Origin of the sequence: Streptomyces sp. NPDC056835 (assembly GCF_042789485.1) — a bacterium.
Lineage (GTDB): Bacteria > Actinomycetota > Actinomycetes > Streptomycetales > Streptomycetaceae > Streptomyces.
On the sequence record NZ_JBHUBB010000013.1, the window covers coordinates 57,672 to 173,014 of the forward strand.

General features: G+C 70.2%; 102 protein-coding genes, 1 tRNA gene and 1 pseudogene (2 of these 104 cut by a window edge). 45 read left to right on the forward strand and 59 right to left on the reverse strand.

The genetic code is table 11. The features are described 5' to 3' along the window. Positions 1-687, forward strand: partial view of a sheath polysaccharide-degrading enzyme gene (locus ACFRMN_RS16990; RefSeq protein WP_383019783.1) — the 3' portion only. 270 nt of this gene lie to the left of the window's left edge; 687 of the gene's 957 nt are visible here — the last part of the coding sequence; the start codon falls outside the window, past its left edge; the stop codon is at positions 685-687. A gap of 133 nt (positions 688-820) precedes the next feature. Here the strand turns inward: ACFRMN_RS16990 and rpsA are convergent, their stop codons facing one another. Continuing rightward, positions 821-2,329 carry a 30S ribosomal protein S1 gene (rpsA, locus tag ACFRMN_RS16995; RefSeq protein WP_030353622.1) on the reverse strand — a complete coding sequence of 503 codons (1,509 nt, stop codon included), beginning with the start codon at positions 2,327-2,329 and terminating at the stop codon, positions 821-823. 456 nt (positions 2,330-2,785) lie between these two features. Between rpsA and ACFRMN_RS17000 the strand changes: the two are divergent. Both ACFRMN_RS17000 and hrpB read left to right on the forward strand, forming a co-directional pair. After that, positions 2,786-3,589 (forward strand): annotated as a pseudogene (locus ACFRMN_RS17000) (class I SAM-dependent methyltransferase); the annotation flags it as partial. A gap of 92 nt (positions 3,590-3,681) precedes the next feature. Continuing rightward, the gene (gene hrpB, locus ACFRMN_RS17005) at positions 3,682-6,264 is read left to right on the forward strand and encodes an ATP-dependent helicase HrpB (RefSeq protein ID WP_383019785.1); all 2,583 of its coding nucleotides are present in this window, start codon (positions 3,682-3,684) and stop codon (positions 6,262-6,264) included. A gap of 79 nt (positions 6,265-6,343) precedes the next feature. On the opposite strand, the gene ACFRMN_RS17010 is transcribed toward hrpB, so the two are convergent. After that, positions 6,344-8,035 carry a lytic transglycosylase domain-containing protein gene (locus ACFRMN_RS17010; RefSeq protein ID WP_383019787.1) on the reverse strand — a complete coding sequence of 564 codons (1,692 nt, stop codon included), beginning with the start codon at positions 8,033-8,035 and terminating at the stop codon, positions 6,344-6,346. A gap of 217 nt (positions 8,036-8,252) precedes the next feature. Further along, on the reverse strand, positions 8,253-10,961 hold the full coding sequence (polA, locus tag ACFRMN_RS17015; protein WP_383019790.1) for a DNA polymerase I: 2,709 nt from the start codon (positions 10,959-10,961) through the stop codon (positions 8,253-8,255). A gap of 204 nt (positions 10,962-11,165) precedes the next feature. On the opposite strand from polA, the gene ACFRMN_RS17020 reads away from it, so the two are divergent. From ACFRMN_RS17020 to ACFRMN_RS17060, 9 genes are all read left to right on the forward strand, one after another. Further along, positions 11,166-13,430, forward strand: a complete 2,265-nt coding sequence (locus tag ACFRMN_RS17020) for an FdhF/YdeP family oxidoreductase (protein ID WP_383019793.1) — start codon at positions 11,166-11,168, stop codon at positions 13,428-13,430. A 144-nt stretch (positions 13,431-13,574) separates the two neighbouring features. Then, the gene (locus ACFRMN_RS17025; RefSeq protein WP_383019795.1) at positions 13,575-14,057 is read left to right on the forward strand and encodes a PaaI family thioesterase; all 483 of its coding nucleotides are present in this window, start codon (positions 13,575-13,577) and stop codon (positions 14,055-14,057) included. A 191-nt stretch (positions 14,058-14,248) separates the two neighbouring features. Then, positions 14,249-14,746 carry a hypothetical protein gene (locus ACFRMN_RS17030; RefSeq protein ID WP_383019798.1) on the forward strand — a complete coding sequence of 166 codons (498 nt, stop codon included), beginning with the start codon at positions 14,249-14,251 and terminating at the stop codon, positions 14,744-14,746. A 187-nt stretch (positions 14,747-14,933) separates the two neighbouring features. Continuing rightward, positions 14,934-15,401, forward strand: coding sequence for a hypothetical protein (locus ACFRMN_RS17035; RefSeq protein WP_383019801.1), 468 nt, complete (start codon positions 14,934-14,936; stop codon positions 15,399-15,401). Between the two features lie 388 nt (positions 15,402-15,789). Then, on the forward strand, positions 15,790-17,019 hold the full coding sequence (locus ACFRMN_RS17040) for a branched-chain amino acid ABC transporter substrate-binding protein (RefSeq protein WP_383019803.1): 1,230 nt from the start codon (positions 15,790-15,792) through the stop codon (positions 17,017-17,019). A 99-nt stretch (positions 17,020-17,118) separates the two neighbouring features. After that, a complete protein-coding gene (locus ACFRMN_RS17045; RefSeq protein WP_383019805.1) occupies positions 17,119-18,051 on the forward strand; it encodes a branched-chain amino acid ABC transporter permease in 933 nt (310 codons plus the stop codon). Positions 18,052-18,056: 5 nt separating this feature from the next. Beyond that, positions 18,057-19,757: a branched-chain amino acid ABC transporter permease gene (locus ACFRMN_RS17050; RefSeq protein ID WP_383019808.1), complete on the forward strand. Its 1,701-nt coding sequence runs from the start codon at positions 18,057-18,059 to the stop codon at positions 19,755-19,757. 5 nt (positions 19,758-19,762) lie between these two features. Then, positions 19,763-20,656 (forward strand): ABC transporter ATP-binding protein, encoded by an 894-nt coding sequence (locus ACFRMN_RS17055; RefSeq protein WP_383020117.1) that lies wholly within the window; start codon positions 19,763-19,765, stop codon positions 20,654-20,656. Continuing rightward, positions 20,653-21,369 (forward strand): ABC transporter ATP-binding protein, encoded by a 717-nt coding sequence (locus ACFRMN_RS17060; protein WP_383019810.1) that lies wholly within the window; start codon positions 20,653-20,655, stop codon positions 21,367-21,369. Before ACFRMN_RS17055 ends, ACFRMN_RS17060 begins: the two co-directional genes overlap by 4 nt. A 158-nt stretch (positions 21,370-21,527) precedes the next feature. Here the strand turns inward: ACFRMN_RS17060 and ACFRMN_RS17065 are convergent, their stop codons facing one another. Beyond that, positions 21,528-22,184: an ANTAR domain-containing response regulator gene (locus tag ACFRMN_RS17065; RefSeq protein WP_030353609.1), complete on the reverse strand. Its 657-nt coding sequence runs from the start codon at positions 22,182-22,184 to the stop codon at positions 21,528-21,530. 100 nt (positions 22,185-22,284) lie between these two features. Here ACFRMN_RS17065 and ACFRMN_RS17070 point away from each other — a divergent pair. Next, positions 22,285-22,359, forward strand: a tRNA-Leu gene (locus ACFRMN_RS17070). A 109-nt stretch (positions 22,360-22,468) separates the two neighbouring features. Next, on the forward strand, positions 22,469-23,260 hold the full coding sequence (locus ACFRMN_RS17075; protein WP_383019814.1) for a helix-turn-helix domain-containing protein: 792 nt from the start codon (positions 22,469-22,471) through the stop codon (positions 23,258-23,260). A gap of 8 nt (positions 23,261-23,268) precedes the next feature. Here ACFRMN_RS17075 and pyk read toward each other — a convergent pair whose 3' ends face one another. After that, positions 23,269-24,702, reverse strand: a complete 1,434-nt coding sequence (gene pyk / locus ACFRMN_RS17080; protein ID WP_383019817.1) for a pyruvate kinase — start codon at positions 24,700-24,702, stop codon at positions 23,269-23,271. Positions 24,703-24,811: 109 nt separating this feature from the next. Continuing rightward, the gene (locus tag ACFRMN_RS17085) at positions 24,812-25,642 is read right to left on the reverse strand and encodes an SIMPL domain-containing protein (RefSeq protein WP_383019819.1); all 831 of its coding nucleotides are present in this window, start codon (positions 25,640-25,642) and stop codon (positions 24,812-24,814) included. Between the two features lie 176 nt (positions 25,643-25,818). Here ACFRMN_RS17085 and ACFRMN_RS17090 point away from each other — a divergent pair, with 176 nt between their 5' ends. Beyond that, the gene (locus ACFRMN_RS17090) at positions 25,819-27,630 is read left to right on the forward strand and encodes a 5'-nucleotidase C-terminal domain-containing protein (protein WP_383019822.1); all 1,812 of its coding nucleotides are present in this window, start codon (positions 25,819-25,821) and stop codon (positions 27,628-27,630) included. A 94-nt stretch (positions 27,631-27,724) separates the two neighbouring features. Here the strand turns inward: ACFRMN_RS17090 and ACFRMN_RS17095 are convergent, their stop codons facing one another. The 4 genes from ACFRMN_RS17095 to ACFRMN_RS17110 all read right to left on the reverse strand — a co-directional run bounded on the left by ACFRMN_RS17095 (position 27,725) and on the right by ACFRMN_RS17110 (position 33,300). Continuing rightward, complete coding sequence (locus tag ACFRMN_RS17095) at positions 27,725-29,134, reverse strand: lysine N(6)-hydroxylase/L-ornithine N(5)-oxygenase family protein (RefSeq protein ID WP_383019825.1); 1,410 nt, start codon at positions 29,132-29,134, stop codon at positions 27,725-27,727. A 266-nt stretch (positions 29,135-29,400) separates the two neighbouring features. Next, positions 29,401-31,941 carry an aminopeptidase N gene (gene pepN / locus ACFRMN_RS17100; protein ID WP_383019828.1) on the reverse strand — a complete coding sequence of 847 codons (2,541 nt, stop codon included), beginning with the start codon at positions 31,939-31,941 and terminating at the stop codon, positions 29,401-29,403. Positions 31,942-32,027: 86 nt separating this feature from the next. Next, entirely contained in the window at positions 32,028-32,402 is a 375-nt protein-coding gene (locus ACFRMN_RS17105; protein WP_383019830.1) for a chorismate mutase, read from the reverse strand. Next, positions 32,389-33,300 (reverse strand): helix-turn-helix domain-containing protein, encoded by a 912-nt coding sequence (locus ACFRMN_RS17110; RefSeq protein WP_383019833.1) that lies wholly within the window; start codon positions 33,298-33,300, stop codon positions 32,389-32,391. Before ACFRMN_RS17110 ends, ACFRMN_RS17105 begins: the two co-directional genes overlap by 14 nt. Positions 33,301-33,513: 213 nt before the next feature. On the opposite strand from ACFRMN_RS17110, the gene ACFRMN_RS17115 reads away from it, so the two are divergent. After that, positions 33,514-35,286, forward strand: a complete 1,773-nt coding sequence (locus ACFRMN_RS17115) for a beta-galactosidase family protein (protein ID WP_383019835.1) — start codon at positions 33,514-33,516, stop codon at positions 35,284-35,286. A 195-nt stretch (positions 35,287-35,481) separates the two neighbouring features. On the opposite strand, the gene ACFRMN_RS17120 is transcribed toward ACFRMN_RS17115, so the two are convergent. After that, on the reverse strand, positions 35,482-36,294 hold the full coding sequence (locus tag ACFRMN_RS17120) for a S1 family peptidase (protein WP_383019838.1): 813 nt from the start codon (positions 36,292-36,294) through the stop codon (positions 35,482-35,484). 387 nt (positions 36,295-36,681) lie between these two features. Between ACFRMN_RS17120 and ACFRMN_RS17125 the strand changes: the two genes are divergently transcribed. The 3 genes from ACFRMN_RS17125 (at position 36,682) to ACFRMN_RS17135 (ending at position 39,213) form a co-directional block, all read left to right on the forward strand. Continuing rightward, a complete protein-coding gene (locus ACFRMN_RS17125; RefSeq protein ID WP_383019841.1) occupies positions 36,682-37,584 on the forward strand; it encodes a hypothetical protein in 903 nt (300 codons plus the stop codon). Between the two features lie 101 nt (positions 37,585-37,685). Continuing rightward, positions 37,686-38,978: an ankyrin repeat domain-containing protein gene (locus tag ACFRMN_RS17130; protein ID WP_383019843.1), complete on the forward strand. Its 1,293-nt coding sequence runs from the start codon at positions 37,686-37,688 to the stop codon at positions 38,976-38,978. Further along, positions 38,944-39,213 carry a HEAT repeat domain-containing protein gene (locus ACFRMN_RS17135; protein ID WP_383019846.1) on the forward strand — a complete coding sequence of 90 codons (270 nt, stop codon included), beginning with the start codon at positions 38,944-38,946 and terminating at the stop codon, positions 39,211-39,213. The genes ACFRMN_RS17130 and ACFRMN_RS17135 overlap by 35 nt, the downstream gene beginning before the upstream one ends. A 12-nt stretch (positions 39,214-39,225) precedes the next feature. On the opposite strand, the gene ACFRMN_RS17140 is transcribed toward ACFRMN_RS17135, so the two are convergent. The 5 genes from ACFRMN_RS17140 to ACFRMN_RS17160 form a co-directional block, all read right to left on the reverse strand. Then, positions 39,226-39,612: a barstar family protein gene (locus ACFRMN_RS17140; protein WP_383019848.1), complete on the reverse strand. Its 387-nt coding sequence runs from the start codon at positions 39,610-39,612 to the stop codon at positions 39,226-39,228. A 38-nt stretch (positions 39,613-39,650) separates the two neighbouring features. Continuing rightward, on the reverse strand, positions 39,651-40,040 hold the full coding sequence (locus ACFRMN_RS17145; RefSeq protein WP_383019851.1) for a ribonuclease domain-containing protein: 390 nt from the start codon (positions 40,038-40,040) through the stop codon (positions 39,651-39,653). Between the two features lie 263 nt (positions 40,041-40,303). Beyond that, positions 40,304-41,860 (reverse strand): DEAD/DEAH box helicase, encoded by a 1,557-nt coding sequence (locus ACFRMN_RS17150; protein ID WP_383019854.1) that lies wholly within the window; start codon positions 41,858-41,860, stop codon positions 40,304-40,306. 91 nt (positions 41,861-41,951) lie between these two features. Then, positions 41,952-42,155, reverse strand: a complete 204-nt coding sequence (locus ACFRMN_RS17155; protein WP_015607926.1) for a cold-shock protein — start codon at positions 42,153-42,155, stop codon at positions 41,952-41,954. Positions 42,156-42,351: 196 nt separating this feature from the next. Beyond that, a complete protein-coding gene (locus ACFRMN_RS17160; protein WP_383019856.1) occupies positions 42,352-42,855 on the reverse strand; it encodes a pyridoxamine 5'-phosphate oxidase family protein in 504 nt (167 codons plus the stop codon). Positions 42,856-43,099: 244 nt separating this feature from the next. On the opposite strand from ACFRMN_RS17160, the gene ACFRMN_RS17165 reads away from it, so the two are divergent. Beyond that, complete coding sequence (locus ACFRMN_RS17165; protein WP_383019858.1) at positions 43,100-43,753, forward strand: DUF1707 domain-containing protein; 654 nt, start codon at positions 43,100-43,102, stop codon at positions 43,751-43,753. Between the two features lie 76 nt (positions 43,754-43,829). Here the strand turns inward: ACFRMN_RS17165 and ACFRMN_RS17170 are convergent, their stop codons facing one another. From ACFRMN_RS17170 to ACFRMN_RS17190, 5 genes are all read right to left on the reverse strand, one after another. Further along, entirely contained in the window at positions 43,830-44,498 is a 669-nt protein-coding gene (locus ACFRMN_RS17170) for a response regulator (RefSeq protein WP_383019861.1), read from the reverse strand. Then, the gene (locus ACFRMN_RS17175; protein ID WP_383019864.1) at positions 44,495-45,676 is read right to left on the reverse strand and encodes a sensor histidine kinase; all 1,182 of its coding nucleotides are present in this window, start codon (positions 45,674-45,676) and stop codon (positions 44,495-44,497) included. The genes ACFRMN_RS17170 and ACFRMN_RS17175 overlap by 4 nt, the downstream gene beginning before the upstream one ends. Further along, on the reverse strand, positions 45,673-46,488 hold the full coding sequence (locus ACFRMN_RS17180) for a hypothetical protein (protein ID WP_383019867.1): 816 nt from the start codon (positions 46,486-46,488) through the stop codon (positions 45,673-45,675). The genes ACFRMN_RS17175 and ACFRMN_RS17180 overlap by 4 nt, the downstream gene beginning before the upstream one ends. 120 nt (positions 46,489-46,608) lie before the next feature. Next, complete coding sequence (locus ACFRMN_RS17185) at positions 46,609-47,055, reverse strand: DUF4180 domain-containing protein (RefSeq protein WP_383019870.1); 447 nt, start codon at positions 47,053-47,055, stop codon at positions 46,609-46,611. 31 nt (positions 47,056-47,086) lie between these two features. Beyond that, positions 47,087-47,524, reverse strand: a complete 438-nt coding sequence (locus ACFRMN_RS17190; protein ID WP_383019872.1) for a helix-turn-helix domain-containing protein — start codon at positions 47,522-47,524, stop codon at positions 47,087-47,089. A gap of 228 nt (positions 47,525-47,752) precedes the next feature. On the opposite strand from ACFRMN_RS17190, the gene ACFRMN_RS17195 reads away from it, so the two are divergent. The 3 genes from ACFRMN_RS17195 to ACFRMN_RS17205 all read left to right on the forward strand — a co-directional run bounded on the left by ACFRMN_RS17195 (position 47,753) and on the right by ACFRMN_RS17205 (position 51,304). Then, positions 47,753-49,030 carry a Clp protease N-terminal domain-containing protein gene (locus ACFRMN_RS17195; RefSeq protein WP_383019875.1) on the forward strand — a complete coding sequence of 426 codons (1,278 nt, stop codon included), beginning with the start codon at positions 47,753-47,755 and terminating at the stop codon, positions 49,028-49,030. A 137-nt stretch (positions 49,031-49,167) separates the two neighbouring features. Beyond that, positions 49,168-50,646 carry a sensor histidine kinase gene (locus ACFRMN_RS17200; RefSeq protein WP_383019878.1) on the forward strand — a complete coding sequence of 493 codons (1,479 nt, stop codon included), beginning with the start codon at positions 49,168-49,170 and terminating at the stop codon, positions 50,644-50,646. A 4-nt stretch (positions 50,647-50,650) separates the two neighbouring features. Continuing rightward, positions 50,651-51,304 (forward strand): response regulator, encoded by a 654-nt coding sequence (locus tag ACFRMN_RS17205; protein WP_383019881.1) that lies wholly within the window; start codon positions 50,651-50,653, stop codon positions 51,302-51,304. Positions 51,305-51,319: 15 nt separating this feature from the next. Here the strand turns inward: ACFRMN_RS17205 and ACFRMN_RS17210 are convergent, their stop codons facing one another. Then, positions 51,320-51,808 carry an ATP-binding protein gene (locus tag ACFRMN_RS17210; RefSeq protein ID WP_383019883.1) on the reverse strand — a complete coding sequence of 163 codons (489 nt, stop codon included), beginning with the start codon at positions 51,806-51,808 and terminating at the stop codon, positions 51,320-51,322. A gap of 162 nt (positions 51,809-51,970) precedes the next feature. Between ACFRMN_RS17210 and ACFRMN_RS17215 the strand changes: the two genes are divergently transcribed. Both ACFRMN_RS17215 and ACFRMN_RS17220 read left to right on the forward strand, forming a co-directional pair. Beyond that, positions 51,971-52,810, forward strand: coding sequence for a DUF5753 domain-containing protein (locus tag ACFRMN_RS17215; RefSeq protein WP_383019886.1), 840 nt, complete (start codon positions 51,971-51,973; stop codon positions 52,808-52,810). Beyond that, entirely contained in the window at positions 52,794-53,021 is a 228-nt protein-coding gene (locus tag ACFRMN_RS17220) for a DUF397 domain-containing protein (RefSeq protein ID WP_383019888.1), read from the forward strand. Before ACFRMN_RS17215 ends, ACFRMN_RS17220 begins: the two co-directional genes overlap by 17 nt. Here ACFRMN_RS17220 and ACFRMN_RS17225 read toward each other — a convergent pair. Next, positions 53,015-53,719, reverse strand: coding sequence for a TetR/AcrR family transcriptional regulator (locus tag ACFRMN_RS17225; RefSeq protein WP_383019891.1), 705 nt, complete (start codon positions 53,717-53,719; stop codon positions 53,015-53,017). The two genes, ACFRMN_RS17220 and ACFRMN_RS17225, sit on opposite strands and share 7 nt — an antisense overlap. A 115-nt stretch (positions 53,720-53,834) precedes the next feature. On the opposite strand from ACFRMN_RS17225, the gene ACFRMN_RS17230 reads away from it, so the two are divergent. Both ACFRMN_RS17230 and ACFRMN_RS17235 read left to right on the forward strand, forming a co-directional pair. Continuing rightward, complete coding sequence (locus ACFRMN_RS17230) at positions 53,835-54,845, forward strand: hypothetical protein (protein WP_383020120.1); 1,011 nt, start codon at positions 53,835-53,837, stop codon at positions 54,843-54,845. Between the two features lie 140 nt (positions 54,846-54,985). After that, entirely contained in the window at positions 54,986-55,729 is a 744-nt protein-coding gene (locus ACFRMN_RS17235) for an inorganic diphosphatase (RefSeq protein ID WP_383019894.1), read from the forward strand. A gap of 102 nt (positions 55,730-55,831) precedes the next feature. On the opposite strand, the gene ACFRMN_RS17240 is transcribed toward ACFRMN_RS17235, so the two are convergent. Then, positions 55,832-56,767: an SDR family NAD(P)-dependent oxidoreductase gene (locus ACFRMN_RS17240; RefSeq protein WP_383019897.1), complete on the reverse strand. Its 936-nt coding sequence runs from the start codon at positions 56,765-56,767 to the stop codon at positions 55,832-55,834. Between the two features lie 107 nt (positions 56,768-56,874). Between ACFRMN_RS17240 and ACFRMN_RS17245 the strand changes: the two genes are divergently transcribed. Then, positions 56,875-57,573, forward strand: coding sequence for a TetR/AcrR family transcriptional regulator (locus tag ACFRMN_RS17245; RefSeq protein WP_383019899.1), 699 nt, complete (start codon positions 56,875-56,877; stop codon positions 57,571-57,573). On the opposite strand, the gene ACFRMN_RS17250 is transcribed toward ACFRMN_RS17245, so the two are convergent. The 4 genes from ACFRMN_RS17250 to ACFRMN_RS17265 all read right to left on the reverse strand — a co-directional run bounded on the left by ACFRMN_RS17250 (position 57,566) and on the right by ACFRMN_RS17265 (position 65,707). Next, complete coding sequence (locus ACFRMN_RS17250) at positions 57,566-58,309, reverse strand: vWA domain-containing protein (protein WP_383019902.1); 744 nt, start codon at positions 58,307-58,309, stop codon at positions 57,566-57,568. The two genes, ACFRMN_RS17245 and ACFRMN_RS17250, sit on opposite strands and share 8 nt — an antisense overlap. A 196-nt stretch (positions 58,310-58,505) precedes the next feature. Further along, on the reverse strand, positions 58,506-59,966 hold the full coding sequence (locus tag ACFRMN_RS17255) for a glutamate synthase subunit beta (protein WP_383019904.1): 1,461 nt from the start codon (positions 59,964-59,966) through the stop codon (positions 58,506-58,508). Further along, positions 59,959-64,518: a glutamate synthase large subunit gene (gltB, locus tag ACFRMN_RS17260; protein WP_383019907.1), complete on the reverse strand. Its 4,560-nt coding sequence runs from the start codon at positions 64,516-64,518 to the stop codon at positions 59,959-59,961. Before gltB ends, ACFRMN_RS17255 begins: the two co-directional genes overlap by 8 nt. A 460-nt stretch (positions 64,519-64,978) precedes the next feature. Then, entirely contained in the window at positions 64,979-65,707 is a 729-nt protein-coding gene (locus tag ACFRMN_RS17265; RefSeq protein WP_383019909.1) for a VIT1/CCC1 transporter family protein, read from the reverse strand. Positions 65,708-66,045: 338 nt separating this feature from the next. Here ACFRMN_RS17265 and ACFRMN_RS17270 point away from each other — a divergent pair, with 338 nt between their 5' ends. The 6 genes from ACFRMN_RS17270 (at position 66,046) to ACFRMN_RS17295 (ending at position 72,662) form a co-directional block, all read left to right on the forward strand. After that, on the forward strand, positions 66,046-67,086 hold the full coding sequence (locus ACFRMN_RS17270) for an ADP-ribosylglycohydrolase family protein (protein WP_383020122.1): 1,041 nt from the start codon (positions 66,046-66,048) through the stop codon (positions 67,084-67,086). Continuing rightward, positions 67,083-68,441, forward strand: coding sequence for an ADP-ribosylglycohydrolase family protein (locus tag ACFRMN_RS17275; protein ID WP_383019912.1), 1,359 nt, complete (start codon positions 67,083-67,085; stop codon positions 68,439-68,441). The genes ACFRMN_RS17270 and ACFRMN_RS17275 overlap by 4 nt, the downstream gene beginning before the upstream one ends. After that, positions 68,359-69,576, forward strand: a complete 1,218-nt coding sequence (locus ACFRMN_RS17280) for an ADP-ribosylglycohydrolase family protein (RefSeq protein ID WP_383019916.1) — start codon at positions 68,359-68,361, stop codon at positions 69,574-69,576. Before ACFRMN_RS17275 ends, ACFRMN_RS17280 begins: the two co-directional genes overlap by 83 nt. A 112-nt stretch (positions 69,577-69,688) precedes the next feature. Next, positions 69,689-70,573 (forward strand): ribokinase, encoded by an 885-nt coding sequence (gene rbsK / locus ACFRMN_RS17285; RefSeq protein ID WP_383019919.1) that lies wholly within the window; start codon positions 69,689-69,691, stop codon positions 70,571-70,573. Further along, positions 70,570-71,853, forward strand: a complete 1,284-nt coding sequence (locus ACFRMN_RS17290) for a CaiB/BaiF CoA transferase family protein (RefSeq protein ID WP_383019922.1) — start codon at positions 70,570-70,572, stop codon at positions 71,851-71,853. Before rbsK ends, ACFRMN_RS17290 begins: the two co-directional genes overlap by 4 nt. An 11-nt stretch (positions 71,854-71,864) precedes the next feature. Then, the gene (locus ACFRMN_RS17295) at positions 71,865-72,662 is read left to right on the forward strand and encodes an HpcH/HpaI aldolase/citrate lyase family protein (protein ID WP_383020125.1); all 798 of its coding nucleotides are present in this window, start codon (positions 71,865-71,867) and stop codon (positions 72,660-72,662) included. Between the two features lie 22 nt (positions 72,663-72,684). Here ACFRMN_RS17295 and lgt read toward each other — a convergent pair whose 3' ends face one another. From lgt to hisI, 11 genes are all read right to left on the reverse strand, one after another. Further along, on the reverse strand, positions 72,685-73,674 hold the full coding sequence (gene lgt / locus ACFRMN_RS17300) for a prolipoprotein diacylglyceryl transferase (RefSeq protein ID WP_383019925.1): 990 nt from the start codon (positions 73,672-73,674) through the stop codon (positions 72,685-72,687). Between the two features lie 69 nt (positions 73,675-73,743). Then, a complete protein-coding gene (locus ACFRMN_RS17305; protein WP_383019928.1) occupies positions 73,744-74,610 on the reverse strand; it encodes a DsbA family protein in 867 nt (288 codons plus the stop codon). Between the two features lie 76 nt (positions 74,611-74,686). After that, positions 74,687-75,499: a tryptophan synthase subunit alpha gene (gene trpA / locus ACFRMN_RS17310; protein ID WP_383019930.1), complete on the reverse strand. Its 813-nt coding sequence runs from the start codon at positions 75,497-75,499 to the stop codon at positions 74,687-74,689. Continuing rightward, positions 75,496-76,731: a tryptophan synthase subunit beta gene (gene trpB, locus ACFRMN_RS17315; protein WP_383019933.1), complete on the reverse strand. Its 1,236-nt coding sequence runs from the start codon at positions 76,729-76,731 to the stop codon at positions 75,496-75,498. Before trpB ends, trpA begins: the two co-directional genes overlap by 4 nt. Before the next feature lie 153 nt (positions 76,732-76,884). Beyond that, positions 76,885-77,058 (reverse strand): tryptophan biosynthesis modulator TrpM, encoded by a 174-nt coding sequence (gene trpM / locus ACFRMN_RS17320; protein WP_383019936.1) that lies wholly within the window; start codon positions 77,056-77,058, stop codon positions 76,885-76,887. A gap of 7 nt (positions 77,059-77,065) precedes the next feature. Then, complete coding sequence (trpC, locus tag ACFRMN_RS17325; protein WP_383019939.1) at positions 77,066-77,875, reverse strand: indole-3-glycerol phosphate synthase TrpC; 810 nt, start codon at positions 77,873-77,875, stop codon at positions 77,066-77,068. A gap of 157 nt (positions 77,876-78,032) precedes the next feature. Then, on the reverse strand, positions 78,033-78,449 hold the full coding sequence (locus ACFRMN_RS17330; protein ID WP_383020127.1) for a DUF2752 domain-containing protein: 417 nt from the start codon (positions 78,447-78,449) through the stop codon (positions 78,033-78,035). A 174-nt stretch (positions 78,450-78,623) separates the two neighbouring features. Then, entirely contained in the window at positions 78,624-78,920 is a 297-nt protein-coding gene (locus tag ACFRMN_RS17335) for an HGxxPAAW family protein (RefSeq protein WP_383019941.1), read from the reverse strand. 127 nt (positions 78,921-79,047) lie between these two features. Beyond that, complete coding sequence (locus tag ACFRMN_RS17340) at positions 79,048-79,737, reverse strand: TIGR02234 family membrane protein (RefSeq protein ID WP_383019944.1); 690 nt, start codon at positions 79,735-79,737, stop codon at positions 79,048-79,050. Between the two features lie 46 nt (positions 79,738-79,783). Then, positions 79,784-81,271, reverse strand: coding sequence for an anthranilate synthase component I (locus ACFRMN_RS17345; RefSeq protein WP_383019946.1), 1,488 nt, complete (start codon positions 81,269-81,271; stop codon positions 79,784-79,786). A gap of 146 nt (positions 81,272-81,417) precedes the next feature. Next, the gene (hisI, locus tag ACFRMN_RS17350; protein WP_383019948.1) at positions 81,418-81,795 is read right to left on the reverse strand and encodes a phosphoribosyl-AMP cyclohydrolase; all 378 of its coding nucleotides are present in this window, start codon (positions 81,793-81,795) and stop codon (positions 81,418-81,420) included. Between the two features lie 83 nt (positions 81,796-81,878). Here hisI and ACFRMN_RS17355 point away from each other — a divergent pair, with 83 nt between their 5' ends. Further along, entirely contained in the window at positions 81,879-82,511 is a 633-nt protein-coding gene (locus ACFRMN_RS17355) for a TIGR03085 family metal-binding protein (protein WP_383019950.1), read from the forward strand. Between the two features lie 43 nt (positions 82,512-82,554). Here the strand turns inward: ACFRMN_RS17355 and ACFRMN_RS17360 are convergent, their stop codons facing one another. From ACFRMN_RS17360 to hisD, 9 genes are all read right to left on the reverse strand, one after another. After that, on the reverse strand, positions 82,555-83,481 hold the full coding sequence (locus tag ACFRMN_RS17360) for an alpha/beta hydrolase family protein (RefSeq protein ID WP_383020130.1): 927 nt from the start codon (positions 83,479-83,481) through the stop codon (positions 82,555-82,557). A 242-nt stretch (positions 83,482-83,723) separates the two neighbouring features. Next, positions 83,724-84,479, reverse strand: a complete 756-nt coding sequence (hisF, locus tag ACFRMN_RS17365; protein ID WP_383019952.1) for an imidazole glycerol phosphate synthase subunit HisF — start codon at positions 84,477-84,479, stop codon at positions 83,724-83,726. Continuing rightward, a complete protein-coding gene (locus ACFRMN_RS17370) occupies positions 84,476-84,946 on the reverse strand; it encodes a RidA family protein (RefSeq protein ID WP_383019954.1) in 471 nt (156 codons plus the stop codon). Before ACFRMN_RS17370 ends, hisF begins: the two co-directional genes overlap by 4 nt. Then, positions 84,943-85,668, reverse strand: coding sequence for a bifunctional 1-(5-phosphoribosyl)-5-((5-phosphoribosylamino)methylideneamino)imidazole-4-carboxamide isomerase/phosphoribosylanthranilate isomerase PriA (gene priA / locus ACFRMN_RS17375; protein WP_383020132.1), 726 nt, complete (start codon positions 85,666-85,668; stop codon positions 84,943-84,945). The genes ACFRMN_RS17370 and priA overlap by 4 nt, the downstream gene beginning before the upstream one ends. Before the next feature lie 17 nt (positions 85,669-85,685). Continuing rightward, positions 85,686-86,321: an imidazole glycerol phosphate synthase subunit HisH gene (gene hisH / locus ACFRMN_RS17380; RefSeq protein WP_383019956.1), complete on the reverse strand. Its 636-nt coding sequence runs from the start codon at positions 86,319-86,321 to the stop codon at positions 85,686-85,688. Further along, positions 86,318-86,485, reverse strand: a complete 168-nt coding sequence (locus ACFRMN_RS17385; protein ID WP_383019958.1) for a hypothetical protein — start codon at positions 86,483-86,485, stop codon at positions 86,318-86,320. The genes hisH and ACFRMN_RS17385 overlap by 4 nt, the downstream gene beginning before the upstream one ends. 112 nt (positions 86,486-86,597) lie before the next feature. Further along, a complete protein-coding gene (hisB, locus tag ACFRMN_RS17390; RefSeq protein WP_030353542.1) occupies positions 86,598-87,191 on the reverse strand; it encodes an imidazoleglycerol-phosphate dehydratase HisB in 594 nt (197 codons plus the stop codon). After that, positions 87,188-88,297 carry a histidinol-phosphate transaminase gene (locus ACFRMN_RS17395; protein ID WP_383019960.1) on the reverse strand — a complete coding sequence of 370 codons (1,110 nt, stop codon included), beginning with the start codon at positions 88,295-88,297 and terminating at the stop codon, positions 87,188-87,190. Before ACFRMN_RS17395 ends, hisB begins: the two co-directional genes overlap by 4 nt. Next, the gene (hisD, locus tag ACFRMN_RS17400) at positions 88,294-89,625 is read right to left on the reverse strand and encodes a histidinol dehydrogenase (protein WP_383019962.1); all 1,332 of its coding nucleotides are present in this window, start codon (positions 89,623-89,625) and stop codon (positions 88,294-88,296) included. The genes ACFRMN_RS17395 and hisD overlap by 4 nt, the downstream gene beginning before the upstream one ends. Positions 89,626-89,831: 206 nt before the next feature. Here hisD and ACFRMN_RS17405 point away from each other — a divergent pair, with 206 nt between their 5' ends. The 4 genes from ACFRMN_RS17405 to ybaK all read left to right on the forward strand — a co-directional run bounded on the left by ACFRMN_RS17405 (position 89,832) and on the right by ybaK (position 93,925). Next, the gene (locus tag ACFRMN_RS17405) at positions 89,832-91,433 is read left to right on the forward strand and encodes an oxidoreductase (protein ID WP_383019964.1); all 1,602 of its coding nucleotides are present in this window, start codon (positions 89,832-89,834) and stop codon (positions 91,431-91,433) included. A 188-nt stretch (positions 91,434-91,621) separates the two neighbouring features. Beyond that, positions 91,622-92,650 carry a hypothetical protein gene (locus ACFRMN_RS17410; protein ID WP_383019966.1) on the forward strand — a complete coding sequence of 343 codons (1,029 nt, stop codon included), beginning with the start codon at positions 91,622-91,624 and terminating at the stop codon, positions 92,648-92,650. Between the two features lie 5 nt (positions 92,651-92,655). Further along, positions 92,656-93,393 (forward strand): LON peptidase substrate-binding domain-containing protein, encoded by a 738-nt coding sequence (locus ACFRMN_RS17415; RefSeq protein ID WP_383019968.1) that lies wholly within the window; start codon positions 92,656-92,658, stop codon positions 93,391-93,393. 31 nt (positions 93,394-93,424) lie between these two features. Next, entirely contained in the window at positions 93,425-93,925 is a 501-nt protein-coding gene (gene ybaK / locus ACFRMN_RS17420) for a Cys-tRNA(Pro) deacylase (RefSeq protein WP_383019970.1), read from the forward strand. Between the two features lie 3 nt (positions 93,926-93,928). Here ybaK and ACFRMN_RS17425 read toward each other — a convergent pair whose 3' ends face one another. From ACFRMN_RS17425 to ACFRMN_RS17440, 4 genes are all read right to left on the reverse strand, one after another. Then, complete coding sequence (locus ACFRMN_RS17425) at positions 93,929-94,606, reverse strand: ABC transporter permease (RefSeq protein ID WP_383019972.1); 678 nt, start codon at positions 94,604-94,606, stop codon at positions 93,929-93,931. Between the two features lie 145 nt (positions 94,607-94,751). Beyond that, positions 94,752-95,588, reverse strand: coding sequence for an ABC transporter permease (locus ACFRMN_RS17430; protein WP_383019974.1), 837 nt, complete (start codon positions 95,586-95,588; stop codon positions 94,752-94,754). 55 nt (positions 95,589-95,643) lie between these two features. Continuing rightward, on the reverse strand, positions 95,644-96,615 hold the full coding sequence (locus tag ACFRMN_RS17435; protein ID WP_383020135.1) for an ABC transporter ATP-binding protein: 972 nt from the start codon (positions 96,613-96,615) through the stop codon (positions 95,644-95,646). Between the two features lie 151 nt (positions 96,616-96,766). Then, entirely contained in the window at positions 96,767-98,071 is a 1,305-nt protein-coding gene (locus tag ACFRMN_RS17440; protein ID WP_383019976.1) for an NYN domain-containing protein, read from the reverse strand. A gap of 243 nt (positions 98,072-98,314) precedes the next feature. Between ACFRMN_RS17440 and ACFRMN_RS17445 the strand changes: the two genes are divergently transcribed. Further along, a complete protein-coding gene (locus ACFRMN_RS17445; RefSeq protein ID WP_383019978.1) occupies positions 98,315-98,494 on the forward strand; it encodes a hypothetical protein in 180 nt (59 codons plus the stop codon). A gap of 92 nt (positions 98,495-98,586) precedes the next feature. Here ACFRMN_RS17445 and dnaE read toward each other — a convergent pair whose 3' ends face one another. Next, positions 98,587-102,126: a DNA polymerase III subunit alpha gene (gene dnaE / locus ACFRMN_RS17450; protein ID WP_383019980.1), complete on the reverse strand. Its 3,540-nt coding sequence runs from the start codon at positions 102,124-102,126 to the stop codon at positions 98,587-98,589. A gap of 235 nt (positions 102,127-102,361) precedes the next feature. Between dnaE and ACFRMN_RS17455 the strand changes: the two genes are divergently transcribed. The 3 genes from ACFRMN_RS17455 (at position 102,362) to ACFRMN_RS17465 (ending at position 105,325) form a co-directional block, all read left to right on the forward strand. Continuing rightward, on the forward strand, positions 102,362-103,702 hold the full coding sequence (locus tag ACFRMN_RS17455) for a DUF2252 domain-containing protein (protein WP_383019982.1): 1,341 nt from the start codon (positions 102,362-102,364) through the stop codon (positions 103,700-103,702). A gap of 72 nt (positions 103,703-103,774) precedes the next feature. Further along, positions 103,775-104,458: a hypothetical protein gene (locus ACFRMN_RS17460; RefSeq protein WP_383019984.1), complete on the forward strand. Its 684-nt coding sequence runs from the start codon at positions 103,775-103,777 to the stop codon at positions 104,456-104,458. A gap of 51 nt (positions 104,459-104,509) precedes the next feature. After that, positions 104,510-105,325, forward strand: a complete 816-nt coding sequence (locus tag ACFRMN_RS17465) for a DsbA family protein (protein WP_383019986.1) — start codon at positions 104,510-104,512, stop codon at positions 105,323-105,325. A gap of 249 nt (positions 105,326-105,574) precedes the next feature. Here the strand turns inward: ACFRMN_RS17465 and ACFRMN_RS17470 are convergent, their stop codons facing one another. Then, positions 105,575-106,144, reverse strand: a complete 570-nt coding sequence (locus tag ACFRMN_RS17470) for a dienelactone hydrolase family protein (RefSeq protein WP_383019988.1) — start codon at positions 106,142-106,144, stop codon at positions 105,575-105,577. Positions 106,145-106,187: 43 nt separating this feature from the next. Between ACFRMN_RS17470 and ACFRMN_RS17475 the strand changes: the two genes are divergently transcribed. Further along, positions 106,188-107,387, forward strand: a complete 1,200-nt coding sequence (locus ACFRMN_RS17475; protein ID WP_383019990.1) for a mechanosensitive ion channel family protein — start codon at positions 106,188-106,190, stop codon at positions 107,385-107,387. 26 nt (positions 107,388-107,413) lie between these two features. Here ACFRMN_RS17475 and ACFRMN_RS17480 read toward each other — a convergent pair whose 3' ends face one another. The 5 genes from ACFRMN_RS17480 to ACFRMN_RS17500 all read right to left on the reverse strand — a co-directional run bounded on the left by ACFRMN_RS17480 (position 107,414) and on the right by ACFRMN_RS17500 (position 112,001). Beyond that, positions 107,414-109,000 (reverse strand): Na+/H+ antiporter, encoded by a 1,587-nt coding sequence (locus ACFRMN_RS17480; RefSeq protein WP_383019992.1) that lies wholly within the window; start codon positions 108,998-109,000, stop codon positions 107,414-107,416. Positions 109,001-109,115: 115 nt separating this feature from the next. Beyond that, complete coding sequence (locus ACFRMN_RS17485) at positions 109,116-109,601, reverse strand: GNAT family N-acetyltransferase (RefSeq protein ID WP_383019994.1); 486 nt, start codon at positions 109,599-109,601, stop codon at positions 109,116-109,118. Continuing rightward, entirely contained in the window at positions 109,598-110,539 is a 942-nt protein-coding gene (locus ACFRMN_RS17490; RefSeq protein WP_383019996.1) for an RluA family pseudouridine synthase, read from the reverse strand. The genes ACFRMN_RS17485 and ACFRMN_RS17490 overlap by 4 nt, the downstream gene beginning before the upstream one ends. A gap of 17 nt (positions 110,540-110,556) precedes the next feature. Beyond that, positions 110,557-111,117: a signal peptidase II gene (gene lspA / locus ACFRMN_RS17495; protein WP_383019999.1), complete on the reverse strand. Its 561-nt coding sequence runs from the start codon at positions 111,115-111,117 to the stop codon at positions 110,557-110,559. 62 nt (positions 111,118-111,179) lie between these two features. After that, positions 111,180-112,001, reverse strand: a complete 822-nt coding sequence (locus ACFRMN_RS17500; RefSeq protein ID WP_383020001.1) for a TraR/DksA family transcriptional regulator — start codon at positions 111,999-112,001, stop codon at positions 111,180-111,182. Positions 112,002-112,570: 569 nt separating this feature from the next. Here ACFRMN_RS17500 and ileS point away from each other — a divergent pair. Then, positions 112,571-115,343, forward strand: partial view of an isoleucine--tRNA ligase gene (gene ileS / locus ACFRMN_RS17505; protein ID WP_383020137.1) — the 5' portion only. The gene runs 377 nt beyond the window's last position; the window shows 2,773 of its 3,150 coding nt (coding positions 1-2,773); the start codon lies at positions 112,571-112,573; the stop codon falls past the right edge of the window.

Sequence of the window (115,343 nt, forward strand, 5' to 3'; positions counted from 1 at the left end):
GGCTACGGCCTGCACCTCAACGGGGCCGCGTACTGGACCGTCAAGGGACTCACCGTCACCGACGCGCAGAAGGGCATCGTGACGGACGGGGCCAACGGGGTCGTCATCGACTCCGTGACCGTGCACAACCTGGACATGGAGGGCGTGCACTTCCGCCAGTCCAGCAGCGACGGCGTCCTGAAGAACTCGCGGATCTACGACACCGGCAACGACGGCCGGGGCATGGGCGAGGGCGTGTACGTCGGCAGCGCCAACACCCTGTCCGACCGCAGCGACAACGCGCAGATCCTCAACAACACCATCGGCCCTGACGTCGGCGGCGAGAACATCGACATCAAGGAAGGCACCACCGGCGCGCGCGTCATCGGCAACACCTTCGACGGCGACGGCCTCACCGGCGCCAACTACGACGACTCCTGGGTGGACGTCAAGGGCAACAACGTCCTTGTCGAGGGCAACACCGGCAAGAACACCAGCAACAACGGCTATGAGACGCACACCCAGCAGAGCGGCTGGGGCTGCGGGACCGTCTTCCGCTCCAACACCTCGGATCTGCGCGGCTCCTCGGGCGCCAACCAGCTCGCCATCAATGTCACCAACAACAGTTCGAGCTGCCGTACCACCGTCTACGGCAGCAACTCCGTGACCGGTGGCAAGGGCCTGACCAACATCACCGTCACCCCCTGATCCAGGTCACCCCCTGATCCAGGTCACCTCCACGCACGAGTCCACGCACAGACGAGTCCACGCACGCGTAAGGCCCGCTCCCCCGAGGGGGAACGGGCCTTACGTTCAGCTACCTACGAACGGGACCGGAGCGTCAGCTCTGGCCACCGGCCAGCTTCTCGCGAAGGGCGGCCAGCGCCTCGTCCGACGCCAGGGCGCCGGAGTTGTCCGCGGACTCCGAGGAGTACGAGCCACCACCGGAGGCGGCCGGAGCGCTGCCCCCGCCGGCGGGCGCGGCAGCACCCTCGGCAGCGGCGGCCTCGTCGGCCTCGCGGGACTTGATGACCTGGGCCTGGTGCTGCTCGAAGCGCTGCTGCGCCTCGGCGTACTGGCCCTCCCACGCCTCACGCTGGGTCTCGAAGCCTTCGAGCCAGTCGTTGGTCTCGGGGTCGAAGCCCTCGGGGTAGATGTAGTTGCCCTGGTCGTCGTAGGACGCGGCCATGCCGTAGAGCGTCGGGTCGAACTCGACCGAGGCCGGGTCGCTGCCGAAGGACTCGTTGGCCTGCTTCAGCGAGAGGCTGATGCGGCGGCGCTCCAGGTCGATGTCGATGACCTTGACGAAGATCTCGTCGTTGACCTGGACGACCTGCTCCGGGATCTCCACGTGGCGCTCGGCCAGCTCGGAGATGTGCACCAGACCCTCGATGCCCTCGTCGACACGGACGAACGCGCCGAACGGAACGAGCTTGGTGACCTTGCCCGGGACGACCTGACCGATCTGGTGCGTCCTGGCGAACTGCTGCCACGGGTCTTCCTGCGTCGCCTTGAGCGACAGGGAGACACGCTCGCGGTCCATGTCCACGTCGAGGACCTCGACGGTGACTTCCTGGCCGACCTCGACAACCTCGGAGGGGTGGTCGATGTGCTTCCAGGACAGCTCGGAGACGTGCACGAGACCGTCGACGCCGCCGAGGTCCACGAACGCGCCGAAGTTGACGATCGAGGAAACGACGCCGGAGCGGACCTGGCCCTTCTGCAGGGTCGTGAGGAAGGTCTGGCGGACCTCGCTCTGGGTCTGCTCCAGCCAGGCACGGCGGGACAGGACCACGTTGTTGCGGTTCTTGTCCAGCTCGATGATCTTGGCTTCGAGCTCCTTGCCCACGTAGGGCTGGAGGTCACGGACGCGGCGCATCTCGACGAGGGAGGCCGGCAGGAAGCCACGGAGGCCGATGTCGAGGATGAGACCACCCTTGACGACCTCGATGACGGTGCCGGTGACGATGCCGTCCTCTTCCTTGATCTTCTCGATCGTGCCCCAGGCGCGCTCGTACTGCGCACGCTTCTTGGACAGGATGAGACGGCCTTCCTTGTCCTCCTTCTGGAGAACCAGGGCCTCGATCTCATCGCCCACGGCGACGACCTCGTTGGGGTCGACGTCGTGCTTGATCGAAAGCTCGCGGGAGGGGATGACGCCTTCGGTCTTGTAACCGATGTCGAGCAGGACCTCGTCCCGGTCGACCTTCACGATGACGCCGTCGACGATGTCGCCGTCGTTGAAGTACTTGATCGTCTCGTCGATCGCGGCGAGGAAGGCTTCCTCGTTACCGATGTCGTTGACCGCAACCTGCGGGGTGGTGGCGGTGGTCTCGGTGCTGCTCGTCATGTGGGAAAGGGCTCCGGTGCGGACAGTGAGTCGTAGGTACTGCTACGCCGAGAGCCTGTATCGCCTCTGCAGAAGCCGGACAGCCAAGGAAGCGCCGGCCCCGGACAGTAGGGAAAGCGCCTCGACAACCGAGGGAACTTACATACAGATGCGAGCGCGGCTGCTACGTCTGAGGCGCGCAAGCCCGCAGCGCAACCTTTAGCATACGGGGGCAGCCGGGCACGGTCAATGCGCGAACGCCCCCACCGGGGGCGGAAACTCTCATACCCGGCACAACCAGCGTTCCATGTGGCCAGAACGGCCCATGCCGACTCCTCGCACACTACGACGACGGACACGATGATCCAAGAGCACGAACCCCGAACCGTTCGCGAAATCGCGGACGGGACCGTTCTCCAGGGCGCCACCGGCGGGCCCGTAGCCGAGCCCGCGACGGAACCCGGAACGGAGCCCGGAACGGAACCCGAGGCGACACGCCGCGACAGCGGGACCACGAAGAGCAGCCGGGCCAACCGCGGCTGGTGGGACCGGAACGCGGACGACTACCAGATCGAGCACGGCACCTTCCTCGGCGACGACCGTTTCGTCTGGTGCCCCGAAGGTCTCGACGAGGTGGAGGCCGGCCTGCTGGGACCCCAGGAGTCCCTGCGGGGGCTGGACATCCTGGAGATCGGGGCGGGCGCGGCGCAGTGCTCGCGCTGGCTGGCGGCGCAGGGCGCGCGCCCGGTGGCGCTGGACCTCTCCCACCGCCAGCTCCAGCACGCGCTGCGGATCGGCGAGGGCCGTTCGCTGAGCTTCCCGCTCGTGGAGGCGGACGCGGGAGCGCTGCCCTTCCGGGACGGCTCCTTCGATCTGGCCTGCTCCGCCTATGGCGCCATTCCCTTCGTCGCCGATCCGGTGGGGGTGTTCCGCGAGGTACGGCGCGTGCTGCGGCCGGGCGGACGCTGGGTCTTCTCCGTCACGCACCCGGTCCGCTGGGCGTTCCCCGACGAGCCGGGGCCCGAGGGCCTGTCGGCCACGGCCTCGTACTTCGACCGCACGCCGTACGTGGAGCAGGACGAGGAGGGCCGCGCGGTCTATGTGGAGCACCACAGGACGGTCGGTGACCGGGTCCGGGACGTGGTGGCCGCCGGCTTCCGGCTGGTCGATCTGGTGGAGCCGGAGTGGCCGGCCTGGAACACCCAGGAGTGGGGCGGCTGGTCCCCGCTGCGCGGGAACCTGATCCCGGGCACGGCGATCTTCGTCTGCGTACGGGACTGACCCGGGTACGGGACCGAGCGGGGGCCGCGTACGGGACCGAGCGGGGCCGTACGGGGTCGTCCGCGCGTAGGACCCCGTACGACACTGTGCGGGTGATCCGCGACGACATCCTCGGCAGTCTGCCCGTACATACCGCCGTCCCCGCCCTGGAGCGGGCCCTCGACGAGCACGGGTGCGCGGTGCTGTGCGCGCCGCCGGGGACCGGCAAGACGACGCTGGTTCCGCTGGTGCTGGCCGGGCTCGTCGGGGACGGCTCCGCGCCACGACCGGTACGGCGGGTGATCGTCGCCGAGCCGCGCCGGATCGCCGCGCGTGCGGCGGCCCGCCGGATGGCCTGGCTGCTCGGGGAGCGGGTCGGGGAGCGCGTCGGGTTCACGGTGCGCGGGGAGCGCGCGGTGGGGCGCGCGACGGTGGTGGAGGTGGTGACCACCGGGGTGCTGCTCCAGCGGCTCCAGCGCGACCAGGAGCTGGCCGGGGTCGATGTGGTGATCCTCGACGAGTGCCATGAACGGCATCTTGACGCGGACACCGTGGCGGCGTTCCTGCTGGACGTACGGGCCGCGCTGCGGCCGGAGCTGCGGCTCGTCGCGGCGTCGGCGACGACCGACGCGGCCGGATGGGCGCGGCTGCTGGGGGACGCGCCGGTGGTGGAGGCGCGGGGCGTGTCGTATCCGGTGGAGGTGGTCTGGGCGCCGCCCGTCGGGCCCGTACGGCCGCCGCACGGGATGCGGGTCGATCCGGCGCTGCTCACACATGTGGCGTCGGTGGTCCGGCGTGCCCTGGCCGAACGGGACGGCGATGTGCTCTGCTTCCTGCCCGGCGTGGGGGAGATCGGCCGGGTGGCGGGGCTGCTGGGGGATGCCGGGGCCGAGGTCCTTCAGGTGCACGGGCGGGCGCCGGCCGCCGTGCAGGACGCGGTCCTGGCGGGCTCGGCGGGATCGGGCTCGGCGGGATCGGCGGGCGGCCGTCGCGTCGTACTGGCCACGGCGGTGGCCGAGTCGAGCCTGACGGTGCCGGGCGTACGGATCGTCGTGGACGCGGGGCTGGCGCGCGAGCCGCGTACCGACCACGCGCGGGGGCTGAGCGCGCTCGCGACCGTACGGGTGTCGCAGGCGGGCGCGCGGCAGCGGGCGGGCCGGGCCGGGCGTGAGGCGCCCGGCCCGGTCTACCGCTGCTGGACGGAGGCCGAGGACACCCGGCTGGCCCGCTTCCCCTCCCCCGAGATCAAGGTCGCGGATCTGGCGGCGTTCGCGCTCCAGGTCGCGTGCTGGGGCGACCCGTCCGCGGCGGGCCTGGCGCTCCTGGACCCACCGCCCGCCGGGGCCCTGGCGGCGGCGCGGTCCGTACTGGCCGCGATCGGCGCGGTGGAAGGGGACGGGGACGGGGGCGGGGGCGGTGGCGGGGACGGGCGGGTCACGGAGCGGGGCGTACGGATGGCCAGGCTCGGGCTGCACCCCCGGCTGGCCCGCGCTCTGCTGGACGGCGCGCCCGAGGTGGGCACGCGGCGGGCGGCCGAGGTGGTGGCCCTGCTGAGCGAGGAGCCGCCGCGCGCGTACGGGGACGATCTCGCGGCGGCGTGGCGTACGGCCCGCCGGGGCGAGGACGGCTACGCGGCGCGCTGGCGCCAGGAGGTACGGCGGCTGGAGCGTGCACCGGAGCTGCCCGCGTCCGGCGGAGGCCGGGGTACCGGAGGCCGGGGTGCCGGGTCCGATGACGCCGTCGCCGGGCTGATCGCCGCGCTCGCCTTTCCCGAGCGCGTGGCGCGGGCCCGCGGTGAGGGCGCCTGTCTCATGGTGTCGGGCACCGGCGGCGAGCTGGGCGAGGGCTCCCGGCTGCGCGGCGCGCCCTGGCTGGCGGTGGCGGTCGCGGACCGTCCCGCCTCGGCCGCTTCCGCGCGGGTTCGGCTCGCCGCGGTCATCGACGAGGACACCGCGCGGGCCGCGGCCGGCCGGCTGCTGGTGGCGGGCGAGGAGGTGCGCTGGGAGGACGGCGATGTCGTCGCCAGGGAGGTGGAACGGCTCGGCGCGGTCGAGCTGTCCGTACGTGCCCTGCGGGCACCGGACGGCCGGCTGGTGCGTGCGGCGCTGCTGGACGGGCTGCGGCGCGAGGGGCTGGGGCTGCTGCGCTGGACGCCGGACGCGCAGGCCCTGCGCGACCGACTGGACTTTCTGCACCGGGAGTTGGGCGGCGGCTGGCCCGATGTCTCGGACGCCGCGCTGCTGGCACGCGCGGACGCGTGGCTGGAGCCGGAGCTCTCCAGGGCCCGGCGCCGGTCGGATCTCGGCCGGCTGGAGGCGGGACAGGCGCTGCGCCGGCTGCTGCCCTGGACGACGGGCGAGGCGGCGCGGCTGGACGAGCTGGCGCCGGAGCGGATCGAGGTGCCGAGCGGTTCGCGGGTACGGGTGGAGTACGGCGGGCCGCAGCCCGTACTGGCCGTGAAGCTCCAGGAGTTGTTCGGTCTGCGCGAGACTCCGGAGGTCGCGGGGGTGCCGGTGCTGGTGCATCTGCTGTCCCCGGCGGGCCGGCCGGCGGCGGTGACGGCGGATCTGGCGTCCTTCTGGCGCGAGGGCTATCGCGCGGTACGGGCGGAGCTGCGGGGCCGCTACCCGCGCCATCCGTGGCCGGAGGACCCCTCGACGGCGGTGCCTACGCGCCGTCTGAACCAGAGGCGTTGAGCGCGGACGCGCCGCCGCCCCCCCCCCCGGCGGATCGCGCGGAGGGCGGCGGCGTTCGGTGCCTCTGAGGCGGCGCCTCCTACGGGGTGTCCGCCGGCGGAGCGGTGACCTTCAGCTCGACGGTCAGCGTCGCGCCGCCCTCGGTCTCGATACGGAGCAGGAAGGTGCCTGTCGTGTCATCCGCGTAGATCTTCGGGAGCTGGAGGGCGCCGTCGGCGTCCGTCTTCAGATCCGTCAGCTCACGGATCGGATTGCCGTCCGCGTCCTTGAAGTAGGGCCCGTCGGCGCGCGGGGCTGAGCCGCCCGCGGCCGTGATCATGGTGGCGGTCGCCGCGACACCCGGCGCGGCCGCTCCCTCGTATGTGGCCTTGACCGAGACCTGGTCCTCGAACTCCGTGCCGGGCGCGGCCGTCAGCTCCTTGTCGCCGGTACTGGTGAGTCCGTCCGCCTGGCGGGCCGTGACCGACGCGGTGTACTCGACGCCCGCGACGTTCTTGACGTCCGCGGTGGCCCGGATCGTGAACTCGCCGGTCTGCTCGCCCGCCTCGACGGGCGGGGCGCTCGCCATGCCGTCCTCGTCGGTGATGAGGGTCAGCGCCGACTTGCCGGCCGTGAAGCGGGCGTCGATGTCGCCGACGATCTCGAACCGCACCGGGACGTCCGCGACGGGCTCACCGGCCGCGTCCACGGCGCGTACCGAAGCCCGCTCCGTGAACTGGCTGCCCGCCATGGCCGTGAGCGTGCCCGTACCGGTCTTCTCGATCCGCTTGACGACGGGCTTCGGGGTGGGCGGGGTGGGGTCCGGGGAAGGGGGGGTAGAGCCTCCGCCGCCCGGCTTGGACGGGCCGGTGCCGGGGGTGGACGGGGTGTTGGGCTTGGGCGGCTTCGTCGAGTCGGGGCTGGGCGTCGGGGTCGGGCTGGGTGAGGGGCCCGGGTCGGCGGGGCCGGTGCCGACGGGCAGCACGCCCGTACCGTCCGGGACCTCGTGCGTGCCCTTGTTGTAGTACTCCAACCAGCTCAGGACGGTGTTCAGATACTCCTGCGAGCGGTTGTAGCTGAGGATCGCCTGCCGGAGATCGGCGTCGACCGAGAGATCGCGGTTCGCGTGGCAGAGGTATTCCCCCGCCGCGAGCGCCGCGTCGTAGATGTTGTTGGGGTCCTTGCGGCCGTCGCCGTTGGCGTCCCGGCCCCAGGTGGCCCAGGTGGACGGGATGAACTGCATCGGGCCGACCGCGCGGTCGTGTGTGGAGTCGCCGTCGTACGCGCCGTCGTCGGTGTCGGAGATGTTCGCGAAGCCGACGCCGTTGAGCACCGGGCCGAGGATCGGCGACAGCGTGGTGCCATTGGCGTCCACCCGGCCGCCGCGCGCCTGGCCGGACTCGACCTTCCCGATGGCGGCGAGCAGTTGCCACGGCAGGTTGCAGCCGGGCTTGGTCTCCGCGAGGGACTGCTCCGCCTGCTTGTAGGCGGCCAGCACCGAGGCCGGTATGCCCGCTTCCGCCGGGCCTGTGCTGATGGCCGGCAGGTCGATCGAGGTGCCGGGCTTGTCGGGCGTGGTGAGCGGCGGAAGCTCGGTGTAGTACGGGGAGTCGCCGGTGGCCGACGAGTCGCCGGGCGGATTCGCGTCGGCAGCCGACCGGGCTCCACCCGCACTCGCGTCGGAGGGGATGGCGCCCGGTGCCTGGGAAGCGGAGAGGGCCGCGATCGCGGCGGCGGCCACCGCGGTGGTGGTCGCTCCTCTGCGCAGGCGCCTGCCGAATAGCGCGGACATATGTCTGGCCCCTCCCGTGGACGGCTGTTCGCGCTCCCCGCGCGAGGACTCAGGCGACCCTATGTCAACTCCTGGCCCCAGCACACTGGTCACTGACCGCTTTTCACCAGTTCGCCACCTGTGAGTCGCCCTGATGCCCGAAAGGCCCCTCCCCCAGGGCACCTCGGGCTTCATCGTCAGGGCATCGCCGGCCGCGGACGGCCCCCGGCATCACCCGTCAGTGCGCCGCCGACTCCCAGTCCCCGCCGACACCCACCGACACATCCAGCGGCGCGCGCAGTTCGACCGCTGCCGACATCTCGCGGCGCAGCAGCTCCTCCACCGGCTCGCGCTCGCCCGGCGCGATCTCCAGGACGATTTCGTCATGGACCTGGAGGAGCATCCTGGACGTCAGTCCCGCCTTGGTCATCGCACGGTCGACGTTGAGCATGGCGACCTTGACGATGTCCGCCGCGGTGCCCTGGATGGGGGCGTTGAGCGCCATCCGCTCGGCCATCTCGCGTCGCTGCCTGTTGTCGCTGTTGAGGTCCGGGAGATAGCGGCGGCGGCCGAGCATCGTCTCCGTATAGCCGGTGGCCCTGGCCTCCACGACCGCGCGCTGCAGATAGTCCCGTACGCCCCCGAAGCGCTCGAAGAACGTGTCCATCAGGGCGCGCGCCTCGGCCGCCTCGATGTTCAGCTGCTGCGAGAGCCCGAACGCCGAGAGTCCGTAGGCCAGTCCGTACGACATCGCCTTGATCTTGCGGCGCATCTCGGGGTCGACCGCGGACTTCTTCACGCCGAAGACCTGGGAGGCGACCGTCGTGTGCAGGTCCTCACCGGAGGTGAAGGCCTCGATCAGCCCGGCGTCCTCGGAGAGATGGGCCATCACGCGCAGTTCGATCTGGCTGTAGTCGGCCGTCATCAGCGATTCGTAGCCCTCACCGACGACGAAGCCGCGCCGGATCGCCCGGCCCTCGTCGGTGCGGACCGGGATGTTCTGCAGATTGGGGTCGGTCGAGGAGAGCCGGCCGGTCGCCGCCACCGTCTGGTTGAACGTCGTGTGGATCCGGCCGTCTGCCGCGATCGTCTTGATCAGGCCCTCGACCGTGACCCTCAGCTTCGCCTGCTCGCGGTGGCGCAGCATGATCACCGGCAGTTCGTGCTCGGTCTGGGCGGCCAGCCAGGCGAGCGCGTCGGCGTCCGTCGTATAACCGGTCTTGGTCTTCTTCGTCTTGGGCAGGCCCAGCTCACCGAAGAGGACTTCCTGGAGCTGCTTGGGCGAGCCGAGGTTGAACTCATGGCCGACAGCGGCGTGCGCCTCCTTCACGGCCTGCTGCACGGCGCCCGCGAACTGCTGCTCCATGGCCTCCAGATGGGCGCGGTCGGCGGCGATGCCGTGCCGCTCCAGCCGCGCGAGCAGCTCGGAGGTGGGCAGCTCCACGTCCTGGAGCAGTCCGGTGGCACCGACCTCGCCCAGCCGCTCGGTGAAGGCGTCACCCAGATCGAGGACGGCGCGGGCCTGTGCCATCAGCGCCTCGGCCTCGGCCTGCTCGTCCGTCCCGAAGGCGAGCTGTCCGTCGGCGGTGGCCGGGGCCAGCTCCCGGCCCAGGTATTCGACGGCGAGGGCGTCCAGCGCGAAGGAGCGGCGGCCGGGCTTGACCAGATAGGCGGCGAGAGCGGTGTCCATCGTGACGCCGCCGACCCGCCAGCCGTGCTCGGGGGCGACGCGCATCGCGCCCTTCGCGTTGTGCATGACCTTGGGCCGGGCCTCGTCGCCGAGCCAGGCCGCGAAGGCCCGCTCGTCCGCCTCGTCCAGCCGCGTCGGGTCGAACCAGGCCGCCGCGCCGCCGGCCGCGGCGAGCGCGACCTCGCTGACGCTGCCCGTCCCCAGCGACCAGGTGTCGGCGGTGGCGATACCCAGCGGCTGCGCGCCGTGCTCCGCGAGCCAGGGCGCCAGCTCGCCGGAGGCCAGCACCGAGCCGTCCAGCTCCACCCCCGCGGCCGGCGCCGGGGCCTCGTCCTCGGCGGCGCCGGGATCCACCGCGAGCAGCCGCTCGCGCAGGCTGGGGTTACGGATCTCCAGGACCTCAAGCACGCCGATCAGGGCCGTACGGTCGTACGGGGCGCGCTCCAGCTCCCGCGGGGTCTTGGGCAGCTCGACATCGCACGACAGCTCCGTGAGCCTGCGGTTGAGCTTGACCGACTCCAGATGGTCCCGGAAGTTCTGCCCGGCCTTGCCCTTCACCTCGTCGGCGCGCGCGACCAGTTCACCGAACGAGCCGAACTGGTTGATCCACTTCGCGGCGGTCTTCTCACCGACGCCCGGGATGCCGGGGAGATTGTCGGACGGGTCGCCGCGCAGGGCCGCGAAGTCCGGGTACTGCGACGGCGTCAGTCCGTACTTCTCCTGGACCTTCTCCGGGGTGAAGCGGGTCAGCTCGGAGACGCCCTTGGTGGGGTACAGCACCGTCGTGTGCTCGCTGATGAGCTGGAACGAGTCCCGGTCGCCGGTGACGATCAGCACCTCGAAGCCCGCGGCCTCGGCCTGGCGGGCGAGCGTCGCGATGACGTCGTCCGCCTCGAACCCCTCGATCGCGAACCGGTCCGCGCGCATCGCGTCCAGCAGCTCGCCGATCAGCTCCACCTGCCCCTTGAACTCGTCGGGCGTCTTGGAGCGGTTGGCCTTGTACTCCGGGAACTCCTCGGAGCGCCAGGTCTTGCGGGACACGTCGAAAGCGACGGCGAAATGCGTGGGCGACTCGTCACGCAATGTGTTGGCCAGCATCGACGCGAAGCCGTAGATGGCGTTCGTCGGCTGGCCGGTCGCGGTCGTGAAATTCTCCGCGGGCAGCGCGAAGAACGCCCGGTACGCCAGGGAGTGCCCGTCCATGAGGAGCAGGCGAGGACGGTTGTCTACGGTCTTCTTCGACGCTGTCTCAGCCACGTACCCGATCCTGCCACGTCGCACTGACAATCCCGGCCGCCGGACTGTCCGCGACGCCCCCGTACCCACTCCGCCCCGTCCCCATCCGCCCTCCGCGCGTGACGAGTCAGACATGGGCCGGACGTATCGTGGCCACAGAGGCGTGAGAGGATTGTCTACTGTAGACAATCGGATTCAGCCTCACTGAGTTCATAGGAGAGCGTGATGGCCAGCAAGCCGCCGGCAGGCGATCCGGTCCAGGATTCGCCGCAGGTAAAGGCCCCCAAGCACGCCGCGGCGGGGATTCCCGCGGTCGCGCATTCCCTGCTCATCTCTCACCAGCAGATGGGTACGCGCCGGACCGCGCGGACACTCCTGAAGGTCAACCAGAAGAACGGCTTCGACTGTCCCGGCTGCGCCTGGCCCGAGGGCGACCACCGGCACACCGCCGAGTTCTGCGAGAACGGCGCCAAGGCCGTCGCGGAAGAGGCGACCATACGCAGGGTCACCCCGGAGTTCTTCGCCGAGCACCCCGTATCGGATCTCTTCGAGCGGAGCGGCTACTGGCTCGGCCAGCAGGGCCGGATCACCCACCCGATGTATCTGCCCGAGGGCGCCGACCAGTACGAACCCATCAGCTGGGAGCGCGCCTTCGCGATCATCGCCGAGGAGCTCAACGCCCTCGCGTCACCCGACGAGGCCTGCTTCTACACCTCGGGGCGCACCAGCAACGAGGCCGCGTTCCTCCTCCAGCTCTTCGCGCGCGAGTTCGGCACGAACAACCTGCCCGACTGCTCGAACATGTGCCACGAGTCCTCCGGCTCCGCGCTCTCGGAGACCATCGGCATCGGCAAGGGCAGCGTCTCCCTCGAAGACATGCACAAGGCCGACCTGATCATCGTCGCCGGCCAGAACCCGGGCACCAACCACCCCCGGATGCTCTCCGCGCTGGAGAAGGCCAAGGCGGCCGGTGCGAAGATCATCTCGGTGAACCCGCTGCCCGAAGCCGGCCTGGAGCGGTTCAAGAACCCGCAGACCCCGCTCGGCATGATCAAGGGCGCCGCCCTCACCGATCTCTTCCTCCAGATCCGCATCGGCGGCGACCAGGCGCTGTTCCGGCTGCTCAACAGACTCGTCCTGGAGACCCCCGGCGCCGTCGACGACGCGTTCATCGAGGAACACACCCACGGGTACGAGGAGTTCAGGGCCGCCGCGCTCGCCGCCGACTGGGACGAGACCCTTGTCGCCACCGGCCTCCAGCGGGCCGAGATCGAAAAAGCCGCCGAGATGGCGCTCGCCTCGAAGCGCACCATCGTCTGCTGGGCGATGGGCCTCACCCAGCACAAGCACTCCGTGCCGACCATCCGCGAAGTCGTCAACTTCCTGCTGCTGCGCGGCAACATCGGCCGCCCCGGCGCCGGGGTCTGCCCGGTGCGCGGACACTCCAATGTGCAGGGCGACCGCACGATGGGCATCTTCGAGCGGCCCGACCCGGCCTTTCTCGACGCCCTGGACCGGGAGTTCTCCATCACCTCGCCCCGCCACCACGGCTACGACGTGGTGCGCTCCATCGAGGCGATGCGCGACGGCGACGCCAAGGTCTTCTTCGCCATGGGCGGCAACTTCGTCGGGGCGACACCCGACACCGAGGTCACCGAGGCCGCGATGCGTAACACCCGGCTGACCGTGCACGTGTCCACCAAGCTCAACCGCTCGCACGTGGTGACCGGCGTACGCGCGCTGATCCTGCCCACCCTCGGCCGCACCGACAAGGACATCCAGGCCGGCGTCAAGCAGATCGTCACCGTCGAGGACTCCATGGGCATGGTGCACGCCTCGCGCGGCAACCTGCCGCCCGCCAGCACCCATCTGCTGTCCGAGCCCGCCATCATCACCAACATGGCGCGCGCCGTCCTCGGCCCCGCCTCGACCACGCCCTGGGAGGACTTCGAGAAGGACTACGCGAACATCCGCGACCGGATCGCGCGCGTCGTCCCCGGCTTCGAGGACTTCAACGCGCGGGTCGCCCGCCCCGGCGGCTTCGAACTGCCGCACGCCCCGCGCGACGAGCGCCGCTTCCCCACCGCCACCGGCAAGGCCAACTTCACCGCCGCGCCCGTGGAGTACCCCAAGCTGCCCGAGGGGCGGCTGCTGCTCCAGACGATGCGCTCGCACGACCAGTACAACACCACCATCTACGGTCTCGACGACCGCTACCGCGGCATCAAGGGCGGCCGCCGCATCGTCATGGTCAACCCCGACGACGCGCGCGAACTCGGGCTCGCCGACGGCGCGTTCACCGACATCGTCAGTGAGTGGAAGGACGGTGTGGAGCGCCGGGCCCCGGGCTTCCGGGTGGTGCACTACCCGACCGCCCGCGGCTGCGCGGCCGCTTACTACCCGGAGACCAATGTGCTGGTGCCGCTCGATGCCACGGCCGACACGAGCAACACCCCGACGAGCAAGTCCGTCGTGGTGCGCTTCGAGTAGCCGTGCGCTGCGAGCGGCGGAATGAACGGGCGGGGCTAAGCGTTTGCTCAGCCGTCTGATAAGACGGTGCACAGAGCACGTACATACGTCATGTACGCCACGTCCCCCCGTACGCCATCACCGCAGCCGATCGGAGCCGGGCCCATGGGTGAGCAGCCCTCCACGAAGTTCCCGAAGTTCCCTCAGGAAGTCATCGACGAATACGCCGCGCTCGGCGTCGATCTGCCCGCGCTCTTCTCGGCGGGCCATCTCGGCGCCCGCATGGAGGTGCGGATCGTCGAGGCCGCCGCGGAACGCGTCGTCGGCACCATGCCGGTGGAGGGCAACACCCAGCCGTACGGGCTGCTGCACGGCGGCGCGTCCGCCGTGCTCGCCGAAACCCTCGGCTCCGTCGGCGCCATGCTGCACGGCGGCGCGAGCAAGCTCGCCGTGGGCGTGGACCTCAACTGCACCCACCACCGGGGCGTACGAAGCGGACTGGTCACGGGCGTCGCCACCCCCGTCCACCGCGGCCGGTCCACCGCGACGTACGAGATCGTCATCACCGACGAGCGGGACAAGCGGGTCTGCACCGCCCGGCTGACCTGCCTGCTGCGCGACGCCGGATCCCCGGAGCGCTCCGCCTGACATTGCGACGAGCCCGAGGCCCGGACGAGCCCGAGGTCCATCGGCAATTCCCGGTCCGGGACACCCCGCACACTTACCTGATGTCGCGGATAAAGGAATTGCTTCATAACAGAGACGATCACCAAGAGAATGTGAAATATCCGGCCAAATTGCCCCGTCACACAGCGCAGCGATGTGCTGCATTTAAGTGATTGACAGCGTCCGTTCACCTTCATAAGATCAACCGGTCGAACAAAGAATCTGCGGAGGTTGATTTGCGAAATCGAATCAAAGCGACGGCGCTCGGCACGATTTCCTCGGTATTCGTCATCGCCGGAGCGGCGAGTCCGGCCCACGCGGCACCCGACGGCGTGGCCGTCGACACCGCGGCATGTGCGACGACCGGGGCCAATGGATCGCTCACGACCCCGTCATTCCATTCGCAGGACAAAAGAGTAGACGTCACCATCGCCGTCTACGACTCCCTGGCCGACGGACATCACGTCAGAATTCGAGTCGTGGGCAAAACGATCGGTGGAACCCCCGTCAACTTCCAATGGCGACAGAATACCGGCGGCGAGGGCACGGTGAAGAGCTGGACCACTTACGCCGAGTATTCCTCGGGACTCATCAATGTCGGCCTACAGGTCGCCAGGTTCGAGGGGGACACTCTCCTGAACTCATGCACCGACTGGTTGATAGAGACCTGATCGCCGCACATTCGCCGGCAAAAACCGCCTGTAGTGAAGGGCCCCTTCACTACAGGCGGCGCCTTTCCCGTGGCGAGGAAGGCGGCCGGAGCACCCGGCCCACCCGCCCCTTCCGCGAGGACGCGCGCGTACGGGAATGCCCGTACGCGCCCTTGTGGATGCCCGGAGCACCGCCTACCCTGCGCCCATGACCACGGCCGGACAGTGCGGGCTCCGCCCGGCCGCCCGATGCTCGCTCGCACTCTGCGCCGCCCTCCTCGGCGGCGCGCTGACCGGTTGCGGCGGCGGGAGCGCAGCGCCCGACAGGGACGCCACCCCCGCGGCACACCGCACCACCCCCGCCGAGCTCTGCACCGCACTCGTCTCGTACTGGGCGAAGGAAGCCCTCAAGGGCTCCGAGTGGGCAGGGCTCGACTGGGAACAGAAGGGGCTGTCCAATGAGCAGTACGCCATCCACGAAGAGGTCGTGGCCGCGGCGCGCGCCGAGCGGGTGAAGCACGGCAGCGCGGCGGCGGAAGCCCTGATCGACCGCGGGACCGCGGAACGGTGCGCCGCCACGAACGGCGCCACCGGCAGCTCGGAGAACTGGCGTGAATCGGACTGGACACCGCCCGGACACCACCCCCGGACCCCCGCCCGACATCACGCTGTGTAACAAACACGTGAACGACGACTCTTACACTGCCCACACAAACACCCCCGCTGCCCGCTTCCCCTCCCTCCCGTGCCCGATTGAACGGTCAGCACCAAAACAGGCCCAAGTACCTTAGCGGAACTGCAAGTTCTCACCATGTGGTCGTTTTGAGAAAGCACGGAAACACCCCATTTATCCAGACTGTAGCCGCCAAGCGTTGGCCCCGGCATAACAAGACAGTCACATCCTTCGCGCACCACTCCACGACTCCCTCACCTGCGCTTAGAGTCACGGCCAGTCACCGCGCCGCCAGGCACGCACTCAGTGCGCACCACGCGACTCCACCCGTGTCCCGGCGAACGCGAACGGCACCTCAGCAGAGGAGGCCGCGCCAGGGAAAGGATTCACCGTGCGACACCGTTCCTTGCTCATCCTCACCACCGTGATCACCACGGGAGCGCTCACACTCACCGCTTGTGGTTCTCGCGACGAAGGCAAGAGCACCGGCGCAAGCGACAAGATAACCGTCGTCATCGGTGTCGACGCGCCGCTCACCGGCTCACTGTCCGCACTCGGCCAGGGCATCAAGAACTCGGTCGACCTCGCCGCCAAGACCGCGAACAAGACCAACGAGGTCCCCGGCGTCGAATTCAAGATCGAAGCCCTCGACGACCAGGCCGTCCCGGCCTCCGGCCAGGCCAACGCCGCCAAGCTCGTCGGCAACAAAGACGTCCTCGGCGTCGTCGGCCCGCTCAACTCGGGCGTCGCCCAGTCCATGCAGGGCCTCTTCAACACCGCCAAGCTCGTCCAGGTCTCCCCCGCCAACACCAACCCGGCGCTCAGCCAGGGCGACAACTGGGCCAAGGGCGACCTGAAGCGCCCCTTCGCGTCGTACTTCCGCACGGCCGCCACGGACGTCGTCCAGGGCAAATTCGCCGCGCAGTACTACTACAACGACGCCAAGAAGCGGAAGGTCTTCGTCGTCGACGACAAGCAGACCTACGGCGCCGGCCTCGCCGCGATCTTCTCCGAAGAGTTCAAGCGCCTCGGCGGCACAGTCGTCGGCACCGACCACGTCACCGTCAAGGAAACCGACTTCTCCTCCACCGCCGACAAGGTCAAGGCCTCCGGCGCGGACTCCGTCTACTTCGGTGGCCAGTACCCCGAAGGCGGTCTGCTCTCCGACCAGATCAAGAAGACCGGCGCCAAGATCCCCACCATGGGTGGCGACGGCGTCTACGACCCGAACTTCATCTCCGCCTCCGGTGAGTCCAACGACGGAGACTTCGCCACCTCCATCGGCTACCCCGTGGAAAAGCTCGACACCGCCAAGAAGTTCATCGCCGACTACGCGGCCGAGAACTACAAGGACCCCTACGCGGCCTACGGCGGCTACTCCTACGACGCCGGCTGGACGATCATCCAGGCCGTCAAGGCCGTCGTCGCCGCCAACGACGGCAAGCTCCCCGACGACGCCCGCGAACAGGTCCTCAAGGCCACCAGCGACGTCAGCTTCGACGGTGTGACCGGCAAGGTCTCCTTCGACGAATACGGCGACACCACCAACAAGCAGCTCACCGTCTACAAGGTCGAAGGCGGCGCCTGGAAGGACGTCAAGAGCGCCACATTCGAGGACTGACCTCCCGGACACAACCCCCACAACACGACCGGACCGCGCGAGGGCGCAACAGCGCCCTCGCGCGGTGTCATATCCGACACGCTCATCGGAGGCCCTGCGGTGAACGAACTGCCGCAACAGCTGGCCAACGGCCTTGCCCTCGGTGCCCTATACGGCTTGATCGCCATCGGGTACACCATGGTCTACGGCATCGTCCAGCTCATCAACTTCGCCCATGGCGAGATCTTCATGATCGGGGGCTTCGGTGCCCTCACCACCTACACCTGGCTCCCCGGCGGAACCTCCCTGCTGGTGGCGATCCCGCTCATGATCATAGGTGGCGCCATAGCCGCGGTGGCCGTCGCCACCGCCGCCGAACGCTTCGCCTACCGCCCCCTGCGCGGAGCACCCAGGCTCGCACCGCTGATCACCGCGATCGGCCTGTCCATCACACTGCAGCAGCTCGTCTGGGCCTTCTACCCCGACGCCAAGAAAGCCGTCAGCTTCCCCGAATTCAAGGGTGAATCCTTCCAGCTGACAGACAACCTCTACATCCAGCGAGCCGACGCGTTCATCTTCGTCCTCGCCCCCCTGTGCATGCTCGCCCTCGGCATCTTCGTCTCCAAGAGCCGCAGCGGACGCGCCATGCAGGCCACGTCCCAAGACCGGGACACCGCCAAACTCATGGGCATCAACACCGACCGCATCATCGTGATGGCCTTCGCCATCGGCGCCGCCTTCGCCGCCGTCGCCGCCGTCGCCTACGGACTCGACAAAGGCCAGATCAACTTCGAAATGGGCTTCCTCCTCGGACTCAAGGCATTCACCGCCGCCGTCCTCGGAGGCATCGGCAACATCTACGGAGCCATGGTCGGCGGCGTCGTACTCGGCCTCGCCGAAGCCATGTCGATCGCCTACATCGAAGAAATCCCCGGCATGCAACAGCTCGGCGGCGGCGCCTGGGCCAACGTCTGGGCGTTCGTACTTCTCATCGTCGTACTCCTCGTCAGGCCACAAGGCCTGCTCGGTGAGCGCGTCGCGGATCGGGCGTGAGAACTATGACCGACACAGCCTCCCCCCGCACCACGCGGCTTCGCGTACTCGCCCTCACCGGCGGCATCGCCACCACAGCCAGCACATTCCTCTCCTGGACCTACACCACCGAGTTCCCCGGCGACCTCACCGTCTACGGCTACCCCGGCGGCCTCCAGCTCCTCACCCTCACCGCCGGACTGCTCACCGCGCTCTTCGCGCTCTCCGCACTCGGCATCAAAGGCCTACGCTGGCTCACCCCCACCGGCTCCACCAAAGCGCTCCAGCTACTCGCCCTCGGCGGCCTGGCCACCACCTGGTTCACCGTCATCGCCATCGCCGTCGAACTCGGCGGAATCGTCAACCTCGACCCCGGCGGATTCGTCGCGGCAGTCGTCACCGTCATCCCCGTCGTCGCCGCCTTCCTGCTGCCCGACGACACCCGCAAAGCCACGCGGCCCAAGGAACTCCCCTCCTGGGCAGAAATCCTGATCATCGTCGCCGCGTTCGCCATCGGGCTCTTCGTCTTCACCTACGGCATCGACACCGAATACGCCGAACTCTTCACCGGCTACCTCCTCACCGTCGGATTCGCCGCCACCGCGCTCTTCAAAGCCGGCCTCATCGCCCGACTCAACGGGCTCACCACCAAATACCGGATGATCGCCGTCTCGGCCGCCTTCGTCGCCGCCGCGGCCTTCCCCTTCACCCAGAACACCGACCAGTTCACCCTGATCGCGGTCAACATCCTCATCTTCGCGACCGTCGCCCTCGGACTGAACATCGTCGTCGGCCTCGCCGGACTCCTCGACCTCGGATACGTCGCGTTCCTCGGCGTCGGCGCCTACACCGCCGCCCTCGTCTCCGGAACCACCGCATCCGTCTTCGACGTGCACTTCCCCTTCTGGGCCGCCGTCCTCACCGGCGCCGTCGTCTCACTCATCTTCGGCGTCCTCATCGGCGCACCCACCCTGCGACTGCGCGGCGACTACCTCGCCATCGTCACCCTCGGCTTCGGAGAAATCTTCCGCATCGCCGTCGGCAACCTCGACGGAGTCTCCGGCCCCCGCATCACCAACGGCCCCAACGGCGTCCCGAACATCCCCGACCTCGACTTCTTCGGGTACAACTTCGGCGAATCCCACACCGTCCTCGGCTTCGAACTCGGCTCCTACGCCAACTACTACCTGCTGATGCTGCTCGCCATGATCCTCGTGGTGATCGTCTTCAGCCGGGCAGGCAACTCCCGCATCGGCCGCGCCTGGGTCGCCATCCGCGAAGACGAAACCGCCGCCACCGCCATGGGCATCAACGGCTTCCGCGTCAAACTCATCGCCTTCGCCCTCGGCGCCACCCTCGCCGGCCTCGCCGGCACCGTACAAGCACACGTCCAGCACACCGTGGTCCCCGAAATGTACGTCTTCGCCGGACCCGTACCGCCGAACTCCGCCTTCCTCCTCGCCGCCGTCATCCTCGGCGGCATGGGCACCATCAGCGGCCCCCTCATCGGCGCCTCACTGCTCTACCTCATCCCGGCGAAACTCCAGTTCCTCCAGGACTACCAACTCCTCGGCTTCGGAATCGCGCTCATCCTCCTCATGCGCTTCCGCCCCGAAGGACTCATCGCCAACCGGCGCGCACAACTCGAATACCACGAGACCGACCAACTCGACGTAACCGACGGCAAACCCGGCGCGGGCGTCAGCACCGCCAAGGCGGGGGCGTGAACGACATGACCACCACGACCACGAGCACCCCGACCACCGTGCTCGACGCCAGCGGCGTCACCATGCGCTTCGGCGGACTCACCGCCGTACGCTCCGTCGACCTCCAAGTCAGCAGCGGCGAAATCGTCGGCCTCATCGGCCCCAACGGCGCCGGCAAAACCACCTTCTTCAACTGCCTCACCGGGCTCTACGTACCCACCGAAGGCAAAGTCAGCTACAAAGGCACCGTCCTGCCGCCCAAACCCCACCTGGTCACCCAGGCAGGCATCGCACGCACCTTCCAGAACATCAGGCTCTTCGCCAACATGACCGTCCTGGAAAACGTCCTCGTCGGACGCCACACCAGAACCAAAGAAGGCCTCTGGTCCGCACTCCTACGCGGCCCCGGCTTCAAAAAAGCCGAAGCCGCCTCCCACGAGCGCGCCATGGAACTCCTCGAATTCATCGGCCTCCAACACAAAGCCGACCACCTCGCCCGCAACCTCCCCTACGGCGAACAACGCAAGCTCGAAATCGCACGCGCCCTCGCCAGCGACCCCGGCCTCCTGCTCCTCGACGAGCCCACCGCCGGAATGAACCCCCAGGAAACCCGCGTCACCGAAGACCTCGTCTTCGCCATCCGCGACAAAGGCATCGCCGTACTCGTCATCGAGCACGACATGCGCTTCATCTTCAACCTCTGCGACCGCGTCGCCTGCCTCGTCCAAGGCGAAAAACTCGTCGAAGGCACCGCAGAAGTCGTCCAAGGCGACGAACGCGTCATCGCCGCCTACCTCGGCACCCCCTTCGAAGGCGCCCCCGGCGCCGAAGAAGTCGCCGAAGTCGAAGCAGCCGAAGCCGACGCACACAGCGACACCAGCGACACCAGCACCACCGGTTCAGAAGGGGACGCGAAATGACCGCACTCCTGGAGGTCGAAGACCTCAAAGTCGCCTACGGCAAAATCGAGGCCGTCAAAGGCATCTCCTTCAGCGTCGAAGCCGGCCAAGTCGTCACCCTCATCGGCACCAACGGCGCAGGCAAAACCACCACCCTGCGCACCCTCTCCGGACTCCTCAAACCCGCCGGCGGACGCATCACCTTCGACGGAAAACCCCTCACAGGCGTCCCCGCACACAAAATCGTCGCACTCGGCCTCGCCCACTCCCCCGAAGGCCGACACATCTTCCCCCGGCTCACCATCACGGAAAACCTCCAGCTCGGAGCATTCCTCCGAACCGACAAAGCCGGCATCGAAAAAGACATCCAACGCGCCTACGACCTCTTCCCCATCCTCGGCGAACGACGAAAGCAAGCCGCAGGCACCCTCTCCGGCGGCGAACAGCAAATGCTCGCCATGGGACGCGCCCTCATGTCCCAACCCAAACTGCTCATGCTCGACGAACCCTCCATGGGCCTCTCCCCGATCATGATGCAGAAGATCATGGAAACCATCGTCGAGCTACGCCAGCAGGGCACAACGATCCTGCTCGTCGAACAGAACGCCCAAGCGGCGCTCTCCCTCGCCGACCAAGGCCACGTCATGGAAATCGGCAAAATCGTCCTCTCCGGCACCGGACAGGACCTACTGCACGACGAATCCGTACGCAAGGCCTACCTGGGCGAGGACTGACCAGGCACAAGCACCCGACGGAACCACATCAGGAGGCCCGCCCCGAGAAAAACGGGGGCGGGCCTCCTGACGTACGTACGATCCCGTGCGCGCGAGCCGCAGGGCTACCGGCCAGCCGGCCTACGGGCGCCGGCCTACAGGCCTACAGGCCTACAGGCCTACTGGCCGCCCTTCGCCGCCTTCTTCTCCGCCGCATCCTCGATAACCGCCTCCGCCACCTGCTGCATCGACATCCGACGATCCATCGACGTCTTCTGAATCCACCGGAACGCCGCCGGCTCCGTCAGCCCGTACTGCGTCTGCAACACCGACTTCGCCCGGTCCACCAACTTCCGCGTCTCCAACCGCAGCGTCAGATCCGCGACCTCCCGCTCCAGCGTCTTCAGCTCCGTGAACCGCGACACCGCCATCTCAATGGCCGGCACCACATCACTCTTGCTGAACGGCTTCACGAGATACGCCATCGCCCCCGCATCCCGCGCCCGCTCCACCAGATCACGCTGCGAGAACGCGGTCAGCATCAGCACCGGCGCGATGGACTCCTCCGCGATCCTCTCGGCCGCGGAGATCCCGTCCAGAACCGGCATCTTCACATCCAGGATCACCAGATCCGGCCGATGCTCCCGCGCGAGCTCCACAGCCCGCTCACCATCACCGGCCTCACCGACGACCGAATAACCCTCTTCCTCAAGCATCTCCTTGAGATCGAGACGGATCAGGGCCTCGTCCTCGGCGATGACGACACGGGTCGTCAGCGGCGGAACGTGCGACTTGTCGTCATCGTCGACGGGCTGGGGCGACTCGGGGGCGGTCACGGGGGCTCCTCGTTCCAGACAGGGTGCTGCTCCCCATGAGCCTACCGAGCTGCGGTATTGTGGTCGTGCAGCGGGTCTGGCAAAACCTTTGATTCCGTGAGCCCCGGTAGCCCAATCGGCAGCAGGCAATGCTCTCAAACAGCATTCAGTGTGGGTTCGAGTCCCACCCGGGGCACTTTTCCTTTGATTCCAAGGTGGATCACCAAGCAGGCGATCTTCACCCTTCGCGGTGAACGCGCCCTGGATTACGGGCGCGGCGGTGAAGATCCAGAGAAGCTCCCGCTATGGAACGGCACAACCCTTCGAAACGCGAAGAAGCAGTCGCCCTGTTAAGACGCGGCGTGACCAATCGCGCCGTGGCCGAGCGCCTGAACGTCCCACGCGGAACGGTCAGCTGGTGGCGGCACGAAGACCGCAAGAAGCGCGGTGAGCCCGTAGCCACACGCCCTTCGCTACTCTGCCCGATCTGCGACAACCGCCCGCTCGACAGGGCCGCATACGCGTACCTGCTGGGCCTGTACCTCGGTGACGGCCACATCAGCCACTACGCCAAGCACAAGGTCCCGAGCCTGATGGTCACGATGGACGACGCGTGGCCTGGGCTGCAGGACGCGGCAGAGGCGGCCCTCCGGGCTGTGTTCCCGCACAACGCCACGTGTCGCCTGCGCCGCAAGGGCTGCCAGAACATCAAGGTCTACTTCAAGCACCTGCCCTGCCTGTTCCCCCAACACGGACTGGGCAAGAAACATGAGCGGGCGATCGTCCTCGAAGCATGGCAACAGACGATCGTCAACGAGCACCCGTGGGAATTCATACGCGGCCTGATCCACTCCGACGGCTGCCGCATCACCAACTGGACGGAGAAGATCATCGGCGGCGAGCGCAAGCGATACGAGTACCCGCGCTACTTCTTCTCCAACGCCTCCGCCGACATCCTGCGGCTCTTCACCGACGCCCTCGACGCGGTCGGCGTCGAGTGGAAGCGTGCCAACCAGCGCCGCGCCGTCGAAAACATCTCCATCGCCAAGCGCGCGTCTGTCGCCCTCATGGACGCGCGCGTCGGGCCCAAGTACTGACGCCCCGGCTACTTCGGGCTGTCGTCCTCGCCGATGTGGTGTACGCGCACCAGGTTCGTGGAGCCCGCGACGCCCGGCGGGGAGCCCGCCGTGATGACGACGATGTCGCCCTTGTCGCAGCGGCCGATCTTCAGGAGATGGTCGTCCACCTGGGCGACCATGGCGTCCGTCGAGTCGACGTGCGGGCCGAGGAAGGCTTCCACGCCCCAGGTGAGGTTCAGCTGGGCGCGGGTGGCGGGGTCCGGGGTGAAGGCGAGCAGGGGGATCGGGGAGCGGTAGCGGGAGAGGCGCTTGACCGTGTCGCCGGACTGGGTGAAGGCGACCAGGAATTTCGCGCCGAGGAAGTCGCCCATCTCGGCCGCCGCGCGGGCGACGGCGCCGCCCTGGGTGCGGGGCTTGCTGCTCTCGGTGATCGGGGGGAGGCCCTTGGCGAGGATGTCTTCCTCGGCGGCTTCGACGATGCGGCCCATGGTCTTGACGGTCTCGATGGGGTATTTGCCGACGCTGGTCTCGCCGGAGAGCATCACCGCGTCCGTGCCGTCGATCACCGCGTTGGCGACGTCGGAGGCCTCGGCGCGGGTGGGGCGGGAGTTGTCGATCATCGAGTCGAGCATCTGGGTGGCGACGATGACGGGTTTGGCGTTGCGCCTGGCGAGCTTGATGGCGCGTTTCTGGACGATCGGTACCTGTTCCAGGGGCATTTCGACGCCGAGGTCGCCTCGGGCGACCATGATGCCGTCGAATGCGGCGACGATGGCGTCGATGTTCTGGACGGCCTGCGGTTTCTCGATCTTGGCGATGACGGGGATCCGGCGGCGTTCTTCGTCCATGATGCGGTGGACGTCGTTGATGTCGTCGCCGTTGCGTACGAAGGAGAGCGCGATGGCGTCGGCGCCGGCGCGTAGCGCCCAGCGCAGGTCTTCGATGTCTTTGTCGGAGAGTGCGGGGACGGAGACGGCTACGCCGGGGAGGTTGAGGCCTTTGTTGTCGGAGACCATGCCGCCCTCGATGACGAGGGTGTGGACGCGGGGTCCTTCGACGGAGGTGACTTCGAGGGTGACTTTGCCGTCGTCCACGAGGATGCGCTCCCCGGTGGTGACGTCGGCGGCGAGTCCTTCGTAGGTGGTGCCGCAGGTGTGGCGGTCGCCTTCGAGGGGTTCGACGGTGATGGTGAATTCGTCGCCGCGTTCAAGGAGTACGGGTCCTTCGCGGAACCGGCCGAGGCGGATCTTCGGACCTTGAAGGTCGGCGAGGATTCCGACGCTGCGGCCGACTTCTTCCGCGGCTTCGCGTACGCGCTGGTAGCGCTCCTCGTGCTCGGCGTAGGTGCCGTGGCTGAGGTTGAGTCTGGCGACGTCCATTCCGGCTTCGACCAGTGCCTTGATCTGGTCGTACGAGTCGGTGGCGGGCCCCAGGGTACAGACGATCTTTGCTCGGCGCATATATCGAGAGTAGGGCTTACCGGCCGGTAGGGAATTGGCGCCGCATGACTACTCAACAACCTTTGCGTGAAGGGTTATTGACAAGGCTTGAATGGGCGCGGGGGTGCTCCTATGAGCATTTCTTCGGCGTCAAATCGGGTGGGGTCATCGTGAAGCGCGCGTTCACCTGCGCGTAGACGGTCTGGCGTTGTGGTTCGAGGTCGAGGACGGGTTGTGCGTCGGCTGTTTCGGCGGTGGCGTAGCCGCTGCGGCTGCGTAGGCTGCCGGGCGCGGGTGGCAGTCCGTACGTGGCGGTGTTCTCGGCGCCGAGGTCGGCCAGCTCGACCAGGGCGGCGAGCTGGGCGCCGAGGGCTTCGGCGTATTCCCGGGCGCGCTGGACGGCGTCCCGTACGGCTTGGCGCCGGGCGTCGCCGTGGGCCGGTGAGTCGGGGCGCAGGGTCCACCAGGGTCCGCTGACCTGGGTCAGTTCGAGGTCGGCGAGGCGGGTGGTGAGTTCGCCCAGGGTGGTGAAGTCGGTCAGTTCGGCGGTGAGGTGGACCCGGCCGTGGTATGCGCGGACGCGTTCGCCGCGGCCGTGTTTGGTGAGTTCGGGGCTGATGGAGAATGCTCCGGTTTCCAGTTTCTCGACGGCGTCGCCGTAGGACTTGACGAGTGTGAGGACTTGTCCGTTGCGGCGGGTGAGGTCGTCGAGGGCGGTGCGCCGGTCGGTGCCGCGTGCGCTGACGGCGACGCCGATTCTGGCGATCTCCGGGTCGACCTCCAGCTGTGCTTCGCCGCGTACGGCGACTCTCGGTGTGTCGGGGGTTCCGTAGGGCGTGGCGGGGGTCGCGTAGGGCGTGGCGGGGGTCGGCGTGTCGGTGGGGGTCGGCGTGTCGGTGGGGGTCGGGGTGTCGGCGGGGGACGGGGTGTCGGTGGGGGTCGGTGTCTCGGCGGTGGTCATGGGCGGCTCCCTCGGGGATGGCTGCGGCTTCGTCTCCACTCTCGCATCCGGGGTGCGGCTGTCGGGTGCGACGACCGGCAGTCATCTGATCGAAACCCTGTGGGGGTGTTGCCGACGTCTCGTTTGAGCCAGAATCTACGCGCGTTGTGCAATGTTTCGAGGGAGAAGAGAAGGAAATGCCGCTGAACCGTAGGACGTTCCTGGGCAGTTCGGCTGTCGCCGGCGCGGGTGTGGCGCTGGTGGGCGGGGCGACGATACCGGCGGAGGCCACCGGTCAGGCTCATGGTCCGGTCCATGGAGGTCCGCGCAAGCGGTACTCGTTCACTGTGCTGGGGACCACTGATCTGCATGGCAATGTCTTCAACTGGGACTACTTCACCGACAAGGAGTTCGACGACTCCGCCCACAATGATGTCGGGCTGGCGAAGATCTCGACGCTGGTGGACCGGATCCGTAAGGAGAAGGGCCGCGAGAACACGCTGCTGATCGACGCGGGTGACACCATCCAGGGCACTCAGCTGTCGTACTACTACGCCAAGGTCGACCCGATCACGGCGAAGCGTGGTCCGGTCCATCCGATGGCGCAGGCGATGAACGCGATCGGCTATGACGCGGCGGCGCTCGGTAACCACGAGTTCAATTACGGCATTCCGGTGCTGCGGAAGTTCGAGGAGCAGTGTCATTTTCCGCTGCTGGGCGCCAACGCGCTGGACGCGAAGACGCTGAAGCCGGCTTTCGCGCCGTATGTGATCAAGAAGCTGCGGACGCCGCACGGCCGTGATGTGCGGGTGGCGATCCTCGGGCTGACGAACCCGGGCATCGCGATCTGGGACAAAGCGAATGTTCAGGGCAAGATGACGTTCCCGGGTCTGGAGGAGCAGGCCGCGAAGTGGGTGCCGAAGCTGCGTTCGATGGGTGCGGATGTGGTTATCGTCTCCGCGCACTCCGGTACGAGCGGGACGTCGTCGTGGGGCGATCAGGTGCCGTATGTGGAGAACGCCGCGACGCTGGTGGCGGAGCAGGTGCCGGGGATCGACGCGATTCTTGTCGGGCACGCGCACGCCGAGATCCCGGAGCGCCGGGTGGTCAACAAGAAGACGGGCAAGGATGTCGTCCTGTCCGAGCCGCTGAAGTGGGGCCAGCGGCTGACGCTCTTCGATTTCGATCTGGTGTGGGAGCGTGGCTCCTGGACGGTCGAGAAGGTCGGTTCGCAGGTCCTCAACTCCAATACGGTTCCCGAGGACAAGAAGATCACCGGGTTGCTCTCCGATGAGCACCGCAAGGTCGTGGCGTATGTGAATCAGGTGATCGGTACGTCGACGGCCGCCATGTCCACGGTCGACGCGCCGTGGAAGGACGAGCCGATCATCGATCTGATCAATCATGTGCAGACGGAGACGGTGAAGGCGGCGCTGGCGGGTGGCGAGTGGGCGGCGCTGCCGGTGCTGTCGCAGGCGTCGTGTTTCTCGCGTACGGCGGCGATCCCGGCGGGCAGTGTGACGATCAAGGATGCGGCGGGGCTGTACCCGTTCGAGAACACGATGGAGGCGCGGCTGCTGACCGGTGCGCAGATCAGGGCGTATCTGGAGTTCTCGGCGAGGTATTACGTGCAGACGGCGGCGGGTGGGCCGGTGGATACGTCGAAGCTGACGAACGCCGACAACACGCCGGACTACAACTATGACGTGGTGTCCGGGCTGACGTACGACATCGATATCGCGAAGCCGGCCGGGTCGCGGATCGTGAACCTCAGGTTCGAGGGGAAGGATCTGGACCCGGCGGCGAAGTTCGTACTGGCCGTCAACAACTACCGGGCGAACGGCGGCGGGAACTTCCCGCATGTGGCCGCCGCGCAGCAGCTGTGGGCCAATTCGGACGAGATCCGTAACACGATCATCGGGTGGGTGCAGTCGGCGGGCACGGTCGATCCGGCGACGTTCGCCTCGGTGGACTGGAAGCTGACGCGGGACGGCACGCCGGTCTTCTGACCGGTCGCGCCGGCTTCGGTCGGCGTACGTCTGAAGTCGGCGTACGTCTGATGTCGGCGTACGCCGGCCGACTGTGGGCGTACGCCGGCTTGTGTCAGCGTACTTCGGTGAGCGGGACCAGACCCCTCGGTGCGGGCACCGTGCGGGTCCGGTCCCGTCCGTCGAGTCCGAAGCTGGTGAACGCGGTGCGCCGGGGCAAGGGGTAGGACTCTTTGCCGGTGAGGTGGTTGAGGATGGTGGCGCTGCGCCAGGCCGCGAGCCCGAGGTCGGGCGCGCCGACGCCGTGGGTGTGCCGTTCGCCGTTCTGGACGTAGACGGAGCCGGTGACTGAGGGGTCCAGGGTCATGCGGTGGTGCTGGTCGATCCGGGGACGTCCTGAGCTGTCCCGGCGCATGTAGGGGTCGAGTCCGGCGAGGATCCGGTCGAGGGGGCGTTCCCGGTAGCCGGTGGCGAGGACGACGGCGTCGGTGGTGAGCCGGGACCTGGTGGCCTGCTGGGCGTGTTCCAGATGGAGTTCGATCTTTGTTGTGGCGACGCGCCCCGCGGTGCGGACGGAGACGCCTGGTGTGAGGACGGCGTCGGGCCAGCCGCCGTGCAGGGTTCGCCGGTACAGCTCGTCGTGGATGGCGGCGATGGTGTCGGTGTCGATGCCTTTGTGGAGCTGCCACTGCCGGGGGATCAGGTCGTCGCGTACGTGCTCGGGCAGGGCGTGGAAGTAGCGGGTGTAGTCGGGGGTGAATTGTTCCAGGCCGAGCTTGGAGTACTCCATGGGTGCGAAGGCCTCGGTGCGGGCCAGCCAGTGGATCTTCTCGGCTCCGGTGGGCCTGGCGCGCAGCAGGTCGAGGAAGATCTCGGCGCCGGACTGTCCTGATCCGATGACGGTGATGTGTCCGGCGGCGAGGAGCCGGTCGCGGTGTTTGAGGTAGTCGGCGGAGTGGATGACCGGCACGGCGGGGGCTTCGACGAGTGGTTTGAGCGGCTCGGGGATGTATGGCTCGGTGCCGATGCCGAGCGCGATGTGGCGGGCGTGGGCGCGGCCGAGGGCTTCGACCTCGCCGTCCTGGTCGAGCTGGGTGAAGTCGATTTCGAAGAGGTCGCGTTCGGGGTTCCAGCGGACGGCGTCGACCTGGTGGCCGAAGTGGAGTCCGGGGAGTTGTTCGCTGACCCAGCGGCAGTAGGCGTCGTACTCGGCGCGCTGGATGTGGAAGCGCTCGGCGAAGTAGAAGGGGTAGAGCCGGTCGCGGGCCCGGAGGTAGCTGAGGAAGGACCAGGGGCTGGCGGGGTCGGCGAGGGTGACCAGGTCGGCGAGGAAGGGGACCTGGAGGCTGGCGCCGTCGATGAGCAGGCCGGGGTGCCAGCGGAAGACGGGGTTCTGGTCGAAGAAGGTGGTGGCGAGTCCGCCGCGGATTCTGTCGGCGAGTGCGGCGAGGGAGAGATTGAACGGGCCGATGCCGACACCCACCAGGTCGCGGGGCTGGGTGAGGTCGGTTGGCTGGGCGATCATCGGCGGGTGCTGCCTTCCACGAGTCGGGCACCCCGGGCACCCGGGGGGTCCGGGGGTCGGAGTTGGTGCCTATGGAGCACAACGAGCCCGCCCGCGCGGGGTATTGGCGCCTGGCGAAGGACGCGGGAAGTCGGCTGAAAACGCTCGTGGATCCGGCGTGCGCGACGCGCCTGAGCGTGTAGGCGTACGCCGGATCGCGGGCGTTTTCGGCATGGGTCCGGGACCGGTGCACCCACTGGTCCCGGACCGCGAGCGCGGCGGGGCGGTCAGGAGCCGGTGCGGACCCGTAGCGCCCGGTGCAGGTCGTCGAGCTGGTCGACGAGCTTGCGGCGCAGCGCCGGGATCATTTCCGCGGTGTCCAGGCACGTCCTGCCGAGGTTCAGTGACTCCTCGTCGATCGCGTACAGGGGGAAGGCGTAGCGGCCGGCCGCGTCGGCGATGGCCGGTCCGCGCCGGTTGGCGAGTGTGACGGCGGCGGTGTAGTAGCGGGGCACGTACTCCCGTACCAGCGTGGCCTGTTCGGGTTGCCAGAAGCCCTGGGCGGTGGCGGTGAAGAGGTAGTTGGAGAGGTCGTCGGTCTCGAAGAGTCCGGCCCATGCGCGGGCTTTGGCCTCCGGGTCGGGCAGGGCGGCGTGGCAGCGGGCCGCGCCTTCCTGGCCGGTGGCGCTGGGGTCGCGTTCGAGTTCGGCGTCGATGGCGGTGGGGTCGACGGCGCCGAGGACGGCGAGCCGGGTGAGGACGCGCCAGCGCAGTTCGGGGTCGAGCTCGGGGCCGCCGGGGACGCTGCCGGATTCCAGCCATTCCTGGAGGGTGTCGGGCTGGGTGGCTGCGTCGATGAGGTGGCGTACGGCGGTGAGGCGCAGTCCGGGGTTCTCGCCGTCCTCGGTGTGGCGGATCAGGTCGCGGGAGATCGCGGTGAGGGTGGCGAGGGCGGCCGGGCGGTCCGTGTCGTTCAGATAGCGGTCGGTGATCTGGCCGGCGGTGAAGTCCAGGACGCCCTGGACGACGGCGAGATCCGTCTCACGCGGCAGGTGGACGCGGGCCGCGTCCAGATAGGCGGTGGGGGCGAGGTCGCCGTCGCGGACCATGTCGCGGGCGGCGTTCCAGACGACGGTGCGGGTGAGCGGGTCGGGGATGCCGGAGAGGGCGCGCAGGGCGGTGTCCCAGGAGGCGTCGTCGAGCCGGACCTTGGCGTAGGTCAGGTCGCGGTCGTTGAGGACGACGAGGGCGGGGCGGCGGCCGGCCGAGGTGACGGGCGCGGTCAGTGGCAGGTCGAGTTCGAGGAGGTCGCGCCGGGTCAGCCGGGCCGGGTCGGCGGGGTCGAGGTCGTAGGCGCCGACGGTGACGCGGTGCGGGCGGCTGCCGTCGCGTACGACGTCGAGGGTCCAGCCGCCATCGGTGCCGGTGCCCGTACCAGTGCCCGTACCGGCGTCGGTGCCGGTGCCGGTGCCGGTGCCGGAGATCCGCGGGGTGAGGGTGTCGACGCCGGTCGTGCGCAGCCACTGCTCGGCCCAGGCGTGTACGTCACGGTCGGTGGCGTGGGCGAGGGAGTCGATGAAGTCGGCGAGGGTGGCGTTGGCGAACTTGTGCCGGGCGAAGTGGGTGTTGATGCCGGCGAGGAAGTCCTTCTCGCCGAGCCAGGCGACGAGCTGGCGCAGCGCGGAGGCGCCTTTGGCGTAGGAGATGCCGTCGAAGTTGAGCAGCGCGGAGGCGGTGTCGGGGACGGCGTCGGGGGCGACGGGGTGGGTGGAGGGCCGCTGGTCGGCGTCGTATCCCCAGGATTTGCGGCCGACGCCGAAGTCGACCCAGGTGTCGGTGAAGCGGGTGGCTTCGGTGAGGGTCTGGTAGCCCATGTACTCGGCGAAGGACTCGTTCAGCCAGATGTCGTCCCACCAGGCGAGGGTGACGAGGTCGCCGAACCACATGTGGGCCATCTCGTGGGCGATGACCATGGCGCGGGTCTGGCGTTCGGTGTCGGTGACGGCGGAGCGGTAGATGAATTCGTCGCGGAAGGTGACGAGTCCGGGGTTCTCCATGGCGCCGGCGTTGAACTCGGGGACGAAGGCCTGGTCGTAGGAGTCGAAGGGGTACGGCTCGGTGAACTTCTCGTGGTACCGGTCGTAGCAGGCGCGGGTGATGTCAAGGATCTCGTCGGCGTCGGCGTCGAGGTGGGGCGCGAGGGAGCGCCGGCAGTGGATGGCGAACGGCAGTCCGGCGTGTTCGGTGCGTACGGAGTGCCAGGGGCCCGCGGCGATCGCGACGAGGTAGGTGGAGATGAGCGGGGTGGCGGCGACGGTCCAGTGGCGTCCCTCGGTCCGCGTGGCGACGCCGTTGCCGAGGACGGTCCAGTGGTCGGGCGCGGTGACGGTCAGCTCGAAGACGGCTTTGAGATCGGGCTGGTCGAAGGCGGCGAAGACGCGCTGGACGTCGTCCATGAACAGCTGGGTGTAGACGTAGGTCTCGCCGTCGGCGGGGTCGGTGAAGCGGTGCATGCCCTCGCCGGTGCGGGAGTACCGCATCGAGGCGTCGACGCGCAGCTCGTGTTCCCCGGCGGTCAGGCCGGTGAGGGGGAGCCGGTTCCCGGTGAGCGCGGCCGGGTCGAGGGGCCGGCCGTCGAGGGTGGCGGAGCGCAGGGTGTCGGGCTTGAGTTCGACGAAGGTGTCTCCGGCAGCCAGGGCAGTGAACGTGATGACGGTGCGGGAGTCGAAGGTGTCCTCGCCGGTGGTCAGATCGAGTGCGATCGTGTACCGGTGGACGTCGAGGAACTGGGCTCTGGTCTGCGCTTCGTCGCGCGTCAGTACGGACATGGGGTCATGCTGCCTGATGTGCCGTGAGCGGCGCATCAGGGTTCATTGCGCTCCGAGCGCAGGTGCGGCGGTGGCTGTCGGGGGCCTCAGCCGTTGCTCCGCCGGGTCTCGCCCGCGATCGTCTCGTGGTGTCTGATCACTTCGGCGATGATGAAGTTGAGGAGTTTCTCGGCGAAGGCCGGGTCCAGTCTGGAGTTCTCGGCGAGTTCCCGGAGCCGGGTGATCTGGCGGGACTCACGGGCCGGGTCGGCCGGCGGGAGCTGGTGTCGGGCTTTGAGTACGCCGACCTGCTGGGTGCATTTGAAGCGCTCGGCGAGCATGTGGACGACGGCCGCGTCGATGTTGTCGATGGAGTCGCGGAGGCGGTTCAGCTCGGCCCGCACCGCCTCGTCGACGCCGGGCTGGTCGGTTCCGGGGTCGTGCGTGCCGGGCTGGTCGGTTCCGGGGTCACTCGTTGTCATGGTCCAGCAGCGTAGATGAGCGCGGCGCGATGGTCGGCGGGTGATCAGGATGCGGGATCTCGTTGCTCCAGCCGCCGGGGACCGCGCGCCCCTGCTGGTCGCGGAAGCGGATGGGCGGCATACCGACGCGCCGGGTGAACAGCCGCGAGAAGTACGCGGGGTCGTCGTACCCGACGCGCCGGGCGACCGCCGCGACGGGCAGTTCCGTCGCGGCGAGCAGTTCTTTGGCGCGGCCGAGTCGGATGCCCAGCAGATAGTCCTTGGGGCTGCATCCGGCGGCTCTGCGTACGGCGGTGCGCAGTTCGGCGGGGGTCATGCCGTGGCGGGCGGCGTGTTCGGCGACCGAGAGGGTCCGGCAGGCGTCGCGGGCCAGTGCCCGCAGGACCGGGTCGCCCTCGGCGTCGGTGTCGGCGCGTGCCCGCCGCAGCGCGACGAGCAGTTCGTGGACGGCGGCGCCGGTCTCGACTTCGAGCAGCGGGTTGCCCCGGCGCGCGGCGCGGGCGATACGCGCGACGGCCGCCCGTGCGCCCGTCGCGTCGGAGAGCGGTACGACGGGCCGGTCCGGCTCTATGTAGCCGAGTTCCGTGTAGGTGGCGGTGGCGGGGCCGGTGAAGTCGACGAAGCTCTCGTCCCAGCCGTGCTCCTCGTCGGGCCCGTAGTGGTGGGCGGTGCCGGGTGTCAGCCAGAGCAGCGCGGGCGCGGTGACGGGGGTGCGCCGCCCGTCGGCCGCGCGGAACCAGCCGCTGCCCGCGCTGATCACGACGGCCACATGGTGATCGAGGGTGCGCGGTCCGACCGTCGGCAGACAGCCGTGCTGGAGCCCGACGCCGAGGCAGACGAGCCCGAGCCGGTGGTGGACCGGGCTGGGGGTGAAGTACCGCATCCAGGTGTGATACATCCGCTCCCACCTCAACTGTTCCCCTGTCGCCGCCGGTCACGCGGTCACGCGGTCACGCGGTCACGCGGTCACGCGGTCACGTCAGCTTCGTCCAAACAGAGGCGATCTTTGTCCATGGACCGTGCCACCGCCAGAGGGAGAGGGTGAGCCACGGGACATGAGTCACGGGGGCATGAGCCGCGGAACGGGAGAGCGGGGACGGTGACTGAGTCGATGGCTGAGTTCATGGTGGGGGACGAGGACTTTCTGCTGGACGGACGGCCGGTGCGGCTGCTCTCGGGGGCGCTGCACTACTTCCGCGTCCATGAGGAGCTGTGGGGCCACCGGCTCGGGATGCTGCGCGCCATGGGCCTCAACTGTGTGGAGACCTACGTCCCGTGGAATCTGCACGAGCCGGAGCCCGGCCGCTACCACGACGTGGCCGCGCTCGGCCGGTTCCTGGACGCGGTGCGCGGGGCGGGGCTGTGGGCGATCGTACGGCCGGGCCCGTACATCTGCGCCGAGTGGGAGAACGGCGGGCTGCCGTACTGGCTGACCGGCCCGCTGGGCGCCCGGATACGGACCGGGGACGCCGGATATCTGACGCGCGTGGAGCGGTGGTACCGCGAGCTGCTTCCACGGGTCGCCGAGCGCGAGATCGGCCGGGGCGGTCCGGTGATCATGGTGCAGGTCGAGAACGAGTACGGGAGTTACGGCTCCGACCGGGACTATGTGGCCCGGCTGGCCGAGCTGACCCGCGCGTGCGGGATCTCCGTACCGCTGGTGACCTCGGACGGCCCCGAGGACCATATGCTCACCGGCGGTTCGGTCCCCGGGCTGCTGGCGACGGTCAACTTCGGCTCGGGTGCCCGCGCCGCCTTCGAGACGCTGCGCGGGCACCGCCCCGACGGGCCGCTGATGTGCATGGAGTTCTGGTGCGGCTGGTTCGACCACTGGGGCGGTGAGCATGTCGTACGGGACGCGGCGGACGCGGCCGGCACGCTGCGCGAGATCCTGGAGTGCGGCGCCTCGGTCAATGTGTATATGGCGCACGGCGGTACGAGCGTCGCGGGCTGGGCGGGCGCCAACCGGAGCGGTGAGCTGAACGACGGCGCGCTGAAACCGGACGTCACCTCCTACGACTACGACGCGCCGGTCGACGAGGCGGGCCGGCCGACGGAGAAGTTCTGGCGGTTCCGCGAGGTGCTGGCGGACTACCGGAGCGGCCCGCTGCCCGAGCTGCCGCGGCCGTGCCCCGCCCTGGCCGATCCGGTACGCGCCGAGTTCATCTCGTGGGCGCCACTGGACGAGGTCCTGGGGACCCTGGGCGGACCGGAGTCGGAGACGGCGCTGCCGCCCACCTTCGAGGAACTGGGCGTGGACCGAGGTCTGGTGCGCTACCGGCTGGAGGTCCCTGGCCCCCGGACGCCCCGGGCACTCACGCTGGCCGGGCTGCGCGATCTGGCCGTGGTGTATGTGGACGGGGTACGGGCTCAGGTCCTCGACGGTGAGAGCCCGGCCCTGGCGGAGCCGGTGGCCGGGCCGGCGTCCGTCGATATCTGGGTGGAGTCGCTGGGCCGGGTCAACTACGGGCCGCGTCTCGGTGAGTCCAAGGGCATCACGGGCGGGGTGCTGCACGAGCGGCAGTATCTGCACGGCGTACGGTCCCGGGGGCTGCGTCTGGACGCCTTCGACGACGCGCGGGCGGTGGCGGAGCTCCCGTTCCGCGCGCCGGACGGCGAGGCGGCGCGGGGGCTCGACGCGGGACGGGGGCTCTACCGCGCCGTCTTCGAGGTCGCGGGCGCGGGCGACGCCCGGCTCACGCTCCCCTCCTGGACCCGGGGCTTCGTCTGGGTGAACGGCCACTGCCTGGGCCGCTACTGGTCGCGGGGCCCGCAGGAGTCGCTGTACGTGCCGGGTCCGGTGCTGCGCGAGGGCGGCAACGAGGTGTGGGTGCTGGAGCTGGAGGCCGCGGGCGAACCGTACGTGCGGCTCGCCACGTACTGAGACGAGGGGCCGGTCCCGGCGGCGGCGGGCCCGGGGCGTGGTCCTGAAGACGGGCGGGGCAGGTGTTGGACTGACGCGTCCGGCCACCTGCCCCGCCCGGGGTCCTGCTCCCGGAAGTCCTGCTCCCGGGGGTCCTACGGCATCACGTCAGAGCGTCAGAGCGTCGGGGCGTCGGGGCGTCGGGGCGTCGGGGCGTCAGAGAGTCGACGCGGCCGAGGCGATCGCGGAGGCGAAGGTCGAGACCTCGGTGTAGACACCGGGGTAGTTGGGCCGGGCGCAGCCGTTGCCCCAGCTCACGATGCCGACCTGGATGAAGGCTCCGGCGCTGTCCTTGCGGAACATCGGACCGCCCGAGTCACCCTGGCAGGTGTCCGTGCCGCCCTGGGCGTAGCCGGCGCAGATCTCCTCGCCCGCTATGATCTCGCCGCCGTACGACGCGTTGCAGCTGGCGTCGGAGACGAACGGGACGGTGGCCTTGAGCAGGTAGCGCTGCTGGCCGCCGCCCTCGGTGGCCGCACCCCAGCCGGCGACGGTGAAGTTGCCGGTGTTGTACTGCGTGGTGGTGGCGATCTTCAGGGTCGGCAGGTTGATGGGCGCGGCGAGCTTGATCAGCGCCCAGTCCTTGCCCGCGCCGTTGTAGCCGGGGGCCTGGAGCACCTTGGTGGACTTGACCTTGATGGCGCTGGTGCTCTGGAGGTCGACGACACCGGCGGTGGCGGTGATGCTGGTGTTGTTGCCGGATCCGCTCACACAGTGCGCGGCGGTCAGCACGACGGTCGGCGAGTACAGCGCGCCACCACAGCCCATGGAGAGCCGGACCATGAAGGGGAATTCACCCTGGGCGGCGCGGGTGCCGCCGACGACGGGCGGTGCGAGGGGCGCCGCGGCCTGGGTCTTGGGCGCGACCGGCGCGGGCGCGGCGGAGGCGGACGACGGCTGGAGGCTGATGGCGGCGAGCACGACCGCGCCGGCGGCGGCGGTTCTCTTGAGGACACCCAGAATGCTCAACGGTCTGCCTTTCGTGGGGGGGCTTGAGGGATTCGCTCACTGGGCGGGCTCCGGTCAACGCGCGTTGCGCAGCGCTGGCATGAGCCCGACAAGAAAGCGTGATCCGGATTATGCGGAGGGGATCAGCCACGCCACAAGAACCTGCTTTCAGCCATCCGTCAGGGATATTTGTCGGCCACTGTCCTCTGGCCGGACGCGCCGTCCGATCACAGGACGCACCGTCCACCGGTCAGACATGCCGTCCACCGATCAGACGCGCCGTCCGCTGAACGGACGTGCCCAGCCGGGCACGGCCCTCCGGCGCCCGGGGCGCGCCCGTAGAGTTGGGTCGAGCGGGCCCGGCCGTCCCGCGCGGAGGACCGGACGCGGGACGCAGGGGGTACGGACGTGACGAACGGCGGCGAGGTCCAGCACGGCTATCCGCATCTCGACACGGCGCGCGCGGCCATCACGGCGCTCTACCGGCGGCTCTCGGCCGACGAAATCCGCGCGTACGCCCCCAGCGTGGCCCCCGCCGATGTCGCCTTCTCCGACGTGGACGATCTGTATCTGGGTACGCAGCGCGTGGCCCACGCCCTGGTCCAGCAGCTGCGGTTGCCGGACGCGCGCGTGATCGTGAGCTTCCGCGACATGGAGCACGCGGCGAATGTCGAGCTGACCGCCGGGCCCGAGTACTTCATCGAGCTGAACAACCGCTTCCGTACCCACCGCAGGGACATCGGCGCCGCCCTCGCCCACGAGATCACCCATGTCCTGCTGCACCGCCTCGGTCTCTCCTTCCCCGGCACCCGTGACAACGAGATCCTCACCGACACCGCCACGACCTATCTGGGCGCGGGCTGGCTGCTTCTGGACGCCTACCGCGAGGACCGCGATTCCAGCCAGAAACTCGGCTATCTCACCCCTGAGGAGTTCGGCTATGTCCTCGCCAAGCGCGCGCTCGTCTTTGACGAGGACCCGCGGATCTGGTTCACCAGCCCGCAGGGGTACACGTCGTATACGAAAGGCAGGGCGCAGTCGCTGCGTGACGAGCAGCAGCCGCCGCTGACCACCGCGGGCTGGTCGGGCCGGCACCGCTACGCCAAGGACCGCCGCTACGCGATGGACCACCCGGGCGCCGCGCCCGCCCCCGCCCAGCCGTACGCGCCGTACGCCTTCGAGCACCTGGCGGACGGTCTGCGCGTCTCGTTCCCGTGCCCCACCTGCCTCCAGCGCATCCGGGTGCCGGTCCGCGGCCGGGTGCGGGCGCGGTGCGGACTGTGCGGGAGCGTGCTGGACTGCGACACCTGAGCGGGACCTGAGCGGGACCTGAGCGTGCGGCTCCCGCGTGCCGTATCCCGCGTGCCGTATCCCGGACGACGGCGGAACCCGGGCGAACGTAGGGTCGAAGCATGACGAATGAGCCGACGGCGGGCGCGGGCGGCGACGAGCTGTTCGCGGCGCTGGGCGGCGGCGCCGCCGACACGGTGGTACGGCTGCTCCGCGCCGGTGTCTCCGCCGAGTCGACCGACGGGGACGGCGAAACGATCCTCTACCGCGCGGCGGTCAGCGACGAGCCGGGTCTCGTACGGCTGCTGCTCACGGCGGGCGCCGACCCCCGCCGGGCAAGCGGCCGGGACGGCGGCGATCTGCCGCTGTGCGGAGCGGCCTGCGGCGGGCACACCGAGGTCGTCCGTGCGCTGCTCGCCGCCGGCGCGCCGCCCGACGGGCGCGAGGAGTTCGGCTTCACGGCGGTCGCCTGGGCGGTCGTGCAGGGCTTCGCGGACACCGTCGAAGCGCTGCTTGAGTACGGCGCCGACCCCGATCTGCCGGGCCCCGGCGGTGAACCGCCCCTGCTGCTGGCCGCTCGCCGCGGCTCCGCGCCCGCCGTACGGGTCCTGCTCCGCTACGGCGCGGGCGCGCCCGACGGCGTGTACGCGAGGACGCGCGACGCGGCGCTCGCCGAGGCGCGGCGCTGGCTGACCCGCGATGTCGAACAGGAGCTGCGGGCCGGACTGCTGAGCGCCTACGGCGACGGTTACGAGACGGTGGTGCGCCGGATCGAGGAGGACGGCTCGGAGACCGTCGTCGTCGAACTGCTGCGGGACGGTGTGCCGGTGGCCGGCCGCGAGCAGCAGACCGGGCACGCGGCCGTCGCGACGATACTCGAAACGGAGCTGGGCATTCCGACGCCGTACGAGGAACTGGCGGCGCGGGCCCTGCGCTGCGGGGACCCCGGCCGGGACGACTGGACGGAGTCGGTGTCCGCGCTGTGGCGGCGCGGTGACGAGGAGACGTTCCAGGCCGCCGCCGCGTGGTGCGCGAGCGACGAGCCGCTGCGACGGGCCTTCGCCGCCGATGTGCTGGCACGGCTGGGCGCGGCGGACGGGGAGACTCCGTTCGCCGCCCGCGCGGTGCCCCTGCTGCGCGAACTGTCCCGGCGGGCCGTGGAACCGGAGCTGGTCCGCGCGGTCGTGGTGGCTCTCGGCCAGTACGGCGACCCGGCCGCGCTCCCGGAGATCCTGCGCCACACCGGCCACCCATTCCGGGGTACGGCGCCGGGCGGCCCTCGCGCTGACCGGGCTCGTACCGGGCGACGACCGCGACGCGCTCTGGGCGCTGACGCTGCTGAGCAGGGACGCGGACGCGTCGGTCAGGGACCGCGCGGTCGTGGCACTGGCGGGCCTGGACGCGGACACGCGTGAGCTGCGCGAGGCGCTGGCGGCCCGGCTGAACGACCCGGACGCGCATACGGCCGCCGACGCGGCCAAGGGGCTGGCGGCCCGCCGCGATCCGCGCGCGGTCGACGCGCTGGCCCGGATCCTCGGCGATGAGGACCCGGAGGGATACGCGCGCAGGACGGCGCTGGAGGCGGTGCGGTACGTACCGCACGGCCCGGAGCGACGGCGCCTGGAGCGGACACTCCCGCGCCGCCGCTAGATCCTGTCTTCATCAGAGGAGCCGGAGAACCCCGGGCGCCTCTTCCTCGATCAATCGCACCAGTTCGTCGAAGACGGTCGGGCCGCCGCCGGCCCGGACGGCGTCCAACCGCCCTTGGATGGCGGCCCTGTTGTCGGGGTGCGCACGCTCCAGCCGCCGCTGGAGCGTACGCACGGTCTCTTCCCGGCCGAGCGCGTGGCGCGAGAGTTCGTGCCGGCGCCATTCGATGACGAAGTCGCCGTCGTCCGGCGTTCCGTACCCGCCGCGCAGACAGTCGGCGAGTGCGTCGAGATTGCTCCCGAAGTATCCGCCGGGCCCGTTCACGGCCGCGCCGATCACCTGCCAGAAGCGTTCGAGGCCGGTGACCTCCGCCCCGTCGATCACATACGTCACCGTCATGGGACGGAGGTTACCTTCCGGTTCCGGTCGACGACCGGTCAGCAGCCGTAGTTGACGAGCGAGAACGACGCGTAGTGGTTGGAGGTGTAGTAGTCCTCGTTGGTCCGGTTGCCCGTGACGATGCGGCGCGCGCCGCGGTCCGGGGAGCCGGGCGTCTTGACGGTGTACTCGTGGTAGTAGCCGTTCGACTGGCTCGGCAGGATGCCTTCCCGGTTCTGGAAGACGCCGCCGTCCTGCGGGTACGGGTACGGCCCGCCCCGGTCGATGAGGTCGAGGGTGTCGTGGGCCTGGACCGGCAGCCTGGAGTAGCAGATGCTGCCGACCGCGGTGGGGGCGGCGGTGGCGGTGGCGGTGACTCCGCCGATGAGGAGGGTCGAGGCCAGTGCGGCGATGCCACCGAGGGTGGCGATCCGTGGGGGAATTCGCATGCCCCCATGATGACGCGCGTAGACGCGTACACGTCAATGCCAACTGTGTGGAGTTTCCGGGAAGTTAACCGACCGGCCCGTCTCCGTAGCACCCCGTACACCCCGGCGCGGGCCCCGGGTCCGGACGTACGGAAGCCCGGCGGCGCGCCGAGCGCGGCACCGGGCTTCCGTATGTCCGTTCTTCCGTACGCGGGACTTCGCGCTTCGTACGCGGGACTTGCGCGCCTCGTACGCGGGACTTCGCGCGCGGGACCACGTACCTCTCAGGCGGCGGTGCGGCGTCCGCCCTCGGCGCCGCGGTCCGGACGGCCGCGTCGGCCGCGGCTGCCGCGCGAGGCCCCGCCGAGACGGGCCGCGCCGCCCCCGGCGCCCGAGCCGCCGCCCGCGCCACCGCCACCGCCGGTGTTCTTCCTGGCCGGACGCGACGCCCGCGTCTTCGGCTTCGCCTGGACGGGCTGCTGCGGCACCTCGATGGTGACGGCCACCCCGGAGGGCACCCGCGCGCCGGTGAGCGTCGCCAGTTCCTCGTCCGTGGACTTGATCCGCGCGGACCTGGGAGCGATCCCCGCGTCCGACATCAGCCGGGTCATCTCGCGCCGCTGCTCGGGCAGTACGAGCGTCACGACACTGCCGGACTCCCCCGCCCTGGCGGTACGTCCGCCGCGGTGCAGATAGTCCTTGTGGTCGACCGGCGGGTCCACGTTCACGACCAGGTCGAGATCGTCGACATGGATGCCGCGGGCCGCGACATTCGTCGCGACGAGGCAGGTGACCAGTCCCGTCTTGAACTGTTCCAGCGTCCGGTTGCGCTGCGGCTGCGAACGGCCGCCGTGCAGCCCCGAGGCCCGTACGCCGCTCGCCAGCAGCCGCTTCACCAGCCGGTCCACCGACCGCTTGGTGTCCAGGAAGAGCAGTACCCGGCCGTCGCGCGCCGCGATCCGCGTGGTGACTTCCTTCTTGTCCGTCTCGTCCAGGACGTAGAGCACATGGTGCTCCATCGTCGTGACCGCGCCCTGTGAAGGGTCGACGGAGTGCACGACCGGGTCCGTCAGGTACTGCCGTACGAGCCGGTCGATGTTCTTGTCCAGCGTCGCCGAGAACAGCATCCGCTGCCCGTCCGGCTCGACCTGCTTGAGCAGCGCGGTGACCTGCGGCATGAAGCCCATGTCGGCCATCTGGTCGGCCTCGTCGAGCACGGTGATCGACACCTGGTCGAGCCGGCAGTCGCCGCGCTCGATGAGGTCCTTCAGCCGCCCGGGGGTCGCGACGAGCACTTCGGCGCCGCGCCGCAGCGAACCCGCCTGCTTGCCGATCGAGAGCCCGCCGACGACCGTCGTCAGCTTCAGATTGACGGCGGTGGCGTACGGGGTGAGCGCGTCGGTCACCTGCTGCGCCAGCTCACGCGTGGGTACGAGCACCAGCGCGAGCGGGGCGCGCGGCTCGGCGCGCCGGCCGGCCGTACGGGCGAGCAGCGCCAGCCCGAAGGCGAGCGTCTTGCCGGAGCCGGTACGTCCACGGCCCAGGATGTCGCGGCCCGCGAGGGAGTTGGGGAGAGTCGCGCCCTGGATGGGGAACGGGGTGGTCACACCCTGGGCGGTGAGCGTCTTGAGCAGTCCTGCGGGCATGTCCAGCTCGTCGAACGCCTCGACGGCGGGCAGCGCGGGGGTAAGGGTCTCCGGCAGCGTGAACTCCTGCGGGCGCGCGGCGGGGCGGCGGGCGGCCGGCCTCGCGGAGCCCTTCGCGGGCGCCTTCGCACGGGAGTTCACCGGGCGCTTGCCGGCGGGGCGGGCAGCGCGAGCCGGGCGTTCGGATCGAGTCATTCGGAAAAGCCTTCCTGGGCCTGAGAACAGCGCGAGCCGGGACCCGCACCTGCACGGTGCGGGCCCCGGCTGCGAGGTACACGTCCGGAAATTAGGCCGGGACGATGTTCTCCGCCTGCGGGCCCTTCTGGCCCTGCGTGACGTCGAACGAGACCTTCTGGCCCTCCTGGAGCTCACGGAAGCCCTGGGTGGCGATGTTCGAGTAGTGGGCGAAGACGTCGGCGCCGCCGCCGTCCTGCTCAATGAAGCCGAAGCCCTTTTCCGAGTTGAACCACTTCACGGTGCCAGTAGCCATGTCATTCTCCTAAAACAGGTGCAGAGCCGGAAATCCGCACTTTACGGATTCCTCGTCGCCGCATTGAGCCCCATCCGGAGAAGCCGGCAAAAACAATAATGCGCCTGAGGAACATTCCCGTCAGGCGCACATAAAGTTCATGGGTACCAAAACTGCAACGCAGTCAGCCTAGCACGCCCGAGCACCGGTGCGACGATCACCCGTGATCCTCGCGCGGCGGGCTGTCGTCGGATCCGCGCCGTACGGTGCGCAGCGGCCGGTCCGGCCGCCAGACCTGTACGACCAGGTCGTCTCCGTCGAGTCCGGTCCGTACCACCTCGCCGAGATCGACCCGGAAGAGATGAAACGGAAACGGAGGTTCGACCTCCGCCGCGAACCGCACAAGCGTCTCCTCGTCCATGACCTCGACCGCCCGTCCGGCGACTCTGACGTCGCCGTCGGCCATCTCGGCGCCCTCCCCCGGATTCGCGTGCACGGCGAAGCGCGGGTCGCGCGTCAGATCCCGCGCCTTACGGGAATTCGGCATCATGCCGAGCCACAACTCCCCGAATCGGAAGGTGACTTCGAGCCCTGTCACGCGCGGGGAGCCGTCCTTGCGAAGGGTGGCGAGGACATGATGGGTGTGCTTCTCGAATCGCCGCTGAACGGTCTCGGCGAAGCGCGGCTCCGCCGAGACGAAATCGGCCCAGGTGAATGTCATGCGCCCAGCCAACACGGAATACCGGACATCTTCTGTCGCCTTTCGCGGCCCGGTGGTCCCGTTCCACGGGCGGCCCGGCGCTTCCCCGGTGCTCCCGGTGCTTCCGGCGCCCCTCGCCTGCGGGGCCTCCCGGCCTGGTGGCCTCGACAGGGGTTGGCCGCGACCCATGTCGCGATATAGCGTTAGTGCTCCGGTCGTGCCGTCGGCCGCATCGCGAAGACCTTCGACAGACCAGGACGGAAGCATGTCGCAGGAGATCTCGCCCACCGGGAAGCGCTCCGGCCCCGGCTCGCCGCCCGAGCTGCGGGCCTCTCACGCGGACCGGGACCAGGTGGTGGACGTGCTGCGTATCGCGGCGGGAGACGGCCGGCTGACCTCGGACGAGTTGGACGAGCGCCTGGAGGCCGCCCTGTCGGCGCGGACCGTCAGCGAACTCACGGCGCTCACCGTCGACCTGCCGCCCGTCTCGGCCTCGACCGGCGCGGCCGTGGCAGAGGTCAAGGACGTACTCCGGATCGACCAGAAGTTCAGTCCCGTCACGCGTGTGGGGCGCTGGGTGGCCCCCCGGAGGCTGGAGCTCGCGGTGGAGTGGTGCGCGGTGACGCTCGACTTCACTCAGGCTGTGACCACGCAAGACACCTTGCGGATCGACATGGATATGAAGGGCGGGACCCTGACGCTGGTCACCGGGCCGGGCGTCGTGGTCGATACGGACGGTCTGAGACTGGAGCACACCAAGGTCAAGGTCCGTCAGGCTCCGGACCTCGGTGCGCCGGTCACACTGCGCGTGGAACTGGTGGGCAGGAAGATCCATGGCCGCGTCGTCGTGCGGCCCGCGCGTCGGACGTTCGGACAGTGGCTGCTGCGCAGACCACCGTCCCCGCCGGCCGGCCACTGACTCCATCGACGCGAACCACCGGCGGGGCGCTCGCGCTCTGCGCCCGGCGTGCCATGAGTGGCGCCGGACAAGCCCCTTACGGCGCAGGCGTATCAGTCCCGAATCCACCGGAGTCGCGGACCAGGAGCGCGATCTGCACCCGGTTGGACAGCCCGAGTTTGGTGAGCGAACGGCTCACGTGAACCTTGACGGTGGTCTCGGTCATACCGAGCTCCCGGCCGATTTCGGCATTGGCGAGCCCTCGGGCGACCGCGCCTACGACCGTTCGTTCGCGGCCGGTGAGGACGGACAGCCGTTCCCTTGCAGCGTGGGAGTCCGGGGACCGCTGCTCGGCGAAAGCGTCGATCAGCCGCCTGGTGACCGTCGGCGAGAGCATGGCGCTGCCGTCCGCGACCGCGCGGACGGCAGCGATCAGGTCGCGTGGCGCGGTGTCCTTCAGCAGGAACCCGGCGGCCCTGGCACGGAGGGCGCTGTGGACGTACTCGTCGCGGTCGAAGGTGGTGAGCATGACCACAGCCGGAGGGTCGGGGGCCCGGTTGATCTCCTTCAGCGCGGCCACGCCGTCGATGCCGGGCATCCGCACATCCATCAGGACGACATGCGGACGGTGTCCGGCGACGGCGGTGACGGCCGCCGCACCGGTGTCCGCCTCGGCGACCACCTCGATGTCCTCGGCGGCCTCCAGGATCATGCGCAGTCCGGCCCGGACAAGGGCTTCGTCGTCGACGATCAGCACGCGGATCATGTCGGCAGCTTCGCGGAGACGACGAATCCCCCGGCCGGTTCCGGGGTGGCCGTGAAACGCCCGCCGAGCAGTTCGACGCGCTCTCGCAGGCCGATGAGCCCCAGTCCGCTGCCGGGCATGGGCGGAGCGTGGCTGTTCGAAGCGGTGTTGCTGATCGTGACCTCCAGCGCCGAGGGCAGGTACCGCACCACGACCTGGGTAGCGGCCCGGCCTGCGTGTTTGTGGATGTTGGTGAGTGCTTCCTGTACGACCCGGTAGGCGGTGTGTTCCACCATGGCGGGAACACCGCCCGCGGTGCCCTCGTCCCGCCGTTCGACGGGGACACCGGCCGACCTGGACTGGTCGAGCAGCCGGTCGAGGTCGGCGAGTGTCGGTCGCGGCTGGAAGGACTCCCCGTGCGGCCTGCGGAACTCCCCGTCCGTCTCCGTCAGTATCCCCAGCACGGCTCTGAGTTGAGTGAGCGCTTCCTTGCCCGTGGTCCGGATCAGCTCCGCTTCCGCCGCGGTCTTCTCCTCGGTGGCGTTGATCTCCAGTGCTCCGGCGCGCAGCACCATCAGCGAGACCCGGTGGGCCACCACATCGTGCATGTCCCGGGCGATACGGGCGCGTTCCTGTGCCCGAGCCTGCTCGGTTCGGGTGGTCTGCTCCCGCTCCAGCCGCTCGGCCCGCTCGCGCAGCCCGGCCACCACCTGCCTGCGGGCGCCCATCCACAGCCCGCCCATGACCGGAAGCCAGACGAACAGCGCCACGCCGCCGAGCGCGGAGACAGCCTCGACGCCGGGCCGCGGTACCGCCACCAGCAGGCTCGCGGCCGACGTGAACATCACCAGGTGGCGGGGGCGTCGGCACGTTGTCGCCGCGACGTGGGCGGCGACCGCGACCAGCAGCCCCGGCCCCCGGACCACGGAGTCGACGGCCGTGATCAGGAACAGCGGCCACAGACGCCTCGGCACCATCGTGATCGCCACCGCCGCCGACGCCCCGACCGCGGCGGCCTGCACAGGACCGGGCACCGCTGCGAGCCCCGACAACCCGGGGCCGTGCGAGGGCGGACCGGGGAGGGCCGCCGGGAGGAGGGCGGCGCAGAACGCGACAGCGGGAGGCAGCCAGGCGGCCAGGCGGTGTGACAGCCTGGTCAGTTCCGATATGGGACCGCGGGCACACACTCGATGGGTCACCAGCTCAGGATCCTCGATGGCCCGCGCTCGGTCATGGGCGGCCCCTGAGCGCACAGCACGGGCACGGTGCCACGTAGCACTCGAATGCCCAGGGGTACGAACACCAGACACAGGACGCCGGACGAGACGACGCCGTCGAAGAGGTTGCTCTCCTTGAGCGCGCCGGTCCACAGCGTTCCCGCGAGGAGGAACAGCACCAGCCGTACCGTACCGAACGTTCCCGATCGGTAGGCCCCGACGGCGAGTACGAACGTTCCGATGTACAGGCCGAACGCGGCCGTGATGGGCACCCGCCACGGCCCGTAGGAGATGTCCGTATAGGTGTCGAGCACCGTTCTGGTGGCCTGGTCGAGCCCCAGCGGTCCGACCAGTTGGAACGCGGTGTGGTCGACACCCGCCCAGTACAGGCGGGAGAACAGGCCCACAACGACGAGCGTGCCACCGGCGAAAGCGAGTCCCGGAGATCTCGCGGCGACGATCCTGGCGAGTGTGATGAAGGCGGGGCACAGCAGGACGGCACCCGCGGCGAAGCACGCGTAGCCTGCCGTGACCAGTGCGGGATTCGCCTGATACGCCGCCAGTTGGGCGGGAGCGGCGAACGGCTGCTGGTCGAACCACGCCAGCTGCTCCGGCGTGAAGCCTGCCGACCGGGTGGCCAGATGACGCAGAAGCAGCCCGGCGAACCACACGACGGGACCGAGGATGAGGGTCGCTCCTCCGATGCCCCTTCCCGGGAACCAGACATCGCGGTGGACGTGAGCGGGGGTCTGCCATGTGCCGCCCGTGCGGGCGGACGTGTTGGGTCTGGACATACCCGGCAGCCTGGACTCCGGGGCGCGCGAGCACATCCTTCGATCGATACGGGCAGGCGTCTCTTTGGTCGCGCCGCCTGAGCGGCTACGCCGTCGAGTGAGTGATCAGCCCACTACGGCTCATTCCGTTCCCGTACTCCCCGGGAGCCGCTTTTCGGGTTCCGGAGCGGGGTCGAGGCGGGCGCTCAGGGTCTCCATGTCCGGGACGAACCAGAGGTGTGTGCCGCGGTTGCTCTCGCGGACGAAGTCCCGCAGCGCGGCGCTGTCGGCCGTGTGCCGCGCGATGTCACCCACGACGGCGACGCGCAGCCGGTAGTTGACGAACTTCTGGACGATGTCGCCAGCGACGCGGGTGCGCAGTTGGAAGAAGGCGTCCTCGAACCGGCCCGCCGGTATGACGACCCAGGCGGCGCCGAGGTAGAACGCGTCACCGATGAGGTCCAGCGCCTCGCGCTCGCCGCGCAGCGGATCGCCGTCAGGAGCGCAGAGGAGAACAGGTATGCCATGGATGTGCTGGAGGGCCAGGGGGGCCAGGGGGGCCTGAGGAGGTTCTGCGGTTTCGCTCATTTCCGGTTCTTCGATCATTCCGGTTTCCTGTTCATTCCGGTTGCCCGATCAGGGCGTTGACGATCTTGAGCAGTTCGGCGGTGCTCTCCAGGCCGCCCAGGATGATGACCTTCAGCACGGCCCGTTCCTCGTCGTAGACCGTCTCGACGCGCAAGCGCTCCCCGCCGTCCCGGCCGTGTGCGACGGCGGCCATGACCGTGTTCGTCAGACGGATGGTCGCCTCGGGGTCGATCGCGTCGATCCGCACGATGACGGATGCCTCGGCATGGCGCCCGCCCAGGCCGACGGAGGGCGAGGAAGAGGGCGCCGGGCGGCCGGTGAACGCCTCCAGGTCCTCGCGCGCGATCCGGTACTGCTTACCGATGCGGGTCGCCCTCAGCCGGCCGTCCCGTACGTAACCGCGCACCGTTCGCACATGAAGATCCAGCAGCTCCGCCACCTGGTCCACCGAGTAGTACTGCTGTGGCAATGACTCCAGCCTCTCTTCCCTATCCGCACTGAAACTACCACTTCACTGGCATCATCAGGGAAGTTTAGGGAAGTTTGCCGTTTGGCTGGCGACTGTGGCCGGTCGGACCGCGGGCGTGGCCGGTCGGCCGATGCGTCGGTACGGGGCGGACACCTAGCGTCGTTCCCGGACGGATCAGCCGCCGCACCCGCATTCGCACCCGCATTCGCACCCGAGGGGAATCACTCGATGGAGAATCACCCACAACTCACCTCCGTGATCACGGAGTTCGAGATCGATGTCATCGAACTTCTCGTGGAGACGCTTCAGCACGCAGTCAAGTGCGAGTCGCGGACCGTGGGCACGGAGGACCTGCTCGCCGCCCTGGTCATGGGCGACTCGGCGGCCGGCGAGGCGGTCGCCCCCGGTATGCGGCGTGCCGGCGAACTGAGCGGAATGATCCGCGGCCGAGCGGGGCGCGGCTGGGCGAGCGACGACCACGACGACGAGGCGTCGGGCGAACCCGCCGATGAGCACGAGGTCGCCGCCACGTGGCGCGTCGCGCAGTGGCAGACCGCGATGCGCGCCCGGAAGACGACGAAGGCGTCGAAGACGGCGGAGGCAGCGGAGGCAGCAAAGGCGGCAGAGACGACGGAGACGACGGAGACGGTCGCGCAGGGCGACCAGGAATGGCCCGAGCCGTCCGGGGCCCTGCGCGCCTGCCTGTTCCTCGCCCTCGGGCTCGCTCGCCTGGAGGCGTCCCCCGGCGTGTACGCCCGGCATGTGGCCCGCGCCCTGCTGGACCTCCCCGACAGCAGGGCGCGGGAAGCGTACGCGCTGAGGCAGCTGGACCGGGCCGCCGCGTACGCCGCGCTGGACGCACTCGACGCGCGGGAGTCACCGGCCGCGCCCGCGACCGACCGTCCGCTCTCCCACGCCGCCACCGTCCTGCGCCGGGCCGGGCTGCTGGAGGACCGGAGCAACTGGCTGGCGCGCAAGGTGATGGCATGGACGACCCAGCACCCCGGCGACGGCACGTCCATGTTGTTCGCGGTGACCGTCGAGGCGAGTCGCCAGGCCGTACGGTGCGGACGGAGCGCGGTGGAGCCGGTCCATCTGCTGCTGGCCGTCCTGGCCCTGGACCGGTCGCTGTCCCTCGCCGGACGGTCGCTGCCGGCCGAGGTCGCGGCCACCAACGGGGCCGCGGATCTGCTGCGTACGCATGGAGTACGGCCGGACGCGCTGGCCCTGTCGGCCGTCGCCGCCGACCCGTCCCCCGTACCCGATGAGGTGCCGCTCTCCGCCGCCGCCGAGCGGACCTTCGCCTCGGCCCGGCTCATCGCGGCCGAGCACCACGCCTCCTCGGCGGGAACGGTGCATCTCCTGGCCGCGCTCCTCGATGACGTGGCGGACGACGAGGAGGGTGACGAGGAAGGTGAGGAGGAGTCGGTCTCCCGACGGCTGCGCGCGCACGGCGTGGACCCGATCGCGCTGCGGGCGGACCTGGCTCCGCGACTGAGCGCGTGAGGGGCGGCCGACCCCGCTCGGCACCCGGCGGTCCGGCCGACGCTACCGTTTGCCGCGCGGAGATCCGCCGGACAGGGGCCTGGACGAGCACCTGGACGAGGGGCGAGGGAACGAGAGAACGAGGGCCGGGGGCAGGGATGGACGTGAGGCGACCGGGCCCGCCCCAGCGCACGCGGCGGGCCTGGGCACGCGCGGGGATCGCGACGGCGCGCACGGCGCGGTCGGTACGGCGCGAGGCGACGGAACGGTGGGCCGCCGCACGCCGGGCCCCGCGCCGTACCGTCGTCGCCGAGACGCTGGCCGTCGGACTGACGGCGGCCCTCGGGCTCATCCCCTTGCTGCTGTTGCCGCCGGAGCGGCCGGTACTGGCCGTGCTGGAGGCGCTGTACGCGGCGTGCCTGATGCCCCTGCGGCGATACCGGCCGGTACTGGCGGTCCTGGGCACGGGACCGACGCTGGTGGGCCCCAACGTCTGGGTGCTGGCGGTGGTACCGCTGATCGTGCTGTCCGCCACCCGTCGGATCACGCCGCCCCGCCGGGCCTGGCTCGCGGCGGGGATCGCCTGCGCGGCATCCGTCGTACTGACGATCGCCGGAAGTCTGATCGTGCCCGGCCCCTGGCTGACGAATACGGCCGGGAACGCCGTCTCGGCCGTTCTCCTCATAGTGCTCCCCACGCTCGCCGGGACACTGCTGGGGCGGCGCCGTCCCCTGGTCAGTCTGCTGCGGGAACGCAACGCCTATCTGGAGCAGGCCCGTTCACTGACCGCGGCGGCGGCGCGGATGGAGGAACGTGCCCGTATCGCCGGTGAGATGCACGATCTCCTCGGCCACCGGCTGAGTCTGATCTCGGTGCACGCCGGGGCACTGGAAATGGCCGCCGCGCGCCAGGCGCCACCGCTGGCGGGCCAGGCCGAGCTGCTGCGTACCACCGCCGGTACGGCGATGGAGGAACTGCGCGACATCCTCGGCCTGTTGCGGCGCGAGGAGGTGACATCAGAACCTGAAGCGGGTCGGGGGACACACGAGGACGTCAGCGCTCTGGTGGCGGAGTCCCGGCGGGCGGGTGTCATCGTCGAGCTGGTCTGGTCGGTCCCCGACACGGCTGATCCGAGCCCGCGCACGCGCCAGTCGCTGCACCGCGTGGTCCGCGAGGGGCTGACGAACGTACTGAAGCACGCGTCCGGGGCGCCCACGCGCGTGGAAGTCATGGAGGTCACGGGCACAGCCGGCGAGATCGAGGTCTCCGTCACCAACGAGGCGCCGCGCCCGGGGCGTCACCCACAGCCCGGAAACCGCAGCGGGCTGGTCGGCCTGGAGGAGCGGATCGCCCTGCTCGGGGGTGCGTTCACGGCGGGCCCGCTACGGGACGGCGGGTTCCGGGTGGCCGCCCGGCTGCCGTCACGTCCGAACGGAATGCCCCCGCTCGCCGTCCCCCCAACGCCCACGAACGAACCCGCCGGCGGCCGGACGGCCCGCACGGGAACCCGCCCTCCCCTGTCGGCGGAAGTCCTCACCTGGCCAAGGGTGCTGGGCGCGGGCTGCGCCGCCGCGCTCGTCATACTGCCCACCGCGACGTTCCTGTTCTTTCTCCTGGCAGCGGCCATCCTAAGATGAGCAGGTGATACGAGTCCTCATAGCCGACGACGAGACGCTGATGCGCGCCGGCATCCGGCTGATCCTGGAGAACGCCGAGGACATCGAGGTCGTGGCCGAAGCGGCCGACGGCCGCGAAGCCGTGGCGGCCTGCCGCGAGCGGACCATCGACGTGGCGCTCCTGGACATCCAGATGCCGGGCCAGGACGGCATCGCCGCCGCCGAGGAGATCGCCCGTATCTCACCCGCCACTTACGTGGTGATGCTCACGGCGTTCGGCGAGGAGCAGAGCGTCACGCGCTCCCTGCGGGTCGGCGCGAGCGGCTTCCTGCTCAAGGACACCGGCCCCACGGAGCTGATCCACTCGGTACGGCTCGCCGCGAAGGGCGAACCGGTGCTGGCCCCCCGGATCACCCGGCGGCTGATGGAACAGCACGTACGGTCCACCAAGGACACCCAGGCCGCCCTGCGCCGAACGGAGAATCTGACCGCCGCCGAACGGGAAGTCCTGCGGCTGGTCGGGACCGGTCTGTCCAACGCGGAGATCGCCGATCAGCTCTATCTGAGCGCCGGTACGGTCAAAGCGCACATCAGCCGGATCCTGACGAGCACGGGTTGCGCCAACCGCGTACAGGCGGCGGTACTGGCCCACGACGCGGAGTTGCTGGCCGACCGCTGAGCCGGACGGGGAGGTCTAGGAGACCCCCGGCGGGAGCGAGAGATGCGCCCAGACCACCTTCCCGGGCCCGTGCCGCTCACCGACACCCCATACATCGGCCAACGCGTCCACGAGGACGAGCCCCCGCCCGTCCGGGGCATCGGGCGCCGCCACCCGTGGCCTCGGCCGCTCGTCCGACGCGTCGTGCACCTCGATACGGAGACCATCGGGACGCGGCACATACCGGGTCTCGATCTCACGCCCGGGAGATACGCGGGCGTGCCGGGCGGCGTTGGTCAGTAACTCGGAAAGAATCAGCACGGCGGAATCCTCCAGCGCGGAAAGCCCCCAACCGGCGAGCGCTTTACGCAACTCCAGCCGCGCGAGCCCGACACAACTCGGATGACGGCTCCACCGCAGCACGACGGAGCCGTAGTAGGGGGAGTTGGGATGGCTGGTGTCCGGCCGGCCTTCCATCACCATGGTGAGCACCTTTCCGTTCTGGCCATGCGAAATAGACCCCACGGCGTCTATTGAATTCCCAACGGAATAGCCACACTTCGGCGGTTTGAATGTCGGGAAGGGGTGGCCATTACGATCCCCTATCGGGCACACTGGAGACATATCCGAGCTGTCACCAAATGCCCGCAGTGGACGGCGGGTTGAGCGAAAGAAGGTTCGATCCCAGTGGAGCTGAACAACGAATCGGACAAGCTCACACCACGATTGAGGCTGGGCAGGCGAGTGCGTCGCCTGCGAGAACGGAGGGGGTTGTCGATCCGTCAGCTCTCCGAACAGGTAGGCGGCTACTCGCACAGCTATCTCGGCCGGGTGGAGTTGGGGGACCAGCTACCGTCCGAAGCGCTGGTGCGGTTGCTGGACGAATTCTTCGACACGGACGGCATGTTGGCGGAACTGCTGGAGTTGGCACACGACTTGCTGATTCCCGACTACAGCCGGACGTTCCTCAGTAAGGAGCCGCTGGCCGAACGGATCCAGGTGTTCACGAGCAGCCACATCCCCGGCCTTCTCCAGACAGAGGAGTACGCGCGCGAACTGTTCCGCAGAGCGCTCATCAGCGAATCCGAAGAGGGACTGAATGAGCGCGTCGCTGTCCGAATGCGTAGGCAGCGGATTTTCGAACGTGCGGAACCGCTACCGTATTGGGCGATCATCGATGAAGCAGCCCTGAAGCGACCAATGTTGGTACCAGGGTGCATGGCGGAACAGCTGCGCCACCTGGTACAGATGTCAGCCCGGCCACGCGTCGCGATTCAGGTACTCCCCTTCGCCAAGGGGATGCATCCCATGCCGGGAGGGAGCCTGACCCTCATGACCCTGACGGAGGGCGAGACGATCGCCCAGGTCGAGAGCTTCGACTCCGGCGAGGGAGTACATTCAACGAGAAAGATCGTTGAGCTGACGGAGTGCTTCGATCTGGCTCGCTCAATGGCTCTGACGGATGATGAATCCCTCGACCTGATCCGTAGATACCTGAAAGAGTATGAAGATGAACGCGATTCCTGACGCATCGACTCTGACCGCATGGCGCAAGTCGAGCTACAGCGAGAACGCGGGAGGCGGGTGCGTCGAGGTCTCCGACGGCCACCCCGACACCGTCCCCGTACGCGACAGCAAGAACCCCCACGGCCCCGCCATCCTCATCCCCACCCACCACTGGTCCACCTTCATCACCGCCCTCAAGCAGGACGAGTCCACGTACCGTCGCACCTACTGACGGGTGTGGGGTCCGTGGGCCGTGACTGTGCCCGCTCGCGGACCCGTTCCGACAGTGCGTCGTTCGGCGGCGTCGAACGCGGGCGCGAGCGGGGCCAGCGCCGCGCAGAGCTGGTCGGGCAACGAGCCGGAGGGCACGACCAGTCCACCGGCGCCGAAGCTCCCGGCCCCTGCGTTCCCGTCCGGCCTGAGCCAGCCTTCCAACGCGATACGGACCGCCGCGGCCACGCTCGCCGCGAGAACGCGGGCTGTGTGCGTTCCGGCGTCACCCAGGCGTTCGGCGATCACCGCTGTGAGAGGGGGCTCGATGTCGGCGGTGGCATCGAGGAACGCGTCGCGCAGCGCGGTCCGAGTGACGATCAGCAGCAGCGCCTCGTGTTCGCGCTCACCGGTGTTCGTGTACTGCTCGACCACTGCTTCGGTGACGGCGTCGGCCAGGCGCACTCCTGCGGGCCGGGCCGCGACCGCCGCCGCGATCCGCGCCTCCCGGTCGGCGGTAACAGCGGCGACGATCGCCTGCTCGCGGCTGGCGAAGTAGTTGTTGTAGGTGCGGGGCGAGACCCCGGCCGCCTCGGCGATGTCCTCGACCCGTACTTGGTCCGGTCCGCGCTCCACGGCCAGGCGCAGGGCCGCCTCGCGCAGCGCCTCGCGCGTGGCCTGCTTCTTCCGCTCCCGCAGCCCTGGCGGTGGTGTCGTCACGGTGTCAGCGTTCCACACAGGTTGCGCGAGCGCAAACTTGCGTGCACGCACTTTTCCTGTCAGCCTCGGCCCGACCGAGACCGACAGAGGGGACGTCACCATGCGAGCAAGAGGAATGACCTACGACACCGGATTCGTCGTGCACGGCCAGATATCCCGCGAGCACTTCGACCTCGCGGTGGTCCAGCGCGAGCTCGCCATCATCCGCGACGACCTGCACTGCAACGCGATCCAGATCATCGGCGGCGACCCGGACCGACTGGAGCTGGCCGCCGGGGCCGCCGCCGAGCTCGGCCTGGAGGTCTGGTTCTCGCCCTATCCGCTGGAGTTGGACCCGGAGCAGATCCTCACGCTCTTCCGCGACTGCGCCGAGCGAGCGGAACGGCTCCGGCAGCAGGGGGCCGCGGTCGTGTTCGTCGCAGGGGTCGAGCTGAGCGTGATGAACCGCGGGTTCCTGCCCGGAGATAGCCCCGAGGAGCGGGTCGAGCAGCTGATGAGCCAACCCGAGCGGCGGGCCGAAGCGATGCGCGACCTCGGTGTGCGCATGAACGCGTTCCTCCGCGACGCCGCGGCCACGGTTCGCGTGCGCTTCCAAGGCAAACTCACCTACGCGTCCATCCAGTTCGAGCAGGTCGACTGGACTCCCTTCGACATGGTGACGTTCGAGCTGATCCGCTCCGCCGAGGTCGCCGACCGGTTCCGGGACGCGGTGCGCACCCTGGCCCAAGGCCCGAAGCCGCTCGCCATCACCGGGTTCGGCACCGCGGCCTACCGAGGCGCGGGAGACCGGGGCGGGCGGGTGCTTGAGGTGGTCGAGTACGACTCGGAGACCAAGGCCCCTGTACGGCTGAACGGTGTATACGAGCGTGACGAAGCCGGCCAGGCCGCATATCTGAGCGAACTGCTGGAGATCTTCGAGACCGAGGGCGTGGACAGCGCGTTCGTGTTCCTGTTCGCCTTGCCCGGCTACCCGCACCGCCCGCACGGCGACCCCAGGGACGACTTGGACCGGGCCGGCCTGGGCATCGTCAGACTCCTCGAAGGGCGCCGGGGGCAGACGTACCCCGACATGGATTGGGAACCCAAGGCCGCATTCGCGGCAGTGGCGCAGCGGTATCGGAGGTGAATCGGGCGCCCGGTGGAACAGACGGCGTCGGAAAGCAGGATTCCACTTGAACGGTCATCGCGAATACACGACAGGTTCACCAGGGCGTGCGACGTTTCTGCCGCCATCCCCCTTGTGCCAGTTTCCGTAGGGAAGTCGTTGTGAGCCGAAACATCCTCCGCACGGCCGCGCTGATCGCCGTGCCAGTCGCCACCATCGCCGCACTGGGGGTTACGACCGCGTCCAGTGCGACGCCCTCGTCGAGCGCCGCTTCGGCGACCGCCGCCCCGAAGTCCCCCGCCGCCGCCCCCGCCGCCGCCGCCGCCGAGGGATGCTGGCCGTCGACCCCGGGCGGGTATGTGCACCCCCTCGCGTTCCCGCAGCCGGCCGCGAAGGACATCCCCAAGCAGGGGTACAACGTTGTCGTGGAGATCCCCCAGGACAGCATCACGAAGTACGAGATCGACCCGAGCACGGGCCAGTTCGTCGTCAGCCGCTTCATGTCGATGCCGGTCACCTACCCCGCCAACTACGGATCGGTGCCGCAGTCGGTGGGCGGCGACGGGGACCCGCTCGACGGGCTGGTCCTGACCCGCGAGCCGCTGACGCCCGGCGCGGTGATCAACGTACGGGCGATCGGCGTGCTGCACATGGTTGACGACGGTGACGAGGACGAGAAGGTCATCTCCGTCCCGGTGGACGACGTCGACCCCACCTACTCCGAGATCAAGACCATCAAGGACCTGCCGTCCATGGAGCAGCAGCGGATAGAGGCGTTCTTCCGCGTCTACAAGGACCTGGGCAGCGACAAGAAGGTCGAGCTGAACGGGTACGGCAACGCCACCGAGGCCACGAAGCTGGTCCAGAGCAACATCGCGACCTACCAGAAGAAGTGCGCGAGCTGAGCTGATCACTCACGGTCCTGACCGGCCGGTCAGCATACGGGCTGACCGGCCGGCCGTGCGTCCGGGGCCGTGCCGATCCGCTCGGGAGACTTCCCGCCGCGCTCAGCCCGCGCCTGAGGCGGGGTCCGGGTCGGTGCCGGTCAGGGTGGTGCTCGCCGTCCAGAGGCGGCGCGCCGTTTCGGGGTCCGCGAAGTGGTCGCGTACCGGCTCGAACCGTGGTCTGCCGCGCAGACCGAACAGCCGGGGGCCGATCAACTGGCCCCCGCGTACGGCCGGATCGAGGACGGCCCGGACCGCCGGCCACGCGCCCGCTTCCTTGCCCTGCACCAGGAGGCCCAGCGGCAGACCGCGCAGCCGCTGGGCCGTGGTGCGCACGTGCAGTGGGGCGCGGGACGGCGTCAAGGCGTCCAGGGCGCCGCCGGGGTGGGACACCACGCTGATGGTGGTGCTGTGTGCCGCGCGCAGCCGGCGGTCGAGTTCGAGGCCGAACAGCGTCTGGGCCAGCTTCGAGCGCCCGTAGGTGCGCTTGGGCCGGTAGTCGCGCGTGCTCTGGAGGTCGTCGAGGTCCAGCCGTTCGCTTCTGGCGGCGAAGCTGCCCGTGGTGACGACCCGCGCGGCGGGCGCGGCGTGGAGCAGTGGGGCGAGGCGCGCGGTCAGGGCGAAGTGCCCCAGGTGGTTGGTGGCGAACATCAGCTCGTGCCCGGCGGCGGTCTCGCGGCGCGGTGGATCGTCCAGCAGCACACCGGCGTTCAGGACCACCGCGTCGAGGGCTTCCACACCGAGCGCGTACACGCTCTTCTCGATCGAGGCGGGATCGGCGAGGTCCAGCGGTATGTGGCGTACGAGCGCGTCCGGCACGCGGGAGCGGATCGAGGCCGTCGCCGCTTCCGCTTTCGACGCGTCGCGGCCCGCGATGACGACCGTGGCGCCGGTCGTGGCGAGTTGCTCGGCGGCGAAGTAGCCGATCCCCGCGTTCCCGCCGGTGATCAGGAAGGTCTTGCCCTCGGCGCGCGGCAGGCGGTGTACGTCCCAGGTCATGACGGGTCTCCTTCGGAGGGGAACGGGCGACGCCCGACTGAACGAACGGTGTTCGTCAACGGCAGAGTGCACTTAGCGAACGGCGTTCGTCAAGCTAGGATGAGGTCATGCCCGCCCGCCCCCGGACCCGGTCCGCGAAAACCACCCTGAGCCTCGACGCGATCGTGGCCGCCACCCTCGCCCTGGTGGACGAGCTGGGGTGCGAGGCGGTGAGCATGCGGCGGGTCTCCCAGGCCGTACAGACGGGACCCGCCTCGCTGTACGTGTATGTGCCCGACCGGGGCGCGCTGATGGCCCTCGCCCACGACCTGGCCGTGGCGGACGTCCGGCTGCCCACCGACGCCGACGGGGACTGGCGCGCCCGGCTCGAACTGCTCGTGGACCGCGCGGTGACCGCGCTGGCCGCCCACAACGACATCGCGACCGTCGGGATGTCGGGCGCCCTGCCGGGCCCGCACATCCTGCGTATCACCGAGGAGTTGCTGCGGCTGCTGCGGACCGGCGGGGTCAGTGACGCCGCCTGCGCCTGGGCGGCGGACCTGATCGGCCAGTACATCGCCTCGTCCGCGCTGGAGGAGGGGGAGAAGGCGGAGGAGGCGTTCGCCGCCCGGCTCGACACCCTCTACCGGTCACTGCCCGCCGGGCGCTACCCCACGATCCACGCGCTGGCGCCGCTGCTGACCAGCGGTGACGGGGCGACGCGCGCCGCGTGGAAGATACGCGTACTCATCGACGGGCTGCTCGCCCCGCCCCAGAGCGACGCCCCCCAGCCCGAGGCGCCTCACGGGTCCACGGGCCTCAGGTGACGATGCCCAGCTCCCGTGCCCGGCTCAGCCACTGCGGGAACTCGCCGATCAGCCGGTCGTACAGGACGGCGTCCTCGACCCGGCGCGGGTCCTCGCCCGCGTGGAAGAACCCGGCGTTGTCGACGCGCCGTTTCGCCGGGACGGCGAGGTCGTCGAGCTTGCGGAGGAAGTCGAACTGTCCGCTCTCCGGGTCGCCGAAGCCGATGAACTGCCAGAACAACGGCAGTTCGGCCGCCTTGCAGAGATACCGCTCGGCGGCCGACTTGCTGATCGGGCCGCCGTCCGTCTGGAAGACCACCAGCGCCGGAGCGGTCGAACCGCTGTCCAGATAGTGGTCGATGACGGCGTCCATGGCCACGTGATAGCTGGTCCTGCCCATGTGGCCGAGCCCGGCGACGATGGTGTCGATCCGGCCGTGGTGGTTGGCCAGGGAGATGTCCGACTCCGCGTCGATGTCCGTGGAGAAGAGGACGACGGGCACGACGCCGTCGTCGTCCAGATGCGCGGAGAGCCCCAACACCCGGTCGGCCAGGGCCTGGACGCTGCCGTCCTTGTAGTACTCCCGCATCGAGCCCGAGTAGTCGAGGACCAGATAGACGGCCGCCCGCTGTCCGCTCAGCCCGTTCTTCGTCAGCGAGACCGCCGCGCTCTTGTAGAGGCTGACCAGCGCCGGGGCCGTCTCCTCCACCTTCCGGAGACTGATGGCGGGTCCGGACACGGCGGGGGCGGTGACCATGCTGGGTCCTCTGTGGTCGACGGGCGGCAAGTCACGCGATTATGCCAGCCGTCACGCACCACGGCGCCTGCCATAGGTCCGGTCGGGGACTGGGCAGGCGCCGCGTCTTGCGGGACGGCCCGGGAGACGCTCCCCGGGCCGACACCGCCCGTACGCCGTTGTACGGGAGTCTTGTTGAGGTGGAGGCGGTGACGTATCAGACCGTCAGCGCACGGTCCGTCGGACGGATCGGAGCCGGCAGATCGCTCGCGCCGGTCAGCATCCGGTCCACACCGCGCGCCGCCGAGCGGCCCTCGGCGATCGCCCACACGATCAGGGACTGGCCGCGGCCCGCGTCCCCGGCGACGTACACGCCGGGCACATTGGTCGCGAAGTCCGCGTCCCGCGCGATGTTGCCGCGCTCGTCCAGCTCCAGACCGAACTGCTCGACCAGGCCGTTCTCCTGATCGGTGCCGGTGAAGCCCATGGCGAGCGTGACCAGCTGGGCGGGGATCTTCCGCTCCGTGCCCGGCTTCTGCTCCAGCTTGCCGCCCTTGAACTCCACCTCGATCAGGTTCAGGCTCTGGACATTGCCGTCCTCGTCACCCTCGAAATGAGTCGTGGAGACGGAGTAGACCCGCTCGCCGCCCTCCTCGTGCGCGGAGGTGACCTTGTAGAGCATCGGGAAGGTCGGCCACGGCTGGTGCGCGGCGCGCTCCTCGCCCGGCTTCGGCATGATCTCCAGCTGGGTGACGGACAGCGCGCCCTGGCGGTGCGCCGTGCCGACGCAGTCCGCGCCGGTGTCGCCGCCGCCGATGACCACGACGTGCTTGCCCTCGGCGGAGATCGGGGAGACCGTCAGATCGCCCTCCTGCACCTTGTTGGAGAGGGGCAGGTACTCCATCGCGAAGTGGATGCCGTTCAGCTCACGGCCCGGGACGGGCAGATCGCGCGAGATGGTGGCGCCCGCGGCGATGACGACGGCGTCGTACCGCTTGCGCAGCTTCGCCGCGTCGATGTCCCGGCCGATCTCGATCTCGGTGCGGAACTTGGTGCCCTCCGCGCGCATCTGCTCGATACGCCGGTTGATGTGCGACTTCTCCATCTTGAACTCGGGGATGCCGTACCGCAGCAGTCCGCCGATCCGGTCGGCGCGCTCGTACACCGCGACGGTGTGACCGGCCCGGGTCAGCTGCTGGGCGGCGGCCAGTCCGGCCGGGCCCGAGCCGATGACGGCGACGGTCTTGCCGGACAGCCGCTCCGGCGGCTGCGGGGTGACATCGCCGCTGTCCCACGCCTTGTCGATGATCGAGACTTCGACGTTCTTGATGGTGACGGCGGGCTGGTTGATCGCGAGGACACACGCCGACTCACAGGGGGCCGGGCAGAGCCGTCCGGTGAACTCCGGGAAGTTGTTGGTGGCGTGCAGCCGCTCGCTCGCGGCCGTCCAGTCCTCGCGGTACGCGTAGTCGTTCCACTCGGGGATCAGATTCCCCAGCGGACAGCCGTTATGACAGAACGGGATGCCGCAGTCCATGCAGCGTCCGGCCTGCTTGCTGATGATCGGGAGCAGCGAGCCCGGAACGTAGACCTCGTTCCAGTCCTTGACGCGCTCCTCGGCGGGGCGGGTCTTGGCGACCTCGCGCCCGGTGGTGAGAAAGCCCTTCGGGTCAGCCATTGGTCGCCGCCTCCATCATCTTCTCGGTGGTCTCGGTCTCGGAGAGACCGGCCAGCTCGGCGGCGTCCTTGGCGGCGAGCACTGCCTTGTACGTGGTCGGGATGATCTTGCTGAAGCGGTCCACGGCGGTGTCCCACTCGGCGAGCAGCTTCTCCGCGACGGTGGAGCCCGTCTCCTCCTGGTGGCGGCGCACCACATCGTGCAGCCACTGCTTGTCGGTGTCTTCGAGTTGTTCGACGGCGCCCAGGTTTCCGGCGTTGACGTTGTCGGCATCGAGGTCGATGACGTACGCGACGCCGCCCGACATGCCGGCCGCGAAGTTGCGGCCCGTCTCGCCGAGGACGACGGCGTGACCGCCGGTCATGTACTCGCAGCCGTGGTCGCCGACGCCCTCGGAGACGACGGTGGCGCCGGAGTTGCGGACGCAGAAGCGCTCGCCGGTACGGCCGCGCAGGAAGAGTTCGCCGCCGGTGGCGCCGTAGGCGATGGTGTTGCCCGCGATGGTGGAGTACTCCGCGAGGTGGTCGGCGCCGCGGTCGGGCCGTACGACGACCCGGCCGCCGGAGAGGCCCTTGCCGACGTAGTCGTTGGCGTCGCCCTCCAGGCGCAGCGTGACACCGTGCGGCAGGAACGCGCCGAAGGACTGGCCGGCGGAGCCGGTGAAGGTGATGTCGATGGTGTCGTCGGGCAGGCCCGCGCCACCGAACTTCTTCGTCACCTGGTTGCCGAGCATGGTGCCGACGGTCCGGTTGATGTTCCGGATGCCGATCTGGGCGCGTACGGGCTGGGCGGCCTCGGCGCTCTCGGCGCCCAGCGCGTCGGCGGCGAGCTTGATCAGCTCGTTGTCGAGCGCCTTCTCCAGGCCGTGGTCCTGGCCGATGACCTGGTGGCGTACGGCGTTCTCGGGCAGCGCGGGCACATGGAAGAGCGGCTTCAGGTCGAGGCCCTGCGCCTTCCAGTGGTTCACGGCCCGCTCGGTGTCGAGCAGTTCGGCGTGGCCGACGGCCTCTTCGAGGGTACGGAAGCCCAGCTCGGCGAGGAGTTCACGGACTTCCTCGGCGATGAACCGGAAGAAGTTGACGATGTACTCGGCCTTGCCGGAGAACCGCTCGCGCAGCACCGGGTTCTGGGTGGCGATACCGACCGGGCAGGTGTCCAGATGGCAGACGCGCATCATGACGCAGCCGGAGACCACGAGCGGCGCGGTCGCGAAACCGAACTCCTCGGCGCCAAGCAGCGCGGCGATGACGACATCGCGGCCGGTCTTCAGCTGGCCGTCGGTCTGGACGACGATGCGGTCGCGCAGCCCGTTGAGCAGCAGGGTCTGCTGGGTCTCGGCGAGGCCCAGCTCCCAGGGGCCGCCCGCGTGCTTGAGCGAGGTGAGCGGCGAGGCGCCCGTACCGCCGTCGTGTCCTGAGATCAGTACGACATCGGCGTGCGCCTTGGAGACACCCGCGGCGACGGTGCCGACGCCGACCTCGGAGACCAGCTTCACATGGATGCGGGCCTGCGGGTTGGCGTTCTTGAGGTCGTGGATCAGCTGGGCCAGATCCTCGATGGAGTAGATGTCGTGGTGCGGCGGCGGGGAGATCAGACCGACGCCCGGGGTGGAGTGCCGGGTCTTGGCGACCCACGGGTAGACCTTGTGGCCGGGCAGCTGGCCGCCCTCGCCGGGCTTGGCGCCCTGCGCCATCTTGATCTGGATGTCGTCGGCGTTGACCAGGTATTCGCTGGTGACACCGAAGCGGCCGGAGGCGACCTGCTTGATGGAGGAGCGGCGGGCCGGGTCGTAGAGCCGGTCCGCGTCCTCGCCGCCCTCACCGGTGTTGGACTTGCCGCCGAGCTGGTTCATGGCGATGGCGAGGGTTTCGTGCGCCTCGCGGGAGATCGAGCCGTACGACATGGCGCCGGTGGAGAAGCGCTTGACGATCTCGGAGGCGGGCTCGACCTCGTCCAGCGGGACGGGCGTACGTCCGGAGGCGAAGTTGAACAGCCCGCGCAGCGTCATCAGCCGCTCGGACTGCTCGTTCACCCGGCTCGTGTACTGCTTGAAGATGTCGTAGCTGCGCGAGCGCGTGGCGTGCTGGAGCCGGAAGACGGTCTCCGGGTCGAAGAGGTGCGGCTCGCCCTCGCGGCGCCACTGGTACTCGCCGCCGATCTCCAGCTTGCGGTGGCTCGCGGAGATCCCGGAGGCCGGGTAGCCCTTGGCGTGCCGGGCGGCGACCTCCTCGGCGACGACATCGAGACCGGCGCCGCCGATCTTGGTGGCGGTGCCGTTGAAGTACTTGTCGACGAATGCCTCGTCCAGGCCGACGGCCTCGAAGACCTGCGCGCCCCGGTAGGAGGCGACGGTGGAGATGCCCATCTTGGACATCACCTTGAGGACGCCCTTGCCGAGCGCGTGGATCAGGTTCCTGATCGCCTGCTCGGGCGCCAGGCCCTCGATGAACGTACCGGCGCGGACCAGGTCCTCGACGGACTCCATGGCGAGGTACGGATTGACGGCGGCGGCGCCGTAGCCGATGAGCAGCGCGACATGGTGCACCTCGCGGACATCGCCGGCCTCGACCAGCAGCCCGACCTGGGTGCGCTGCTTGGTGCGGATGAGGTGGTGGTGCACGGCGGCGGTCAGCAGCAGCGAGGGGATCGGGGCGTGCTCGGCGTCGGAGTGCCGGTCGGAGAGCACGATGATCCGGGCGCCGCTCTCGATCGCGGCGTCGGTCTCGGCGCAGATCTCGTCGATGCGGGTGGCGAGGGCGTCACCGCCGCCGCCGACCCGGTAGAGACCGGAGAGCGTGGCGGCCTTCATGCCGGGCATGTCGCCGTCAGCGTTTATGTGGACGAGCTTGGCCAGCTCGTCGTTGTCGATCACCGGGAAGGGCAGGGTGACGCTGCGGCACGACGCGGCGGCCGGCTCCAGCAGATTGCCCTGCGGGCCGAGCGAGGAGCGCAGCGAGGTGACAAGCTCCTCGCGGATGGCGTCCAGCGGCGGGTTGGTGACCTGCGCGAAGAGCTGGGTGAAGTAGTCGAAGAGCAGCCGGGGCCGGGCGGAGAGCGCGGCGATCGGCGAGTCCGTACCCATGGAGCCGATGGGCTCGGCACCGGCCCGTGCCATCGGCGCGAGCAGGACGCGCAGCTCCTCCTCGGTGTAGCCGAAGGTCTGCTGGCGGCGGGTGACGGAGGCGTGCGTGTGCACGATGTGCTCACGCTCGGGCAGGTCCGACAGCTCGATCTCGCCGGTCTCCAGCCACTCCTGGTAGGGCTGCTCGGCGGCGAGGGACGCCTTGATCTCGTCGTCCTCGATGATGCGGTGCTCGGCGGTGTCGACGAGGAACATCCGGCCGGGCTGGAGGCGGCCCTTGCGGACGACCTTGGCCGGGTCGATGTCGAGGACGCCGACCTCGGAGGAGAGGACGACGAGCCCTTCGTCGGTCACCCAGTAACGGCCCGGACGCAGCCCGTTGCGGTCGAGGACCGCGCCGACCTGCGTGCCGTCGGTGAAGGTGACACAGGCGGGGCCGTCCCAGGGCTCCATCATCGTGGCGTGGAACTGGTAGAAGGCGCGCCGGGCCGGGTCCATGGAGTCGTGGTTCTCCCACGCCTCGGGAACCATCATCAGCACGGAGTGCGGCAGCGACCGGCCGCCGAGGTGGATCAGCTCAAGGACCTCGTCGAAGGACGCGGAGTCGGAGGCGTCGGGCGTACAGACGGGGAAGATCCGCTCCAGCGCCTCGGTGCCGAAGAGGTCGGACGCGAGCTGGGACTCGCGGGCACGCATCCAGTTGCGGTTGCCCTTGACCGTGTTGATCTCGCCGTTGTGGGCGACGAAGCGGTACGGGTGGGCGAGCGGCCAGCTCGGGAAGGTGTTGGTGGAGAACCGCGAGTGGACCAGCGAGATCGCGGTCGCGAAACGGCGGTCGGAGAGGTCGGGGAAGAACGGCTCCAGCTGCCCGGTGGTGAGCATGCCCTTGTAGACGATGGTCCTGGCGGAGAGGGACGGGAAGTAGACCCCGGCCTCGCGCTCGGCGCGCTTGCGCAGCAGGAATGTCTTGCGGTCCAGGGCGATGCCCGCGCTCGTGCCGTCCGCGACGAACAGCTGGCGGAAGGCCGGCATGGTCGAGCGGGCGGTGGCGCCGAGCAGCCCGGGGGCGACGGGGACCTCGCGCCAGCCGAGGACGTTCAGGCCCTCCTCGGCGGCGATCGTCTCGATGCGTGAGACGGCGTCCGTGGCGTCGTCGGCGGGCAGGAAGCCGATGCCGACGGCGTACGAACCGGCCTCGGGCAGCTCGAAACCGGCGACCTCGCGGAGGAAGGCGTCCGGGACCTGGAGGAGGATTCCCGCGCCGTCGCCGGAGTCCGGCTCGGAGCCGGTGGCGCCGCGGTGTTCGAGATTGCGCAGTACGGTCAGCGCCTGCTCCACCAGCGCGTGGCTGGCTACACCGGTGAGGGTGGCCACGAACCCGACGCCACAGGCGTCGTGCTCGTTACGGGGGTCGTACATCCCCTGGGGGGCGGGGCGACCGTCCATGGGCGACCAGGCGTCGGAACGCATCGGCTCTCCCGTCGTCGTCGTGGCATATGCGAGTACCGAGGGACGACGTTGGCCCTCCAAGAAATTTCGTGCAGGTTACATGATGGGAAGCTTCTCGGGAAGCGGATAGCTTGTTCCAACATGTGGACACCGCTGGTAGCGGTGAAGGGGGGCGCAGACGGACAGATCGTCGTCCGGTCGGCTGAGACGGAGCAGGCTTCGTTGCCCGCGGCGCCTACGGCTCATGCCCGATGATTACCGACTCGAAACCGCTGGGTAACGGCCGCTGGTATGGCGCTGGCAAAGTGTCGCATCCCGGAGGCCGGAACGCGCGGGGACGTACGTTACAGGGCGGGCGTTTCCGCCCGCCCACCCTCGGGGGCCCTCCCCAGGTTAGAGCCTCGCTCCCGGATTCGGGATGGTCCGGGCCGGGGGAAAAGTACCGTTCTGGAACGCCGCTTCTGGAGGGCGGCCCCGAATTCTAGAGTGCGGCCCCGAACAGGGCTCCGAGCCCGTACGTGAGCGCCGCGGCCGTCCCGCCGAGGAACAGCTGACGCAGTCCGCTGTACCACCAGCTGCGCGCCGTCACCCGCGCCACCAGCGCACCGCAGGCGAAGAGCCCGGCCAGCGCGAGCAGCACGGCGGGCCACAGCACGGTGGCGCCGAGCAGATACGGCAGTACGGGCAGCAGCGCGCCCAGGGCGAACGAGCCGAACGACGACACGGCGGCGACCAGCGGCGACGGCAGATCGTCCGGGTCGACCCCCAGCTCCTCGCGCGCGTGGATCTCCAGCGCCTGCTCGGGGTCCTTCGAGAGCTGCCGGGCCACCTCGCGGGCGAGCTCCGGCTCCACACCGCGTGACACGTAGAGCGCGGCCAGCTCCTCCATCTCGTCGGCGGGGTGCTTCCTCAGCTCTCCGCGCTCCACCTCCAGCTCGGCCTGGACCAGCTCGCGCTGGGAGGCGACCGAGGTGTACTCGCCCGCGGCCATCGAGAAGGCACCGGCCGCCAGGCCCGCGAGTCCGGTGATCACGATCGTCTGCTGGGAGACCGCGCCGCCCGCGACCCCGGTCATCAGCGCCAGGTTGGAGACCAGTCCGTCCATCGCGCCGAACACCGCGGGACGCAGCCAGCCGCCGTTCACATCGCGATGCGTGTGGTTGTCACGGTGCGCCGCGTGGAGCGTTGCCTCGGTCTCGATGATGGACATGCCTCTCCCCTTTTCCCGGGGCGGATTCCGGTCCGCCGGAGACCGGTGCCACCCCTCTCATGCCTCGAAAGTACGCACGAAAAATGGCTCCCGCCAGCAAGGAAGGCCGTACTTACCGGCCTTGAGCCGGGTCTCGGCACGGATGTCACCCGGGTGACAGCGGGGTTTCCCGGACTCCCCCGGCCCTCCGTGTGGCACAGATGCGGAGACGCGGACGCGGTGATACGGCGCGGACGCGGTGACACAGGCTCGCGCGAAAGGGCCACACCATGGAGTCAGTCCCTCGCGACCCCGAGGTTGACGCGGTCGCGGTACACGCCGAGGTTGACACCGCCGCGGTGCACCCCGAGGTTGACGCCGTCGCGGTACACACCGAGGCCGACGCGGCCGCGGTGCTCCGGGACCGGGCGCGCGGTGCCCTGCTGGGGCTCGCCGTGGGCGACGCGATCGGCGCCCCGGCGGAGAACATGCGGCCTTCCGAGATCCGCCGCAGGTGGGGCCGGATCGAAGGGTTCGTGTCCGACAATCCGGCGGGCACCGACGACACCGAGTACGCGATCTTCTCCGGGCTGCTGCTCGCCCGGCACGGCTCGGCCCTGACCGTCGCCCATGTGGAGAACGCCTGGCACCACTGGCTCGCGGACCATGACGAGGGCCCCTTCCGCGGGGCCGGTTTCAGCGAGCGCGGCACGCTGGAGAATCTGCGGCGCGGGCTCGCCGCGCCCATCACGGCCCAGCACCGGCACGCCTGGAGCGACGGGCTCGCGATGCGCGCGGCGCCGTTCGGCGTCTTCGCCGCGGGCCGCCCCGAGGAGGCCGCGCGGCTGGTCGCCGTCGACGGCCGGGTCAGCCACGACGGCGAGGGCATCTACGGCGGCCGGGCGGTGGCGGCCGGGGTCGCCGCGGCGATGGGCGGCGCCGGGCCCGCGTCGGTGATCGCCGCGGCGCTCTCCGTGGTCCCCATGGACTCCTGGACGGCCCGCACCCTGCGCCGGGGGGTCGTGGCCGCGCAGCGGGCGTACCCCGACACGCTCACGATGGAGCGCGCCGTCCGCTCCTCGGTGGTCATCGGCGGCTATCCGTGGACCGATCTGGCCCCCGAGGCGGTGGGACTGGCCTTCGGCGCCTTCGCGGCGGCGCGCGGGGACTTCCGTACGTCGGTCCTGACGGCGGTCAACATGGGCCGGGACGCCGACACCACCGCGGCGGTCGCGGGCGCCCTGGCGGGGGCGATGTCGGGGGCGGCGGCGATCCCCGGGGAATGGTCCTCGGTCATCGGCCCGGTCCGGGGCAGCTGTCTGCCCTCGATGCGCGGCTACCACGTACTGGACATCGCGGACCTGCTCATGCCGGACTACGACGAAAGGGTGGCGTCATGACAGCGATCGAGCGGGACCGGGCGCGCGGCGACCGGCCGTGGGCGGCCGAACGCGAATCCCCCGACTCCCCCGCCTCCCCCAAGGCTTCCGGCACTTCCGACACTCCCAGTTCCCCCGACGCTTCCGGGTCCCCCGGCACCCCCCTCCGCCGGATCGAGGGGCTGCTCCTCGGGCTCGCCGCCGGGGACGCCGCCGGGTGGCCCGCCGCCCGGCACCGGGCCGCGCGGATGCCCGAGTGGACGCGCCGGCTCACCCGGGAGCTGGACACCTTCGCCGAGCAGAACGCGACCACCACCCTCCCCGTGCCCATCGCGCTCAACCAGCCCCCCGAACCGCTCAGACTCGGCCCCTCCGACGACGCCGAGTGGGCCGCCTTCGCCGCCGAGTCCGTGCTCACCGCCGCCGGTGATCTCTTCCAGCACCTGGGAGCCGACCGCCGGATGCGGGCCGCCGTCGATCTCGCGTGGAACTCCCTCGCCTGCGAGATCGCCGCCGCGGCGGCCCGCGCGCCCGAGGTGGAGTCGGCCGTACCGCCCCTGCGGGCACGGATCTCCGTACGCGCGGGGCTCGGGAATCTCGCCACCGGGCTGCGCCCGCCCGCCACCGGCCATGACAACCCGCACTACTTCGACGACGCCGCGTGCGTACGGGCCGCCGTTCTCGCCGTCGTCCATCCCGGCGACCCGGGCGCCGCCGCCGAACTCGCCGAGTTCGACGCCCGGTACACCCAGGACGGTGACGGGGTGTACGGCGCCCGCGCCATGGCCGCGGCCGTCGCGACCGCGCTCGGCGGCGGGGACACCGAGGCCGCCGTGGAGGCCGCTCTCGACCAGCTGCCCGAGTCCACGGAGATCGGCCGCAACGCCCGCCACGCCGTCAAGCTGGCCCGCGACTTCGCCGGTGAACCGGCCGGCGCCTTCGCGCTCGTACCGCTGCTTGAGCATCAGATCGTCGACCATGTCTACAGCTACGGCATCGCCGCGGCCGAGACCGTCCCGGTCGCCCTCGCCCTGGCCCTCGCCGCCGGTGGCAGTGTCGCCGGAGCGGTGCCCTCCGCCGCCTGTCTGTCCAGGGTCGCCGACTCCGCGCCCGCCCTCGCCGGCGCGCTGACCGGCGCGCTCGGCGGGGGCGACGCCGTACCGGCCGCCTGGCGGGACGCCTGCCGGACCTTGGCGGGGTGTGCGCTCCCCCGGCTCGCCGGGACCGATCTCGTCGAACTCGCCGGACTGCTCGCAGCCACGGAACTGACCACTCCGGATGGACAATTCAGACATGACACCACAGAGCGCACCCCCGACGCCCCTCCCCCTCACGGACCGGATCACCGGCTGTCTGATCGGCGCGGCCGTCGGTGACGCGCTCGGCGGTCCGGTCGAGGGGTATTCCCCCGAGCAGATCGTGGAACGGCACGGCGGCCGGGTGTCCGGCATCGTCGGACCGTGGAACGAGGACTGGCGCACCGCCCGCCCGCTCGCCCCGTACCACAAGGGCGACGGACACATCACCGACGACACCCTGATGACGCACGCGCTGATCCGGGTGTACGAGAAGGTCCGCGACCATCTCGACGCGTACGCGGTCGCCGACCATCTCGTGCCCGACCTGATCTCCACCCCGCGCTGGATCCCGGAGCTCGAAGCCGAGGCGCTGCCGCTCCAGCGGATCTTCCTCGCCGAGAAGTGGCTGGTGACCCGGTTGCACTACGGGCATGTCGATCCGCGCGAGGCGGGCACCGGAAATATCGTCAACTGCGGTGCGGCGATGTACATGGCGCCCATCGGTCTGGTCAACGCGGCGCATCCGGCCGCCGCCTACGCCGAGGCGATCGAGGTGGCGGGCGCGCACCAGTCCTCGTACGGGCGGGAGGCGGCCGGGGTGTTCGCCGCCGCCGTGGCCGCCGCGTGTCTGCCGGACGCCACCCCCGCGTCGGTGGTGGCGACCTGTCTGGGCCTGGCGAAGGACGGCACGCGCGCGGCGATCGAGGCGGTGTGCGCGGTGGCCGCCCGGCACCGCGACACGGAGTCCTCGCTGCGCGGGCTGCGCGAGGCGGTCGCGCCGTTCGACACGGTCGGCCCGCACTACCGCGCCCCGTCGCTCGGCGCCCGCCGCCCCTCCCGGCTGCACTCCATCGAGGAACTGCCCATCGCGCTCGGCATGTTGCTGATCGGCGCGGGCGACTACCGCCGTACGGTCCTCGGCTCGGTCAACTACGGCCGGGACTGCGACTCGATCGCCACCATGAGCGGCGCGCTCGCCGGGGCGCTGGGCGGCGAGGCGGCCGTCCCCGCCGAGTGGGCGCGGGACGTGGCCGAGGCGAGCCGCCTCGATCTGCACGCCCCGGCGAGCGCGCTGACGAAGGTGGCGTACGAGGTGTTCGCCCGCGATACGGAACGCCGCCGCGCGCACGAGGCGGCGTTCGTCGAGCTGACGCCGTCTCATGTGACGTCCCCTCAGCCGGCTTCGGCTCAGCAGCCAGCGGGCGCCCGATGAGCGATCCGCGTATCACCCGGGTACAGCCCGAGGATCTGATCGGCCATGAACCGCGCCGGGCAGCGCGGGACGGCCGGGCCGGGAAGAAGCCGCAGAGGGAGGCGCGTCGCGCATGAGCGGCATCGTGGTGCTCGGCAGCGCCAATATGGATCTCGTCGTGTATGTCGAGCACGCCCCGAAGCACGGCGAGACCGTGACCGGACGGGATTTCCGTACGATCCCCGGCGGCAAAGGCGCCAACCAGGCCGTCGCCGCCGCCCGCGCGGGCGGTGAGGTCGCGATGATCGGCGCGGTCGGCGCGGACGAGTACGGAGAGCTGCTGCGGCACACCCTCGAAGCCTCCGGGGTCGACACGGATCTCCTGCGCACCCACGAGGGCGCCTCGGGCACCGCCCATATCGTGGTCGACGACGAGGGCGGCAACGCGATCGTCGTCATCCCGGGGGCGAACGGTACGGTCAGCGGGCTCGGGCCCGGCGACGAAAGCGTGATCGCCGCCGCCGACACCCTGCTCCTCCAGCTCGAACTTCCGCTGAGCGCCGTGCTGGAGGGCGCGGAGGCGGCGCGCCGGCACTCCGTACGCACCATCCTCACCCCGGCGCCCGCCCAGCCCCTGCCGCCGGAACTCCTCGCCGCCGTCGATCTGCTGGTACCCAACGAGCACGAGGCGGCCACCCTCACCGGGATCGCCGCCCCGCACGCGGCGGCCGAGGCCCTGCTCCTGCGGGTCCCCGAGGTCGTGATCACCATGGGCGCGGCGGGGAGTCTGTACGCGGCCCGGGACACGGCGTCCGTCCTGGTGACCGCGCCCCGGGTGTCCGCCGTGGACACGACCGGCGCCGGTGACACCTATGTGGGCGCTCTCGCCGTCGCGCTGTGCGAGGGCCGCCCCATGCCCGAGGCGATGAGCTGGGCGTCGGCCGCCGCCGCGCTCTGTGTGCAGCGCCCCGGGGCGTCCACCTCCATGCCGTACCGCACCGAGATCGAGGTCCGATGAGCGCGCCCGCCCCCAGCAGCCCCGCCCCTCAGCAGCCCGAATCCGGACGGCCCGAACCCGGCCGGCCAGCCGGGCCGCCCGGACCCGGCGAGCCCGCCCCGCCCCTCGCCGGTCTGCGCGTCCTCGACCTCGCGACGCTCTTCGCGGGCCCGCTCGCCGCCACCATGCTCGGTGACTTCGGCGCCGAGGTGATCAAGGTCGAGCACCCCACTCGCCCCGACCCGTCGCGCGGGCACGGCCCCTCGAAGGACGGCGTGGGCCTGTGGTGGAAGCTCCTCGGCCGCAACAAGCGGCCCATCACCCTCGATCTCTCCACCCCGGGCGGCCGTGATCTGCTGCTCGGGCTCGCAGCCGGAGCGGATGTGATCATCGAGAACTTCCGGCCCGGCACCCTGGAGAAATGGGGGCTCGGCTGGGAAGAGCTGCCCGCCGCCAACCCCCGGCTCGTACTCACCCGGGTGACGGGCTTCGGGCAGTTCGGCCCGTACTCCCACCGCCCCGGGTTCGGCACGCTCGCCGAGGCGATGAGCGGGTTCGCCGCCGTCACGGGCGAGCCGGACGGCCCGCCCACACTGCCGCCGTTCGGCCTGGCCGACTCGATCGCCGCGCTGGCCACGGCGTACGCGGTGATGACGGCGCTCAGCGGCCGGGCCGTCACGGGCCGTGGCCAGGTGGTGGATCTGGCGATCATCGAGCCGATCCTCACCGTCCTCGGCCCGCAGCCGCTCTGGTACGACCAGCTCGGCTACGTACAGCCGCGCACCGGCAACCGCTCCCGCAACAACGCCCCGCGCAACACCTACCGCACGGCCGACGGCTCCTGGCTCGCGGTCTCCACGTCCGCGCAGTCCATCGCCGAACGCGTGATGTGCCTGGTGGGCCGCCCGGAGCTGATCGACGAGCCATGGTTCACCACCGGCAGCGGGCGCGCGGATCACGCGGACCTGCTGGACGCCGCCGTGGGCGACTGGATGGCCCGGCACACCCGCGAGGAGGCCATGGCCGCGTTCGAGAAGGCCGAGGCGGCGGTCGCGCCCGTCTACGACATCCGCGAGGTCATGGCGGACCCCCAGTACCAGGCCCTGGACACCGTCACCGAGGTCCCCGACCCGGAGCTGGGGCCGCTCAGGATGCAGAACGTCCTCTTCCGGCTCTCCGAGACCCCCGGTTCCATCCGCTGGGCGGGCCGCCCGCACGGCGCGGACACCGATGCCGTCCTGACCGAGCTGGGCCTGTCCCGGCCCGAGATCGCCGCGCTTCGCTCGGCCGACGTACTGTGACCGCGCCGCTCATCCGGCCGATCCCTCTCACCTGGCTGTATGTGCCCGGGGACCGTCCGCAGACAATGGCGAAGGCGCTGTCCTGCGGCGCGGACGTCGTGATCGTCGACCTGGAGGACGCGGTGCCGCCCGACCGCAAGGCGTACGCGCGCGCGGCCACCACCGAGTTCCTGTCGTCCTCCCACGAGACCCCGGTCCATGTCCGGATCGCCGACGAACGGGACCTGCCGTCGCTGGCCGGCCTCCCGGGGCTCGCCGGGCTGCGCGTTCCGAAGGTCAGCCACGCCTCGGACATCCACCGCGTCGCATCGCGCGCGCCCGATGTCCCGCTCTACGCGCTGCTCGAATCGGCCCTCGCGGTGGAACACGCCCACGCCATCGCCGCCGCCCACCCGGCGGTCCGGGGCATCGCCCTGGGCGAGGCGGACCTCCGCGCCGATCTGGGGGTACGGGACGACGCGGGCCTGGACTGGTCACGCGGCCGGGCCGTGGTCGCGGCCCGCGCGGCGGGCCTGGCACCGCCCGCCCAGTCGGTCTACCCCGACGTGCGGGATCTTGACGGCCTCGCGGCGTCCTGCCGCCGCGGCAGAGCGCTGGGGCTCGTCGGCAGGGCGGCGATCCACCCGCGCCAGCTGCCGGTCATCGAGCGGGCGTATCTGCCCACCGCCCGGGAGATCGTCGAGGCCGAGGAGATCATCGAGGCGGCGGCGGCCGACGCGGGCGCGCACGCCCTGCCCGACGGCCGTTTCGTGGACGCGGCGATCGTGGCGGCGGCCCGCGGAACCCTGTCGCTGGCGAGCCGCCGGTAAGCCCGGGGAGCCCGGGGAGGGCTCAGCCGCGCCCGTCCTTGGCCGCTCCGGACAACGGATCCTCGCTCTTCCCGGCGGTTCCGGGCGCCTCGGCGGTCACCGCGGCCTCATCGGAGCCATCGGAGCCATCGGAGCCATCCTCCGCGGATTCCTCGGCGGATTCCTTGGCGTCGTCGTCCTTCGCCGGGACGCCGGCGTCCTTGTCCGGTTCCACGATCTCCTCACGGCCGGGCCGCAGCTTGCTGGAGACCACCAGATAGACAACGGCGAGCAGGAAGATGATCATCGCGGTCCACAGATTGAGCCGGAGGCCCAGGATGTGGTGCGCCTCGTCGACCCGCATGTACTCGATCCAGCCGCGGCCCGCGCAGTACGCCGCGACATAGAGCGCGAAGACCCGTCCGTGTCCGAGCTTGAAGCGGCGTTCCGCCCAGATGACCAGCGCCGCGACCCCGAGGCACCACAGGGACTCGTACAGGAACGTCGGGTGGTAGAGACCGGCCTCCCGGTTGGGCCCCTCGCTGATCTTCAGCGCCCACGGCAGATCGGTCGACTTCCCGTACAGCTCCTGGTTGAACCAGTTTCCCCAGCGTCCGATGGCCTGGGCCACGGCGAGGGCCGGGGCCAGCGCGTCGGCGTACGGCGGAAGCGCGATCCCGCGGCGGCGGCAGCCGATCCACGCGCCCACGGCGCCCAGCATCACCGCGCCCCAGATGCCGAGGCCGCCTTCCCAGATCTTGAAGGCGTCGACCCAGTCGCGCCCCTCACCGAAGTACAGCTGGTAGTCGGTGATGACGTGGTACAAGCGGCCACCGAGCAGACCGAACGGTACGGCCCAGACGGCGATGTCCGTGGTCGTTCCCGGCTTGCCGCCACGGGCGACCCAGCGCCGGTTGACGATCCAGAGGGCGACGAACAACCCGATGAGAATGGCGAAGGCATAGCCGCGCAGCGGGAGCGGTCCGAGGTGGAGCACTCCGGTCGACGGGCTGGGAATGTATGCAAGGTCCATGGCAGAACCGACGCTACAGTGCCGGGCGGGATCCAAGGCAACCCGCCCGGCAACTTCTGCATAACGAGCTCAGGGCGACGGGGTCCCCGCGGGCGCCGAACCGACCGGGATCGAGGAGGGCGCGGACGGGGTGGTCGTACCCGCCTTCTTGCCCTTGTTGGCCTGGGTGACCCACTTCTTCAGATTGTCGGGCGTGATGTTCTCGGCGCCCTTCTTCGGGAAGACCGACTCACCGTTGAGCAGCACGGTCGGCGTCCCGGAGAAACCACCCGTCCGGAACGCCTCGGCGGACTTGTTCACCCAGTCGTCGTGCTTGCCGCCCTCCACACACTCCCGGAAGCCGGACGCGGACTCCAGCCCGTCGACCTTGCCCGCCAGATCCAGCAGATAGCTGTTCTTGGCGAAGGCGTCGTCCGTCTCCGCGGGCTGGTTCTGGTAGAGCACATCGTGGTACGGGGCGAACTCGCCGACGTCCTGCGCGCACGCCGCCGCGTTGGCCGCGCGCAGCGAGCCCGTACCGCCCATATTGCCGTCGATGAGTGTGGCGAGGTGGTACTCGACCTTGAGCTCCCCCGCCTTCTCCAGCTGCTGGATCGTGCTCCTGAAGCCGTTCTCGAACTGGGCGCAGGCCGGGCAGCGGAAGTCCTCCCACACCGTGAGCGTGGACGGCGCGTCCGTCGCTCCCACGGGGATCGCCAGATCGTCCTTGCCCGTCAGCCCCGACGGCGCGCTGACCGGGCCCCCCGCGCTGTCGGCCTTGTCCTTGCCGACATTCGCGACGACCAGCCCGACCACCGCGACCAGGCCGAGGACTCCGACCACCGCCGCGGAGGCGACCAGGGTCCGCCGGCGCTTCTCCCGCGTCCTGTCCGCCGCACGTTCCTGCTGGAGCCGCTCTCTCGCGCTCCGGTTTGCCTCACGGTTCTTCTCGCTCACGCCCACAGCAACGAACCGGGGAGGCGCCTACGCACCTCCCCGGTCCCAGGTCCACCCGTACGGGTGAGATCACCCGTCAGCGCTTGCGAACGCCCTCGGCCAGCTCACCCGCGAGCGCGCGCACCGCGGCCAGCCCCGCCACCTCGTCCTCCGCGTCCAGCATCCGCTTCACGAACGCGGACCCGACGATCACACCGTCCGCGAATCCGGCGACCTCCGCCGCCTGCTCCGCGTTGGACACCCCGAGCCCGACACAGACCGGCAGCCCGGTCGTGGCGCGCGTACGCTCCACCAGGTTCTTGGCCTCCAGGCCCACCGAGGCACGCGTACCGGTGACGCCCATCAGCGACGCCGCGTACACGAAGCCGGTGCCGACCGCCGTGATCTTCGCCAGCCGCTCGTCCTTGCTGCTCGGAGCCACCACGAACACGGTCGCCAGCCCGTGCTTCTCGGCGTGCTCACGCCACAGCGCGGACTCCTGCACGGGCAGATCCGGCAGAATGCACCCGGCGCCGCCCGCCTCGGCCAGCTCGGCGGTGAACCGCTCGATCCCGTACCGGTCGATCGGATTCCAGTACGTCATCACGAGCACCGGCTTACCGGTCGCCCCGTGCGCCTCGCGGACCGTACGCATCACATCCGCGATCTTCACACCGCCCCGCAGCGCGATGTCGTCGGCGGTCTGGATGACGGGCCCGTCGAGGACCGGGTCGCTGTGCGGCAGCCCCACCTCGACCACGTCCGCGCCACCGTCGAAGACGGCCTTCACGGCCTCGATCCCACCGTCCACGGTCGGGAACCCGGCGGGCAGATAGGCGATCAGCGCGGCGCGGTTCTCGGCCTTCGCCGCCGCGAGTGTGTCGCTCAGCAGCTGGATGTTCCCGCTCACTTGGTGCCCTCCCCGTCGTACAGCCCGAAGTAGCGGGCGGCCGTGTCCATGTCCTTGTCGCCGCGCCCCGACAGGTTGACGATGATCAGCCCGTCCTCGCCCAGCTCGCGCCCGACCTCCAGCGCGCCGGCCAGCGCGTGCGCGCTCTCGATCGCCGGAATGATGCCCTCCGTACGCGACAGCAGCAGCAGCGCCCGCATCGCGTCGTCATCGGTCACCGCCCGGTACTCCCCGCGCCCGCTGTCCTTGAGATACGCGTGCTCGGGGCCGATGCCGGGGTAGTCGAGACCGGCCGAGATCGAGTACGGCTCGGTGATCTGGCCCTCCTCGTCCTGGAGAACGTACGACCGCGACCCGTGCAGGATGCCGGGCTCGCCCGCGGTCAGGGTGGCGGCGTGCTCCCCGCTCTCGATCCCGTGCCCGGCCGGCTCACAGCCCACCAGCCGTACGCCCGCGTCGGGGATGAACGCGTGGAAGAGCCCGATCGCGTTGGACCCGCCCCCCACACACGCCACGGCGGCATCGGGCAGCCGCCCGGCCCGCTCCAGGATCTGCCGCCGGGCCTCGACGCCGATGACCCGGTGGAAGTCCCGCACCATCGCGGGGAAGGGATGCGGCCCCGCGACCGTCCCGAACAGATAGTGCGTACGGTCCACATTGGCGACCCAGTCGCGGAACGCCTCGTTGATGGCGTCCTTCAGCGTCCGGCTGCCGGACTTCACGGGCACGACCTCGGCACCGAGCATCCGCATCCGGGCCACGTTCAGGGCCTGGCGCTCGGTGTCGATCTCCCCCATGTAGATGGTGCACTCAAGCCCGAACAACGCACAGGCGGTCGCGGTCGCGACGCCGTGCTGCCCGGCCCCGGTCTCGGCGATGACCCGGGTCTTGCCCATCCGCTTCGTCAGCAATGCCTGCCCCAGCACATTGTTGATCTTGTGGGAGCCGGTGTGATTCAGATCTTCCCGCTTGAGGAACACCCGGGCACCACCGGCGTGTTCGGCGAACCGCGGCACATCGGTCAGCGCGCTGGGCCGCCCGGTGTAGTGGACCAGGAGGTCATCGAGCTCGGCGGCGAAGGCGGGGTCGCCCTTGGCCTTCTCGTACTCGACGGCGACCTCGTCGACGGCGGCGACCAGCGCCTCGGGAATGAACTTGCCGCCGAAGGCACCGAAGTACCCTTCGGCGCTCGGGACATGACCGTCAGGGTCAGGAACAAAGAACTCGGACACGCGAGAACTCCTCAGGAGCGACGGAGACGGAGAGGGAGCACCGTGTTGCGCCAAGGCGAGATGGCCCCGCGCCCGGCGACGGACACGAGGGCACGGCCAGAAGGCACGGCACCGCGCACACAACCCGTGGGCACCGCACCGCGAAGGCCACGCCTAACGCGCGGCCCCGCGCCATCGCATCCCGTTGACCTGCCCCGGCTCATCGCCGATCACGTACCGCACCCGTCGCCCATGCACCCGCCGCGCGGGCGCACGGCACCCGCGCGGGCGGCACCCGCGCGCCAGCGGCGCGTGCGGCACACGCACGGCAACGAAAGTCGCGGACACGGTGAGCTCAGTCCCTCCCGTGCCGCAGCGCCGGATGGGCGCCCGCCGCCACCAGATCGGCCACCGCGGACTTCGGGTCCCGGCCGGTGACCAGCGATTCCCCGACGAGCACCGCGTCGGCCCCGGCGTTCGCGTACGCGATCAGGTCGTGCGGCCCGCGCACCCCCGACTCGGCGATCTTCACGATGCCGGCCGGAATCTCGGGGGCGACCCGCTCGAACGTGCTCCGGTCGACCTTCAGCGTCTTCAGATCGCGGGCGTTGACACCGATGATCCTCGCCCCGGCGTCCACGGCCCGCTCGACCTCGTCCTCGTCGTGCACCTCGACGAGCGGGGTGAGCCCGATCGACTCGGCGCGCTCGATGAGCGAGACCAGGGCCGGCTGCTCCAGCGCGGAGACGATCAGCAGCACCAGGTCGGCGCCGTACGCGCGCGCCTCCCACAGCTGGTACGAGGTGACGATGAAGTCCTTGCGCAGGACCGGGATGTCGACCCTGGCGCGTACGGCCTCCAGGTCGGCCAGCGAGCCGCCGAAGCGGCGCTGCTCGGTCAGTACGGAGATGACGGCGGCGCCGCCCGCCTCGTAGTCGGCGGCCAGGGCCGCGGGGTCGGCGATCGCGGCGAGCGCGCCCTTCGACGGACTGGAGCGCTTGACCTCGCAGATCACATGGACGCCCTCGCCGCGCAGGGCGGCGACACCGTCCTTGGCCTGAGGCGCCTTCGCCGCGCGCTCCTTGAGCTCGTCAAGGCCCACGCGCGCCTGCCGCTCTGCGAGGTCGGCGCGTACGCCTTCGATGATCTCGTCGAGCACACTCACGCGAGCGGCCCCCTTCCGGGACTGGTTCGAATCAAGCTCGGTCGCCGATCAGATCCGCTCGGACCGGCCATTGGATCAGGATCAGCCATATCGATGCTAGCCGGAACTGGCCGGAGGACCCGCATCCGGTGGGCCGAGCATGACACCGCCTGGACCATCATGGCGCGAGCGACGAGCCGAAGGGCAGGTTTCTGATGACGCTGAAGGCCAGGATCACCCCGCCGAGGGCCCACCACCAGAAGGGCCGCAGGGTGATCGCCACGGGGAGCGCCCTCCGGGCACGTACGAGCCACACCACCCACAGGACGGCGAAGACCGGATAGCCGATGGTGGCGAGGGCGTTGTCGCCGAGGGCGGCGATCCAGTCGCCGTGCGCGACGGCGTGGGCGCTGCGCAGCCCGCCGCAGCCGAAGCAGAGGACGCCGGTCAGGCCGTACAGCGGGCAGACCGGGTAGTGGCCGGTTTCGTTCGGGTCGACCAGCCCGACGTAGGTGAAGGCGGCGGCCACCCCCGCGAGGGTGGCGAGCGGCGGCAGCAGCCGCCGCGTCATCGACGGAGTCGTCGGCGGAGTCATCGGCGGACGGGCCGACCGGTCGGGCGCGGGCACAGGCAGGGCGTCATCCACCCGGTGATTGTCCCCGTTCGTACGGAAAGACGCAGCCCGGTCCCGCCGGACCGCGTCTTTGTCCATCTCAGTGCGCGCGGTACATCTCAGTGCGCGCGCCGGGGCGTGCGCCGACGCGGTCCGTCAGACGGTCTGCGCCTGCGCCTCGGACCGGGCCTGCGTACCCGCGGGGTTCTCGATGTGCTGCCGCACCGCGGCGGCCCTCGCCTCCGCCATCTCCGCCGACTCCTTCGGCATGCCCAGGCCCGCGGCCTTCATCGCCAGGCCGACGACGCCACCGAGCAGGGCCACGCCGATACCGGCCCAGAACCCGGGCTGGTTCGCCGCCACCATGAAGACTCCCGCGATGCAGAAGCCGATGAAGCAGATGGTCGCGCCGGTCCAGGCGGCCGGGGTGTGTCCGTGGCTGGTGCCCGCCATGAGTTGCTCCTCGTTGCTGTGTTGCTGTTGCGCTGTGCGTTGCTGTCGCGCCGTGTGAGTCGGACGTTCAACCCACATTGTCCCGCATACGGGACCCGTACAGGCCCCTGGGGTACGACGGTGTGAGTCAGCTCTCCCGCGTGGGGTCCTCGCCGCGGTCCAGTGCCTTCCACAGGTCCTCGGGACGGTCGGGGTCCACGGCGGGCGCCTTGCCGGCCGCCGCGTGCCCGCGTCCGCCGCCGCCACGCCCGTCAGGACCCGCGCCGGGCCGCTCGTACCGGCCCGACATCCCCGGCCAGCGCCGCCCGTACAGCAGGGCCAGAGCGCCCGCGAGCAGGATCAGCACACCACCGGCCACGGTCACGTAGGGCCACGCGGTGTGGGTCAGGGCGTCGACGGTGGCGGCGCTGTCGCCGGTGGTCTTCGCGGCCATCTCGTCGAGGGCCGTGCTGTCCGACGCGCCGAGGAACGCGGCGACGGCCACGCCCGCGCCGCTCAGCGCGAGCAGCGCCGCGACCAGGACGCGCCCCGCTCCGCGTACGGCGAAGACGGCGACGAGCGCCGCGAGTCCGACGATGCCGAGCGCGGCCGGAACTCCGGTGACATCCCGGCCGTCGGCGTCGAGCGGCACGGAGCCGCCGCCCACGGCCGCCGTGCCCTCGGCCCAGATCTGGCCGGAGGCGATCAACGCGACGGCGGCGCCGGCGGCACCGAGCAGCAGCGCCGCGGCGAGAGCGCGACGGCCCCCGCCGCCGCCGCTCCTGGCGGTGGCCGCGGGTCCTGCGGTACGGGGCTGGGGTACGGGTACGGCACTCACGCACCCCACTATCCCCTACGGCTCCACCCGCCCGGCCGCCCGGGGGTTACCCGGCGTTCAGCCGGTTGGCCGTGTGGACGGCGCGGAGCACGGCGGCGGCCTTGTTCCGGCACTCCGTGTCCTCGGAGACCGGATCGGAGTCGGCGACAACACCCGCTCCCGCCTGCACATACGCCGTGCCGTCACGCAGCAGGGCGGTACGGATGGCGATGGCGGTGTCGGAGTCCCCGGCGAAGTCGAGATAGCCGACGCAGCCGCCGTACAGGCCACGCCGGGTGGGCTCAAGCTCGTCGATGATCTGCATGGCGCGCGGCTTGGGGGCCCCGGAGAGGGTGCCCGCGGGGAAGCAGGCGGTCAGTACGTCGAAGGCGGTGCGCCCCTCGGCGACCCGTCCCGTCACCGTGGACACGATGTGCATGACGTGCGAGTAGCGCTCGACGGACATGAAGTCGACCACCTCGACGGTGCCTGGCTCGCAGACCCGGCCGAGATCGTTGCGGCCGAGGTCCACGAGCATCAGATGCTCGGCGCGTTCCTTGGGGTCGGCGAGCAGTTCGTCGGCGAGGGCCTGGTCCTCCCGCGGCGTGGCGCCGCGCGGCCGGGTGCCGGCGATGGGGTGGACCATCGCCCGGCCGTCCTCGACCTTGACCAGCGCCTCCGGGCTGGAGCCCACGACGTCGAAGCCGTCGAAGCGGAAGAGGTACATGTACGGCGACGGGTTGGTGGCCCGCAGGACCCGGTAGACGTCCAGCGCGCTCGCGGTGACGGGGGTCTCGAAGCGCTGGGAAGGGACGACCTGGAAGGCCTCGCCCGCCCTGATGCGCTCCTTGATGTCCTCGACCACGGCCTGGTAGTCGGGGCCGCCCCAGAGCGCGGTGTACTCGGGCAGTTCGGAGACGGGCAGCGCGGTGGGCGCGGACCGTACCGGCTCGGCGAGATCCGCGGCCATGGCGTCGAGCCGGGCGACGGCGTCCGCGTACGCCTCGTCCACACCGGTGTCGCGGTCGTTGTGGTTGATGGCGTTGGCGATCAGCAGGACGGTGCCGTCCCAGTGGTCGAGTACGGCGAGATCCGAGGTGAGCAGCATGGTCAGCTCGGGGATGCGCAGATCGTCGCGGCCGTGCTCGCCGATCCGCTCCAGCCGCCGGACGATGTCGTAGCCGAGGTAGCCGACCATGCCGCCGGTGAAGGGCGGCATGCCGGAGGAGAGGTCACGGGGGGTGTGCAGGGCCTCCACGGTGGCGCGCAGGGCCACCAGCGGGTCCCCGTCGACGGGGACGCCGACGGGCGGGGTGCCCAGCCAGTGGGTGACGCCGTCGCGCTCGGTGAGGGTGGCGGCGGACCGTACCCCGATGAAGGAGTAGCGGGACCAGGAGCGGCCGTTCTCCGCGGACTCCAGCAGGAAGGTGCCGGGGCGCTCGGCGGCGAGCTTGCGGTACAGGCCGACCGGGGTGTCGCCGTCCGCGAGGAGGCGCCGGCTGACGGGGATGACGCGGCGGTCCACCGCCAGCTTGCGGAAGGTCTCAAGGTCCATGGCCGCTGACCCTACTCGTTGGACGGAAGGCGTTGGGCGCGGACTGTTGAACGCCCGCTCCGTACGGTCACCACGCGGAGGTCACCACGCGGAGGTCACCACCGTACGGCCGCCGCCCGGACGCCCGTACGGTCGCCGTCCGGACGTCAGCGGCCGAGCGGCAGTACGTCGGCGTCGAAGCAGGTCCGCGCGCCGGTGTGGCAGGCGGCGCCCACCTGGTCGACCTGGACCAGAACGGTGTCGGCGTCGCAGTCCAGGGCGACGGACTTGACGTGCTGGACATGGCCCGAGGTGTCGCCCTTGACCCAGTACTCCCGCCGGCTGCGCGACCAGTAGGTGCAGCGGCCGGTGGTCAGGGTGCGGTGCAGGGCCTCGTCGTCCATCCACCCGAGCATCAGCACCTCGCCGGTGTCGTACTGCTGGGCGATGGCCGGGACGAGGCCGTCGGCGCTGCGCTTGAGCCGGGCGGCGATGGCGGGGTCGAGTCCGCCGGCCGGACCCGTGGACGGGGGCGTGCTGGTCATACGGCCATTGTGCCGCGCCTTCGGGGCAGGCGGCCGGGCCGTCCACTGGGCGGACGGGGCCGGGCCGCCGTAGGCTTACGGGTATGTCGACCCATGCGAAGCGTGAACGACTTCTGCTCGCCGACCTGTTGGAGGCTGCCGGCCCCGATGCGCCGACGCTCTGCGAAGGCTGGCTGACCCGCGATCTCGCGGCCCATGTCGTGGTCCGCGAGCGCCGCCCGGACGCGGCGGGCGGGACGGTACTGGCCGTGCTCAGGAACCGGCTCGAACGGGTGCAGGCGGAGTATCTCGCCAAGCCGTACGAGGAGCTGATCCAGCTGATCCGTACCGGCCCGCCCCGGATGTCCCCGTTCGGCGTCAAGCAGATCGACGAGGCCGCGAACACCGTCGAGTTCTATGTCCACACCGAGGACGTACGGCGGGCGCAGCCGGACTGGGCGCCCCGGGAGCTGGACAGCGTCTTCGCGAACACGCTGTGGTCGCGGCTGGAGAAGGCCGGCCGGATGATGGGCCGGAAGTCCCCGGTCGGCCTGGTGCTGCGCCGCCCGGACGGCCAGACGGCCGTGGCCCACCGCGGCACACCGGTGGTGACGGTCACCGGCGAGCCGGGTGAGCTGCTGCTCTTCGCGTTCGGCCGGCAGTCGGCGGCGAATGTGGAGCTGGACGGCGACAAGGACGCGATCGCGCGGCTCCAGGAAGCGAAGCTCGGTATCTAGGGGCTGGTTGATCCGGGGGCCGGTTGATCCAGGGGCCGGTTCGTCAGGAGTGGTGCGGGCAGTTCCCGCGGTACTCCACGATGGCCGGGCCCGGCTGGGGCAGCGGGCAGAGGAACCGCTCGTAGCGGGTGTCGTTGTCGATGAACCGCTTCAGCCAGGACACGCTGTACTTCGCGATGGTGGTGTTCGCGGTGTTCGGCGCGTTGTGGGTGGCTCCCTTCAGTTCCAGATACGCCTTGTCGAGCGAGCCCGGCAGCGAGGTGTAGAAGGGCTCGGAGTGCGAGGCGACGGGCGCGACGGTGTCGCCGTCGGCCCCGACCACCAGGGTGGGGGTACGCACTTCGGGCCAGGTCTTGTCCAGGTTCCAGGCGGTCAGCGGGACGGCCGCCTTCAGCGAGGTGCGGTTCTTGGCGGCCTCCAGTGCGCCGCCACCGCCCATCGAGTGGCCCATGACGCCCAGCCGCGCGCGGTCGATCCGGCCGCTGACGGCCGAACTCACCGTCAGATGGTCCAGCGCCGCGAGGAGTTGGCGGCCCCGGCTCGCGGGCTGGTCGAGGCCGCCCAGGGTGTCGATGGTGAAGACGACGAAGCCCTGGGAGGCGAGCCGGGGCCCGAGCCAGGCGATGCTCGACTGCGTACCGGTGAAGCCGGGCGCGACGGCCACGGCGCCGAAGGTGCCGTCCGCGGTGGAGGTCGGGTAGTAGATCGTGCCGCCGCCGAATCCGCTGACGGCGCCCGGGGCGACCGGGGTCTGTGAGACGGCGTACGGGCCGCGGTCGGCCTCGATGGTGGCCACGGTCGGGGCCGGTCCGCGCTCGTACGGGTTGTCCGCGGCCTCGGCGGGGCCGGCGGCCCGCGCGCCGGACGCGCCGGGGATCAGCACGGCGACCAGAGCGGCGGTCGCGAGCGCGCCCGCCCATGAGCGTTGAGGAGCGGGGGGAGTGAGGGGTGGCGGAACGTAGTGGGGGATACGGGTGCACGGCGGGTGCCTCTCGGTCGTGACGGAGCCACACCGCGAGCTGCCGCGAATCGTCGAATGCCGTCGGGCGCACCGGAGTGGAACCGCGATGATGACTGGCGATTCCACTGTCGCGGCGAAACCGGCGGATGAGCACCGGCGAGTTCACCGGTCTTCACCAGTTCTCGCCGGTTCTCACCGGACCTGACCGACCTTCACGAACGGAGGCTGACCCACCGCGTGCGCGGCGCGCGTCAGCGCACCGGATGACCCGCCTCGCGCAGCGCGCCCTTGACCTCCGAGATCCGCAGATCACCGAAGTGGAAGACGGAGGCGGCCAGAACGGCGTCGGCGCCCGCCTCGATGGCCGGCGCGAAGTCACCGAGCCTGCCCGCGCCCCCGGACGCGATGACGGGCACGGTGACATGCCCGCGTACGGCCGCGATCATCTCCGTGTCGTAGCCGTCCTTCGTACCGTCGGCGTCCATCGAGTTGAGCAGGATCTCCCCCGCGCCCAACTCGGCAGCGCGGTGCGCCCATTCGACGGCGTCGATGCCGGTGCCCCTGCGTCCGCCGTGCGTCGTCACCTCGAAGGACCCCGACGGCGTGCGCCGCGCGTCGACCGACAGCACCAGCACCTGACGCCCGAAGCGTTCCGCGATCTCCCGTATGAGTTCGGGGCGCGCGATGGCCGCGGTGTTGACGCCGACCTTGTCCGCGCCCGCCCGGAGCAGTTTGTCGACATCCTCGGGGGTGCGTACGCCACCGCCGACCGTGAGCGGGATGAAGACCTGCTCGGCGGTGCGGCGCACCACGTCGTACGTCGTCTCGCGGTCGCCGGAGGAGGCGGTGATGTCGAGGAACGTCAGCTCGTCGGCGCCCTCGGCGTCGTACAGCTTGGCCATCTCGACCGGGTCGCCCGCGTCCCGCAGGTTCTGGAAGTTGACGCCCTTCACCACCCGGCCGTTGTCCACGTCCAGGCAGGGAATGACTCGTACGGCGAGTGTCATCCGGCACCTCCTCGGTGCGCTTCGGGCCGCTGCGCCTCGGGCCGCTGTGCTTCGGGCCGGTACGCCTCGACCTCGACCTCGACGACCAGACTCGGGTCGATGAAGCCGGAGACGACGATCATCGACGCGGCGGGACGTACGGCGTCGAACAGCTCCTTGTGGGCACGGCCCACGTCGTCGGCGTCCCGTACATGGGTGATGTACATACGTGTGCGCACCACATGCTCCGCGCCGAGCCCCAGCTCCTCCAGCGCCTTGACGGCGACCCCGAAGGCGGCCCTGGCCTGTTCGTAGGGGCCGCCCGCCGAGATCCTGCCGTCGACCATCGCCGTGCATCCGGCCACCAGGACCAGGCCGTTGGGGAGTTCCACCGCGCGTGAGTAGCCGATGGACTCCTCCCAGGGACCGTCGGACGAGATCTTCCGTACCTCTCCGGCGCGTGCGCCGTCGCGTACGCCGTCGCTCATCCGGACACCGCCGCCAGCGCCTCTTCCAGAGTGAACGCCTTGGCGTACAGCGCCTTGCCGACGATCGCGCCCTCGACGCCCTCGGGCACCAGCGTGGCGATCGCGCGCAGATCGTCCAGCGAGGAGACCCCGCCGGAGGCGACGACCGGCTTGTCGGTGACGGCGCAGACGTTCTTGAGCAGGTCCAGGTTGGGGCCCTGGAGGGTGCCGTCCTTGGCGATGTCGGTGACGACGTACCGCGCGCAGCCCTCGGAGTCCAGCCGGGCCAGTGTCTCGTAGAGATCACCGCCGTCACGGGTCCAGCCGCGCCCGCGCAGCGTCGTACCGCGTACGTCGAGGCCGACCGCGATCCGGTCGCCGTGCTCGGCGATGATCTTGGCGACCCACTCGGGGCTCTCCAGCGCGGCCGTACCGAGGTTGACCCGCGTGCAGCCGGTGGCGAGGGCCGCGGCCAGCGAGGCGTCGTCGCGGATCCCGCCGGACAGTTCGACCTTGATGTCCATGGCTTCGGTGACCTCGGCGATCAGGGCGCGGTTGTCACCGGTGCCGAACGCCGCGTCGAGGTCGACCAGATGCAGCCACTCGGCGCCCGAGCGCTGCCAGGCGAGGGCCGCTTCGAGCGGGGAGCCGTACGACGTCTCCGTACCGGACTCGCCGTGGACGAGCCGGACGGCCTGGCCGTCGCGGACGTCGACGGCGGGCAGGAGTTCAAGCTTCGGCACAAGAGCCTCGGGTGACATCAGAGGGTTCCGATCCAGTTGGTCAGCAGCTGGGCGCCGGCGTCGCCGGACTTCTCGGGGTGGAACTGGGTGGCCCACAGGGCGCCGTTCTCCACGGCGGCGACGAACGGCTCGCCATGGGTGGCCCAGGTGACCTTGGGAGCACGGATCTTGGGGTTGGTGACCTCAAGGCCCCACTCGTGCACGGCGTACGAGTGCACGAAGTAGAAGCGGACCTCCGGGCCGAGCCCGGCGAACAGCTCACTGCCCTCGGGTGCCTCGACGGTGTTCCACCCCATGTGCGGGACGACCGGGGCCTTGAGCGGCGCGACCGTGCCGGGCCACTCGTCAAGACCCTCGGTCTCCACGCCGTGCTCGATACCGCGCTCGAAGAGGATCTGCATCCCGACGCAGATCCCCATGACGGGCCGGCCACCGGCGAGCCTGCGGCCGATGATCCACTCGCCGCGGGCAGCCGTGAGGCCCTTCATACAGGCGGAGAAGGCCCCGACGCCCGGGACGAGCAGCCCGTCCGCGTTCATGGCGCGGTCGAAGTCGCGGGTGATCTCGACGTCGGCGCCGGCCCTGGCGAGGGCGCGCTCAGCGGAGCGGACATTGCCGAATCCGTAGTCGAAGACGACGACGTTCTTGCTCATCCCCAGATCCCTTGGATACGCAGGACCCCGGCGACCAGACACAGCACGGAACAGATGCCCAGCAGCACGATCACGCCCATGGGCAGCTTCTGCTTGTGGAACGAGTACACACCGCCGGCGAGGAAGAGCCCCACGACGATCAGAATGGTCGACAGACCGGTCACAGCATCTCCTCGTTCGCCCCGCCGCGGCTGCGGCTGATGTCACCGTCGCCCACACGGCGCAGAGGTGCGGGCATCATGTCCGCCTGCGGCCCGGCGGCCGCGCGTGCGTCGCTCACAGAGCACCCTTGGTCGAAGGAAGAATCCCAACAGCCCGCGGGTCGCGCTCGGAGGCGTACCGCAGGGCGCGGGCGAGGGCTTTGAACTGGCACTCCACGATGTGGTGCGCGTTGCGCCCGTACGGAACGTGTACGTGCAGCGCGATCTGCGCCTGCGCGACGAACGACTCCAGGATGTGCCGGGTCATGGTCGTGTCGTACTCGCCGATCATCGGCGCCATGTTCTCGGGCTCGGTGTGCACGAGATACGGCCGCCCCGACAGGTCCACCGTCACCTGGGCCAGCGACTCGTCCAGCGGGACGGTGCAGTTGCCGAAGCGGTAGATCCCGACCTTGTCGCCGAGGGCCTGCTTGAAGGCGGCGCCGAGGGCCAGCGCGGTGTCCTCGATGGTGTGGTGCGAGTCGATGTGCAGATCGCCCTCGGTCTTCACGGTGAGGTCGAACAGGCCGTGTCTGCCGAGCTGGTCGAGCATGTGGTCGTAGAAGCCGACCCCGGTCGACACATCGACCTTGCCGCTGCCGTCGAGATCGATCTCGACGACGACGGAGGTCTCCTTCGTACTGCGTTCGACACGGCCGATGCGGCTCATGCGCGCTGCTCCTTCTTCATTTCACGTACCGCGTCGAGGAACGCGTCGTTCTCGGACGGGGTGCCCGCGGTGACCCGCAGCCAGCCCGGTACGCCGTTGTCACGGATGAGGACACCCCGGTCGAGGATCCGCTGCCAGGCCGCGTGGGAGTCCTCGAAGCGGCCGAACTGGACGAAGTTCGCGTCCGACTCGGTGACCTCGTAACCGATCGCCCGCAACTCCCGCACCAGCCGGTCCCGCTCGGCCTTGAGCGTCTCGACGTACCCGAGCAGCGTATCGGTGTGCTCCAGCGCGGCGAGCGCGGTGGCCTGTGTGACGGCGGACAGGTGGTACGGCAGGCGCACCAGTTGGACGGCGTCGATCACGGCGGGGTGCGCGGCGAGATAGCCCAGACGCAGCCCGGCGGCCCCGAACGCCTTGGACATCGTGCGCGACACGACGAGCAGCGGCCGGCCCTCGATGAGGGGCAGCAGGGAGTCGCGGTGGCTGAACTCGACGTACGCCTCGTCGACCACGACCAGGGTCGGCCCGGCGGCCTGGGCGGCCTCGTAGAGCGCGAGGACGGTCCCGGCGTCGACCGCCGTGCCCGTGGGGTTGTTGGGCGAGGTGATGAAGACGATATCGGGGCGGTGCTCGGCGACGGCCTTCCTCGCCGCCTCCACATCGATGGTGAAGTCCTCGTTGCGCGGTCCTGAGAGCCAGCCGGTGTTGGTGCCGCGGGCGATCAGTCCGTGCATCGAGTAGGAGGGCTCGAAGCCGATCGCCGTACGGCCGGGACCGCCGAAGGTCTGGAGCAGTTGCTGGATGACCTCGTTGGAGCCGTTGGCGGCCCAGACGTTCGCGGCGGTCAGCGGGTGCTTTCCGGTGCGGGTGAGATACCGTGCCAGCTCGGTGCGCAGCTCGACGGCGTCCCGGTCGGGGTAGCGGTTGAGGCTCCGGGCGGCCTCGCGGACGCGCTCGGTGATCCGCTCGACCAGCGGCTCGGGCAGCGGGTACGGGTTCTCGTTGGTGTTCAGCTGTACGGGGACGTCCAGCTGGGGCGCGCCGTAGGGGGACTTGCCGCGCAGCTCGTCCCGTACGGGCAGATCGTCGATACCGAACGTCACTTTCCGGGCACCTTCCACGCGAACCTCGCCTTGAGCGCCGCGCCGTGCGCGGGCAGGTCCTCGGCCTCGGCGAGCGTCACCACATGGTGGGCGACCTCGGCCAGGGCCTCCTCGTTGTAGTCCACGATGTGGATACCGCGCAGGAAGGACTGGACGGAGAGTCCCGAGGAGTGGCAGGCGCAACCGCCGGTCGGCAGTACGTGGTTGGAGCCCGCGCAGTAGTCGCCGAGCGAGACCGGGGCGTACGGGCCGACGAAGATCGCGCCCGCGTTGCGGACCCGCGCGGCCAGCGCGGCGGCGTCGGCGGTCTGGATCTCCAGGTGCTCGGCGCCGTACGCGTCGACGACCCGCAGGCCGTCCTCGACGGAGTCGACCAGCACGATCGCGGACTGCCGGCCGGAGAGCGCGGGGACCACCCGGTCCTCGATGTGCTTGGTCGCCGCGACCTGCGGCTCCAGCTCCTTCTCGACGGCGTCGGCCAGCTCGGCGGAGTCGGTGACCAGGACGGCGGCGGCCAGCGGGTCGTGCTCGGCCTGGCTGATCAGGTCGGCCGCGACATGCACCGGGTCGGCGGTCGCGTCCGCGAGGATCGCGATCTCGGTCGGGCCCGCCTCGGCGTCGATACCGATCCGGCCGGTGAAGTAGCGCTTGGCGGCGGCGACCCAGACATTGCCGGGGCCCGTGACCATGTTGGCGGGCGCGCAGCCGTCGGGGCCCGGGGTGCCGTACGCGAACATCGCGACGGCCGAGGCGCCACCGGCCGCGTACACCTCGTCGATCCCGAGCAGCGCGCACGCGGCCAGGATCGTCGGGTGCGGCAGGCCGCCGAATTCTCGCTGCGCCGGAGAGGCCAGGGCGATCGACTCGACGCCCGCCTCCTGGGCCGGCACCACGTTCATGATCACGGACGACGGGTAGACGGACCGGCCGCCGGGCGCGTACAGCCCCACCCGCCCGACCGGCACCCACTTCTCGGTGACCGTGCCGCCGGGCACGACCTGAGTGGTGTGCGAGGAGCGCCGCTGCGCGCGGTGGACCAGCCTGGCGCGCCGGATCGACTCCTCCAGCGCGGCCCGTACGGCCGGATCAAGCGCTTCCAGGGCGTCAATAAGGGCTTTCGCGGGCACCCGGACCCGCTCCAGTGTCACTCCGTCGAACTTCCGCGCGGAGTCGATCAGCGCCGCCGTACCCCTATGGCGCACGTCCTCACAGAGCGGGCGCACCTTCTCCAGGGCGGCTTCCACGTCGAACTCGGCTCGGGGCAGCAGGTCACGCAGGTCTCCACCCTCGGGGAGGGCGTCGCCGCGCAGATCGATTCGTGAGATCACGGGGTCAATTCTCTCAGACCGGATCAGGCCGCCGGTCGCGCGTATCACTGGCTGATACACGCCATGTTCACTACGGGTCACCATTAGCGTTCAGCACGTCACTCAGCGGGAACAACGCATGTACGACCACCTTTCATCAGTCGCACGGACATCCGTCATCAGTTGTACGGACCATCCGTACGCACAGGGGAAGCGGAGGCGCGGCCGTGACCGAGCCGCACAACGACGAATCTCCGGACTGGCTCAGCGCGGCGGAACTCGGCATGTGGCAGTCGTTCCGCAACGGCAGTACGTACGACCTGAGCACGTCGGACGCATTACTGAACGACCCCTTCGCACCGCGTCCCTGGGGCACGGACCGCAGTGTCCGCGCCAGGGTCATCGCGCTGCTCCTGCTCAACGGCCCCGCCGCGCTGCCCGGGCGGGTCGCCGCGCTCAAGCTCCGCGGGGTGCAGATCACCGGCACGCTCAATCTCGCGGGCGGCACGATCGCCCCGTACGTCGAGCTGAACCACTGCCGTTTCGAGAACGAGGTGGTGCTGCCCGAGTCGCGCTTCACCACCCTGCGGATGGTGGGCTGCGCCATCCCCCGGCTGGAGGCGGCCCGGCTGCACACCGAGGGCGATCTCCATCTGCCGCGCTGCCGGGTAGAGCGGGGTATCCGGCTGACCGACGCCCAGATCGGTACGGATCTGCTGATCAGCCAGATCGATGTGCGTCCCGACCGGCTGGGCCGGGCGATCACCGCGGACGGAATGTCCGTCGCCCAGGACCTCCAGGCCGATCAGATCGAGACATATGGCGAGGTCAGTCTGCGCGGTGCCAAGATCGGCGTGTCACTGAGCCTGCGCGGCAGCCGGCTGCGCGCCGCGGAGGAGCGGCGGGCGCTCAACGCACCGCAGCTGACGGTGGAGCGGTCGCTGTACATGACGGGCGCGTGGGTGAGCACGGAGACCGGTGACCCCGGGATGACACCCCCGCACGGCGTCGGCAGCGTCGCAACACCGCTCCTCGGCACGCGGTTGCAGCGCTTCGAGTGCCGAGGCGGAGTGCGGCTGGACGACGGCCGCTTCGGCGACGCGGTCGACATGGACCAGGCGCGGTTCTGTCTCTCCCCCACGGAGGAACTGTCGCTGCGCCGGATCAACACCCCCGAGCTGCGGTTCAAGTGCGAGCGGGTGGAGGAAGGCAGGGTCGTGCTGAGCGGCGCGAAGATCATCACACTGGTCGACATGTCGACCAGCTGGCCGGGCCCAGGCGGACTCGCGATGGGCGGTTTCGCGTACGAGAACCTCGTCCCGTTCGGCCACTTCCCGCTGATCAGGCGGCTGGAGTGGGTGGCGGCGGCGACCCCGGAGTACTCCCCGGAGCCGTACGAGCGGCTGGCCCAAGTCCTGCGCAACAGCGGCGAAGACGCGGACGCGCGCGAGGTCCTTCTCGCCAAACAGCGCCGGCGCCGCGAGACGCTGCCGCTCGCGGCGAAGCTCTGGGGCTACCTCCAGGACTGGACGGTGGCGTACGGCTACCGGCCGGGCCGGGCGGCGCTGTGGATGGCGGTGCTGTGGGGAGCCAGTACGGTCGCCTTCGCCCGCCACGCCCCGCCGCCGATCAAGGGCGACGGGCACCCGGCGTGGAATCCCGCGCTGTTCGCCCTGGACCTGCTGATCCCGGTGATCGACCTGGGCCAGGACGGCCACTGGCTGCTGGAGGGCGGCTGGCAGTGGGCGGCGGCGGTGCTGATCATGCTGGGCTGGATCCTGGCGACGACAGTGGCGGCGGGAGCGTCCCGGCTGCTGCGGCGGGGCTGACAGACGGCTGCGGAGCGTATGGATACCCGGACCCGCCGAGGGCATCCCGGGCAGTCCCCTGGCGCACCCGGGATGTCGCGGCATCCCGGGTTTCTTTACCTTGCCTTGACTTTGGGCGCTACAACCTTTTCGCCCGATACGAAAGCTTCACAGCTGCCCCCTGGCGCGGCCGCGACCTGCGGTTTTCAATGGTCCGCACCATGTCATTGCTCCGCGCCCTGATCAGCACCGCGCGTATGGTCCGGCACACCCCGCGGCTCGCCGCCGGGCTGCCGCCGGACGACGCGGTGCTGCTCGACGCTCCCGACGAACGGCTCGCTCCCGCGCTCGTAGCCGCCGCTCTCGGTGAGTACGAACCCGCGGCGAAGCTGCTCGCGACGACGCGCGAGGCCGCCGAATGGGAGAACCGCGACCGCTACGTGATGCGGCTGGCCGCGTTCGCGTACGGCCGGGACGGGTGGCTCACGGCCTGGCTGCGCGCCGCGCCCCGCGATCCCGACGCGCTTCTCGTCCGGGCCGAGCTGGTCATCCGCAGGGCCTGGGAGTCACCGGCCCGCGCCGAGCGGCTGCGGGAGACGGGCCCGATGATCGACGCGGCGGCCGACGGTGATCCGCGCGATCCGGTGCCCTGGCGGGTCGCGCTCGACCACGCCCGCGGTACGCACGCCCCCCACACCGCGTTCGAGTCGCTGTGGGAGCAGGCCGTGCGCCGCTCCTCGCACCACTACGGCTGCCATGTCGCGGCCCTCCAGTACCTCTCCGCCGAGTGGTACGGCTCGCACCGCGAGTGCTTCGACTTCGCCGAACAGGCGGCGTACGACGCCCTGCCCGGCTCCCTCGTCCGCGCGCTGCCCGTGCGCGCCGCCTTCACCCTGCTGCTGAGCGGCGAGCCCACCTCCGTCCAGGCGGACCGGATCGACGCGGCGGCCGATCTCGCGATCGCGGTGTCCGCCGAGTACGAGGCGGGCGACCCGTGGCCGGCCGAGGTGCGCAATCTGCTGACGTATGTGCTGGTGGAGCGGGGGCGCTGGCAGGAAGCGCTGGAGCAGTTCCGGCTGATCGGGTCGTACGCGACCTCCTTCCCGTGGACCTCGCTCACCGACGATCCACTGGGTCAGTTCCTCGAATCGCGGCACGCCGTACGGATCCAAGTGGCCTCGGCGATGCCTTTGCGGAGCAGGACAGAACGGAGAGGGCCCCGCGGCCACTACGCTTGACCGTTGTGACCACCGCACGCCTCCCTCTCTTCCCGCTGAACGCGGTGCTGTTCCCGGGCCTCGTCCTGCCTCTGAACGTGTTCGAGGAGCGCTACCGCGCGATGATGCGCGAGCTGCTCAAGACCGATGAGTCCGAGCCGCGCCGCTTCGCCGTGGTCGCCATCCGCGACGGACACGAAGTCGCGCCGACAGCGCCCGGGATGCCGGACGGCACCACCCTGACCGACCGGGGGCCCGCCGCCGGCTTCGGCCCCGACCCCCTGAAATCCTTCCACCCGGTGGGCTGCGTCGCTGACGCGGCGACGATACGGGAGCGCCCCGACGGCAGCTTCGAGGTGGTGGCCACCGGCACCACCCGGGTCCGGCTTCTCTCGATCGACGCGAGTGGCCCGTATCTGACGGCCGAGCTGGAAGAGCTCCCCGAGGAAGCGGGCGACGGCGCGGGCACGCTCGCCGAAGGCGTGCTGCGCGCGTTCCGCAGCTACCAGAAGCGGCTGGCCGGGGCGCGTGAGCGCTCGCTGTCCGGCGACGATCTGCCCGACGAGCCCTCGGTGGTGTCCTATCTGGTCGCCGCGGCGGCCGTACTCGACATCCCGGCCAAGCAGCGGCTGCTGGAGGCCCCGGACATCGCGGCCCGGCTGCGTGCGGAGCTGAAGCTCCTGCGGGCCGAGACGGCGGTGATCCGCCATCTCCCCTCGCTGCCCGCCGTGAATCTGACGCACACGCCGCCCAGCCCCAACTGACACCTCTCAACTCACCGGGGGAACAACCGCCTTGGCTAAGAAGTCCAAGAAGCAGCAGTCCGGAGGCACACCGGCGACGGTCGCCCTGACGGCCGCGGGCACGCCGTACACCCTGCACGCGTACGCGCACGACCCGGCGTCGCCCTCGTACGGCGAGGAGGCGGCCGAGGCCCTTGGTGTCTCTCCCGACCGGGTCTTCAAGACCCTGGTCGCGGATGTCGACGGTGAACTGACCGTGGCCGTCGTGCCGGTCGCCGGTTCGCTCGATCTGAAGGCCCTCGCGGCGGCGGTCGGCGGCAAACGCGCCTCGATGGCGGACCCGGTGACCGCGGAACGTACGACAGGTTATGTACGCGGTGGGATCTCGCCCCTGGGACAGCGCAAGCGGCTACGCACCGTAGTGGACGCCTCGGCGGAGGCCCATGTGACGATCTGTGTCTCGGCGGGCCGCCGGGGCCTGGAGGTCGAGCTGTCCCCGGCGGATCTGGCGTCGCTCACCTCGGCGGTCGTGGCACCCATCGGCCGGGGCTGACGGTCAGCGCGGCGCGGCGTCGCCAGGCGCGGGCGCCGGACCGGCGGCGTTGTCAGGCGCGGGCGCCGGACCGACAGCGGCATCAGGCGCGGGCGCCGGACCGACAGCGGCATCAGGCGCGGGCGCCGGGCCGACAGCGGCATCAGGCGCGGGCGCCGGGCCATACGCCACCGGGCCCCAGTCTTCCCAGCGCGGCTCCGGATCGCGCGGACCGAACAGCGCCGTCAGGGCCAGATGGACCACCATCGCCGCGATCGGCCACGCCAGCAGCGCGCCCTTCGCGTTCAATTCGAGCGGCGCGTCGAACGTGACGCCCTTGCCGACCGCCCTGGCGTGCGCCACCACGTCCGACGTGGGGCCGAACCAGACGCCGATCCGCCAGGCGAGCACCGCGCCCAGCAGTCCGCCCAGCGCCAGACCCACCACCAGCGGGATACCGCCGCGCCTGCGGAAGACGAAGACCAGCGCCGCGCTGACCACCCCGAACGCGAGCGCCAGCAGCAGGAACGTACCGTCCCCCGCGATCGCCTCCTCGCCCTCGGTGTCCTTCAGGAAGACCGCCGTCTCGTCCGAGATCAACGGGATACGCGGCGAGAGCCACAGCCACAGCAGCCCGAGCGCCAGACCCGAGACCGCAACCACCACCATCACCACGACGGCCTGGCGCAGTTCGGTCCTCATATCGGGCCCCTTCTCCGCTTCGGCCCCGGGATAGGGCGATCCCCCGGCCGGCGGTGTCTGCCAGGGATCGTCGTGCGGCGGTTGGTGGGGCGGCGTCAAAGGTGCGGTCACTGTGCCATCGTGCCAGTCCTGGCCAGGGGGTGCCTCATCGGACCGCCGCACGCCGGTACGCCCAGGTCGCCACGGCCAGCGAGCAGACACCGACCGCCGCGCACACCGCGAGATCGAAGGCGACCACCGGCCAGTCGGGACGGGCGTCGAACGTACGGGCAAGAGCCTCCACCCCGTACGTGGAGGGCAGCAGGTCACGCGCGTACCCGATCGGGCCCGGCAGCCGGTCCGCGGGCAGCACACCCAGCAGCAGCGCCGCCGACATGCCCAGCTGGCCCAGCAGCGTCGCCAGCTCCTGCCGGGGCGCGAGCAGACCGAGCGCCGCGCCCAGACCGGCGAGCGCCGCGCCCGACAGCGGAATCACCGCGACCAGCACCCAGAGATGGGTGAGCGGCAGCTGGAAGAGCACACTGCCGGCGACGGCCGTGACCGCCGTGCCCGGCACCGTGAACGAGGCATAGGCACCGGCCGCGCCGAGCACCACCGCCGCGGGCGGCACGGGCAGGGTGGCGTAGTGGTCGAGCCCACCGTTCGCGCGCAGCTGACCGAAGTACTGGGCGAGCAGATTGAGCGCCACGAACGCGACGACGAGCACACTCGACCCGGCGACCACCGCCCGCGCCTCGTCACCCCCGTCCACCACGCCCCTCATCAGGATCATGATCCCGACCGACTGGAACGTCGCCACGAAGAGCAGTGGGATCCGCGCGACCCGGGCCCGGGACAGCTGGGCGCGGTACACGGCCGCGAGCGAGGGCAGCAGCCGCGCCCGGGGCGCGAGCGGCGCGGGCGCGCCGTCCGCCGGCTCGTTCACGTTGTCCGCCGCGGTCCCGGCTCTCCCGGACACGGCCTCCGCGCGCACGATGCTCACCTGGTGCTGCTCCTGTTCGGTACGGGCGTACGGGCGTCGCTCGCGAAACGGCTGCTCACGCCTTGACCAACCCCTTCGCCCGGCCGCCGAGCGCCAGATAGACATCTTCCAGACTCGGCGTCGCCAGCGTGAAATCGTCCAGCGCCGCGAAGGCGGCGCCGCCGGTCACCGCGGCGACCGCCGCACGCGCCTCGTCAGGTGCGAGCCGCAGCACCCAGCGGCGCCCCGACTCCTGCGCCGAATCCCGCAGCGCCGCGACCTCGGGGACATCGAGCGGCGCGCGCTCGCGCCACACGAGCTCCACCCGTACCTCGCCGGCGACCCCTTCCTTGAGCCCGGACGGGGTGTCACAGGCGATGACCTTGCCCCGCTCCAGCACGGCGACGCGGTCGAGCACCGTCTCGGCCTCGATGACGTTATGGGTGACGAGCAGTACGGTCACGCCGTGCTCGGCCCGCCGCCGGTCCACAGCGGCCCACACCGCCCGCCGCGCGACCGGGTCCATACCGGTGGTCGGCTCATCAAGAACCAGCACGGGCCGCTCCCCCACCAGCGTGGCGGCGAAACAGGCCAGCCGCCGCTGCCCCCCCGACAACTTCTTCAGGGGCCGCCCGGCGATCTCGGTGAGTCCCAACTCGGCCAGCACATCGTCCCGCTCGGCCCGCGCCACCCGCAGCGGCAGCCCGCGCAGCCGGCCGGTGGTCTCCGCCGCGAGCGCGACGGTCAGTTCGTCCAGCGCGGTCGACTCCTGGCCGAGATAGCCGATGAGCCGGGAGGCGCGCTCGGGATGCCGTACCAGATCGTGCCCCAGGACCTCGACCTCACCGGAGTCGGGCCGCATCAGACCCGTGAGCTGGCGTACGAGAGTGGACTTGCCCGCTCCGTTGGGCCCGAGCAGACCGAAGATCTCACCGCGCCGTACGTCGAGGGAGACCCCGTCAGTGGCCCGCACCGCCGGCGTCCCGGGGACGCCTCGTCTGCCGCGCGCGGCGGGGTACGTCTTGACCAGATCGCGCACCACGCACACCGTACTCACGAGCAAGGACCTTACGTTGTAGGGATACGGCGCGCTTTGGGCGGGGTCGTGGTCGGCGACGCGAGGGCACGAACCGTCCCGCAACGGGCACCGCGACCGCACCCCGGCCGGACGGCGCCCCGCCCCGCCCCGCCCCGCCGACCTACGGCGAAGCCGTATCCGCCGCCGCCCGCACATCGATCTCCCGCCAGAACCCGGCCCGAATCGCATACCGATCGTGCTCATCGATCTGGTCGTCCTTGTGCGCCAGCAGCCCGAACCGCGCCGCGTACCGCAGCAGCTCCCCATCGATACGGTGCGGAACCCGCGGATACATCACGGACAGCTTCTGCACATGTCCGGAATCCGGCAGCCGTTCCATCCACCGCCGCGCGAACACCTGCCCCACCTCGAAGGGATCGCCCCCCACCGTGGTGATGTCCTCCTCCCGGTCCGCCCAGCGCTGCTCCGCGCTGGTCAGCTGGGCCAGGGTCGGCAGCGAGGCCGTCTCCGGCGGCTCGCCCGCCGTACCGCTGCCCGGCCGCTCGACCCACCCCTTGTCGGAGGACCACCGCAGCGTCGCCCCGGCCGGATGCTGCCCGGACTGCTGCCCCGACGGGCCCGGGGTCGGGGCGCCGGGGCCGCGCAGCCCCGCCAGGTCCTTGGGCGTCGGGACGCCCCTGCTGCCCGTGCCCGCGGGATGGGGTTCCGCGCCTGGCCCCGCGGGGGCGGGCGCGGACGACGAGCCGTTGCGCCCGGCAGCGGCGGCAGCGGCGGCGGCGCCGCTCTCCGCCTCCGCCTCCGCCGCCCGCTCCGCGGAGGCGGCCAGCGCCGATTCGGGCAGCGGCGCCGAAAGAATCGCCGCGATCTCGGGCCGCGGCGCCGGCGGTGGCGCGCAGACGCCGCCCAGGTCCTTGGCCCGTACCGCCTTGGTGATCCAGGCCCGGTCGAGCACCCGCCGCTCATCGGCCTCGGCGACCAGGTCCTCGGACTGGTTGTAGTCGCCGTCGGCGGCCTGCACGGCCCAGAGATGGACGGCGACGCCATGCTCCTTCGCGGACATCAGGCCGGGTAGCAGATCCCCGTCCCCGGTCACCAGCACCACATCCGAGCAAGCACGATTTCTGGCCAGCTCGGTCAGCTCCGCGTGCATCGCCGCGTCCACGCCCTTCTGCGCCCAGCGCCCGTCGCTGCGGGTGAGGGCGCCGAGCCGGACGGTGACGCGTGACATGACCCGCAGCCGGCGGTGTTCGGGCTGCGGGACCCGGTCGGGGGCGCCGTCGAACCAGTAGATACGGAGCAGCGGCTGTTCCGTATCGGCCTCGGCCCGTTCGCGCAGGCCCTGGATGAGGGCGGCGTGGTCGACGGTGATGCGGGAACGGGCCGGTTCTCCGGCGAGGAGACTCGCGGCGGCGCCCAGCAGATAGCCGGCGTCCACCAGGACGACGCAGCGGTCCACGTGTTCCACCCTCTTTCGGGAACCTCGGGATCGTGAGATCAGGAGTTACTGCGGGTTTCCTTCGAGTCTGCCCGACGGCAACAGGGTTAACGTCCGGAACTCGATCATCGGCGTGGCGTATCGACGCTAGAAGCCGATCAAGCCGCTGACAAGGGACCACTACACACGGCAATGATCCAAAATGCGCCGATTGGCGGCTTATGTGAGGCTGAACCCGGCCTGGCATCCAAACCCCCGGCAGGAGGCAGCATCATGGCCAAGAACAAGAACCGGGATCGCGGCAACAAGCAGCACGCCCGCTCGGACACCGAGCGTGGCACCGAAGAGTCGAAGTCCTCGTCGATGGAGGACCGGTCAGAGCAGGTGCAGTCGAGGATCACGCCGACGGATGAAGCCCACAAGGGCAAGCAGAAGCGTTTCGGCCACAACTGACCCCACCACCCGCCGTCCGTAACCGTATGAGGGGCACCCCCTGAGCTGGGGTGCCCCTCATACGCGTCCGCCTCACCGAGGCACGGCCAGGACTATCCGGCCAGGCAGGCCGGGCCGAGCAGGACCTTCAGGTCGCCGAAGAGCGCCGGGTCGGGCTGGACGCGGTGCCGGTCGAGCCGGAGCACCGTGGTCTTCCTGGCGCCCTGGAGCTTGATCCTGACCTCGGAGTTGCCCCGGTGGTGGCTGAGGATCTCACCGAGCCTGCTGACCATCGGCGGGGTGAGCTTCACCGTCGGGATGGTGATGGTGACGGGAGCGTCGGTGCCCGCCGACGACACGTCCGGGACCTGGAGTTCCATGGCGACAAGGCGCGGGACGTCCTCGCGCTTGTCGAGCCGGCCCTTGACGAAGACGACGGTGTCCTCGACCAGTTGGGTGGAGACCAGCTGATACGTCGCGGGGAAGAACATGCACTCGATGGAGCCGGCCAGATCCTCGACCGTGGCGATCGCCCACGCGTTGCCCTGCTTGGTCATCTTCCGCTGGAGACCGGAGATGATGCCGCCGATGGTGACCACCGCGCCGTCCGCGTGCTCACCGCCGGTCAGTTGGGAGATCGCGGCGTCGGACTTGTCGGACAGGACGTGCTCGATACCGAAGAGCGGGTGGTCGGAGACGTAAAGACCCAGCATCTCCCGCTCCTGGGCGAGCAGATACGACTTGTCCCACTCGATGTCCGAGAACTCGACGTCGAGTCCGAAGCCGGGCTCGCTGGTCTCCTCCTCGCCCATGCCGCCGAAGAGGTCGAACTGCCCCTCGGCCTCCTTGCGCTTGACCTGCACCACGTTGTCGATCATCGGCTCGTGATGGGCGACCAGTCCCTTGCGGGTATGGCCCATCTCGTCGAAGGCACCGGCCTTGATCAGCGACTCGACGGTCCGCTTGTTGCAGACGACGGCCTCGACCTTGTCGAGGAAGTCGGGGAACGTCGCGTACTTCCCCTTCGCCTTACGGCACCGGATGATCGAATCCACCACGTTCTGCCCGACGTTCCTGACCGCCGTCAGACCGAACAGGATGACATCGTCACCCTGCGCGGCGAAGTTCGACTGCGACTCATTCACATTGGGCGGCAGCACCTTGATGCCCATGCGCCGGCACTCGTTGAGATAGACCGCCGACTTGTCCTTGTCGTCCTTCACCGAGGTGAGCAGCGCCGCCATGTACTCGGCGGGGTAGTTCGCCTTGAGATAGGCGGTCCAGTACGTGACCAGGCCGTACGCGGAGGAGTGCGCCTTGTTGAACGCGTATCCGGCGAACGGGACCAGCACGTCCCACAGAGCCTGGATCGCCTCGTCCGAGTAACCGTTCTTCTTGGCCCCGGCCTGGAACAGGACGAAGTTCTTCGCCAGTTCGTCGGCCTTCTTCTTGCCCATCACGCGGCGCAGGATGTCGGCCTCGCCGAGCGAGTAGCCGGCGATGATCTGGGCGGCCTTCTGGACCTGCTCCTGATACACGATCAGGCCGTGTGTCAGGCCGAGGACCTCCTTGAGGGGTTCCTCCAGCTCCGGGTGGATCGGGGTGATCTCCTGCTGGCCGTTCTTGCGCAGCGCGTAGTTCGTATGCGAGTTCATGCCCATCGGGCCCGGCCGGTACAGGGCCGAGACGGCGGAAATGTCCTCGAAGTTGTCGGGCTTCATCAGCCGCAGCAGCGAGCGCATCGGCCCGCCGTCGAACTGGAAGACACCGAGCGTGTCGCCGCGGCAGAGCAGTTCGTAGGTCTTCGGGTCGTCCAGCGGCAGGGCGAGCAGGTCGAGGTCGATGCCCTTGTTGGCCTTCACCATCTTGACGGCGTCGTCCATGATGGTCAGGTTCCGGAGGCCGAGGAAGTCCATCTTCAGCAGGCCGAGCGATTCACAGCTCGGGTAGTCCCACTGCGTGATCGTGACGCCGTCGGTGTGCCGCACCCAGACCGGCACATGGTCGGTGATCGTCTCACTCGACATGATCACGCCGGCCGCGTGCACACCCATCTGCCGGACCAGGCCCTCCACACCCTTCGCGGTGTCGATGACCTTCTTCACATCCGGCTCGTTCTCGTACATCCCCCGGATCTCCCCCGCCTCGCCGTAGCGGGGGTGCTTGGGGTCGGTGATGCCGTTGAGGTCGATGCCCTTGCCGAGGACATCGGCGGGCATCGCCTTCGTGAGCCGGTCGCCCATCGCGTACGGGTAACCGAGCACTCGCGCCGAGTCCTTGATCGCGTTCTTCGCCTTGATCTTGCCGTACGTACCGATCATGGCGACCTTGTCGTGGCCGTACTTCTCCGTCACATAACGGATCACCTCACCGCGCCGGCGCTCGTCGAAGTCGATGTCGACATCGGGCATGGAGATGCGCTCGGGGTTGAGGAACCGCTCGAAGATCAGCCCGTGCTCGATCGGGTCGAGGTCGGTGATACCCATGGCGTACGCGACGATCGAACCGGCGGCGGAACCACGGCCGGGGCCGACCGCGATGCCGTTGTTCTTGGCCCACATGATGAAGTCGGCGACCACGAGGAAGTACCCCGGGAAGCCCATCTCGATGATGATGCCCATCTCGTACTCGACCTGCTTGAGCCGGTCGTCCGGGATGCCGTTCGGGTAGCGGCGGGCCATGCCGCGCAGCGTCTCCTCACGGAACCAGGTGACTTCGGTGAAGCCCTCGGGCACATCGAACTTGGGCATCAGGTTCCGCTCCTGGAACCAGCCCTCCGTGTCGATCTGCTGGGCGACCAGCAGGGTGTTCGCGCACCCCTCCTGCCAGGCGTCGGAGGAGTCCACGGCGTACATCTCATCGGTGGACTTGAGGTAGTAACCGGCCCCGTCGAAGCGGAAGCGGTCCGGGTCCGAGAGGTTCTTGCCGGTCTGGATGCACAGCAGCGCGTCGTGCGCGGGCGCCTCACCCGCGTACGTGTAGTGCGAGTCATTGGTGACCAGCGGCGGGATCCCCAGCTTCTTGCCGACCTCCAGCAGCCCGTCACGCACCCGCCGCTCGATCTCGATCCCGTGGTCCATCAGCTCCAGGAAATACCGGTCCTTGCCGAAGATGTCCTGGTACTCGGAGGCCGCCTTCAGCGCCTCGTCGAACTGGCCGAGGCGCAGCCGGGTCTGCAACTCCCCCGAGGGGCAGCCGGTCGAGGCGATCAGCCCCTCCGACCACTTGGCGATGGTCTCCTTGTCCATCCGCGGCCACTTCTGGAGCCAGCCCTCGGCGTACGCGTCCGAGGACAGCCGGAACAGATTGTGCAGACCGGTCTGGTTCGAGGCCCAGATCGTCTTGTGCGTATAACCGCCGGAGCCGGACACGTCGTCCCGCTTCTGATGCGGCTGGCCCCACTGGATCTTCCGCTTGACGCGCCGCGACTCCGGCGCCACATACGCCTCGATCCCGATGATCGGCGTCACCCCCGCCTTCTTCGCCTGATGGAAGAAGTCGTAGGCGCCATGCAAATTGCCATGGTCCGTCATCGCGATATGCGACATGCCCATCTCATTGCAGGCGTTGAACATGTCCCCCAGCCGCGCGGCACCGTCCAGCAGCGAGTACTGGGTGTGGACATGCAGGTGCGTGAACGGCGGCTTGGTCACGGCGAGGGCCTCCAGCGAGCGGACGACACGGTGTGGTTTCCAGGAGTGAACCTGGTGTTTCCAGGGCTGAACCCCGGGGCCCCACAGCGCTGCGGACAGTCTGGGGGGACAGCCTCGAAGTCTACGTCTCGGGACTGACAGCGGCGGGCACTCGCGAGTAGCGTCACGCGTTGCCCACTCGCGAGGGGCGTCCACGCCCCTCACTCCACTGTCATGCACCAGGAGGCACCCCGCGATGTCCGTCCCGCGACCCGTTGAAACAGCTGATGAGCAGCGCGGCGAGGAGATCCTCAGCGTTTTCGACACCGCGTTCGGTGAGCTCCTGGCGGCCGATCCAGCCGCTTTCCGGGTGAAGTTCAGGAAGATGGCGGCCTCCGCGTTCGCCTTCTACCGGGGCACCGCGTGCCTCTTCTACCACGACCTGGAGCGGGAGCGTTCGGCGAGCGGGACCACCGGCCCCTTCCTCGACGAGCGCACGGGCCGGGTGTGGATCCACGGCGATCTGCACGCCGAGAACTTCGGCACGTACATGGACGCCAACGGCCGGCTGATCTTCAACGTCAATGACTTCGACGAGGCGTACGTCGGCCCCTTCACCTGGGACCTGCGGCGCTTCGCCGCCTCCCTCGCCCTGATCGGCTACACCAAGGCGCTCAGTGACGAGCAGATCACCGAACTGGTGGAGATCTACGCGGGCGCCTACCGCGAGCGGATCCACGCGCTGGCCACCGGCGCCAAGAACGACGAGGTCCCGCCCTTCACCCTGGACACGGCTCAGGGCCCGCTGCTCGCCGCCCTGCGCTCGGCCCGCTCACTGACCCGCTTCGGGCTGCTCGACTCGATGACCGAGATCAGGGAGTACGAGCGCCGCTTCGCGCCGGGCGGTGGCTCCATCGAGCTGGACGCCGCCACCCGCTACAAGATCCTCGCGGCCTTCGACGGCTATCTGGAGACCCTTCCCGAATCCAGCCTGGCCCGCCCCGACTCGTACCGCGTGAAGGACGTCGTCGGACGGCGCGGCATCGGCATCGGCTCCGCGGGGCTGCCCTCGTACAACATCCTGCTTGAGGGCAACAGCGACGCCCTGGAGAACGACGTCGTGATCTATATGAAGCAGGCGCAGACCCCGGCGGTCTCGCGGCACATCACCGACCGGGCCGTACGGGAGTACTTCCAGCACGAGGGCCACCGCACGGTGATCTCACAGCGGGCGCTCCAGGCCCACGCCGACCCGTGGCTCGGCTGGACCGAGCTGGCCGGAATCGGGCAGCTGGTGGCGGAGGTCTCGCCGTACGCCGTGGATCTGGACTGGTCGGATCTGGATGACCCCGAGGAGATCGCGGCGGTCGTCGCCGACCTCGGCCGCGCGACGGCCACGATGCACGCGGCGGCGGACAACGAGAGCGGCCACTCGCTGGTGCCGTTCTCCACGGAGCGCTCCATCGACGCGGCGATCGCGGCCGACGAGGAGGGCTTCGGCGCGCTGCTGGTGGACTTCGCGCACGCGTACGGCGCGCGGGCCAGGGCCGACCACCAGATCTTCGTCGACCTGTTCCGCAACGGCCGGCTGGGCTGAGCCCGGCCGGCTCCAGGTCCTGTCCGGATCCTTAAGGACCGCTTACAGGGACGCATGGCACACTCGGCGACAATGGACATATCAGGGACGCGGCTCAGGGCGGCGCGGGCAGCACTGTTCACGGCACTGGTCGTGACGCTGTCCGCGGGCTCGCATGTGCTGCTGTCCCGGGCGCCGCTGCCGCTGTCCGTCGTCGCCGCGATCGGCGTCGTGGTGTTCCTGGTCGCCTACGCGGCGGCGGGCCGCGAGCGCGGCTTCTGGCGGATCGCGGCCCTGCTGGTCCCGCTCGAACTGGCCGCGGACACCGTCTTCACCAGCGGTCAGCACGCCTGTTACGGCCCGGCCGGCGGCCCCGTCGCGGGGTCGCTGCGCTCGGTCGGCCTCGATGTCCTGTGCGGGGGCGCCTTCGGTACGCCGCTGCCCGGTGTGGTCTCCCCCGAGGGCGCCGCGGTCACGCTGCTGAACTCTCCCGACCCGGCTCTGCCCTGGCTGCTGCTGGCCGCCCATGTCTCGATCGGGCTGCTCGCCGCGTTCTGGCTGCGGCACGGCGAGGCCGCGCTGTCCCGGCTGGTCCGGGCCGCCGGCGCCCACGCCTTCCGCCCGCTGCTGATCGCCGTCGCGGCGGCGGGCACGGTCCGCGGGACCGTACGGCGCGGGGCGCGCCCGGCGGACCGCCCGCGGCCGTCCCGTACCCGCCTTCTCGTGCACTCCGTAGGACGGCGGGGGCCGCCGCGCCTCGCGCTCAGCTCTGTCTGAGCCGCGCCCGTCCCCCAGCAGTAGTCACGTCATCACACGGAGTGAATCATCATGAGCGCACGCAACAACAAGGCCAACAAGGCGGCAGCCCGCGAGCGGCTGCGCGAGGAGCGCGAGCGGCAGGCGAGGAAGGACAAGGTCCGCCGGCAGCTCGTCGTCATCGGCTCGGCCGTCGTGGTCCTCGCGATAGCCGGCGGCGTGGGCTTCGCCGTCGTCCAGGCCAACAAGCCCTCGCACTGGGAGGCGATGAAGGACGAGAAGTCCGTCGTCGCCCCGAAGAACACCGAGGGCACGGACGGTACGACCGTCGTCATCGGCAAGGCCGACGCCAAGAACACGCTGGAGCTGTACGAGGACTCCCGCTGCCCGGTCTGCGCGACCTTCGAGCAGACGGTCGGCGAGACCGTCCAGAACGGTGTCGACTCCGGAAAGTTCAAGATCAAGTATGTCGGCGCGACCTTTATCGACAACTCCGACAACGGGACGGGCTCCAAGAACGCCCTGTCGGCGCTGGGCGCGGCGCTCAATGTGAGCCCCGAGGCGTTCCTCCAGTACAAGACCGCGCTCTACTCGGCGAAGTTCCACCCCGAGGAGACCAACGACAAGTTCGCCAAGGACAGTTATCTGATCGAGGTGGCGGACTCGGTGAGCGCGCTCAAGGACAACAAGGCGTTCCAGAAGGACGTCACGGACGGTACGTACGACGCCTGGGCGATGAAGATGTCCGCCACCTTCGACAAGAGCGGGGTGGGCGGCACCCCGACGCTGAAGCTGGACGGCAAGAAGCTCACCACCGAGGGCACCGAGAACCCGCCCATGACGGTGGCGGAGTTCAACGCGGCGGTCACCAAGGCCCTCAAGGGCTGAGGCCCCGGAGGCGGGAACGCCCGGGGTCCAGAGGCGGCAACCCCCGGTCCGCGGACGGGAAACCCCGGACCGTGACCGTCAGGCAGCCGGTGTTCGACGGGCAGGCGAGTATTCCCGATTCGCCTGCCCCGTCGCCGTACCGATCCCGCCGCGACCACCGCCTGGGCCCGCTCGTACCGCACCGCGTCGGGCTCACAGCGGGTGGAACGGGCCGAGCGGCCCGTCCGCTGAACACCTCCCGGCGCAGCTTCAGAGCGAGTCGATGAAGGCGAGCCCGGTCCGCCAGGTCTCCTCGGCGGCCGACTCGTCGTAGTCCGGCAGATCGGGGTCGGTGTAGAGATGCCCTGCCCCCGGGTAGCGGTAGATCTCCACATCGGCCCCGGCCTGCCGCATCCTCAGATACCAGGCGGTCAGCCAGTCGTGCGGCTCGAACGGGTCCGGGTCCGCGACATGCAGTTGTACGGGCAGATCGTCCACGGACGCGTTCTCCGCGATGTCGGACGTGCCGTGCAACAGCAGCAGCCCGCGCGCCTTGGTGTCGCCGAGCGCCAGGGTCTGCGCGATCGAGCCGCCGAGCGAGAAACCCGCGTACACCAGACCGCGTTCCGAGTACGGCGCGGCGGCCAGCACCGCGCGGCGCAGCAGTTCATCCTTGCCGATCTTGTCCTTCAAGGCCCTACCCTCCTCCACAGAGGTCACGGTTTGGCCCTCGAAGAGGTCGGGCACGCGCACCTGGTGCCCGGCGGCACGCAGCCGGTCCGCCGCGGCGTGCACGGCCGGGCGCAGACCGTACACGGAATGGAAGAGCATGATGTCCATCCGGCCATCGTGCCAGCCCGTATCGGAACCCGACGAGGGAGCCATGGAGAACGTACTGCGCCCGCTTCTCGTGCTCGGCGGCTCGGTGCTGCTGACGCTCGCGCTCGGCTGGATCGTCGATCTGGTACTGCGCCGCGCGGACGTCCGGCACCCGGAGAGCCCGCTGTGGGGGCTGCTGCGGCGCTGCCGGCTGCCGCTCCAGGTGGTCGTGCTCACTGCCCTGCTGCGCGGTACGTTCCGGCAGACCCGTTGGCCGGTCATCGAGAGCCATCACGACGGGATCGGCCGGGCGCTCTCGCTGGTGCTCATCGGCGCCGGTGCCTGGGTGGTGGTACGGATGGTGTCGGCGGCGGTGGAGTCCACGTACGCCCGTTACGCGGCCTCGACGCGGGACGCGGCCCGGATCCGGCGGGTCCGTACGCAGGTGACGCTGATCATGCGGATCGTGACGGCGGTCGTCGTGGTGGTCGCGGTGGCGGCGATCCTGCTCACCTTCCCCGACATGCGGGCCGTCGGCACCTCGATCCTGGCCTCCGCGGGCATCATCGGCATCGTCGCCGGGGTGGCCGCGCAGTCCACGCTCGGCAATCTCTTCGCGGGCTTCCAGATCGCGTTCGGGGACATGGTGCGGATCGGCGACACGGTGGTGGTGGACGGCGAGTGGGGCGTGGTCGAGGAGGTCACGCTCACCTTCCTCGCCGTACGGACCTGGGACGAGCGGCGGATCACGATGCCGGTGTCGTACTTCACCAGCAAGCCCTTCGAGAACTGGTCGCGCGGCGGGGTCCAGATGACCGGCACCGTCTTCTTCCAGCTGGATCACTCGGCGCCGATGGGGCCGATGCGCGAGAAGCTCCACGAGATCCTGCTGGCCTGCCCGGCGTGGGACGGCAGGGCCTGGAATCTGGCGGTCACCGATACCGCCACGACCACGATGGAGGTGCGCGCCGTGGTCACGGCCAAGGACGCGGACGACATCTGGACGGTGCGCTGCGCGGTACGGGAGCAGCTGATCGGCTGGCTGGTGGAGACCCATCCGTACGCGCTGCCAAGGATCTCGACGGATCTCGCCCATGGACTGCTCCCACGCGGCCGGAGCCCGCTGGTCTCGGAACGGGCCGAACGGAGCGAGCGGGCCGAACGCGACGCGCGCGAGCCCGGCGGAACACCGGACCGCGACCAGGGCCGCGAGGACACCGAGGACCACGAGAACAGCGAGCGTCCCCGCACGGGCCGCGGCTGAGACCGCGCACCCGCTCAGGCACCGGCTCAGCGCATGCTGCGCACGTCCAGGTGGCGCAGGACACGGTCCACGATCTCGGGGTCCGAGCCCGGCTCGTTGCGGGCCGAAAGCACCTCGTGGCGGGCCGCCGACATCATCTCGCGCTGAATGCGCTGGACGGTCTTGATGCGCTCCACCCTCTTGGTGACCCACTCACGCCGCTCGTCATCGATCAGATCGGGGCTGATCCGTACGCCGATGTCGCCGGCGCCGCGCTGGAGCCGTTCGCTGATCTCCTCCGGCAGGTCCTCGACGTCCTCGATCTCCCTGAGCCGGCGCTTGGCCGCCTTGGCGGCGCGGATCGCGAGTGAGTGTTCCAGCTCGCGTTCCGCGTTCGTGTCCGCCCGTACCCCGAGCTTCCGCACCAGCCAGGGCAGGGTCAGACCCTGGATGACCAGGGTGGCCATGATGACCGCGAACGCGATGAAGATGATCTCCGCACGGCCGGGGAACGGCTCACCGCTGTCGGTCTTCAGCGGGATCGCCAGCGCGAGGGCGACCGAGGCCACCCCGCGCATCCCGGCCCACCACATGACCACGGTCTCGCGCCAGCTGGTCGGGATCTCCTCGTCGTAGTCGCGGAGCTTGTGCATCCGCTTGGCCAGCCAGGTCGCGGGCAGCAGCCACAGCAGCCGTACGATCACGACGACCCCGATGACCGCCGCGCCCCAGCCGAGCATCGCGGACGCACGGCCGCCTGCCCCGCCGAAGGCGTTGTGGAGCTCCAGCCCGATCAGACCGAAGGCGACCCCGGTCACCAGGGTGTCGACGATCTGCCAGAAGGAGTTGCCGGCCAGCCGTCCCATCACGTCGTCGGCGTCCGCCGTGTGCGTGGCCAGGAAGAGCGCGGTGGTCAGGACGGCGAGGACACCCGAGCCGTGCAGCTCCTCCGCCAGCACATAGCTGACGAACGGCACCAGCAGCGAGAGTCCGATCTGCAGCGTCGCGTCACCGAGCACCGTCATCAGCTTGTTGGAGATCCAGCCGAGCGCGAGTCCCACCGCCACGGCCACCACCGCGGACAGGACGAGCGAGCCGACCGCGCCCGGCCAGGAGAACGTTCCGCTGACGACCGCGGCGATCGCCACGTGGTAGAGGACGATCGCGGTGACATCGTTGAACAGCCCCTCGCCCTCCAGGATCGAGACCAGCCGCCGGGGCAGTCCGAGGGAGCCCGCGACGGCGGTCGCGGCCACCGGATCGGGCGGCGCGACGAGCGCGCCGAGCGCGACCGCGGCGGCGATCGGCAGTCCGGGCACGATGGAGTTGGCCACCACCGCGACGGCCGCCGTCGTCACGAAGACCAGGGCGACCGCGAGCAGCAGGATAGGGCGCACATTCGCCGTGAACTGCCGCCAGGAGGTGCGCTGTACGGCGGCGTACAGCAGGGGCGGCAGCAGCAGCGGAAGGATAAAGTCCGGCGGCACCTGCACGTTCGGTACGAACGGCAGCAGCGCCAGGACGATCCCCACCAAGGTCATCAGCACCGGCGAGGGCAGCCCCAGCCGCTCCCCGAGCGGCACCGTGACCACCGCACCCAGCAACAGCACGAGCAGCAGCGCCAACTGGTCCACGGTGGGCCCTCCGGTGATCGAAAGCCTTACGGCAGACGTCGGTGATCAGGGACTCCAGCCTGCCACGCACGCCGCGCGAGTCTCCCAGGGGGCCACGGGAAGGTGGCCCGGTGGGCTACGGCAGCGTGCGGCGCATCGACCGGTGCGCGATGCCCGCGTCCTGGAACTCGGGGCCGTACGCCGCGTATCCCAGCCGCTCGTAGAAGCCCAGCGCGTGCGACTGCGCGTGCAGGTCCACCACCGTGAGACCGCGCTCGCGGGCCGCGTCCTCGACGGCCCGTACCAGCGCCACGCCGATACCGAGACCACGGGCCGGCGCGACGACCGCCAGCCGTCCCAGCGAGCCGACGGACGGGTCCCCGCCGGTCCGGTCGGCGGCCTCGGGCCCGTACAGCAGCCGCGCGGTGCCCAGCGGCGCCCCGTCCTCGCGGAGGGCGAGCAGCTGGAGCGCCCGCTCGTCACGGCCGTCGTACTCGATGCCCTCGGAGACCCGCTGCTCGACGACGAAGACCTCCTTGCGGACCGCGAAGCACGCCTCCAGGTCCGCCGGTCCGGTCGCGATCCGTACCAGGAAGCCGGAGCCGTCGCCGCCCGCGGTCATCCGTTGCTCTCCGCCCTGACCTTGTCCAGCGCGCCCTGGAGATCGTCGGGGTAGCCGCTGGAGTACTCCACCCACCGCCCGTCCGACGGGTGCTCGAAGCCGAGCCGTACGGCGTGCAGCCACTGCCGGGTCAGCCCCAGCCGCTTGGCCAGCGTCGGATCGGCGCCGTAGGTCAGATCGCCCACGCACGGATGCCGGTGGGCGGACATATGCACCCGGATCTGGTGCGTACGGCCCGTCTCCAGCTTGATGTCCAGCAGCGAGGCCGACCGGAACGCCTCGATCAGGTCGTAGTGCGTCACCGACGGCTTGCCCTCGGCGGTGACCGCCCACTTGTAGTCGTGGTTCGGGTGGCGGCCCATGGGGGCGTCGATGGTCCCGCTCATCGGGTCCGGGTGGCCCTGCACCAGCGCGTGGTAGCGCTTGTCGACGACCCGCTCCTTGAACTGCGCCTTGAGCAGGGTGTACGCGCGCTCCGACTTGGCCACCACCATCAGCCCGGAGGTACCGACGTCCAGCCGGTGCACGATGCCCTGCCGCTCGGCCGCGCCGGAGGTGGAGATGCGGTAGCCGGCCGCGGCCAGACCGCCGATGACGGTCGTACCGTTCCAGCCGGGGCTGGGGTGCGCGGCGACACCGACCGGTTTGACGATCACCACGATGTCGTCGTCGTCGTGCACGATCTCCATGCCCTCGACGGGCTCGGCCACGATCTGCACGGGGACGGCGGCAAGCGGCATCTCGACCTCCAGCCAGGCCCCGCCGTTCACACGCTCGGACTTCCCGACGACGGAGCCGTCGACCTGTACCTTCCCGGAGGCGGCCAGCTCGGCCGCCTTCGTACGGGAGAACCCGAACATACGGGCGATGGCGGCGTCGACGCGCTCGCCCTCCAGGCCATCGGGCACGGGCAGCGTTCTGATCTCGGGAAAGCTCACCCGTCGAGTATGCCTTGTCAGTCCCGGTGGACGGTCCCGTCGGGGTCGAGGCCCCGGAACGACAGCAGCACGATGAGAATGCCGCCGCAGACGATCGCGGAGTCGGCGAGGTTGAAGACCGCGAAGTGCGCGGGCGCGATGAAGTCGACCACGGCGCCCTGGAAGACACCGGGGGAACGGAAGATCCGGTCGGTGAGATTGCCCAGCGCGCCACCGAGCAGCAGCCCCAGCGCGATCGCCCAGGGCAGGCTGTAGAGCTTGCGGGCCAGCCGCGCGATCACCACGATCACGGCCGTCGCGATGCATGTGAAGATCACCGTGAACGCCTCGCCGATACCGAACGCGGCGCCCGGGTTCCTGATCGCCTCGAACTTCAGCAGATCGCCGATCACCTCGATCGGCTCGTGGTGCTCCAGCTTGGCCACCACGAGCATCTTGCTGCCGAGGTCCAGCAGATAAGCCACCACGGCGACGGCGAAGAGGGCGGCGATCCTGCGCTTCCCTCTGGGCTGCTCGGCGGCAGCCGCGGCCTCGTCGTCAACCTCCGGCGTACCGATGCTGCGCTCCGCCTCTGCCACGTAAGTTCCTCAACCCTCTAGGTACCTGACTGAGGACGAGCGTACGGCACACGCGTACGCGTTCAGCCTCGACGTTCCTGTTTCTGCTTGTCCTCCACACAGAGTGTGGCCCGCGGGAACGCCTGCATCCTGGCCTTGCCGATCGGCTTTCCGCAGATCTCGCACAGCCCGTACGTACCGGCGTCGAGCCGCTGGAGCGCGTGCTCGGTCTGCTCCAGCATCTCGCGGGCGTTGGCGGCGAGCGACATCTCGTGCTCGCGTGTGATGTTCTTCGTGCCGGTGTCCGCGTCGTCGTCACCGGCGCCGTCCCCGGAGTCCCGCATCAGCCCGGCCAGCGCGGTCTCGGACGAGGTGATCTCGGCGCGCAGTCTGGCGGCCTCGCTCTCCAGCACGTCGCGGGCCGCCGCGGCCTCCTCCGGCGTCCAGGGATCCTCACCCGGCCGTACGGCCAGCTCCTCGGGGGGTGTGGCGGCACGCGCGGTGGGCACCGCCGTCGCGGCCCCCGATCCACGCCGGCCCGCCGCCGTACCCCCGCCGTCCGCGGTCTTCTTCGCTCCCACCGTGCTGGCTCCCGTCTGTTCCGCGGCCTGGGCCGCCCCCTCGGCCGCGGACGCGGCCTTCTTCGCGGTCTCACCGGCGGCCGCCCGGCCGGGCGCCGCCTTCTTGGCCGCGGACTTCTTCGCGGCCGTCTTCTTCGCCGGTGCCCTCTTGGCCGCCTTCTTCGCCGCGGATTTCTTCGCCGGTGCTTTCTTGGCCGCTGACTTCTTGGCCGGTGTCTTCCTCGCCGCCGACTTCGCTGTGGCCTTCGCCGTGGCCCTGGCCGCGCTCTCGGTCGCCGTTTTCGCCGCGGTCGTCTTCTTCGCGGCGGTCTTCTTCGCCACCATGGCCGCGGCCCCTTCACATAGGGTGATCTTGCTCGCGAATCGTGCTGGGACGATAAATCGACCCCAGCCCCGCGGCAACGGGGCACGCCGCCGGATCGACCCTCCCCACGTCTGCGACAAGACCAGCCTGCATCCGTTGTGCCCAGCTCGCCGCCCGGTAATCCGCCGAAGGGCCGCCGCCGAGCTCTCCGGGGCCGGTATAACCATTCGGGTCATACGCTCGGCCGTACGGCGCTCCCCGCGAAAACCGGTCGGCCGCGTCCCGCCCCGCCCCGTACACTGGGCCGTGCGAGAGGCGTGGATGGGGACGAGTAGCGTCGTACGCGGCCATGAGCGACCCGGGGACGGTGAGAGCCCGGGGGCAGAGCGCGAGGTGAAGCATCACCCCGGAGCCGCCGGAAGAAAGCCCCGGTCCCACCGGAGCGAGTAGAACCGGCAGCGCGACCCCAATGAGGGGGCCGCGGGCGGCGCACGCCCGGGGCCAAGGAGGGTGGTACCGCGGGAGCAGTGCTCTCGTCCCTCCGACGGAGATGCCGCAGTTCCGCCGGAGGAAGCGCCCCATGACACCAGTGACCCCGCCCCAGTACCGCCAGGTGCCCGCCCAGGTCGACCTGCCCGCGCTGGAGCACGCCGTGCTCGATTTCTGGCGCGAGAGCAAGGTCTTCGACAAGACCCTCGAACAGTCCGAGGGCCGCCCCGAGTGGGTCTTCTACGAGGGCCCGCCCACCGCCAACGGCATGCCGGGCGCGCACCACATCGAGGCCCGTGTCTTCAAGGACGTCTTCCCGCGCTTCCGCACCATGCGCGGCTACCACGTCGCCCGCAAGGCCGGCTGGGACTGCCACGGCCTGCCCGTGGAGCTGGCCGTCGAGAAGGAGCTCGGCTTCACGGACAAGAAAGACATCGAGGCGTACGGCATCGCGGAGTTCAACGCCAAGTGCCGCGAGTCCGTCACCCGGCACACCGACGCCTTCACCGAGCTGACGACCCGCATGGGGTACTGGGTCGATCTGGACGACGCGTACCGCACGATGGACCCGGAGTACATCGAGTCCGTCTGGTGGTCGCTGAAGGAGATCTTCAACAAGGGCCTGCTGGTCCAGGACTACCGCGTCGCGCCGTGGTGTCCGCGCGACCAGACCGGCCTGTCCGACCATGAGCTGGCGCAGGGGTACGAGACGGTCGTCGACCCCTCGGTCTTCGTACGCTTCCCGCTCACCTCGGGACCGCTCGCGGGCGAGGCGGCGCTGCTGGTCTGGACGACCACCCCCTGGACCCTGGTCTCGAACACCGCCGTCGCCGCGCACCCCGACGTCACCTATGTCGTCGCGACGAACGGCGAGGAGAAGCTCGTCGTCGCCCGGCCGCTGCTGGAAAAGGCGCTGGGCGAGGGGTGGGAGACCACCGGCGAGTCGTTCACCGGCCGCGAGATGGAGCGCTGGACGTACGACCGCCCCTTCACCCTGGTCGACTTCCCGGACGGGACCGAGGCGCACTACGTCGTCAACGCCGAGTACGTCACCACCGAGGACGGTACGGGTCTGGTCCACCAGTCCCCGGCCTTCGGCGAGGACGACCTCAAGGTCTGCCGCGCGTACGGCCTTCCGGTCGTGAACCCGGTCCGTCCCGACGGCACGTTCGAGGAGAGCGTCCCGCTGGTCGGCGGGGTCTTCTTCAAGAAGGCGGACGAAGCGCTCACCGAGGACCTGCGTGCGCGCGGGCTGCTGCTGCGCCATGTGCCCTACGAGCACAGCTACCCGCACTGCTGGCGCTGCCACACCGCGCTCCTCTACTACGCGCAGCCGTCCTGGTACATCCGTACGACGGCCATCAAGGACCGGCTGCTGGAGGAGAACGAGAGGACCAACTGGTTCCCGGACTCGGTCAAGCACGGCCGGTACGGGGACTGGCTCAACAACAACGTCGACTGGGCGCTGTCCCGTAACCGCTACTGGGGCACCCCGCTGCCCATCTGGCGCTGCGAGGACAACCATCTGACGTGCGTGGGCTCGCGCGCGGAGCTGACCGAGCTGACGGGCACCGACCAGTCGGCGCTGGACCCGCACCGCCCGTTCATCGACGCGGTCACGTTCGGCTGCCCCGCCGAGGGCTGTTCGCTGGAGGCCACCCGGGTCCCGGAGGTCATCGACGCCTGGTACGACTCGGGTTCGATGCCGTTCGCGCAGTGGGGCTACCCGTACAAGAACAAGGACCTCTTCGAGAAGCGCTACCCGGCGCAGTTCATCTCGGAGGCGATCGACCAGACGCGCGGCTGGTTCTACACGCTGATGGCCGTCGGCACGCTGGTCTTCGACAAGTCGTCGTACGAGAACGTGGTCTGCCTCGGCCATATCCTCGCCGAGGACGGCCGCAAGATGTCCAAGCACCTGGGCAACATCCTCCAGCCGATCCCGCTGATGGACCAGCACGGCGCCGACGCGGTCCGCTGGTTCATGGCGGCCGGCGGCTCCCCGTGGGCGGCCCGCCGGGTCGGCAACGGCACGATCCAGGAGGTCGTCCGCAAGACGCTGCTCACGTACTGGAACACGGTCGCCTTCCAGGCCCTGTACGCGCGCACCTCCAACTGGGCACCCAGCGAAGCCGATCCGGCGCCGGCCGACCGCCCGCTGCTCGACCGCTGGCTGCTGAGCGAGCTGAACGCGCTGGTCGACCAGACCACCCAGGCCATGGAGGCGTACGACACCCAGCGCGCCGGCAAGCTGCTCTCGGCCTTCGTCGACGATCTCTCCAACTGGTACGTACGCCGCTCGCGTCGGCGCTTCTGGGGGGCCGACAAGGCGGCGCTGCGCACGCTGCACGAGGTGGTCGACACGGTCACGCGGCTGATGGCCCCGCTGACGCCGTTCATCACCGAGCGGGTCTGGCAGGACATGATCGTGCCGGTGACGGCCGAGGCGGAGGAGTCGGTCCATCTGGCGAGCTGGCCGGAGGCCGACCTGACGGCGATCGATCCGGCGCTCTCGCGGCAGATGACGCTGGTACGCAGGCTGGTCGAGCTGGGCCGCGCGACGCGCGCCGAGTCGGGCGTGAAGACCCGCCAGCCGCTGTCCCGCGCGCTGATCGCGGCGACGGGCTTCGAGGACCTTTCCCCCGAGCTGCGCGCACAGATCACCGAGGAGCTGAACGTCTCCTCCCTGGCGACGCTCTCCGAGGTGGGCGGCTCGCTGGTCGACACCACGGCCAAGGCGAACTTCCGCGCGCTGGGCAAGCGCTTCGGCAAGGGCGTCCAGGCGGTGGCCAAGGCCGTCGCCGAAGCGGACGCGGCGGCCCTCTCCGCCGCCCTGCGCGACGGTACGGCCACGGTGACCGTGGACGGCGAGC

Coding starts and splice junctions, on each gene's coding strand:
- ACFRMN_RS17500 (WP_383020001.1), bottom strand. CDS start 112,001: ATGGTGGCGAAGAAGACCGCCGCGAAGAAGACGACCGCGGCGAAAACG.
- ACFRMN_RS17330 (WP_383020127.1), bottom strand. CDS start 78,449: ATGACTCCGCCGACGACTCCGTCGATGACGCGGCGGCTGCTGCCGCCG.
- ACFRMN_RS17355 (WP_383019950.1), top strand. CDS start 81,879: ATGTCGACCCATGCGAAGCGTGAACGACTTCTGCTCGCCGACCTGTTG.
- rbsK (WP_383019919.1), top strand. CDS start 69,689: ATGAGCGGCATCGTGGTGCTCGGCAGCGCCAATATGGATCTCGTCGTG.
- ACFRMN_RS17255 (WP_383019904.1), bottom strand. CDS start 59,966: ATGGCTGACCCGAAGGGCTTTCTCACCACCGGGCGCGAGGTCGCCAAG.
- ACFRMN_RS17470 (WP_383019988.1), bottom strand. CDS start 106,144: ATGGACATCATGCTCTTCCATTCCGTGTACGGTCTGCGCCCGGCCGTG.
- ACFRMN_RS17010 (WP_383019787.1), bottom strand. CDS start 8,035: ATGTCCGCGCTATTCGGCAGGCGCCTGCGCAGAGGAGCGACCACCACC.
- ACFRMN_RS17230 (WP_383020120.1), top strand. CDS start 53,835: ATGACCTACGACACCGGATTCGTCGTGCACGGCCAGATATCCCGCGAG.
- gltB (WP_383019907.1), bottom strand. CDS start 64,518: ATGCGTTCCGACGCCTGGTCGCCCATGGACGGTCGCCCCGCCCCCCAG.
- ACFRMN_RS17290 (WP_383019922.1), top strand. CDS start 70,570: ATGAGCGCGCCCGCCCCCAGCAGCCCCGCCCCTCAGCAGCCCGAATCC.
- ACFRMN_RS17335 (WP_383019941.1), bottom strand. CDS start 78,920: ATGGCGGGCACCAGCCACGGACACACCCCGGCCGCCTGGACCGGCGCG.
- ACFRMN_RS17460 (WP_383019984.1), top strand. CDS start 103,775: ATGGACATATCAGGGACGCGGCTCAGGGCGGCGCGGGCAGCACTGTTC.
- pepN (WP_383019828.1), bottom strand. CDS start 31,941: ATGTCCGTACTGACGCGCGACGAAGCGCAGACCAGAGCCCAGTTCCTC.
- ACFRMN_RS17050 (WP_383019808.1), top strand. CDS start 18,057: ATGACCGACACAGCCTCCCCCCGCACCACGCGGCTTCGCGTACTCGCC.
- ACFRMN_RS17170 (WP_383019861.1), bottom strand. CDS start 44,498: ATGATCCGCGTGCTGATCGTCGACGACGAAGCCCTTGTCCGGGCCGGA.
- ACFRMN_RS17465 (WP_383019986.1), top strand. CDS start 104,510: ATGAGCGCACGCAACAACAAGGCCAACAAGGCGGCAGCCCGCGAGCGG.
- ACFRMN_RS17410 (WP_383019966.1), top strand. CDS start 91,622: ATGGTCCGCACCATGTCATTGCTCCGCGCCCTGATCAGCACCGCGCGT.
- hisH (WP_383019956.1), bottom strand. CDS start 86,321: ATGAGCAAGAACGTCGTCGTCTTCGACTACGGATTCGGCAATGTCCGC.
- hisF (WP_383019952.1), bottom strand. CDS start 84,479: ATGACACTCGCCGTACGAGTCATTCCCTGCCTGGACGTGGACAACGGC.
- ACFRMN_RS17090 (WP_383019822.1), top strand. CDS start 25,819: ATGCCGCTGAACCGTAGGACGTTCCTGGGCAGTTCGGCTGTCGCCGGC.
- ACFRMN_RS17115 (WP_383019835.1), top strand. CDS start 33,514: ATGGCTGAGTTCATGGTGGGGGACGAGGACTTTCTGCTGGACGGACGG.
- rpsA (WP_030353622.1), bottom strand. CDS start 2,329: ATGACGAGCAGCACCGAGACCACCGCCACCACCCCGCAGGTTGCGGTC.
- ACFRMN_RS17275 (WP_383019912.1), top strand. CDS start 67,083: ATGACAGCGATCGAGCGGGACCGGGCGCGCGGCGACCGGCCGTGGGCG.
- ACFRMN_RS17185 (WP_383019870.1), bottom strand. CDS start 47,055: ATGAGCGAAACCGCAGAACCTCCTCAGGCCCCCCTGGCCCCCCTGGCC.
- ACFRMN_RS17475 (WP_383019990.1), top strand. CDS start 106,188: ATGGAGAACGTACTGCGCCCGCTTCTCGTGCTCGGCGGCTCGGTGCTG.
- hisB (WP_030353542.1), bottom strand. CDS start 87,191: ATGAGCCGCATCGGCCGTGTCGAACGCAGTACGAAGGAGACCTCCGTC.
- ACFRMN_RS17425 (WP_383019972.1), bottom strand. CDS start 94,606: ATGAGGACCGAACTGCGCCAGGCCGTCGTGGTGATGGTGGTGGTTGCG.
- ACFRMN_RS17240 (WP_383019897.1), bottom strand. CDS start 56,767: ATGACCTGGGACGTACACCGCCTGCCGCGCGCCGAGGGCAAGACCTTC.
- ACFRMN_RS17110 (WP_383019833.1), bottom strand. CDS start 33,300: ATGTATCACACCTGGATGCGGTACTTCACCCCCAGCCCGGTCCACCAC.
- ACFRMN_RS17455 (WP_383019982.1), top strand. CDS start 102,362: ATGTCCGTCCCGCGACCCGTTGAAACAGCTGATGAGCAGCGCGGCGAG.
- ACFRMN_RS17220 (WP_383019888.1), top strand. CDS start 52,794: ATGAACGCGATTCCTGACGCATCGACTCTGACCGCATGGCGCAAGTCG.
- ACFRMN_RS17020 (WP_383019793.1), top strand. CDS start 11,166: ATGGCCAGCAAGCCGCCGGCAGGCGATCCGGTCCAGGATTCGCCGCAG.
- ACFRMN_RS17195 (WP_383019875.1), top strand. CDS start 47,753: ATGGAGAATCACCCACAACTCACCTCCGTGATCACGGAGTTCGAGATC.
- ACFRMN_RS17445 (WP_383019978.1), top strand. CDS start 98,315: ATGGCCAAGAACAAGAACCGGGATCGCGGCAACAAGCAGCACGCCCGC.
- ACFRMN_RS17155 (WP_015607926.1), bottom strand. CDS start 42,155: ATGGCTACTGGCACCGTGAAGTGGTTCAACTCGGAAAAGGGCTTCGGC.
- ACFRMN_RS17485 (WP_383019994.1), bottom strand. CDS start 109,601: ATGACCGCGGGCGGCGACGGCTCCGGCTTCCTGGTACGGATCGCGACC.
- ACFRMN_RS17025 (WP_383019795.1), top strand. CDS start 13,575: ATGGGTGAGCAGCCCTCCACGAAGTTCCCGAAGTTCCCTCAGGAAGTC.
- ACFRMN_RS17180 (WP_383019867.1), bottom strand. CDS start 46,488: ATGTCCAGACCCAACACGTCCGCCCGCACGGGCGGCACATGGCAGACC.
- ACFRMN_RS17165 (WP_383019858.1), top strand. CDS start 43,100: ATGTCGCAGGAGATCTCGCCCACCGGGAAGCGCTCCGGCCCCGGCTCG.
- ACFRMN_RS17160 (WP_383019856.1), bottom strand. CDS start 42,855: ATGACATTCACCTGGGCCGATTTCGTCTCGGCGGAGCCGCGCTTCGCC.
- hisI (WP_383019948.1), bottom strand. CDS start 81,795: ATGACCAGCACGCCCCCGTCCACGGGTCCGGCCGGCGGACTCGACCCC.
- ACFRMN_RS17085 (WP_383019819.1), bottom strand. CDS start 25,642: ATGACCACCGCCGAGACACCGACCCCCACCGACACCCCGTCCCCCGCC.
- ACFRMN_RS17345 (WP_383019946.1), bottom strand. CDS start 81,271: ATGGACCTTGAGACCTTCCGCAAGCTGGCGGTGGACCGCCGCGTCATC.
- ACFRMN_RS17145 (WP_383019851.1), bottom strand. CDS start 40,040: ATGCGAATTCCCCCACGGATCGCCACCCTCGGTGGCATCGCCGCACTG.
- ACFRMN_RS17250 (WP_383019902.1), bottom strand. CDS start 58,309: ATGGTCACCGCCCCCGCCGTGTCCGGACCCGCCATCAGTCTCCGGAAG.
- ACFRMN_RS17370 (WP_383019954.1), bottom strand. CDS start 84,946: ATGAGCGACGGCGTACGCGACGGCGCACGCGCCGGAGAGGTACGGAAG.
- ACFRMN_RS17075 (WP_383019814.1), top strand. CDS start 22,469: ATGGAACGGCACAACCCTTCGAAACGCGAAGAAGCAGTCGCCCTGTTA.
- ACFRMN_RS17095 (WP_383019825.1), bottom strand. CDS start 29,134: ATGATCGCCCAGCCAACCGACCTCACCCAGCCCCGCGACCTGGTGGGT.
- lgt (WP_383019925.1), bottom strand. CDS start 73,674: ATGGACCTTGCATACATTCCCAGCCCGTCGACCGGAGTGCTCCACCTC.
- ACFRMN_RS17245 (WP_383019899.1), top strand. CDS start 56,875: ATGCCCGCCCGCCCCCGGACCCGGTCCGCGAAAACCACCCTGAGCCTC.
- ACFRMN_RS17130 (WP_383019843.1), top strand. CDS start 37,686: ATGACGAATGAGCCGACGGCGGGCGCGGGCGGCGACGAGCTGTTCGCG.
- ACFRMN_RS17140 (WP_383019848.1), bottom strand. CDS start 39,612: ATGACGGTGACGTATGTGATCGACGGGGCGGAGGTCACCGGCCTCGAA.
- ACFRMN_RS17035 (WP_383019801.1), top strand. CDS start 14,934: ATGACCACGGCCGGACAGTGCGGGCTCCGCCCGGCCGCCCGATGCTCG.
- ACFRMN_RS17105 (WP_383019830.1), bottom strand. CDS start 32,402: ATGACAACGAGTGACCCCGGAACCGACCAGCCCGGCACGCACGACCCC.
- ACFRMN_RS17055 (WP_383020117.1), top strand. CDS start 19,763: ATGACCACCACGACCACGAGCACCCCGACCACCGTGCTCGACGCCAGC.
- ACFRMN_RS17265 (WP_383019909.1), bottom strand. CDS start 65,707: ATGTCCATCATCGAGACCGAGGCAACGCTCCACGCGGCGCACCGTGAC.
- pyk (WP_383019817.1), bottom strand. CDS start 24,702: ATGCGCCGAGCAAAGATCGTCTGTACCCTGGGGCCCGCCACCGACTCG.
- ACFRMN_RS17200 (WP_383019878.1), top strand. CDS start 49,168: ATGGACGTGAGGCGACCGGGCCCGCCCCAGCGCACGCGGCGGGCCTGG.
- ACFRMN_RS17280 (WP_383019916.1), top strand. CDS start 68,359: ATGACACCACAGAGCGCACCCCCGACGCCCCTCCCCCTCACGGACCGG.
- ACFRMN_RS17060 (WP_383019810.1), top strand. CDS start 20,653: ATGACCGCACTCCTGGAGGTCGAAGACCTCAAAGTCGCCTACGGCAAA.
- ACFRMN_RS17150 (WP_383019854.1), bottom strand. CDS start 41,860: ATGACTCGATCCGAACGCCCGGCTCGCGCTGCCCGCCCCGCCGGCAAG.